Consider the following 115343-nt stretch of genomic DNA (forward strand, 5'->3'; position numbering starts at 1 on the left):
CGCTCCCCCGAGCTCTCGGCTTCGCTCGAGCAGGGGGCACCCCCATGACGCCGCCGGGCCGCCCTCCGGGCGACGACGCGAATTGTCAGACAGGCCCTAACGCCGTCCGCGGCGCTTCAGCAGCAGGCGGGGCAGTGCCGCCGGGACCGGGCGGCGGGTCGTCGCGGGGCTCGGCAGCGGCGGTTCGGCGAGCGAGCCCTCGGGCAGGGCGGCGGTCTCGCCCGTCGGCTCCAGGCGCACCACCCGGCACTCGCGCGCCCAGCGCTCCGGCATGGCCTCGCCGTCCGGGGCGTTCAGCCGCTTGCCCTTCAGCTCCCCGACGGCCGCGTCCCACTCCGGGGTGCCCGCCGTGAGTTCCACGACCGTGGCGGACCAGGTGACGAGCCGTCCGCCCTTGTCCTTGCTGCGTACGGTGACCACGGCGCTGCCCCCGTCGGCCAGCGCCGGCAGCGGCTGCTCGCCGGGCCCGTCGCCGACCAGGCACGCCGCGCCGTCGTGCCACACGTGCCACAGGGCACGGGTGGGCACGGCCCCGTCCGGGCCGGCGGGCGCGGGCGCCCCGGCGCCCCGCACCCAGATCAGCCCGGACTTCTTGGTGGCCTCCTCGACGAGGGCCTGGTCGAGCAGCTCTTGCGTCATGGGCCCCACACTATCCAGCCCGCCCTACAGCCAGCCGTTGCGCTTCAGGATGCGGTGGATGGACAGACACAGGCCGACCGTGATGCCCATGACCACCGGGTAGCCGTAGCGCGCGTGCAGTTCCGGCATGTACTTGAAGTTCATGCCGTACACACCGCAGACCATCGTCGGGACGGCGACGATCGCGGCCCAAGAGGTGATCTTGCGCATGTCCTCGTTCTGCGCCACGGAGGCCTGCGCGAGGTTGGCCTGGAGGATCGAGTTGAGCAGTTCGTCGAAGCCGAGGACCTGCTCCTGCACGCGCGCGAGGTGGTCGGCGACGTCGCGGAAGTACTTCTGGATGTCGGGGTCGATCAGCCGCATCGGGCGCTCGCTCAGCAGCTGCATGGGGCGCAGCAGTGGCGACACCGCCCGCTTGAACTCCAGGACCTCGCGCTTGAGCTGGTAGATCTGTCCGGCGTCGGTGCCGCGCGGGGTGCCGCCGCGGCCCGGCGAGAACACCTCGGTCTCGACCTCGTCGATGTCGTCCTGCACCGCGTCCACGACCGCGATGTAGCCGTCGACGACATGGTCGGCGATGGCGTGCAGCACCGCGGAGGGGCCCTTGGCGAGCAGCTCGGGGTCGTCCTGGAGGCGGTGCCGCAGCGCGCGCAGCGAACCCTGCCCGCCGTGCCGGACGGTGATGAAGAAGTCCCCGCCGGTGAAGCACATGACCTCGCCGGTCTCGACGATCTCGCTGGTCGCCGTCAGCCGGTCGTGCTCGATGTAGTGGATGGTCTTGAAGACGGTGAACAGGGAGTCGTCGTAGCGCTCCAGCTTGGGCCGCTGGTGGGCCTGGACGGCGTCCTCCACGGCCAGCGGGTGCAGCCCGAACTCGCGCGCGATACCGGCGAATTCGTCCTCGGTGGGCTCGTGCAGACCGATCCACACGAAGCCGCCGTCACGCCGCACCTGGCGCATCGCCTCCTGCGGCGTGAGCGGTGTGCGGGTGGCGACGCGGGCGCCGTCGCGGTAGACGGCGCAGTCGACCACGGCCGAGGGGGTGCCGGGGTCGCGGGTGGTGTCGTACGAGCCACTCTCCTTGCGCAGGGAGGGACGGGGGCGGACCGCGGCGCGCAGGTCACGGATCATCGACATGGCAGGCTCCTTCTCGCGGGCGGAGGCGGCCGGGCGACGGTTGGAACTACCCGGAATGGGGACGTCCTGACTGCGGATGTTTGGCACGTCCACAAAGCGGGGAGCACCGCACCGTCGCGGTGGCAGCTTCGCTACTGATTCAGATCAGACAGATCAGGGGTTCAGATCGGACAGATCAGGCGGAAACGAAGCGCTCTTCCGTGGTGCACCGGGCAACGCTGACACGTGTGCACACGATTGCGGGAGGCGACAGCCGGCAGGGCCGGGAAATCCCGAGGAACCAGCTGTGGACTCAGCGACCGGAAGAGCGGGTGGTACTGCACGATCGACTTCGGTCCATTGCAGCCCCACCTCCTCCGGTCGGTCCCCCGTGAGGGACGATCCATCCCCCGTGGGGGAGTCCGGCTCCCTCCGAAGGGGAGTCGGATCAGTCTCAGTGCGCCGGAGCAGGGGAGCAACTCCCGCAGTGCCAAGAGGGCCTGGGGGCCCTCGGTCATGCACTGCTCCGACCAGCGGCCAAGAGTATCAGCGCACCGATACGTCAACCCCCCGCTTTGCGCGTTGTTGACCGGGGTCCGGTGCGTCCTGGCGTAATTGACGCGGCCTATGCTCGCTCCATGGCTGATGTTCTTCCTCTGGTCGAGGCCCGTTTGCGCTCCGCGCTGGGCGAACCCGACGCCCGGGCCGCGGTCACCTTCCTGGGCACCGACCGTATCGAGGTGCTCCGTTTCACCGAGGGCGACATCGTGCGGTACGCCACGCTCGGCATGTCCCTCCAGCCGATGGCCGACCCCACCGCCGTCCTCGCCGATCCGGTGAAGGGCCCGCGCGCCGAGCTGGTCCTCTCCGTGCGGCCGGCCGGGGCCGACACCGACAAGGTGCTCCGCCCGCTGGCCGTGCTCGCCGCCTCGCCCCAGGTCGAGGGTCTGGTCGTGGCCCCCGGAGCCTCGCTCGACGTGGGCGAACCCCTGTGGCCCGGCGCGCCGTTCACCTCCGTCCTGGTCGCCGAGTCCGGCGGTCTGGTGGAGGACCTGGAGCTGGACGCCCCCGCCGATCCGGTGCGGTTCCTGCCGCTGCTGCCCATGACGCCCAACGAGGCCGCGTGGAAGCGGGTCCACGGCGCCGGAGCCCTCCAGGAACGCTGGCTGAACGGTGGAACGGACCTGCGCGATCCGCTGCGCAGGTCCGTCTCGCTGGACTGACCGTCCCGGAGCCCGGTCTGGCGGTGTGCCACATCGGGTTCCCCGGAGGTCAGTTGGCGAAGACCGTGACGCCGTCCTCGACGGCGTGGACCGGTTCCAGTTCCCCGGCCTTCGCGGTGAGCGCGTCGCGTCGGGCGTAGACCACCGCCGCGCCGAGCAGCGCGGTCACCGTGGCGACCACGAACGGCATCCGGGCGTCGGTCCACTCCTCGATCTTCGGGGCGAAGTAGGGCGCTGCCGCCGCGGCGAACCAGCGCACGAAGTTGTAGCCCGCGCTCGCCACGGGGCGCGGGGCGTCGGAGACCCCGAGGGCCAGCTCCGTGTAGACGGTGTTGTTCACGCCGATGAAGGCGCCGGACAGGACCGTGCACACGACGGCGGTGGTGTGGTCGCCGTACCCGAGGACGAGCACGTCGGCGGCGAGCAGCACCAGGGAGCCGCCCAGCACCTTCAGCGAGCCGAACCGGGCCTGGAGCCGGGGTGCCACGACCACCGAGAAGACCGCCAGCAGCAGACCCCAGCAGAAGAACACCGCGCCGGACCGGTAGGGCGTCATGTTCAGCACGAACGGCGTGAAGGCCAGCACGGTGAAGAACGTGTAGTTGTAGAAGAACGCGGAGGCGGCGGCGGAGGCGAGGCCGCCGTGGCCGAGGGCGCGCAGCGGGTCGAGCAGCGAGGTCCGGCGGGCCGGCTTCGGCTGCTCCTTGAGGAACACCGTGATGCACAGGAAGCCGACCGCCATCAGGAACGCGGTGCCGAAGAACGGGTAGCGCCAGCTGGCGTTGCCGAGCAGGGCTCCCACCAGCGGACCGCAGGCCATGCCGAGGCCCAGCGCGGACTCGTACAGCAGGATCGCCGCCGCGCTGCCGCCGGCCGCCGCGCCGACGATGACGGCGAGGGCGGTGGAGACGAACAGGGCGTTGCCGAGTCCCCAGCCGGCCCGGAAGCCGACGAGTTCGGCGACCGACCCCGAGGTGCCGGCGAGGCCCGCGAAGACCACGACGAGGGCGAGGCCGAGCAGCAGGGTCCTGCGGCCCCCGATCCGGCTGGAGACGAACCCGGTCAGCAGCATCGCGACGGCCGTGATCAGGAAGTACGAGGTGAAGAGCAGGGACACCTGGCCGGGGGTGGCGTCGAGGCCCCGGGCGATGGACGGCAGGATCGGGTCGACGAGTCCGATGCCCATGAAGGCGACGACGGACGCGCCGGCGGTCGCCCAGACGGCCCTCGGCTGACGCAGGACGCCACCCGCGCCGGCGTCGAACGTGTCGCCCTCCGCGGGGCCTTCCGTGCTGTTGATCATGCCCGCTCCTTCGCTGTGCGCCGACTGGATCGTTGCTGTATACACACAATAAGTTAGATGGACTAATAAATGCAAGCTACATCTAGTTTTCGGGTCCCCGGGCTCGCTCCGGACGGGTGATCGTCCTTGACGTGGGCAGGGACGGGGAGGACCGTTGGGCCCTATGAGGGGCGAACCCAGTTGCCCGAAGTGTGGTGGCCGGGTCAGGGCTCCCGGCCTCTTTGCCGACTCCTGGCAGTGCGATGTGCATGGCACGGTGCATCCACTGCAGCCCGTGATCCCGCCCAGCGTCGAGGCCCTCGGTGTGGTCGTGCACCGCGCCCGGGTCCCGGTGTGGATGCCGTGGCCGCTGCCGGTCGGCTGGCTGTTCACCGGAGCGGCGTTCGCGGGGGACGACCGCAGCGGGGGCAGGGCCACCGCCATCGCCTGCTCGGGGCCCGGACCGCTGGGCGGCATGGGTGAGCTGATCCTCGTCGCCGAGGAGCTGGGCGTCGGCCTCGGTGCACGGTACGCGGGTATGGACGGGCCCGATCCCGGCCCCTCCATGAACGTCGAGAAACCGCCCCAGGCGAAGGTCCTCGCGGCGGGCCGCCCCACCCCGCTCTGGCACGTCTCCGGTTCCCCGGACGACCGTGCCGTCTTCGCGGGCGAGGCGCTGGGGCTGTGGCTGTGGGCCGTCGTCTGGCCCGAGCAGACCGGACTGCTGATGTACGACGAACTGGTCCTGACGGACCTGCGGGACGCGGGCGCGGAGGTCGACCTCCTGCCGTGCGGGGCGCTGTCACCGCGGATTCTGGAGCCTTAGGGCGCGTCGCGGGTGGTCTGCTCCGGCCCCCGGCCCGGTGCTCCGTTCCCGGTCCCCGATCCGGGCCGGGTCATGGCGCCCGCGCGCCGCAAGTGATCCGGGGGGTCCGATCCGCGCCCGGACGGCTGTCCGGGCCGTGGCGGACTGCGCAATGCCGGCCCGCGGCGCACCAGGCCGCCTCCGCCCGTTCGCGCCGGGGGAGTGTAGGGGGTGCTCCCCTGGTGCGGGTGTGACATCCGGAGTGTCGACTCCCGGTATCCTTGAGCGTCCCGTCCGCTCCCTCACCGCCTGGAGTCCGCGTAGTGCGCATCGACCTGCACGCCCACTCCACCGCGTCCGACGGTACGGACACCCCGGCGGAGCTGGTGCGCAACGCGGCGGCCGCCGGTCTGGACGTCGTGGCGCTGACCGACCACGACACTACGCGCGGGTACGCCGAGGCGATCGCCGCACTGCCCGAGGGGCTCACCCTCGTCACCGGCGCGGAACTCTCCTGCCGGATCGACGGCATCAGCATGCACATGCTGGCCTACCTCTTCGACCCCGAGGACCCCGCCCTGCTCGCCGAGCGCGAACTGGTGCGGGACGACCGGGTGCCGCGGGCCCAGGGCATGATCGCCAGGCTCCAGGACCTCGGTGTGCCGATCACCTGGGAGCAGGTGGCGCGCATCGCGGGCGACGGCTCGGTCGGACGCCCGCACGTCGCCTCCGCGCTGGTCGAACTGGGCGTGGTCGGCAGTGTCTCCGACGCCTTCACCGAGCAGTGGCTCGCCGACGGGGGCCGCGCCTACGTCCCCAAGCACGAGACCGACCCGTTCGAGGCCATCCGGCTGGTCAAGGGGGCCGGAGGCGTCACCGTCTTCGCCCACCCGGCCGCCGCCAAGCGGGGTCGCACCGTGCCGGAGTCGGTGATCGCGGAGCTGGCCTCGGCCGGCCTCGACGGCATCGAGGTCGACCACATGGACCACGAACCGGCCACCCGGGCGCGGCTGCGCGGTCTGGCCGCCGAACTGGGCCTGCTGGCCACGGGTTCGTCCGACTACCACGGCAGCCGCAAGACCTGTGTGCTCGGGGAGTTCACGACCGACCCCGAGGTCTACGGGGAGATCACCCGCCGCGCCACCGGGGCGTTCCCGGTACCGGGCGCGGGCGGAGCCTGAATCCCCGGACGTCCACCACACCGACGGCTCCGGCCGGTCCGGTGACGGAGGGCGCGTGCCCGCCGTCGCCCCGACCGCCCGGTGCGGTCGAGGCCGGTGCATGAGGCCCGTACGAACCGATCCGGTGCCGTGGGCCCCCTCGACTCGACTCCTCCCGCCCGCCCCGATTCCCGGGGTGGGGGAGGTGTTTGGTGCCGGGCGGGCCGCCTGTCGGCGCCGGGGCGGGGTCCGCGAGCCCCGGGCCGTGTCCCCGCGGTGCGTGCCTCCTGCCGTACGACGGACCCGCCGTACGACTGGCCTGAGTCGGGTGGGCCTGCCTACGACGGACCCGTGCCGTCCGCGGCGCCCGTCCTGCGCCGACGTCCCGCCGGAACCACGTCCACCGGCCCTGTTCCCGGGCACCCGGCCCCGCCGGCCGTGCCCCCCGTTCCCCCTGCGGGACGGCCGCCCGAAACGGCGGCCGGACGACCCGCCCATCCTGTCCCACCACCTCGCAAGGCTCTTCACCAGCATGTTCGACGTCGCCGTCTTCGGCTCCCTGTTCCTCACGCTCTTCGTCATCATGGATCCCCCCGGGATCACCCCGATCTTCCTGGCGCTCACCGCGGGCCGCCCCGCCCGGGTGCAGCGGCGGATGGCCGTCCAGGCGGTCTGCGTCGCCGGCGGCGTCATCACCGTCTTCGGGCTCCTCGGGCACCAGATCCTCGACTACCTGCACGTCTCCGTGCCCGCGCTGATGATCGCGGGCGGACTGCTGCTCCTGCTCATCGCCCTGGACCTGCTCACCGGCAAGACCGACGAGCCGAAGCAGACCAAGGACGTCAACGTCGCCCTCGTCCCCCTGGGGATGCCGCTGCTCGCCGGGCCCGGCGCGATCGTCTCGGTGATCCTCGCGGTGCAGAAGGCCGACACGGTCGCCACCCAGGTCTCCGTGTGGACCGCGATCCTCGCGATCCACGTGGTGCTGTGGGTCGTGATGCGCTACTCGCTGCTGATCATCCGCGTCATCAAGGACGGGGGAGTGGTCCTGGTGACCCGGCTCGCCGGCATGATGCTCTCCGCCATCGCGGTGCAGCAGATCATCAACGGCGTCACCCAGGTGATCCACGGGAGCTGACGGGCTTCCCGGGACGGACGGAGTCCGGCACGGCGGGCCCCGGCGACGGTGCCGGACACACACAGAGCCCCGCACGGCATCGCGCCGTGCGGGGCTCTGAAGTCTGATCAGCGTGAAGCTGCGTCAAGTCGTGCTGTCCGCGACGGGTTCGTCCGGTGAGGAGCCTTCGGTGCGTCCTCGTTCCGTGCTGCGGACCGTCGTCGTGTTAGGAAGCGGTGGTGTCGGCCGGGCGGATCCACAGGCGCTGCCCGATGGCGGCTGCCTGCTGAACGATCCGGTTGACGGAGGCGGCGTCCACGACAGTGCTGTCCACGGGCGTGCCGTCGACATCGTCGAGTCGCAGGATTTCGAAGCGCATGGGCTTCTCCCTTCGTCTGGTCATCCTCCTGAGGAGAACTACTCAATGTGTGTGATGAGCGAGGCAACGGTGCCCTCGCTCACGTAGGGAGTCAACGGGATGCGTGTTACAAACATTCCCTACGCTAAGGAAATTTTTCGAGAACCTAATTACCGGCGGGTAGCCCGCGTGGCGGAGACTGAACGGCGCCGGTTGTGTTCGCAGCGTGACCGCCGGGACAATGGGACGCGATGAACGACGACCACGCGGCCCTCGCCGCCCGCATAGACCGTACGAACGAGCTGCTCCAGCGCATGCTCGCCGAGGTCGCGAAGACCCCCTCCACCCACGCGATCTTCGTCGACGCCGGATATCTGTACGCGGCCGCGGGGCGCCTCGTCGCCGGCACGGAGGACCGCCGCTCGTTCGACCTGGACACCGAGGGTCTCATCGAGGCGCTCATCGACCGGGCCCGCACGATCTTCGCCGACAGCCGGCTGCTGCGCGTCTACTGGTACGACGGTGCGCGGCGCCGCATCCACACCGCCGAGCAGCAGTCCATCGCCGAACTCCCGGACGTGAAGGTCCGGTTGGGCAACCTGAACGCCAACAACCAGCAGAAGGGCGTCGATTCACTCATCCGCTCGGACCTGGAATCCCTCGCCCGGCACCGCGCCATCAGTGACGCGGCCCTGCTCGGCGGGGACGAGGACCTGGTCTCCGCGGTCGAGGCCGCCCAGGGCTATGGCGCCCGGGTGCACCTCTGGGGCATCGAGGCGCCCGAGGGCGGCAACCAGGCCGAACCGCTGCTCTGGGAGGTCGACAGCCAGCGCACGCTCGACCTCGACTTCTTCAAGCCGTATGTCGCCCGGCGCACCGCCCAGTCGTACGACCCGGCGGCGGCGGTCCGGCCGTCCCGGGAGGACGTGCGCTTCGTCGGCGCCCAGATCGCCGCGAAGTGGCTGGCCGCCCGGGGCCGTGAGTCCCTGGCCGAGCTGCTCCCCGGGCACCCGTATCTCCCCGGCTCGGTCGACCAGGATCTGCTGGTCGAGGCCGAGGGTCTGCTCCAGTACTCCCTGCGCGGCCAGTCGGACCTGCGCCGCGCGCTGCGGGACGGCTTGTGGGAGCACCTGCAGGCGCAGTACTAGGCGCGCGCGGGGTCGGGTCCGTTACGGACCCGGAGCCGGCCGCCACACGGGCGCCTTACGGACCCGGAACCGGCCGCCACACGGGCGCGTTACGGACCCGGAGCCGGCCGCCCTACAGGCCGGGAGCCCTGCCCGGCTGCTCGCGGTCAGTGGGTGGTGACGCCGTCCCAGAACGCGGCCAGGGCCCGGGCCGTCTCCAGGGGCTGGTCGGCGTTCGGGGAGTGCTCCGCCCCCTCGACCACCGTGCGGTGCGCGTCCAGCCGTACGGCCATCGTGTCCAGCAGCGAGACCGGCCAGGTGTCGTCCCGCGCTCCGGACAGCACGTGCTTCGGGAGGGCGACCGCGGCCAGTTCGTCGACCCGGTCGGGCTCGTCGCACAACTGGCGGCCCGTGGCGACGAGCTGCGCGGGGCTGTTGGCGAGCCAGCGGCGGCGCAGGTCGGCGAGGTCGTCGAGCCCCGCGTCCAGCCCGCCCGTCTCGGTCTCCTCGGGCGGCTCCATCGCCTGGATCGCCTCCCACACCTCGGCCATGCTCATCACGGCCAGCGCGTCCCGCAGCAGCTTGACCCGCTGCTGCTGCGCCTCGGAGATCTGCGCGGGGCCCGAGGCCATGAGCGTCAGTGACACGAACGGCGACGGATCGGCCAGCACCGCGGCGCGCGCGATCTGCCCGCCGAGCGAATGCCCCACGAGGTGCAGCGGCGTGCCGATCGCGGCGGCCTGCGCGAGCACGTCCTGCGCCAACTCGCTCTGCGCGTAAGCCGTTTCGTTGTCCTTGGGGCCGTCGGTCTCGAACTGTCCGCGCCCGTCGACGGCCACCGTGCGGTAGCCCGCCGCGGCCAACGGCGCGTGCAGCGCGATGAAGTCCTCCTTGCTCCCGGTGAACCCCGGCAGCAGCAGGGCGGTCCCCCTGGCCCCTCCTTCCGGCACGGCGTCGAGCACGGCGAACGCGCCGCGCGCGGTGGACAACCGGTACCCGCGGACACCGGCGGGCGGAACGAACGTATAGGGCCTGCTCATGCGCAGGAGGCTATCGGGCGCCGCCGACGCCCGCGCGACGGGTGCGTTGCTTCCGGACCGGTGCGGGGTGAATCCGGCCGGGGGATGCCTTTGGCCGGGGGCGTGGGTGCGGACGCCAGGGTCGGGTCGGCGGGGGCTCGTAGGCCCGGCCGGGCGGACCGTGGGCTCGGATGCCGGCCGGGCGGATCAGGGGCCCGGATGCGGAGACCGTGGCCCGGATGCCGGGGCGGACGGGCCGAGCGGGGCCCGGGTGCGGAGATCGGGCCGACGGGGGCTCGCTTGGCGAGGCCGTACGGACCGGGGCGCGGGTGTGGAGGCCGGGTCGGCGGGGCCGTATGCCGTGGCCGGGCGGACATGGGGCTCGTGCGCCGGGTCCGAGCAGACCCGGTTCGTATACAGGGTCCGGGTCGATGGGGGCGGCGATGCAGGGATCGGGCCCGAGTGGGCGCCTGGACGCGGAGCTGGGCCGGTAGGTCGGGCCCGACCGGGGGCCTGGACGCCGAGTCAGGCCGGTTGAGGGGCGTGGGTGAGGCCGGGGCCGCCCCGGGGCGGGAACGCCGACGGCCCGGCCCCCTTGTCGGGGGACCGGGCCGTCGGTGGGGAGATCAGCTCTCCGTGGGCTCCGTGGCGACCGCCTTGCGGGTCCGGCGGCGCGGAGCGGGCTTCGTCTCCGTGGCGTCGGTGGCCTGGGCCGGGATCTCGGCTTCGGCGACGGCCTTGCGGGCTCGGCTTCGGCGACGGCCTTGCGGGTGCGGCGGCGGACGGGCTTGGCCTCGGTCTCCTCGGCGGCCTGGGGCGCCTCGGTGACCGTGGCGGCGGCCTTGCGGGTGCGCCGCGGCTTGGCCTCGGCGACGGTCTCCGCGCCCTCGACGGTGTCGACGACGGCCTCCGCGGCCTTGCGGGTCCGGCGGCGCGGAGCGGGCTTCGTCTCCGTGGCGTCGGTGGCCTGGGCCGGGATCTCGGCTTCGGCGACGGCCTTGCGGGTGCGGCGGGGCGGCGGCCTCGACGGTGTCGACGACGGCCTCCGCGGCCTTGCGGGTACGGCGACGCGCGGGCTTGGCCGGAGCCTCGGTGACCTCGGCGGCCTCGGTGACCGTCTCGGCGGCGGGCGCCGCCTCGACGGTCTTGCGGGTGCGGCGGCGGGCCGGCTTGGCCGGAGCCTCCACGACGGCCTCGGCGGCGGCGCTCTCGACCACGGCCTCGGCGGCGGTCAGCACCGCCTCAGCCGGCTCGACCGCCGTCGCGGCGGGCCTGCGGGTACGGCGGCGGCGCGGCGCCGCCGGCTCCTCGGTGACGCCCTCGGCGGTCGCCACGGCGGTTTCCGCGGCCTCGGTCACGGGGGCGGCGACGGCTGCCACGGGCTCGCCGGCTCCACCACGCGTACGCCGACGACGGCGCGGCGTGCGGGGCTCGCCGGCCTCGGTGGCCGCGGGCGCCTCCGTGGCCGCCGGAGCGGCCGTGGCGGTCCCGTCGGCGGGCGCACCGTTGCGCGTACGGCGACGCTGGCGCGGAGTGCGCGGGGCGCGCTCACGCTCGGTGGACGCCGGCGCGGCCGAACGGCCACCGCGGCCCCGCGGACCACCACGGCCGCCGGTCTCGCCCAGGTCCTCGACCTCTTCTGCCGCGAGCCCGGCGCGGGTGCGCTCGGAACGCGGCAGAACACCCTTGGTGCCGGCCGGGATGCTCAGCTCCTCGTAGAAGTGCGGGGAGGTCGAGTAGGTCTCCGGCGGGTCCGGGAACCCGAGGTCCAGCGCCTTGTTGATGAGCTGCCAGCGCGGGATGTCGTCCCAGTCGACGAGGGTGATCGCGATGCCCTTGGCGCCCGCGCGGCCGGTGCGGCCGATGCGGTGCAGGTACGTCTTCTCGTCCTCGGGGGACTGGTAGTTGACGACGTGGGTGACACCCTCGACGTCGATGCCGCGGGCCGCGACGTCGGTGCAGACGAGGACGTCCACCTTGCCGTTGCGGAACGCGCGCAGCGCCTGCTCGCGGGCACCCTGGCCGAGGTCGCCGTGGACCGCGCCGGAGGCGAAACCGCGCTGCTGGAGCTGGTCGGCGAGGTCCGCCGCCGTCCGCTTGGTGCGGCAGAAGACCATCGCGAGACCGCGGCCGTCGGCCTGCAGTATGCGCGCGACCATCTCCGGCTTGTCCATGTTGTGCGCGCGGTACACGAACTGCTTCGTGTTCGCGACCGTCGCGCCCGAGTCGTCCGGCGCGGCGGCGCGGATGTGTGTGGGGTGCGACATGTAGCGGCGCGCGAGGCCGATGACCGCGCCCGGCATGGTCGCCGAGAACAGCATGGTCTGACGGCGGGCCGGCAGCATGTTCATGATCTTCTCGACGTCGGGCAGGAAGCCCAGGTCGAGCATCTCGTCGGCCTCGTCCAGGACGAGCGCCTTGATGTGCTTGAGGTTGAGCTTCTTCTGGCCCGCGAGGTCCAGCAGTCGCCCGGGGGTGCCGACGATGACGTCGACGCCCTTCTTCAGGGCCTCCACCTGGGGCTCGTACGCACGGCCGCCGTAGATGGCCAGAACGCGCACGTTGCGGACCTTGCCCGCGGTCAGCAGGTCGTTGGTCACCTGGGTGCACAGCTCGCGCGTCGGGACGACGACGAGGGCCTGCGGGGCGTCGGTGAGCTGCTCGGGCTTGGCCCGGCCCGCCTCGACGTCCGCGGGGACGGTGACGCGCTCCAGGAGGGGGAGGCCGAAGCCCAGCGTCTTGCCGGTGCCGGTCTTGGCCTGGCCGATGACGTCGGTGCCCGACAGGGCGACCGGGAGCGTCATCTCCTGGATGGGGAAGGGGTTGACGATGCCGACGGCCTCTAGGGCTTCGGCGGTCTCAGGGAGGATTCCGAGCTCTCGGAAAGTCGTAGTCAGGGTGCTGCCTCTTCTGTGTACGCGGTGCGAGGCGAGCGCGGGGGTCGTGTCGGGACCGTGCCGGGGACGTCGGCCGCTCTTGACGGGCGGGCCGGGTGGCATGGGACCACTGCCGACGCTCGAGCTCTCGTGCCGCTGAGGGTCCCTCCGGTTGCCGTACGCAATGTGCCGTACCGACGAGGAGGGCTGTCGGGTCGGAGCCGATCGGGCCACCGACCGGGCATCCTCATTCACGCGGCCCGTCGAATACTCGGCGGGCGCATTACCACCATACCCCGGAATCGCGCACATGTGATGGCCGATTTGGTCACGTAGTCGTCGTCACACTGGTTGACCAGGGACTTACGCGGTGCTGCGAGCGGGCTATTGTGCGCTTCATGACGACGCCTGACAACGCCGCTGAGAAGCCCGCCGGGGCCACCGCCGACACCGCCCCCGCGGCCACCGGGGTCGCCGCGCAGAACTGGGAGACGGCCTCGGCCGAGCCCCAGTACCGCGCCGCGGTCGTGGACCTGCTCGGAGCGCTCGCGTACGGCGAGCTCGCGGCGTTCGAGCGGCTCGCGGAGGACGCCAAGCTGGCGCCCACGCTCAGCGACAAGGCGGAGCTGGCGAAGATGGCGTCCGCCGAGTTCCACCACTTCGAGCAGCTGCGGGACCGGCTCGCCGCGATCGGCGCGGAGCCGACGGAGGCGATGGAGCCCTTCGTCGCCGCGCTCGACGGCTTCCACCGCCAGACGGCTCCCTCGGACTGGCTGGAGGGGCTCGTCAAGGCGTACGTCGGCGACTCGATCGCCAGTGACTTCTACCGCGAGGTCGCGGCCCGGCTCGACTCGGACACCCGCGGGCTCGTCCTCGGCGTCCTGGACGACACCGGCCACGCCGGTTTCGCCATCGAGAAGGTGCGTGCCGCGATCGACGCCGACCCGCGCGTGGGCGGCCGGCTCGCGCTGTGGGCGCGCCGGCTGATGGGCGAGGCCCTCTCCCAGTCGCAGCGGGTGGTCGCCGACCGTGACGCCCTGTCGACGATGCTCGTCGGCGGTGTGGCGGACGGCTTCGACCTCGCCGAGGTGGGCCGGATGTTCTCCCGGATCACCGAGGCGCACACCAAGCGGATGGCCGCGCTGGGCCTCGCGGCCTGACAACTCCGGCCGACCGCCGCCCGCGGACGTGGTGCACACGGTTCGCGGGCGCGGTGCACGGGTCACGGGCGTCGTGCACGGGGTGCGGCGCTCGGTCGCTCGGTGTTCACGGGCGTGGCGCACGGTCGCGCACGGGGTGTGGCGCTCGGTCGCTCGGTGTTCACGGGCGTGGCGCGCGGTCGCGCGGGCGGCGCCCGCGCAGCGGCCTACGCCGTGGCCGAGCGGCGTCGAAAGCGCTCCTCGGGGCGCAGCAGCAGCGACAGCAGGGCCGCGCTGACGGCGACCGCGCCGAGGAGGATGGCCAGGAACTGGCCGGAGCCGAGTGCCGAGTGCGTCAGGAACGCGCCGAACAGGGCTCCCGCCACGCCGGTCGACAGGACCAGGCTGCGGGACGGCAGCCGGTGGGGCAGGCGGTACGCCGCCGCCCAGGCGAGCGCGAGACCGAGCAGCGCGGAGCCGAGCGCTTCCAAGAACATGGTGATGGTCCCTCCCGCACGGCCGGTGCAAATCGGTCGTAGCCGGTCCTACCCCTGACGTTCGGAACGCAATCCTCCTGCGTGCCCGGCGTGTGCTCCATCTGCGCCCGCGCAGGTGGGGGACGGGCGTGCGGCGGCCGGTCAGGGCGTGGCCGACGAGGGCGCGGAGGGCACGCGGGACGGGTGCACGTACGAGCGAAGGGCCCGGTGACCAGGTCACCGGGCCCTTCGCGTACCACTGCGTCGTTCCGCGCCCTACAGGGCGCTGAACCCGACCTTGCGCTGCGTGGGCTCGCCGAGCTCCACGTACGCCAGCCGGTCGGCCGGAACCAGGACCTTGCGGCCGTGGTCGTCCACGAGGCTCAGCAGCTGCGACTTGCCGGCCAGCGCCTCGGACACCGCGCGCTCGACCTCTTCCGGGGTCTGACCGCTCTCCAGAACGATCTCGCGGGGCGCGTGCTGCACGCCGATCTTGACCTCCACGGCTTTGTCCCTCCGACGGTCAGTCATGTGCGCGTTCGTACGCGCCGTACGCAGCACACATTAGCCCGGCGAGGGGACGCGCACGCTCCGCCCGGGAACGCCAGGAGCGAACAGCCCACGGGAACAAAAAAGCGGCCGGGGGCGCGCCCCCGGCCGCATGCTTCGAGCCGGCGATCCCGGTCCGGCGATCCTGGTCCCGGTGGGGGCCCGGCCGTCCGGCGGATCAGCGGATCAGTGGTGGTCGGTGCCGTGCAGCGGGAAACCCGCGATGCCCCGCCAGGCGAGCGAGGTCAGCAGCTGCACCGCCTGGTCGCGCGGGACGCTGCGGTCGCTGTGCAGCCAGGAACGGGCCACCACCTGCGCCAGACCGCCGAGGCCCGAGGCGAGGAGCATCGACTCGGCGCGCGAGAGACCGGTGTCCTCCGCGATGACGTCGCAGATCGCCTCGGCGCACTCGTGCGTCACCTTGTCGACGCGCTCGCGCACCGCCGGCTCGTTGGTCAGGTCCGACTCGAAGACCAGCCGGAACGCGCCGCCGTCGTCCTCCACGTACGCGAAGTACGCGTCCATCGTGGCGCGCACGCGCAGCTTGTTGTCCGTGGTCGACGCGAGCGCCGTGCGCACCGCCAGGAGCAGGGACTCGCAGTGCTGGTCGAGCAGGGCGAGGTACAGATCGAGCTTGCCCGGGAAGTGCTGGTAGAGGACCGGCTTGCTGACGCCCGCGCGTTCGGCGATGTCGTCCATGGCGGCCGAGTGGTATCCCTGCGCAACGAATACTTCCTGGGCCGCGCCGAGAAGCTGGTTGCGCCGGGCACGGCGCGGCAGGCGAGTGCCCCGCGGGCGTGCTGCCTCTGTCTGCTCGATGGCTGTCACGCCGCCTCCCAAAGTTGTCCACGTGCGATGTGCGCCGCGCCGCCATCGTACTTTTCGGTAACCCTGCTGTGTGCGGTGCGAGCGCAGAATTTCATCGACCGGACCGGCCCCGGACGGCGCACAGGGGGCCGAACGGGACGAGCTGGGCACCCGGCCGCCCGCGGCGGCGCTGATCAGCGGAGTCGGGTCACCTGTAGTCGTCCTCGTTCTGCCGGACGACCCGGGCCTGTTCGGCCAGATCCCCGTCGTCGGCGTTGAGGCGGTCGCCCGGGGGTTCCGGGTCGACGTCGTCCGCGGGGTCGAGCTCGGCGGACTGCTCGGCGGCGTCGGCCTCCGGGGTCTCCGCGTCGGGGACCTCGCGGAACTGGTCGTCGAAGGTGGCGGGGTCTGTCGGGTCGACTGTCATGGTTCCTCTTCCCGAACGGTACGCGTGCGCTCCTGATAAGCGGACGGGTGCCCTCTTTCGAAGCCTAGGAGACACGCGATCCGGACGCTATGCGATCCGCCCGCCATCTGTGACGGCGAACACATGAGCCCCGGCGTGATCGTCTCGTAACATTGCGGCATGTCTTCGACCGAACTCCCTTCCGTGCCGGCCGCCGGCGTCATGCCCAGGGTCGGCGCCGTCAGGGTCGCGGAAGGAGAGCGGCTGCGATCGGTCGGGCTGCCCGGCATCACCCTGACGATCCGGTCGAGACCGCCGGCCCGGAAGGACCTTCCGCCCGCTCTGTTCGTCCACGGTCTGGGCGGCTCCTCGCAGAACTGGACGGCGCTGATGTCCCGGCTCGACGGGCTGGTGGACGGCGAGGCCCTCGATCTGCCGGGCTTCGGCGACTCTCCGCCGCCGGACGACGGCGACTACTCCGTCACCGGGCACGCGCGCGCGGTCATCCGCCACCTCGACGCGTCCGGACGCGGTCCAGTACATCTTTTCGGCAATTCACTCGGCGGCGCCGTCGCGACGCGGGTCGCCGCGGTCCGCCCGGATCTCGTGCGCACGCTCACGCTCGTGTCCCCGGCACTGCCCGAGATCCGCGCCCAGCGCACCGCCTGGCCGACCGCGCTGCTCGCCCTTCCCGGGGTCGCGGGACTGTTCACCCGGCTGACGAAGGAGTGGAGCGCTGAGCAGCGCGTACGAGGGGTGCTGGCCCTTTGTTACGGCGATCCCGGCATCGTCACGCCCGAGGGGTTCCGTGACGCGGTCGAGGAGATGGAGCGGCGGCTCGCCCTGCCCTACTTCTGGGACGCCATGGCGCGTTCCGCGCGCGGGGTCGTGAACGCCTACACGCTCGGCGGGCAGCACGGGCTGTGGCGTCAGGCCGAACGGGTGCTCGCCCCCACGCTCCTGGTCTACGGCGGCCGTGACCAACTTGTCGGCTACCGTATGGCCCAGCGCGCGGCCCGTGCCTTCCGCGACTCCCGGCTGCTCTCACTGCCGGACGCGGGGCACGTCGCGATGATGGAAGATCCGGACACGGTCGCCACCGCGTTCCGTGAACTCCTGGCGGACCTGGAAGAGTCGACCTCTTCGGTGGCAGTCGGCGCGGAGAGCTGAGGCGGGAAGTGGGACGACACAGTCGTCGGGGGCGGGCCGGCAAGACGGACACCGCGCGGACGCGAGCGGTTCCGGCGGAGGAGGCGGCACCCGCCCCGTCGCCGGGCTTCGAGGGCGCCCGTCGCGAGGCGCCAGGCGCGCCCGGCTCCCGGGGCACCTACCCGCCACCGGGCCCGGCCCCGCAGCAGGGCGCGCCACGCTTCTCCGACGGGACCCCGGCACACGGCGTCCCGCGTTTCCCGGACGGGACTCCGGCACACGGTGTGCCGCGCTCCCAGGACGGTCCGCCCGGCCGCGGCGTTCCCCGCTCCCACGACGGGACCCCGGCCCACGGGATGCCCCGCTTCCCGGGCGGTGGCCCGGGCCAGGGCGGCCCGCGAGCGCAGGGCGGTGCCCCGGGTCCGGGCGTCCCGCGGGCACAAGGTGGCGCGCCGCCCCAGGGCGGTCCCCGGCTGCCCGACGGGACTCCGGCACACGGTTTTCCGCGAGTGACCGACGGCACTCCGGCGCGCGGGGTGCCCCGGTACGCGGACGGGACCCCGGCGCACGGCGTCCCGCGGGTCCAGGGCGGCCCCCCGCCCCAGGGCGGTCCCCGGCTGCCCGACGGCACCCCGGCGCACGGTTTTCCGCGTTTCCAGGGCGGCGCCCAGGGCTCCGGCGGGCCGCGGCTCGCCGACGGGACCCCGGCGCACGGAACGGCGCGGGTGGCCGGCGGGACTCCCGCGCACGGCGTGCCGGGGGTGCGGGGCGGACACCCCGAGCAGCGTGAACAGGGCGGCGGCTGGGGGGAGTCGAGGGCCGGCGGGGCTCCTCAGGACGCCCCCCCGGGGCCGCGCGTACCCCGGCAGCGGCAGCAGGCCGCCGGACCCCGGCAGGCCTACGTCGACGCGTTCGACCTCGAGACGTCGGCAGGCGGCGACGGGGCGGGACGCAAGACCGGTTCCCGGGCCGTCGGCTTCGACGACTCGGCGGACTGGAGCGGCGGCACCACCGACGCGGGCGAGCGGCCCCCGGCGGAGGCCGGCGGCCAGGACGAGGGCAAGGCCCGCAAGGGCTGGGCGTTCACCGGGATCGCGGCGGCCGCCGTCACCACGGTGCTGGCCGTCGTCGTCGCCGGGCAGATGGCCACCGGCGGACACGACGCCGACGCCCGGACGCAGACCGCCGACGGCGGCGCCGGCCGGTCGACCCAGGGCTCCGCCTCGCGCGGCGACGGCAGGCCGACCCAGTCGGGCCAGGTGGCCGCGGCGCCCCTGACGTACGACCAGCAGATGGCCCGGACCTACCCGCTCGGGGCCGAGCTCAAGGGGTCCGGGAAGTTCGAGGTCGTCCCCGGAGTCGCCAAGGCGCCCGGCAAGGGGCACAAGTACACCTACCGCGTGGACATCGAGAAGGGGCTCGGTCTCGACGGCGCGCTCTTCGCCGACGCCGTGCAGAAGACCCTGAACGACAAGAGGAGTTGGGCCCACGGCGGCGCCCGCACCTTCGAGCGGATCGACTCCGGCGAACCGGATTTCGTCATCACTTTGGCGAGCCCCGGAACCACCGCCGAGTGGTGCGCCAAGTCGGGGCTCGACACCACGGAGGACAACGTGTCGTGCGACTCGGCGTCCACCGAACGCGTCATGATCAACGCCTATCGCTGGGCCCAGGGCTCCAAGACCTACGGCTTCGGCGAGAAGATCCACGCCTACCGCCAGATGCTGATCAACCACGAGGTCGGCCACCGGCTCGGCTACGGACACGTGAGCTGCGAGAAGGACGGCGACCTCGCCCCGGTCATGCAGCAGCAGACCAAGTTCCTCGACCACGACGGAATCCACTGTCTGCCCAACGCCTGGCCCTATCCCAAGAGTTGACGGAAAGCGCGGCGAGCGCTTTGACATGCGGAAAAAGATCGTTCATATTTTCCGCATGTCCTCCCGTCACGCCTCCGTTCGCGCCGCCATCGAGCTGGCGCTCATCGGCGTGACCGCGCTCTGCGTGGCCGACATCCACTGTTGCTGACGCCCGCCCCCGGCGAGTGCGTCACTCCCTTCATGCCCTGATCCCGTGCGCCCCGGAACCCCCGTGGTCCGGCGCGCCCGTGCCTCTTCCGGTCCGATCGGACTTCGACGCCTGACGCCCTGGGCGAGCCATGCGCTCTTCCGTCTCACCCTGTGTCATTCCGTCTCAGTATTCGAGTCATCACCCGAGAGGTCGTCTTCCGATGCGTCAATCGTCCGTCATAGCGCGCCGCGTGGCCGTGGCATCCGTCAGCCTGGTCGTGGCAGCGGGCGCCGCCGCCTGCGGGCCGAAGGACAACGATGCCAAGAGCTCCGGCGGCGACTCCCAGCCCCACAAGGGCGGCACGCTCACCGTCCTGAACGCCAACGCGCAGCAGGACTTCGACCCCGCGCGGCTCTACACCTCCGGCGGCGGCAACGTGCCCTCGCTCGTCTTCCGCACGCTCACCACGCGCAACCGTGAGAACGGAGCCGCCGGCGCCCAGGTCGTCCCCGACCTCGCCACGGACACCGGCCGCCCGAGCAAGAACGCGACCGTGTGGACGTACACCCTGAAGAAGGGCCTCAAGTTCGAGGACGGCACGCCGATCACCTCCGCCGACATCAAGTACGGCATCGAGCGCTCCTTCGCCGCCGAACTCTCCGGCGGCGCGCCCTACCTGCGGGACTGGCTCATCGGCGGCGCCGACTACCAGGGCCCCTACAAGGACAAGAAGGGCCTCGACTCGATCGAGACACCCGACGCGCTGACCATCGTCTTCCACCTGAACAAGCCCGAGGGCGAGTTCCCCTACCTGGCCACGCAGACGCAGTTCACGCCCGTCCCCAAGGCCAAGGACACCGGCACGAAGTACGAGGAGCACCCGGTCTCCTCGGGTCCGTACAAGGTCGTCGCGAACGAGAACGACGGCGAGCGCCTCACCCTGGAGCGCAACACCTACTGGTCCGCGTCGACCGACGCCGAGCGCAAGGCCTACCCGGACCGGATCGACGTCCGCTCGGGCCTCGACTCCTCCGTGATCAACCAGCGGCTGTCCTCCTCCCAGGGCGCCGACGCCGCCGCCGTCACCACCGACACCAACCTCGGCCCCGCCGAGCTCGCCAAGGTGACGGGCGACAAGGCGCTCGCCTCCCGCGTCGGCACCGGGCACTTCGGCTACACGAACTACCTCGCCTTCAACCCGAAGGTGAAGCCGTTCGACAACCCGAAGGTGCGCCAGGCGATCTCGTACGCCATCGACCGCACCTCGGTGATCAACGCGGCGGGCGGCTCGTCCCTCGCCGAGCCGGCCACGACGTACCTGCCGAACCAGAAGTCCTTCGGCTACACGCCCTACGACCTGTTCCCGGCGGGTGCCTCCGGCAACGCGGCCAAGGCCAAGGAACTGCTGGCCCAGGCTGGCTACAAGAACGGTCTGAGCATCACGCTCACCCATTCCAACAGCAAGGACTTCGAGACCAGCCCCGAGATCGCGACCGCCGTCCAGGACGCGCTCAAGAAGGCCGGCATCACCGTCAAGCTCCAGGGCCTGGAGGAGAACGACTACAGCGACAAGATCCACGGCGCCAAGACCGAGCCGGGCCTCTTCCTCGCCCACTGGGGCGCCGACTGGCCCTCCGGCGGCCCGTTCCTGGCCCCGATCTTCGACGGCCGGCAGATCGTGAAGGACGGAGCGAACTTCAACTCCGGCTTCCTCGACGACAAGTCCGTCAACGACGAGATCGACGCGATCAACAAGCTGACCGACCTCGGCGAGGCCGCCGAGCGCTGGGGCGCGCTGGACAAGAAGATCGGTGCGCAGGCCCTGACCGTGCCGCTGTTCCACCCCGTCTACAAGCGCCTGTACGGCAAGGACGTCAAGAACATCGTGATCAGCGACTGGACCGGCGTCCTGGACATCTCCCAGGTCGCGGTGAAGTAGCGCCGTGAGCGAGGCACTTGTCGCCTCCCCGGCCCCCGCGGCGGACTCCTCCGCCGCGGGGGCCTCGGGGGCCCGTCGGTTCTGGCGGCGGCTGCGTGCGCAGCGCGCCGCCCTCGTCGCGGGCGGCGTCGTCGCGCTGCTCGCCCTGGTCGCGCTCGCCGCACCGCTGCTCACGGCGATCGAGGGGCAGGACCCCACCACCTACCACCCCTCGCTGGTGGACTCCGCCCGCGGCGGAGTCCCCGTCGGCCCGCTCGGCGGCATCGGCGCCGACCACTGGCTCGGCGTCGAACCCCAGACCGGCCGCGACCTGTTCGCCCGCCTCGTCTACGGCGCCAGGGTCTCCCTGGGCGTCGCGCTCGGGGCGACGGTCGTACAGGTCCTCATCGGGGTCGTGGTCGGCGTCGCCGCCGCGCTCGGCGCGCGGTGGGTCGACCAGCTGCTGAGCCGGTTCACCGAGATCATCATCGCGATGCCGCTGATGATCATGTCGCTGGCGCTGCTGGCGGTCGTCCCCGGCAGCTTCCCCCGACCCCTCCTGGTCGCCCTCGTCATCGGCCTGATCGCCTGGGGCAACGTCGCGAAGATCACCCGCGCCCAGACCCTCACCCTCAAGGGCCTCGACTACGTCGCCGCCGCCCGGCTCAGCGGCTGGGGCACCTGGCGGATCGCCACCCGCGAACTGCTCCCGGGACTCGCCGCGCCGGTCATCACCTACGCCGCGCTCCTCGTCCCGATGAACATCAGCGTGGAGGCCGCCCTGTCCTTCCTCGGCGTCGGGGTGAAGCCCCCGACGGCCTCGTGGGGACAGATGCTGACCGCCGCCGACATCTGGTACCAGGCCGCACCCCAGTACCTGCTGCTGCCCGCCGGCGCGCTCTTCGTGACCGTCCTGGCCCTGACCGTCCTGGGCGACGGCATCCGTACGGCCCTGGACCCGCGCGCGGCCTCCCGCCTGCGCGTCGGCACGGGCCGCAAGGGAGAGGCCAAGGCGGGCGTGGGCACCGGTGGTGGCGGGTCCACCGGCGACGGAGCGGTCCTGCCCGGACGGGGCGTACCCGGGACCGAGGTGTCCCGGCAGGGCGCACCCGGGGCGGACGTGTCACGGCAGGGCGCACCCGAGGTGGACCTGCCCCGGCAGAGCGCGTCCTGCGACGCGGAGAAGGAGGCCACCGCATGAGCGGCTTCACCGGGTTCGTCCTGCGCCGGACCCTCGGCACCCTGGTCACCCTCCTGGCCATCTCGGTGATCGTCTACGTCGTCTTCTTCGTGACGCCCGGCAACGTCGCCCAGATCACCTGCGGCCCCCGCTGCTCCCCGGAGCAAGTGCACCAGGTGGCACAGCAGTTGAGGCTCGACGACCCCCTCTACCTGCGCTACTGGCACTTCCTCCAGGGCATCCTCGTCGGCCAGGACTACTCCACGGGAACGTCCGTGGAGCACTGCTCGGCCCCCTGCCTCGGCCTGTCGTACCAGGGCGACCAGCAGGTCACGCAGCTGATCGCCGCGAAGCTGCCGGTCAGCCTGTCGCTGGTGTCCGGCGCGATGGTCCTCTGGCTGATCCTGGGCGTCGGCACCGGTGTGCTGTCCGCCTGGCGGCGCGGCCGGTTCAGCGAGCGGGTCCTGACCGGGATCACGCTCGCGGGCGTGGCCACCCCCGTCTTCGTGATCGGCCTCGTCCTGATGATCGTCGTCTGCGGACAGCTCCAGCTCCTGCCCTTCCCGCAGTACGTCGGCCTCACCGACGACCCCGAGCAGTGGGCCTGGAACCTGCTGCTGCCCTGGCTCTCGCTCGCGCTCATCGAAGCGGCCACGTTCGCGCGGCTCACCCGGGCGTCGATGCTGGAGACGCTCGCCGAGGACCACATCCGCACCTTCCGCGCGTACGGCGTCGGGGAGCGGTCCGTCATCGGACGGCACGCGCTGCGCGGGGCGTTCGCGCCGATCATCGCGCTCAACGCCAACAACGTCGGCGGGGCCATCGGCGGCGCGGTGCTCACGGAGAGCCTCTTCGGGCTGCCCGGCATCGGCCGGGAACTGGTGCACGCCGTGAACGTCGTCGACCTTCCCGTGGTCGTCGGCATGGTCCTGGTCATCGGCTTCTTCGTGGTCATCGCCAACGCCGTCGCGGACGTGCTCTACGCGGTGGCCGACCGACGGGTGGTACTGGCATGAGCGACTCCTCCTCAACCCCCGCCCCGCCGGCTCCCGGCGCGGCTCCGCTGGTCGAGGTGGACGGCCTCGTCGTCGACTTCGACGGACTGCGCGCCGTCGACGGGCTCTCCTTCCGGCTGGAGCGGGGTGCCGCGCTGGGCCTGGTCGGCGAGTCCGGCTCGGGCAAGTCCACCGTCGCGTCGGCCCTGCTGGCGCTGCACCGGGGCACCGGAGCGCGGGTCGACGGCACGGTCCGCGTGGCCGGCACCGACGTCCAGACGGCGTCCGACGACGAACTGCGCGGGCTGCGCGGCCGCAAGGCGGCCATGGTCTTCCAGGACCCGCTGTCCTCGCTCGACCCGTACTACGCGGTGGGCGACCAGATCGCCGAGGTGTACCGCGTGCACACCCGGGCGTCCCGGCGGGCGGCACGCGCGCGTGCCGTGCGGGTCCTCGACCGTGTCGGCATCCCCGACGCGGCCCGCAGGTCCCGCTCGCGCCCGCACGAGTTCAGCGGCGGGATGCGCCAGCGCGCCCTCATCGCCATGGCCCTCGTCTGCGAACCCGAGCTCCTGGTCGCCGACGAGCCCACCACGGCCCTCGACGTGACCGTCCAGGCGCAGATCCTCGACCTCCTGCACACCCTGCGGCAGGAGACCGGGACCGGGCTGCTGCTGGTCACCCACGACGTCGGCGTCGCGGCCGAGAGCGTCGACGAGATCCTGGTCATGCGGCACGGACGCGCCGTCGAGCACGGCCCCGTCGGTGCCGTCCTCGGCTCGCCCCGGGAGCCGTACACCCGCGAACTCCTGGGCGCCGTACCCCGGGTGGACACCCCTCGGGCGGTGCCGCCCACTGTGCGCGGTACGGGTAAGGGTACGGGCAGGGGTGCGGGCACGGGCACGGGCGCGGGTCCGGCCGAGGTCGGCCGGTCCGACGAGTCCGGTCGGTCGGCCGAGTCCGGTCGGTCGGCCGAGTCCGGTCGGTCGGCCGAGTCCGGTCGGTCCGACGGGGATGCCGGGTCCGCTGCGGACGGCCCGTCCGACGGGTCCGTCCGCCCCGGCGGCGACGGTGACGCCCGGTCCGACGGCGGGGTCGTCCTGGAAGCGGTCGGTCTGCGGCGGGAGTTCGGGCGCGGCAGGCGCCGCGTCGCGGCGGTCGACGACGTGTCGCTGAGCGTCCGCAGGGGGCAGACCCTCGGCGTCGTCGGCGAGAGCGGCAGCGGGAAGACGACCCTCGGAAGGATGCTGGTCGGACTCCTGGAGCCGACGGCCGGCGTGGTCCGCCACGACGGCCACGAACGGACCGGTGTCCGCCCCTCGGTGCAGATGGTCTTCCAGGACCCGGTGTCCTCCCTCAACCCCCGGCGCAGTGTCGGCGAGTCCATCGCCGACCCGCTGCGGGCGCGCGGGGAGAAGGACGAGGAACGCGTCCGGGGCCGGGTACGGGACCTGCTGGAGCGCGTCGGGCTCGACGCCGCGCACTACGACCGCTACCCGCACGAGTTCAGCGGAGGCCAGCGCCAGCGGGTCGGCATCGCGCGGGCGCTGGCCGCCGACCCGGCGGTCATCGTGTGCGACGAACCGGTCTCCGCGCTCGACGTCACCACCCAGGCCCAGGTGGTCGCCCTGCTCGGCGAGCTGCAGCGGGAACTCGGCCTCGCGCTGGTGTTCGTGGCCCACGACCTCGCCGTCGTGCGCCAGGTCAGCGACCACGTGGCGGTGATGCGGCGCGGCCGGCTCGTCGAGTACGGCCCCGCCGACGAGGTCTACGAGCGGCCCCGCGACCCGTACACCCGGCAGTTGCTCGCCGCCGTGCCGGCGCTCGACCCGGAGGTCGCGGCACGGCGCCGCGCGGAGCGCGAGGTGCTGTCCCCGGTGTGATCCGGGGGCCCGCGCCCCGCGCGAACACACCCGGGTGATCTCGTAGCGCGACGAAACGCGCCCTGCGCGGGAAAGTTACGACCGTTCACCCCTTTTGGTGGTGCGACGGACAACCGTCCGTCGCACCACCGCCTTGTCCGCATACCTTCGTCCCGCTGCGAGCCGCCGGGTCAACGGCGGCTCCCCATACGGGAGATCGGGGGTGTGCTCGTGCGCATCGGACTGCTTACGGAGGGTGGTTACCCGTATGTGGGCGGTGACGCCGGACTCTGGTGCGACCGGCTCGTGCGCGGGCTCGGGCAGCACGAGTTCGACGTCTACGCGCTCAGCCGCACCGAGCGCCAGGAGGACCAGGGCTGGGTCCGGCTGCCGCCCCAGGTCGGCCGCGTCCGCACGGCACCGCTGTGGACGGCGCACGACGACGGGGTCGTGTACGGACGCCGGACCCGGCGCCGCTTCACCGAGGCGTACGGCGAACTGCTGACGGCGGTGTGCGGAGGGTCGGCGACCGGGGGTCCCGACGTCTCCGGGAGCGGGGCGGATTCCGCAGGGGCCGAGGCGGACCGTTTCGCCAGTGCCCTGTACGAACTGGCCGAACTCGCCCGGGACGAGGGCGGACTGGCCGTCGCCCTGCGCTCCGAGAGCGCGATGCGGGTCCTCGAACACGCCTGCCGCACCCCCGGCGCCCTCCGCGCCGCCCGTACCGCGCGCGTCCCCGACCTGCTCACCGTCGCCGCCCACGTCGAACGCGCCCTGCGCCCCCTCTCGCTCGACTGGTACGAGGACGACGCGCTCGGATCGGCCGACCTCTGCCACGCCGCGGCCGGCGGCGCCGCGGCCCTGCCCGGCCTCCTCGCCCGGCACTTCCTCGGCGTCCCGCTGCTGGTCACCGAGTACGGGGTGCACCTGCGGGCGCACTACCTCGCCGCCTCGGCCCAGGACGAGGCCCCCGCCGTCCGGGCGCTGCTCGCCGCGTTCCACGGCCGGCTCGCCACCGAGGTCTACCGCGCCGCCACCCTCATCACCCCCGGCAACAGCCACGCCCGCCGCTGGCAGGAGCGCTGCGGCGCCGACCGCGCCAAGCTGCGCACCGTCCACCCCGGTCTGGAGGACGCGCGCTTCGCGGAGGTCGGGGAGGGGCTGCGGGGCAGCCGGTCCGCGGACCCGGGGGCCCTGGTGTGGGTCGGCCGCGTCGAACCGGCCAAGGACCTGATCTCCCTGCTGCACGCCTTCGCGGAGATCCGCAGGGCCGAGCCGGGGACCCGGCTGCGGATCGTCGGCACCCCCGCCGAGGCCCCGGACGCCGCCGCCTATCTGGCCCACTGCCGGGCCCTGGCAGCCCAGCTCTTCCCGGACGAGGCCGAAGGGGTGCACGCCGTCGGCGACAACCCCGTCTCCTTCGAGGAGATCGGCGGCCCGGAGATCCCGAGCCTCGCGGACGCCTACGCCTGCGGAGCCCTCGTCGTCCTCTCCAGCGTCGTCGAGGGATTCCCCGTCGGGCTCGTCGAGGCCATGCTCTGCGGCCGGGCCACCGTCTCCACGGACGTGGGCGCGGTCGTCGAGGTCATCGGCGGTACGGGGCTGGTCGTGCCGCCCCGCAACCCGCGCGCGCTCGCCGAGGCGTGCGTGGCCCTGCTGCGCGACCCGGAGCGCCGGGAGCGGCTCGGCGCGGCCGCCCGGGCCCGTGCCCTCGAACTGTTCACCGTCGAGCAGAACATCACGGCATTTCACGGCATTTACCTGGAGATCGTCTCGCACTCCCCGGTGCGCCGGCCCGTCGTGGACGAGGAGGGGGAGCCGCTGCCCTTCGGCGTCCCCGCCGAGGCCCATGTGCCCGGCCGCTGGACCAGGACCCGCTTCGTGACCGAGCGCCGGCCGCGCTGGGCGGAGGGGGCGCCGGTGCGAGCCACCGAGCCCGCGCAGTCCCGGACCACCGAGCCCGCGCAGTCCCGGACCACCGAGCCCTTGCCCGGGCAGGAGCCCCTGCCCGCAGCCGATGCCCTGCCCGGACCCGATTCCCTGCTCGCGCCCATGCCGGCACCCGAGTCCACGGCAGGGCCCTTGTCGGGGCCCGGTTTCCCGCCCGTGCCCGAGTTCGCGGACGCTTCTCGATCAGCGCCGGAGACCCTGTTCGCGCCCATGCCAGGGCCGATGGCCGCTTCCTCCGCGGGGCTCGAATTCCCGCCCGTGCCCGAGTCCATGGCCGCTTCCGTATCAGCGCCCGATTTCCCGCCCGCCCCCGCGCCCGGGCCGATGGCCGCTCCCTTTGCAGGGCCCGATTCCCTGCCCCTGCCCGTGCCCGGGGCCATGGCTGCTCCCATGACAGGGCCCGACTCCCTGTCCGTGCCCGGGACCATGGCGGGTCCCTCGGTGGCGCCCGGTGTCCTGCCCGCGCCCGTCCCGGCTTCCGTGGCCGTCTCCGTGGGGGAGGGCGCGTGACGATCGACAGCACGGGGCCCGGCGCCCCGCACGGACTCGACGACCCGGGCGAGACGGACCGGCCCGCCGGGCGCCGCGGCGTGGACCCCGTCAAGGCGCTCCTGCACCGCCATCGCGACCTGTGCGAGCGGGCCGTCGACCCGCTGGAGATCGCGGCGGGCCTGGAGGCGCACGGAGTCACCGACCGGACCGCTGCCCGTCTGCGGCACCGGGACGTCTTCTCGCTCGCCGAGGAGATGTACGCCCGCACGGCCCGCGACGCGGAGGCGGTGCCCTCCGCAGAGACCCCGGGATCTCCGAGCCCGCGCGGGTCCCGGGCGGCCGCCTCCTGGACAGCGCTCGCCCTCGTGCCGGGTGCCCTCGGCGCCGCCGTGGTCGCGGGGCTGCGGCTCACCGACGGGCAACCGCGCCTGGCCGTCGCCGTGTCGGGAGTCCTGGCCGTCGCCGTCGGCCTGTACCTCGCCCTCCGGAGCGGCCCCCTGAGCTCCCGGCACCGCACGACGGGCACCGCCCGCGCGTGGACCTGCTGGCTGCTCGCCTACGCCCTCGCCGGCGACGGACTGCTGGACGCCGCCCGCGACGGCGGCCCGCACGGATCCTGGCCCCTGGCCACCGCACCCGTGCTGGCGCTGCTCCTGGCCCCCGCCCCGGCGGCCTGGTGCGCCCACCTGTTCGCCGCCCGTGCCCGCCGCAGGCTGAGCGCGAGCCGCGGCCTGGAGGAGTTCGCCGCCTCCGTCCGCCCCCTGCTCATCGGCGCGTTCGGCCTGTACCTGGCAGCGCTGTTCGGGCTGCTCGCCCTGTGCGGGACCGTCCTGGACCAGCCGCCCGGCTACGCAGGAGCCGGCACCCTCGGCGCCCTGCTGCTGCTCGCCCGCCTGCTCACGGCACGCGGCTTCACCCGTGTCCCGGGCCGCGTGCTCGCGGGAGCGGGCGCGGTCGAGGCCCTCGCCCTCGTCACCATCCTCGCCGCGCGGCTGCCCGGCTGCTCGTCCCTGGCCGGCCCCGTCGACACCCTGGCCGCGGCGGCGGGCCCCGGGGCCCTGCCTGCCCTGGCCTGTGGCGCGGGCGCGCTCGTCCTCCTCGTCCAGGCGGCCCGCACGCTCACCCGCGCCTCGGCCCACGCCCCGCCCGACGAAGCCTCGTGAGCCCTCCCCGGCTTCCGGGCCGCCACCCGGAACCGGGCCCCCTTCTCCCGCGGGGCCGACACCGCGGGCCCTCCCCGACCGACGGCATCACCTCGAAGGAGACAGCCAGATGATCACCTCCCGAACCGGAGAATCCGCCCCGGGAGCCGCCCGATGAGGGTCCTGCTGATCGGAGCCAACGGTTACCTCGGCCGGTTCGTGGCCGACAGACTGCTCGCCGACCCGGCCGTGCAGCTCACCGCACTCGGCCGCGGCGACGACGCCGACGTGCGGTTCGACCTCGCCTCGGGCAGCCCCGGAGCGCTCACCCGCTTCCTGGACGCGGTGCACCCCGGAGTCGTCATCAACTGCGCGGGCGCCACCCGCGGCGGTGCCCGCGAACTGACCCGGCACAACACCGTCGCCGTCGCCACGGTCTGCGAGGCGCTGCGCCGCAGCGGCTGCGGCGCCCGGCTGGTCCAGATCGGCTGCGGCGCCGAGTACGGCCCCAGCCAGCCCGGCTCTTCCACTGCCGAGGACGCCGTGCCGCGCCCGGGCGGCCCCTACGGGGTCAGCAAGCTCGCGGCGACCGAACTGGTCCTCGGCTCCGGCCTGGACGCCGTCGTGCTCCGGGTCTTCTCTCCCGCGGGACCCGGCACCCCCGCCGGATCCCCGCTCGGCCGGCTCGCCGAGGCCCTGCGCCGCGCCATGCAGTCCAACGACGGCGAGCTCAAGCTCGGCGGCCTGGGCGTCCAGCGCGACTTCATCGACGTCCGCGATGTCGCCCGCGCCGTCCACGCCGCCTCCCTGTCCGCCGCGCAGGGCGTGATCAACATCGGTTCGGGCCGTGCCGTGCGGCTCCGCGACGCCGCCGCCGTCCTCGCGCGCGTGGCCGGCTACAGCGGCAGCCTGCACGAACTGGACGGCCCGCCCGGCCCCTCCATGCGGCCGGCCATCGGACACCCCCGCCCCGACCCCGACCACGTGGCCCCGGTCTCCTACCCCTACCCGGACGGCTGCGGCAGCTGGCAGCAGGCCGACGTGCGCACCGCACGCGACCGGCTCGGCTGGCGGCCCCGGATCAACCTCGAGGAATCCCTCGCCGACATCTGGATGGAGGCGGCGTGTCGTATCTGACCCGGACCACGACCGGCAGCACGAGCACCGGCCTCGGACTCGGCTTCGGCGTCCCCGGCTACGCGCATCCGCTCGTCGCCCCGCTGGAATGGGACGAACTCACCCGCCCCGGAACCCCCTTGCACTGGGTCGTCCTGAATGTGGACAGCGGTCCCGGGGAGCGGCCCGACCCGCGCTGCCTGGAGGCCACGGGACGGCTGCGCAACGCGGGGGTCCGGGTGCTGGGACTCCTCGACGCCGCCCACGGCGTACGCCCCTTCGCCGAGACCGTCGCCGACGCCCGCCGCCATCTCGACTGGTACCAGGCCGACGGATTCATCCTCGACCGCTGCCCCACCGAACGCGCGGCGCTCTCCGACGTCCGCCGGACGGCCGACGCGCTGCGGTCCCTGCGGGACGGCGCCCACATCGTCCTCGGTCACGGCACCCACCCGCACCCGGGATACGCCGAGACCGCCGACCAGCTCGTGACCTTCTCCGGCCCCTGGACCGAGTACCGCTGGTCGCAGGTCGCCGAGTGGACCGCCGACTATCCCCCCGAGCGCTTCTGCCACTTCGTGCACGGTGTGCCGCGCGGTCATCTCGAGGAGGCACTGCGCATCGCCCGCTGGCAGGGCGCCTCGACGATCTACTTCACCGACCGCTCGGACCACGGCGGGAGGGTCGACCCCTGGGAGACCATGCCCGGCTACTGGGACGAAATCGTCTCGCGGATCGGAACGGGTGTCTCGGAATGAAGATGGGCGTGGCAGTGTTACGGGAAGAACAACCGTAGTGATAGACCGACCAACGGAGTCCCCGTGTCGCTGCCACCCCTGGTCGAGCCAGCCTCTGAGCTCACCGTAGACGAGGTCCGCAGGTACTCCCGCCACCTGATCATCCCCGATGTGGGCATGGACGGGCAGAAGCGGCTGAAGAACGCCAAGGTGCTCTGTGTGGGCGCCGGCGGCCTCGGATCGCCGGCCCTGATGTACCTGGCCGCGGCGGGCGTCGGCACGCTCGGCATCGTGGAGTTCGACGAGGTCGACGAGTCGAACCTGCAGCGCCAGATCATCCACAGCCAGGCGGACATCGGCCGTTCCAAGGCCGAGTCCGCGCGCGATTCCGTGCTGGGCATCAACCCGTACGTGAACGTCGTCCTTCACGAAGAGCGGCTCGAGGCCGAGAACGTGATGGACATCTTCAGCCAGTACGACCTGATCGTCGACGGCACCGACAACTTCGCGACCCGCTACCTGGTCAACGACGCCTGCGTGCTGCTCAACAAGCCCTACGTGTGGGGCTCGATCTACCGCTTCGACGGACAGGCCTCGGTCTTCTGGTCCGAGCACGGTCCCTGCTACCGCTGCCTGTACCCGGAGCCCCCGCCGCCGGGCATGGTCCCGTCCTGCGCCGAGGGCGGCGTCCTCGGTGTGCTGTGCGCGTCGATCGGCTCCATCCAGGTCAACGAGGCGATCAAGCTCCTCGCGGGCATCGGCGAGCCGCTCGTCGGCCGCCTGATGATCTACGACGCCCTGGAGATGCAGTACCGCCAGGTCAAGGTCCGCAAGGACCCGAACTGCGCCGTCTGCGGCGAGAACCCGACCGTCACCGAGCTCATCGACTACGAGGCCTTCTGCGGCGTCGTGTCCGAGGAGGCGCAGGAGGCGGCCGCCGGTTCGACGATCACTCCCAAGCAGCTCAAGGAGTGGATCGACGACGGCGAGAACATCGAGATCATCGACGTCCGCGAGGTCAACGAGTACGAGATCGTCTCGATCCCCGGCGCCAAGCTGATCCCGAAGAACGAGTTCCTCATGGGCACCGCCCTGGAGACCCTGCCGCAGGACAAGAAGATCGTCCTGCACTGCAAGACGGGTGTCCGCAGCGCGGAGGTCCTCGCCGTCCTGAAGTCCGCCGGTTTCTCCGACGCGGTGCACGTCGGCGGCGGTGTGATCGGCTGGGTCCACCAGATCGAGCCCGAGAAGCCGGTGTACTGACCGGCGGACCGTCCCGCTCTTCGGGCGGCGGGGGTTCCGCGGACCGGGTGTCCGCGGAACCCCCGCCGTCGTCATGAGCAGACCTTGCCGTCCTTCGGCACCGCCCCGTCCAGCAGATAGCTGTTCACGGTCGAGTCGACACAGTCGCTGCCGCTCCCGTAGGCGCCATGGCCCTCGCCCTTCCAGGTGAGCTCCACCCCGACGCCCTTGCCGAGCCCGTCCGCCATCCTGCGGGCGCCCTCGTACGGGGTGGCCGGGTCCCCGGTGTTGCCGACGACCAGCACGGGCGCGGCTCCCGGTGCGCTGACCTCGGGGTGGTCGAACTGCCCGGCCACCGGCCAGTCGTGGCACCAGCCCGCCGTGTCCCAGCCCATGAAGTCCCCGAAGACGGGCGAGATCTTCTCGAATTCGGCCAGCCGCTTCTTCGTCTCCTCCGGAGTCGGCCGCTGCTTGTCGTCCAGGCACGATATGACCCGCTGGGAATGGGTCGTCGTGCCGTAGTGGCCCGAGGAGTCACGGTCGTTGTAGGCGTCGGCGAGCGCCAGCAGGGCCGAACCGTCCCCGCCCTCGGCGTCCTTGAGCGCTTCGGTCAGGCGCGGCCAGCCCTCCTTGCTGTAGAGCGGCAGGACGATGCCGGTGAGGGCCATTGTCTGGCCGAGCCGGCGACCCCCGGCCGCGGGCAGCGGCTTCGCGTCGATCCGCTTCAGCAGGTCCGCGATCTTCAAGGAACCCTGCTTCGGGTCCTGCCCCGTGGATTTGAGGTAGTCGTCCAGGGCGCGCTGGAAGCCCAGCGTCTGGTTCTTGGCGTGGCCCACGGTGTCGGCGGTCGGATCGACGACCGCGTCCAGCACCAGGCGTCCCACGTTCTTCGGGAACAAGTGGGCGTAGACGCCGCCCAGTTCGGTGCCGTACGAGATGCCGAAGTAGGACATCCGGCGGTCGCCGAGGACCTGGCGCATCAGATCCATGTCGCGGGCCGTGTCCGTCGTCGAGACGTGGGACATCAGCCCGCCGGCCGCCTTCGCGCAGCCCTTTCCGAAGTCCTCGGCGTCCTTGAAGTAGGCCGCCTCCTCGGCCGCGTCGTCCGGAGTGGCGTCCACCGACTCGGCGGCCTGGATCGCCTTGTCCCCGCGGCACCGCACGCCCTCGCTGGCCCCCACCCCGCGCGGGTCCCAGCTCACCAGGTCGTAGCGCTGGTGGAGGGGGCCGACGACGCTCTCGTACGACGGCATCGTGGAGACACCGGAGCCGCCGGGGCCGCCGAAGTTGAAGAGGAGGGAACCGAGGCGCTTGCCCTGGCCGCCGGTCGCCTTGGAGCGGACGAGGGCCAGGCCGATCGTCCGGCCGCCCGGCTTCGCGTAGTCGAGGGGCGCCTTGAGGGTGGCGCACTGCCAGCCGCTCCCGGGCGCGGGCGAGTCCGAAGTCCCCTTGCAGCGACCCCAGTCGAGCTTCTGCGAGACGATCGAGGCGGGCAGCCCCGGGGTTCCGCCGGAGGTCTGCGCGGTGGCGGGCGTCCCGTCGCCGTTCTTCCCCTCGTCCGTGCCGCCGGACCCCGATCCCGTGGAACAGCCGGCCAGCAGCAGCGTGGCGGCGGCCGCGGCCGTCCACCGTGCGAAACGTGTCATGGGTGTCCCCCCTCGCCCGTGCTCCGCCGGAAGTCGCGGATCACCTGCAGGCCATAGTAGGCGGCGGCCGCCAACCGCCGTCGAGGCCTGTGGATAACGCCCTGACCTGCTGTTTTCTAGGAGCAGACGGTGTTGGCCGGCGGGACGGTGCCCTGCAGCAGATAGCTGTTCACCGCGTTCTGCACGCACTTGTTCTTGCTGTCGTAGGCCCCGTGCCCCTGGCCCTTGTACGTCAGCTGGACCCCGACGCCCTTGCCGAGCGCGTTCACCATCGCCCGCGCGCCCTCGTACGGTGTCGCGGGGTCGCCGGTGTTGCCGACGACGAGGATCGGAGCCGCGCCGGGGGCGCTGACGTCCGGGTGCTCGGCGGCTCCCGGCACCGCCCAGTCGGTGCAGCCGACCATGCCCCAGGCCAGGTAGTCGCCGAACAGCGGCGAGGCGGCCCGGAACCCGGGAAGCTTCGACTTCACGTAGTCCGCGGTGTAACGCGGCTTGTCGTCGGCGCAGTTGATGGCGATGTTCGCCGGGGTGATGTTGCTGTACTGGCCGTTCTCGCTGCGTCCGTTCATCGAGTCCGAGAGCAGCATCAGCACCTTGCCGTCGCCGTCGTAGGCCTGCTCCAGTCCTTCCGTCAGGTACTCCCAGAAGTCCTTGGAGTACAGCGACTGCGCGATGCCGCTGGTCGCCGCGGTCTGGGTGAGCCGGCGCGGGAAGACCCCGGGGATCGGCTTGCCGTCGAGGTCCTTCAGCAGTTTGGCGATGCGGTCCTTGACGTCCTGCGGGCTGTCGCCGATGGGACAGCCGTCGGCCTTGGCGGTGCAGTCCTTCGCGAAGTTGTCGAGGGCGAGCTGGAAGCCCTTGGCCTGGCCGAGCGAGCTCTGCTCGACGTTCTGGGTCGGGTCGACGACCCCGTCGAACACGGCCCGGCCCACGTTCTTGGGGAACAGATGGGCGTAGACGCCGCCCAGTTCGGTGCCGTACGAGATGCCGAAGTAGTGCAGCTTGTCGTCGCCGAGGACCTGCCGCATCAGATCCATGTCGCGGGCGGCGTCCGTGGTGCGCACATGGGGGAGGACCTTGCCGGAGTTCTTGTCGCACGCCGCGTTGAACGCCTTGGTGTTCTTCAGCAGCGTCTGCTGCTCGGCGGCGTCGTCCGGGGTGGCGTCCTGCTGGAAGAACCGGTCGAGCTGCTGGTCGCTCTCGCACTTCACACCCGCGCTGCGGCCGACACCGCGCGGGTCGAAGCTCACCAGGTCGTAGCGGCTGCGCAGGGCGGCGTAGTCCTGTCCGAAGGCGGGCAGCGTGGCGACGCCCGATCCGCCGGGGCCGCCGAAGTTGAAGACGAGAGAGCCGATCCGCCGGGCGGGGTCGCCGCTCGCCTTCGCCCGGATCAGCGCGAGCCCGATGGTGTCGCCCTTGGGGTCCGACCAGTCCAGGGGCACCTTCATGGTGGCGCACTGCCACTCGGCGCCGCCCGGCAGCGGTGAGGGGGAGGTGCCGCCGCCCTGGGCCTCGGACGGTGCGGGGCACGCCTTCCAGTCCAGCTTCTGCGCCGTCAGGTCCCCGTCCCCGGAGTCGCTGCCGCAACCGGACATCCACGAGGTCAGCAGGACGGCGGTGACGGCCAGGGCGGCGGCCCGCGGCCGGGACGGGTTCGGCATGTTCCCCATCCTGCGGGCGCGCGGGGTGGGGCGCTCGGGGCGCGAGCCGTGCGGGTGAGGACCGACCGGAGCCACCGCCTGCGGTGCGGGGGCCGCGAGGCTTTCGGGGGGCGGCGAGGCTTTCGCGTCCCCGCCTGTGAGCGCGCTGCGGCGAGGCCGCCTTGCCGCCGCCCGCGGGGGCGGGCGGCGACCGGGTGAGGCTAGAGCGCGCCCTTGCGGGTCAGATGGTTGAAGAACAGCCATCCCGGCAGCACCGGGATCCACAGGGTCAGCAGCCGGTACAGGAGCACCGCGGGCGCGGCGACCTCCTTGGGCAGCCCGACGGCGATCAGACCGACGGTCAGGGTCGCCTCCACCGCGCCGACACCGCCCGGGGTCGGGGCCGCCGAGCCGAGCGCGTTGCCGGCGAGGAAGACGACGGCGACGCTGGCGAGGCTCAGGGTGGTCGTCTCCTCGTGGCCGAACGCGCGGATCGAGGCGTCCAGGCACATCACGAAGCAGGCCGTCAGCAGCAGCATGCCGCCGATGCCGGTGACGAGCTTCTGCGGCCGCTGCAGCACGTCCAGCATGCGCGGCACGACCCCCGCGAACAGCGACCTCACGCGCGTGGAGACGAACTTGCGCAGCAGCGGCACCGACGTCACCACGAGGATGAACACCGCGACGGTCAGCAGACCCGCGATGACCGTACGGGACGGCGACAGGGACGGTGTCTTCTCCGTGCCCGTCAGATAGCCGAAGGACAGCAGCATCAGGATGTGGCAGCCGAGCCCGAACAGCTGCGACGCGCCGACACTGGCCACCGCGAGTCCCGGGCGCACCCCGGCGCGCTGGAGGAAGCGGGTGTTCAGGGCGACGCCGCCGACCGCGGCGGGCGCCACGATCTTCACGAACGAGCCGGCGACCTGGGCCGCCGCGGTCCGCAGGAACGGCACCCGCTCGGGCACGAAGCCGAGGAGGCTCATCGCCGCCGCGAAGTAGCTCAGGGCGGAGAACAGCGCGGCCGCCGCGACCCAGCCCCATTCGGCGTTGTCGAAGAGGGTCCCGAACTCGATGTGGGTGAGCTGCGTGAGCAGGAAGTACGCGCCGATCGCACCGGCGATGACACTGATCAGCGTGCGGGGCTTGACCCGCTCGAGACGGGCCGGCTCCACGGGCGCCTGCGGTCTGATCAACAGGACCTGGTGGCGGATCTGGGTGAGCAGGTCCTCCTCGCGCGCCTCGTCCAGGGCCTCGTCGATCGCCCGCTTCTCGGCGCGCTGCTCGGCGCGCACGGCCTTCTTCCCGGCCTTCTCCGGCAGGGCCGCGGCCGTTTCCCCGCCCTGCTCGGCTTCCGCGGCGCGGGCGAGCCTGGCCTGGCGCGAGGCCTCCAGGACCGCCTCGCGTTCGCGCTGGGCGCGCTCCCGGGCGAGTCTGCGCAGCGTCGCGCGCGTGGAGCGCGTCAGCGCGATCGGCTGGAGCATGGGCAGACAGTCGGCGACGGCGTCGGGGCCGAGCACGCCCACCGCCGAGGCCACCGCGCGCTCGGCGCCCACGCGCAGCGCGAGGGTGGTGACCAGCTGGGCGATGTCCATGCGCAGCACCAGATCGCCCGCCGCGATCTCGCCGCTGCGCAGGTCCGTGAGGATCACCGTGCCGGAACGATCCACCAGAATCGCGTCGCCCGCGAGTCTGCGGTGGGCGATGCGCCGGGACTGCAGGGCCTGCACCTGGTGCCAGGTGTCGCGCAGCAGGTCGTCGGTGATCAGTTCGTCGGGCAGCGAGTCGAGGGTGTGCGCGCCGGTGTGTTCGTAGACGAGCATCACGGCGTCCGGGCCGAGCTCGGAGGTGGCGATCAGCTTGGGCGCGTTGGCGCCGGCCGCGATCGCCGCGTAGGCGAGGAGGGCTTCCTGCTCCAGGGCCTGGCGCAGCGACTGGAGGCTGCGGCGTGTGGTGATGCCGCGAAGCGTCAGTCGGCGCCAGGCGCGGTAGAAGAACCCCTGGGCCTGCTGTTCGCGGTCGACGACCGTGACGTCCAGCGGCGGCCCGTCCTCCAGGGTGACGAAGTAGCGCCGGCCTCGGTCGCCGCTCTCGGCGGTCTCCGGGGTCTCCTCGCGGGCCGCGCTGACCGGGTGGAAGCCGACGTGCCGGAGCCCGGCCATCAGGGTCCGCCCGGTCGGCCGCACGTTCGGTGAACCGACCGCGTACAGCGTTCCGTAGGCGACGGTCCAGCCGATGAGCACGGTCAGGATGATCGAGAACGGGGTCGTGTAGCCGGTGACCAGCATGGAGAAGGCGTCGAGGAGCAGGACGACCCAGAGCACCCCGCGCCAGCGGGGTCTGCGGGACATCCCGACCGCCGTCATGTAGGCGATGACCGGTGCGAGATAGCCGTGCACGGGGTCGGTGAGGGCGTGGATGTCGCTCGGCGAGGGCTGGGTCAGCGCCTCCTGGATGGAGTCGGGCGCGGCCTTGGCGACCCAGAGGTCGGTGGCGAGGGTCACGCCGTGCGCGAGGACCGCGGCGAGGACGCCGTCGGCGATGCGCAGCCCGTCCCGTTTGATCAGCCGTTCGATGGCGAAGGCGACCGGCACCAGGAGGATCGCGATGCTGGACGCCAGACCCGCGATCTTGATCAGCAGATCGGGTGCCTGTCCGGTGCCCTTGTTGATGTCCTGTTCGAGACCCGAGGTGGTGCCGTGCGCGAACGCGGCGATGCCGAGCAGCACCACGATCGCGAGGACGCCGACGAGGAGCCGCATCAGGTCGGACGGGCGGTGCACGCGCGCGGGGAGCAGCGGTTCGTCGCCTTCGACCTCGTCGGCGTGGACCTCCTCCTCGCAGCCGCGCTCGGCCCGCCGGGTCGCGTCCGAGGAGGGCTCCGCTTCGCCGGCGGCCGTCCCGCTCACGGGGGAGGGGGACTCGCCGGGCTTGTCGTCCGGCTCCTTCTCGTCCTTGGCGTCCGCCCGGTCCCTGTCGGCCTTCTCGTCGGCGGTGTCAGGGCGTGACGAGCCGGCGGAGATGCCCTCCGCGTCCTCGGGGTGCACGCCCTGCTGCCTCATGGTCTCTTCTTGATCTCGTATCACCGGTCACCGCCCGCACGATGGTGGCATGCCCGACCGACACACGGGGGCATCAGGGTGCAAATGCGGGGCGTGCAATCTGCTACAAGCGTCACTCCGCGGGAAGGAATACGCACGGTCGCCACCGGGCCGCGTTGTCGGTGGGGTGCGGCAGGATGGGGCGGATGAGCGAGGAGAGCCTTCCGGCGGACGCCCTGCCGGAGTACGCGGAGCGGGTCCTCGACGTCGCCGAGCGGATTCCGCCCGGCCGCGTCATGACGTACGGCGACATCGCCGAATGGCTGGAGGAAGGCGGACCGCGCCAGGTGGGCCGGGTGCTCGCCCTGTACGGCGGCGCGGTTCCGTGGTGGCGCGTCATGCGGGCCGACGGGGTGCTGCTGCCGGGCCACGAACTGGACGCGCTGGCCCACTACCGCGCCGAGGGGACGCCTCTGAAGGAGGCGAGCCGGGCCTCCGCCGGGCATCTGCCACGGGTCGACATGAGGCGGGCCCGCTGGGACGGCGGCCAGAGCGCGGAAGGTCACACCTGACAGCTTCCGGCATTCACGCGGCCGAAGGGGACACTGAGGTCCGTACGAGGGAAACGAGGCACATCCGTGACATGCCGTACGTTCGTACGTCACGGGACGCATGCGACGCACGGGGCCTGAGGGAAGAACCGGAAGCTCTCCTTCCGTGAACCTCACCGGCGTAGCGTCGTCGGCACGCGTCCCCCGCGCCCCGCGGCCACCGCCCACCACGCGGCAGTCCGCCCACCAGCACGACCACCAGGACCGGCGAACCACGTGAGCTCCACTTCCTCCACCCGGCGCCCGACGCACCCCTTGGTGCGTCAGGGGGCCCGTGGTGCGTACCGGCTGGTGCGCACCGCGCCGGCCCGGGTGGACCCTCCTCGTCTTGACGCGGCACAGCGCGCGGTGGTTGACCACGCGGGCGGACCGCTGCTCGTGCTCGCCGGGCCCGGCACGGGCAAGACGACCACCCTCGTCGAGTCGGTGGCCGCCCGGATCGAACGCGGCGGCGACCCCGAGCGGACCCTGGTGCTCACCTTCAGCCGCAAGGCGGCCGTCGAGCTCCGCGACCGGATGGCACTGCGCATAGGAGCCGCCCGCGCGCCCCGGGCCACCACGTTCCACTCCTTCTCCTACGCCCTGATCCGCGCCCACCAGGACAGCGACCTGTTCGTGGAGCCCCTGCGGCTGCTGTCCGGCCCGGAGCAGGACGTGGCCGTGCGCGAGCTGCTCGCGGGGCAGCCCGACCTGGAGCGGCTCGGCCTCGCCCATGTGCGCTGGCCGGACGAGCTGCGCGCCTGCCTGACCACGCGCGGCTTCGCCGACGAGGTCCGCGCGGTCCTCGCCCGCAGCCGGGAACTCGGACTCGGTCCCGACGCCCTGGAGGCCTTCGCCCGGCGCATCGGCCGCCCCGACTGGGGAGCCGCGGCCGCCTTCCTCGCCGAGTACCTGGACGTCCTCGACCTGCAGGGAGTCCTCGACTACGCCGAACTGGTCCACCGCGCTGTGCTCCTCGTCGGCCGGCCCGAGGTCGCCGCGCGGCTCGCCGCGCAGTACGACGCCGTCTACGTGGACGAGTACCAGGACACCGATCCCGCACAGGTGCGGCTGCTGCGCGGCCTGGCCGGCGGCGGGCGCACCCTCGTCGCCTTCGGCGACCCCGACCAGTCGATCTACGCGTTCCGCGGCGCCGACGTCAACGGCATCCTCGACTTCCCCGACGCCTTCCCGCGCGTGGACGGCCGCCCGGCCCCGGTCGAGGTCCTCGGCACGTCCCGCCGCTCGGGCGCTGGACTGCTGGAGGCCACCCGGCGGCTCACCCTGCGCATGCCGCTGACCCGGCTGCCCGCGCAGAAGGTGCGCGCCCACCGGGAACTGTCCCCGGTGCGGGACGGCGGCCGGGTCGAGGTCTACACGTACCCGACGGCCGGCACGGAGCTCGACAACATCGCGGACATCCTGCGCCGCGCCCACCTGGAGGACGGGGTCCCCTGGGGCGAGATGGCCGTCCTCGTGCGCGCCGGTTCCCGCACGATCCCGGTGATCCGGCGAGCGCTCACCTCGGCCGGCGTGCCCCTCGACATCGACGGCGACGACCTGCCCCTGCGGCACGAGCCCGCGGTCGCGCCGCTGCTGACGGCACTGCGGGCGGTCGCCCGCGCCGAGTCGGAGACGAACACGGACACGAGGCCGGGCGGGGACGAGAGCTCCGACGGCGACGAGGCGGCCGTCGTCGGGCCGTCCGAGGACACCGGCGCTGTCCGCCCCGCGGCCGTCGCCGGACCGGCGCAGGACACCGACGCCGTCGGCTCCGCGGCCTCCGCCGGACCGGCGGAGCACACCGACACCGTCCGTCTCGCGTCCTGGCTCGACACCGAGACCGCGCTCACCCTGCTCGCCTCCCCGCTCGCCAGCATGGACGCCGCCGACCTGCGGCGTCTGGGGCGCGCCCTGCGCGAGGAGGAGCGGGCCGGCGGAAACCTCGTACCGCCGCCGTCCGACGTCCTGCTCGCCCGGGCGCTGGCCGAACCGGAACGGCTCGTCGCGCACGATCCCGCGTACGCCCGGGGGGCCCAGCGCCTCGGCGCGCTGCTGCGCACGGCGCGCGAGCGTCTGGCGGCCGGCGGAACGGCCGAGGAGGCCCTGTGGGACCTCTGGGACGGCACCCCCTGGCCGCAGCGGCTGGAGCGGGCCGCCCGGCGCGGCGGCGCGGCCGGACGCAACGCCGACCGCGACCTCGACGCCGTCTGCGCCCTGTTCGCGACCGCCGAACGCGCCGAGGAGCGCACCGGGGGCCGCGGCGCCCTGAACTTCCTGGAGGAGATCGACGCCGAGGACATCGCGGCCGACACCCTCACCCGCAGGGCCGTCCGCCCCGACGCCGTACGCCTGATGACCGCGCACCGCTCCAAGGGCCTGGAGTGGCGCCTCGTCGTCGTCGCGGGCGTCCAGGAGGGTCTGTGGCCGGATCTCCGCCGCCGAGGCTCGCTGCTGGAGGCCGACCGCATCGGCCGGGACGGACTCGCCGAACCCCTCCCGCCCGGCGCCCTCCTCGCCGAGGAGCGCCGGCTCTTCTACGTGGCGGCCACACGCGCGCGTGAACGGCTCGTCGTGACGGCGGTGAAGGCACCCGCCGATGACGGCGACCAGCCCTCCCGCTTCCTCACCGAACTCGGAGTCGAACCCAAGGACGTCACCGGCCGCCCGCGCCGCCCGCTGGCCGTCGCCCCGCTGGTCGCCGAGCTGCGCGCCACCACGGTCGACCCGAACGTCTCGGAGAAGCTGCGGCAGGCCGCGGCCCGCCGGCTGGCCCGGCTCGCCGCGCTCGCCGACGAGGACGGCCGCCCGCTCGTCCCCTCCGCGCACCCCTACCGCTGGTGGGGCATGTTCGAGCCGACCGAGAGCAAGGTCCCCCTCCGCGACCGCGACCAGCCCGTCGTGCTCTCCGGCAGCGCCCTCGACCAGCTCGCCAACACCTGCTCCCTGCAGTGGTTCCTCGGCCGCGAGGTGAAGGCCGACGCGCCCGCGACCGCCGCCCAGGGCTTCGGCAACGTGGTGCACGTCCTCGCCGACGAGGTCGCCTCCGGGCGCACCCCCGCGGACCTCGACGTCCTCATGGAGCGCCTCGACTCCGTGTGGAACGCGCTCGCCTTCGACGCGCCCTGGAAGTCCGCGCAGGAGAAGGAGCACGCGCGTGTGGCGCTCGAACGCTTCCTGAAGTGGCACGTCATGGACCGCACCGGACGCACGCCGGTGGCCAGCGAGCACGACTTCGACGTGACCCTCGAAGCGGGCGAGTACGAGGTGCGCATCCGCGGCTCCATGGACCGCGTCGAGGCCGACACCGAGGGCCGCGCCTACGTCGTCGACTTCAAGACCGGCAAGCAGGCACCGACGTCCGCCGAGGTGACCCGCCACCCCCAGCTCGCCGTCTACCAGCTCGCCGTCGGCGAGGGCGCCGTCGACGACGTCTTCGAAGGCACCCGCCCCGAGGCGGGCGGCGCCGAACTCGTCCAGCTCCGCCAGGGCGCCGCCAAGAAGAACGGCGGCGAGAGCCTGCCCAAGGTGCAGGCGCAGGAGCCGCTGGAGGGCGAGTGGGTCGGCGACCTGCTCGCGAACGCCGCCGGCAAGGTCCTGGACGAACGGTTCTCGCCGTCGACGGGACAGCACTGCACGCACTGCTCCTTCCGCGCCTCTTGCAGTGCCCGGCCGGAGGGCCGGCACGTGGTCGAGTGACACATAGCACCACATGTGCTGACCTGGGCTTCCTCCGCCCCGGCCGCCGATGTGGCCTCGGATGTCAGTGGACGCCGCTAGCCTCTGCGACATGCCCGCCCGCATCACCGACCCCGAACAGCTCAAAGAGCTCCTCGGCATCCCGTTCACCCCCGAGCAGACGGCCTGCATCATCGCGGAGCCGGCCCCGCAGGTGATCGTGGCGGGCGCCGGGTCGGGAAAGACCACGGTGATGGCGGCCCGCGTGGTGTGGCTGGTCGGCACGGGGCAGGTCGCCCCCGAGCAGGTCCTCGGGCTCACGTTCACCAACAAGGCGGCGGGAGAACTCGCCGAGCGGGTCCGCAAGGCGCTCGTCAAGGCCGGGGTCACCGACCCGGACGCCATCGACCCCGACAACCCGCCGGGCGAACCGGTCATCTCCACGTACCACGCCTTCGCGGGCCGGCTGCTGACCGACCACGGGCTGCGCATCGGGCTCGAACCGACCTCCCGGCTCCTCGCCGACGCCACCCGCTACCAGCTCGCCGCACGCGTGCTGCGCGAGGCCCCCGGCCCCTACCCGGCGCTGACCCGCTCCTTCCCGGACCTGGTCGGCGACCTCCTGACCCTCGACTCCGAGCTCGCCGAACACCTTGTGACGGCCGAGGACCTGCGCGCCCACGACGCCGGGCTCCTGCACGAGCTGGAAGGCGCCAGGCTCACCAACGCGGACCTGCGCAAGATCCCCGAGGCGGCCGCCGCCCGCCGCGAGCTCGCCGAACTGGTCGGCCGCTACCGCGCGGCGAAGCGAGAGCGCGACCTCCTCGACTTCGGCGACCAGATCGCCCTCTCGGCCACCCTGGCCCGCACCCGCCCCGAGGTCGGGGAGATCCTGCGGGACGAGTTCCGGGTGGTCCTGCTGGACGAGTACCAGGACACCTCGGTCGCCCAGCGCGTCCTGCTCGCCGGACTCTTCGGCGGCGGCACCGGACACGCCGTGACCGCGGTCGGTGACCCCTGCCAGGCCATCTACGGCTGGCGCGGCGCCTCCGTCGCCAACCTCGACGACTTCCCCGAGCACTTCGCCCGCCCCGACGGCCGCCCCGCGACCCGTCAGTCGCTCAGCGAGAACCGCCGCAGCGGCGGCCGGCTCCTCGACCTCGCCAACGGTCTCGCGGAGCCCCTGCGCGCCATGCACGCGGGCGTGGAGGCCCTGCGGCCCGCCCCGGGAGCCGAGCGGGACGGCCTGGTGCGCTGCGCCCTGCTGCGCACCCACGCCGAGGAGATCGGCTGGCTCGCCGACTCGATCGCCCACCTCGTACGCACCGGGACGGCACCCGCCGAGATCGCCGTGCTGTGCCGCACCGCCACCGACTTCGCCGAGATCCAGGGCGCGCTCGTCGCCCGGGACGTCCCCGTCGAGGTCGTGGGCCTGTCCGGGCTGCTCCACCTGCCCGAGGTGGCCGACCTCGTGGCCGTCTGCGAGGTCCTCCAGGACCCCGGCGCCAACGCCTCCCTCGTCCGGCTGCTCACCGGCCCGCGCTGGCGCATCGGCCCGCGCGACCTCGCCCTCCTCGGGCGCCGCGCCCGGCTGCTCGTCTCCCACGCGCGCGTGGGAGACGACGAGGACCCGGACCGAAGGCTCGCCGCGGCCGTCGAGGGGGTCGACCCGGCCGAGGTCATATCGCTCGCCGACGCCCTCGACACGTTCCTGGAGACGCCCATCGAGGCCGCCGGGGACGACGACGGGCTGCCCTTCTCGCCGGACGCGCGCGTGCGCTTCGCGCGGCTCGCCGCCGAGCTGCGCGACCTGCGCCGCTCGCTCGCCGACCCGCTGATGGACGTCCTGCACCGGGTCCTCGCCGTCACCGGGCTCGAGGTCGAGCTCTCCGCGTCCCCGCACGCCCTGGCCGCCCGTCGCCGCGAGACCCTGTCCAACTTCCTGGACGTCGCCGCGTCCTTCGCGTCCGGCGACGGCGAGGCGAGCCTGCTGGCCTTCCTCGGCTTCCTGCGCACCGCCGCCCAGTACGAGAAGGGCCTGGACAACGCCCTGCCCGGCGGCGAGAACACCGTCAAGGTGCTGACCGCGCACAAGTCCAAGGGCCTGGAGTGGGACGTCGTGGCCGTCCCCGGCCTCGTCGAGGGCACGTTCCCCAGCGGCCAGGGCCGCGAGAAGTGGACCGCCCAGGGCAAGGTCCTGCCCCACCGGCTGCGCGGCGACGCCGACACGCTGCCCGACGTCGAGTCCTTCGACGCCAAGGGACTCAAGGCATTCCAGGAGGCCATGAAGGCCCACCAGCACACCGAGGAACTCCGCCTCGGCTACGTCACGTTCACCCGGCCCCGTTCCCTCCTGCTCGGCTCCGGTCACTGGTGGGGTCCGTCCCAGAAGCGGACGCGCGGCCCCTCGGACTTCCTGCACGCCCTGTACGACCACTGCGCGGCCGGACACGGGGAGATCGAGGTCTGGGCGGACGAACCGGCCGAGGACGAGGAGAATCCGGCCCTGCGCGAGGCGACCGCCGACCACGCCTGGCCGCTCCCGCTCGACGACACGGCCCTCGCCCGTCGCCGCGCGGCCGCGGAGACCGTGCTCGCCCACCTGGAGCGGCTCGCGTCCCACGAAGAGGCCCACCCGGCCGCCGCCGCGCACCGGCCGACGGCCGCCCACGACCCCGGCTCGCACGACGACCCGGAGTGGCCGCCCCCGCCCGAGGACGACGTACCGCCCTACGACGAGTACGAGGAGTACGCCGACCACGAGGAGTACGACGGGTTCGACGGCTACGACGACCACGCCGCGTACGACGCCGCCGCGTACGACGCCGCTGCCGCGTACGGCGAAGAGGCCGAAGCCGGTGACGACCGTCCCGCCCGCCCTGCCCTTCCCGGGGACGGGCACCCCGAAGTCGGCATGCCCGAGGACCGCTTCCCGCCGGAGGACGTCCCGGACAGTGCCCCGCCGGGGGACGGCGACCCCGACTGGGACTCCTGGTCGACACGGCGGCCCGCGGACCGCCCGGCAGGCCGCGGGAGCGACCGCCCGACGGTGCCGCACCAGGCCCAGGCCCCCGGGGAGGCCGGCGGCGAGCGCCTCACGCCCGAGGAGGCCCGCACCCTCGCGTCCTGGGACCGCGACCTGGACGCGCTGACCGGCGAGCTCCTGCGCGCCCGCGAGACCGTCACCCACGTCCCCCTCCCGGCCTCGCTCACCGCCTCGCAGCTGCTGCGCCTCGCCGCCGACCCGGACGGCTTCGCCCAGGAGCTCGCCCGCCCCATGCCGCGCCCCCCGCAACGCGCGGCGCGCCGGGGAACCCGCTTCCACGCCTGGGTGGAGTCCCGTTTCGAGGAGCTGCGGCTGCCGATGCTGGAACCCGACGACCTGCCCGGCGCCGAGGCGGAGATCGCCGACGAGCAGGACCTGCAAGCCCTCAAGGACGCCTTCGAACGCAGTCCCTACGCGCAGCGCACCCCCTACCGCGTCGAGGTGCCCTTCCAGCTCTCGATCGCGGGCCGGGTGGTCCGCGGCCGGATCGACGCCGTCTACCGGAACGGCGAGGGCGAGGAGACGACGTACGAGATCGTCGACTGGAAGACCGGCCACGGCCGCACGGCCGACCCGCTCCAGCTCGCGCTGTACCGCCTGGGCTGGGCCGAGCGGCAGGGAGTGCCCCTGGAATCCGTCACGGCCGCGTTCCTGCACGTCCGCGACGGCGAGATCGTACGACCGAGGGACCTGCCGGACCGTGCCGCGCTGGAGCGGCTGCTCACCGGGGACCCGGCGGCCGCACCGGACGGGGCACCCGGGGAACCACCGGACGAACACGCCTCTGTGGGCGGATAGGCTCAGGAACATGAGCAAGCCCGTTGACAACGCCGTCAGCACCGTCCGTGCCTACATCGAGACCCACCGCGCCGCCTTCCTCGAGGACCTCGGCCGGTGGCTGCGCATCCCCTCGGTCTCGGCCCAGCCCGAGCACGCCGCGGACGTGGCACGCAGCGCCGACTGGCTCGCCGCCACCCTCCGGGAGACCGGCTTCCCGACCTGCGAGGTCTGGCCGACAGCGGGCGCCCCCGCCGTCTTCGCCGAGTGGCCCTCCGACGACCCCGACGCACCCACCGTCCTCGTCTACGGACACCACGACGTGCAGCCCGCCGCCCGCGAGGACGGCTGGGACACCGACCCCTTCGAGCCGGTGATCCGGGGCAACCGCCTCCACGCGCGCGGGGCCGCCGACGACAAGGGCCAGGTGTTCTTCCACACACTCGGCGTCCGGGCCCACCTCGCCGCCACCGGGCGCACAGCCCCGGCCGTGCACCTCAAGCTGCTGGTCGAGGGCGAGGAGGAGTCCGGCTCCCCGCACTTCCGCGCCCTCGTCGAGGAGCACGCCGCGCGGCTCGCCGCCGACGCCGTGATCGTCTCCGACACCGGCATGTGGTCCGAGGACACCCCCACCGTCTGCACGGGTATGCGGGGCCTCGCCGAGTGCGAGATCGTCCTCCACGGACCCGGTCAGGACATCCACTCCGGCTCGTTCGGCGGCGCCGTGCCGAACCCGGCCACCGCCGTCGCCCGCCTGGTCGCGGCACTGCACGACGACCACGCGCGCGTGGCCGTCCCCGGCTTCTACGACGGGGTCACCGAACTCACCGACCGTGAGCGCGAACTCTTCGCCGAACTGCCCTTCGACGAGGACCGCTGGCTGCGCACGGCCAGGTCGACGGCCACCCACGGAGAGGCCGGACACACCACCCTGGAGCGGATCTGGGCCCGCCCGACCGCCGAGGTCAACGGCATCGGCGGCGGCTACCAGGGCGCCGGCAGCAAGACGATCATCCCGTCCTCCGCCCTGGTGAAGCTCTCCTTCCGGCTCGTCGCCGGACAGGACCCGGACCACATCCAGAAGGTGGTCCGCGCCTGGGCCGCCGACCAGGTGCCCGACGGCATCCGGCACGAGATCACCTTCAGCCCGTCCACCCGCCCGTGCCTGACACCGCTGGACCACCCCGCGCTGCAGTCCGTCGTACGGGCCATGGGCCGGGCCTTCGAGCAGCCGGTCCGCTACACCCGCGAGGGCGGCTCGGGACCCGCGGCCGACCTCCAGGACGTGCTCGGCGCCCCGGTGCTGTTCCTGGGCATCTCCGTTCCCTCCGACGGCTGGCACGCCCCGAACGAGAAGGTCGAGATCGACCTCCTCATGAAGGGCGTCGAGACGACCGCCTTTCTGTGGGGCGACCTGGCCGAGAACTGGCGCGAGACACACTGAACAAGCCGAACCGCAGTCCCGAGAGCGCACCGCACGCCCGTCCTGCTGAACCGCCCGCCGAAATATCCGTTCCACCGGGGGAGTTGGAAGCATCCGTGACCACCTGGACCGACCACAGCGCCGATCGTCCCATCTCGCTGACCGCTCCCAGCGGCATCGACCGCGCCGCCCATCACCGGCTCGACGAGGCCTGGCTGGCGGCGGCCTGGAGCCACCCCACGACCCGGGTCTTCGTGGTCTCCGGCGGTCAGGTGCTCATCGACGAGATGGCCGACGGCTCCACCGAGCTGCTGATGACGCCCGCCTTCGAGGCTCCGCTCACCGAGGCGCACCGCTACTTCCTGGGCACGGACGACGAGGGAGTGAGCTACTTCGCGCTGCAGAAGGACGCCCTTCCCGGCCGGATCGACCAGTCCGCGCGCCCGGCGGGCCTGCGCGAGGCCGGTCTGCTGCTGTCGCCCCGTGACGCCGGTCTGATGGTCCACGCGGTCGCGCTGGAGAACTGGCAGCGACTGCACCGCTTCTGCTCCCGCTGCGGCGAGCGCACCGTCATCGCCGCCGCCGGTCACATCCGCCGCTGCCCCGCCTGCGGTGCCGAGCACTACCCGCGCACCGACCCGGCCGTGATCATGGCGGTCACGGACGACGACGACCGCATCCTGCTCGGCCGCCAGGTGCACTGGCCCGAAGGCCGCTTCTCCACCCTCGCGGGCTTCGTCGAGCCCGGCGAGTCGATCGAGCAGTCGGTGCGCCGCGAGGTCCTGGAGGAGGTCGGCGTCACGGTCGGCGAGGTCGAGTACGTCGCCAGCCAGCCCTGGCCGTTCCCCTCCAGCCTGATGCTGGGCTTCCGGGCGCGCGCCACCTCGTCGGAGATCACCGTCGACGGCGAGGAGATCCACGAAGCCCGCTGGTTCTCCCGGGACGACCTGAGGACGGCCTTCGACTCGGGGGAGGTCCTGCCCCCCTTCGGGATCTCGATCGCCGCCCGTCTGATCGAGCTCTGGTACGGCAAGCCCCTGCCGACCCGCAGCGTCTGAAACGCGGATCCGCTCCGGACAAGACGAATGCCCCTCCGGTGAACTCACCGGAGGGGCATCGCCGTGCGCGCGGGCGGTCAGGCCGTGAGGGCCTGCTTCACCTGGGCGAGACTCGGGTTCGTCATGACGACCTCGGCGCCGCCGACGGCGACCACGCGGACCGTGGGAACCGTCTGGTTGCCGCCGTTCGCCTTCTCGACGAAGGCCGCGGACTGCGGGTCCTGCTCGATGTTGATCTCGTTGTACGCGATGCCCTCACGGTCCAACTGGCTCTTGAGCCGGCGGCAGTATCCGCACCACGTGGTGCTGTACATCGTCACAGTGCCCTGCATGTCTCATGCGCTCCTTCACGGCTTGTGGTGCGTGGTCGCTGCAAGTGGAACGCAGGTCACCCGGCCGCCATTCCCGTGGGGGGTATCAGGGGCGCCCGCGGGGACGTGATACTCGCCGCATCCGGGCGTCACCGCAGGTGACGCGGTCGGGGCAGGCCCGTGGAGAGGGGAGGGCCGGGCACCCGCGGCATGGCCGGAAGCCGACCCCGGCGCCACCGCCGGAGGTGATGCTCGCCGCATTCGTACGACCGCAGCCGTCTCCCTGTGGACAACCGGCTCACCCGTCTCCGCCGACCTGGCAGCATGGCTGTGTGACAGCAGCAACGCACTCCACCCTCTTCCCGCAGGTTCCGGACACGGCCGACGCGGTGCTCGACGGGCTCGACCCCGAGCAGCGCGCGGTCGCCACCGCCCTGCACGGTCCGGTGTGCGTGCTGGCGGGAGCCGGCACGGGCAAGACCCGGGCGATCACCCACCGCATCGCCTACGGGGTGCGCGCGGGGATCCTCCAGCCCTCCAGCGTGCTCGCCGTCACCTTCACCAACCGGGCCGCCGGGGAGATGCGGGGACGGCTGCGCCAGCTCGGCGCCGGCGGCGTCCAGGCCCGCACCTTCCACTCCGCCGCGCTGCGCCAGCTCCAGTACTTCTGGCCGAAAGCCGTCGGTGGCTCGCTGCCCCGGCTGGTGGACCGCAAGATCCAGCTCGTCGCGGACGCGGCCGCCGCCTGCCGCATCCGCCTCGACCGCGGAGAGCTGCGGGACGTCACCGGCGAGATCGAGTGGTGCAAGGTCACCCAGACCATCCCCGCGGACTACGCGGCGGCCGCCGCCCGCGCCGGCCGCGAAGCCCCCCGGGACCCGGCCGAGACCGCCAAGATCTACGCCGCCTACGAGGACCTCAAGCGCGACCGCTCGGTCATCGACTTCGAGGACGTCCTGCTGCTCACGGTCGCCGTCCTGCAGGACCGGCACGACATCGCCGAGCAGGTCCGCTCCCAGTACCAGCACTTCGTCGTCGACGAGTACCAGGACGTCAGCCCGCTCCAGCAGCGGCTCCTTGAGCTGTGGCTCGGCGAGCGGGACAGCCTCTGCGTCGTCGGTGACGCAAGCCAGACGATCTACTCGTTCACCGGTGCAACCCCGGACCACCTCCTCGACTTCCGTGTCCGCCACCCCGGAGCCACCGTCGTCAAGCTCGTGCGCGACTACCGCTCCTCGCCCCAGGTCGTCCGGCTGGCCAACGGTCTGCTCTCCCAGGCCCGCGGCCGGGCCGCCGACCACCGTCTCGAACTGATCTCCCAGCGGCCCCCGGGCGCCGATCCCGTCTACGCCGAGTACACGGACGAGCCCGCCGAGGCCGAGGGCGCCGCCCGCCGCATCCGCGACCTCATCGCCTCGGGCGTCCCGGCCGGTGAGATCGCGATCCTGTTCCGCACGAACTCCCAGTCCGAGACCTACGAGCAGGCGCTCGCCGACGCCGGTGTGCCTTATCAGCTGCGCGGGGCCGAGCGGTTCTTCGACCGCCCCGAGGTGCGCAAGGCCGGCGCCGCCCTGCGTGCCGCGGCCCGTTTCGGCGGCAACGACTCCCTGCTGGACGACGTCGTCGACCTGCCCTCGCAGGTCAGAGCGGTGCTCTCGGGGGAGGGCTGGACGGGCACGCCTCCGGCCGGATCCGGCGCGGTCAGAGAGCGCTGGGAGTCGCTGGCCGCCCTGGTGAACCTCGCCCAGGACTTCGCGGCGGCCAGACCCGGTGCCACCCTCGGCGACCTGGTGGCCGAGCTCGACGAACGCGCGAGCGCCCAGCACGCCCCGACCGTGCAGGGGGTCACGCTCGCCTCTCTGCACTCCGCCAAGGGCCTGGAGTGGGACGTCGTCTTCCTGGTCGGCGTCGCCGAGGGCATGATGCCGATCACCTATGCAAAGACCGACGAGCAGATCGAGGAGGAACGCCGCCTCCTCTATGTCGGGGTCACCCGGGCCAGGGAGCACCTCTTCGTCTCCTGGGCGCTCGCCCGCTCGCCCGGAGGCCGCGCGGGCCGCCGCCCCAGCCGGTTCCTCGACGGACTGCGCCCCGGTTCCGTGGCCACGGCGGGCGGCGCCGGCACCGGCGGTGCCTCGGGAGGCATCGAGCGCGGCGCCGGGAGAGCCGGCCTCGCCGCCGTCCGGCGTACGAGCCGCAGCCCCGCACGCTGCCGGGTCTGCGGCCGCACCCTCACCGACGCGGGCGAGATGAAACTGATGCGCTGCGACGGCTGCCCCTCCGACATGGACGAGGGTCTGTACGAGCGGTTGCGCGAGTGGCGCGCGGTGCAGGCGGAGCGCAGCGGGCAGCCCGCGTTCTGCGTCTTCACGGACAGGACGCTGATCGCGATCGCGGAGACGGCGCCGGACGACGCGGGCGAGCTCGCCCGGATCCCCGGGGTCGGTGTCCGCAAACTCAACCGCTTCGGAGCCGACGTTCTGGCCATCTGCGCAGGTCGTGAGGTCGCGGAGGACGGTGGGGACAACTGATTCAAACTCGTGGGGAAAATAGTTTGCGCATGCCCCAGCAATCCCCATAGGTTCTTAACCACGGCAGCAGCGGCCTTCTCGAAGGCCCTGGTTCCGTGCTGTACTTAATAGCCGTCGGACCGGTTCGCGCCGGTCCCCATAGACGCCGAGAGGAGGCGATTCCAGTGATCAGCATCAACACCAGCTTCAGCACCACCGTGAAAATGACCGATCGCTCGGTCGTCGTCTCCACGTGCCCGCTCGGCGTCTCGAACCTGGGCACCGGTCTGTCCGGCATTCGTGCCGACCGGCCGGCGTCCTCCCTGTCTCTCGCGGGTCTTCCCGTCCGTGAGCGCAATGAGCGACCGACGAAGGCACTGGAAGCGGCAGTAGTGGCAGAGGCGCATGCCTATGCCTTTGCGGCAGCCGGTGCCGGATCCCTGAAGCAGACGCAGCAGCACCACACGATGTGGGCCTTCCGTGGGCCTGAACCCTGGAGTGATCCAGCCTGATTCACCATCAGGCCGGCGCCTTCAGGGCCGCGGAACCCCACCCGGGATCCGCGGCCCTTCTGTTTGTCCCCGACCGGGGACGACAGAGCGAAGGGGCCTCGGGACAAGAAAAGAACCCGGTACCAGCCGCCAACCGGCCGACCCCGGCCGGCACGACCAGACGAGGAAGACGAACCGTGCAACTCGAAGCGCACGCCCCGTCCGTACCGCCTTCCGAAACGATCCCCCCGCCCGGCCTCACGGAGGACTCCACCTTGATCCCCCTCACCGCGCTCACCGCGCTCGACGACGCCATCGAGAACCTCGGCGTACCCGTCCCCTGCCGTTCCTACGACCCGGAGGTCTTCTTCGCCGAGTCGCCGGCCGACGTCGAGTACGCCAAGTCTCTCTGCCGCACCTGCCCGCTGATGGAGGCCTGCCTCGCCGGCGCCAAGGAGCGGCGTGAGCCCTGGGGCGTCTGGGGTGGCGAGCTCTTCGTCCAGGGTGTCGTCGTGGCCCGCAAGCGGCCCCGTGGCCGCCCGCGCAAGAACCCGGTCGCGGCATGAACATCCGAGGAACGATCGACCGCCCCCTGACGCACGACCCCAAGAAGCAGGCCCCGATGAAGCCGTCCACGAGCGAGCCCGCAGGCTCCGCGATCTCAGACTTCGCCACCACCGGCGCGACCGACTCGCGTCAGAACAGGACCCGAGAGATGCAACTCATCCCAGAAGCCCTGGCTCGTGCGCATATGCACGAGCGACTGCACCAGGCCGAGCGGGAACGTCAGGCCGTGCGCCTGGCGGCCGCTCGCCGCATGCAGCGCCGGGCCGAGCGCGCCTCGATGCGAGCCCGCCGCGCGCTGGCCATGGCGGTCATGCAGTAATCGGCGCCCATCGCCGTAGCAGCCGTTGCAGTCGCAGCAGTACCAGGCAGTGAATCCCGCGGGGGCCGGTCCGAACGGACCGGTCCCCGCAGTGCGTTGCACCGGGCGAACCGAGGGCGGCGGGGTTATCGTCGCCAGAGTGACGAGTCTTCCCGAAGACAGTGACAGCACCGGCCCCGCATCCGAGTCCGAGGCGGACGAAGCCGAGAAGATCGTGTGCGCCCGCTGCGGGACCGCGGCCACGGGCCCCCGGCCGACCTGGACCTGTTCGGTCGAGAACGGCACCCGCCAGTACTTCTGCGACGACTGCGCCCGCGCCCATCTGAGAGCGATCGAGGGCCGCCTCGACTCGGCCTGGTGGTAACCCGGCCGGGCTACCACCCGCCCCGGCCGGCTCTCACCCGCCCGGCCCCGGCCTGACCACCTGCCGGTCTCCGGCCTGAGCACCTGCCGGCCTCGGGCCTGATCACCTGTCGGCCCCCGGCCCGACCGGCGACGCGGCCTCAGGCCTCGGCGGCCGACATCTCCTCGCCCAGTTCCCCGTCCTCCAGCTCACCCTCGGGCTCGTCCTCCAACTTGTCCCCGAGCTCGTCCTCCGGTACGAACCCCGGCAGCCACTCCTCCAGTTCGTCCCGCAGCCGGACCGTCGCGCCGAGCTGGCACAGGACGCCTATGGTGCTCAGCGTCACCCGGTGTATGAGGAGATAGGAGGGCGGCAGGTTCAACTGCCGGCCCAACTGGTGCGCGGGAGAACGCGGGTCGGCGATGCGGGCGGCCTGGCTGCGCATCCAGCCCCGGGTGAAGGTGAACTCGTCCGCCTCTGCCGGTTCGATGATCGGCAGCAGATAGTCCAGGACGGCGTCCGGTTCGAGGTCTATCGACTCCTTCACGAAGCCTTCCGCGCACAGGAGTTCATAGACCGACTCGGCGTCACCGTCCAGCGTCATGCGCAGGGAGTCGCCGATCGGCTGGGGCAGGCCGCCCGGAAGCCGGTCCACCGTGCCGAAGTCCAGGACACCGAGGCGCCAGCCGCTCTCCTCGTCGGGCAGGAGACGGAAGTTGCCCGGGTGCGGGTCGGCGTGCAGCAGTCCGGTGCGGGCCGGGCCCGAGAAGAGGAAGCGGGCCAGCAACTGCCCGGCGCGGTCCCGCTGCTCCGGGGTGCCCTCGTTGATGACCTCCGACAGCGGCACCCCGTCGATCCACTCCGTCACCAGGACCTGCTCGCAGTGGTGGACCACCGCGGGCACCCGGACGTCCGGATCGTCCGCGAACTCCTCGGCGTGCGCCGCCTGGGCCTGCGCCTCGAGGCCGTAGTCGAGCTCCTCGGAGACCCGGTCGCGCAGCTCCGTGATGAGCGGCTTGATGTCCATTCCGGGGATCAGTGGCCCCAGGAGCCTTGCGAAGCGGCTGAGTTGGGTCAGGTCGGACAGCAGGGCCTCGCCCGCCCCCGGATACTGCACCTTGACGGCGACCTCACGGCCGTCGTGCCACACGGCCCGGTGCACCTGGCCGATCGAGGCCGCGGCCGAGGGCTTGTCGTCGAACTCCACGAACAACTCGGCCCAGTCCGCGCCGAGCCGCTCCTCCAGAACGGAGTGGACCGTCTGGGTCGGCATGGGTGGCGCCGCGTCCTGGAGTTTCGTCAGCGCCGCACGATAGGGGCCCGCGATCTCCTCGGGCAGTGCCGACTCGAACACGGACAGTGCCTGCCCGAACTTCATCGCACCGCCCTTCAGCTCCCCGAGGACCTTGAAGAGCTGCTCGGCCGTGCGCTGCTGGAGTTCGCGGCCGACGATCTCCGCCGACTTCCCGCCGATCCGCTTCCCGAGTCCCCAGGTCGCCCGCCCGGCGAAGCCGAGTGGCAGCGCGGCCAGTTTGGCAGTCCGGGTGACTGCCTTCCGGGGAAGATCAGACATGCGCCCTCCAGGTCCCAGCAAGCTGTGCCGCGTGCGGCTGTCGCCCTGCCATTGTCTCGTGTGCCTCCGCGTCCTCGGGGGTCCGCTCACCGTTTGTTTTCGTCACGCTGCCGCAGGCGCATCCGGGATGCGCCGGAACCGGGGTCGCGCGCCATGCGCAGCCGGGCAGCGACGCCTCCCAGCGGGTCCCGGCGCCGGCGGGCGGATCCCCGTCCAGGAAGGCGAGCGCGTGGCTCGCGGCGAGCCCGGCGACCGCCGAGGCCAGGGCGAGATCGCAGGCGGCCACCCGGCGCCGCCGCCCGGAGCGCCACTGCGCGACCAGGCGCGGCCAGGCCGGATCGCGGTCGGTGCGCCGCTGGTCCAGACAGCCCGCGCAGCCGGTGTCGCCGGGCAGGACCAGCGGGCCCACGACCCCGGTCGCCTCCACGACCCCCGCGTACAGATGGGGTGTCCCCGAGGCGATCAGGCCCTCGGCCGACGCGGGGTCCGGGGCGTGGACGCCGAGACCGTCCCGGGGAGCGAGGATCACGAGGGACAGTCCGTGCGTGACGTCCCCCGCCCTCTCCCCGGCGGTGGCGCGCGGCGGACGGTCCGGGGCGGCCCGGCGCACCGCCCGCCGGGCGGCGTCCTCCCGGCGCTCTCCGACGGACTCGGCCGGAAGCCCGCCCGGTGCCACGTCCCACGGCTCGACCCGGCCGACGTCACGCACCTCGACCTCGCCGACACCCGCGCCCGCGAGCAGCGCGGCCACCGCGACGCCCACCCGGCCGGCGCCCCGCACCTGGACCCGCAGGCCGCGGCGGACGGCCAGGCGCTCGACCGCCTCGCCCGGGTCGCGGGCGACCAGGGAGAGGGAGGCGAGGTCCGGGCGCAGCCGGTCCATGACCTCCTTCTTCTCGCGCAGGGCGGCCGCCGCCGGACCGCCTCCGGTCGTGTCGTCCAGGAGACCGGAGGCGGCCAGCCGGTCCACCAGCCGGTCGACGTGGCCGTCCGGCAGCCCCATCTCGCGGCCCTGCGCCCGCAGCAGCGGCATACCTCGTGTCCCGTCGAGCAGGTCGAGGAAACTGCCCGTCGCCGTGTCCATCGGGCCCAGCACCATGGCGTGCGCCGGTGTCATGCCGAACTGCACGGTGTTGAGATCCCGCCAGCCGCGCCGCAGAGCGGGCTTGACCATCGGATGCATGACCTACCCCCGTAGATCCTCGTACGTCCCCGTATGTCCCTGTCCGTCCGCCGCGTCACCCCACGGCCGTCCGCCGTGGGCTCCCGCAGCGCGGACCGGATGCCAGCATGCCCGCGCCCGCCGGAGCCCGCCGAAAGTTGTCCACAGACGCCGCCTTTCGTCGTACGAATCGGACGGGCAGTGTGCGGATCCACATCGAACCGTTCCCGGGGCGGGACTTCCCCCCTGTACAGCAGGTAACGTCGGGGCGTGCCCGCCGACCCACCGCACAGCGCCGCGACATCCATGCGCAGCACGACGAGCCCGCCGCCGAGCGGCTCGGGGGCGAGCGCGATCGAGGTCCGCAGGAGCGCCCGACGGCGCAGAACGGTCTCCGCGTACCGCGAGGGCGACCGCACCGTCGTCCTCATCCCCGCCCGGATGTCCGAGGCGGAGGAGAAGCGCTGGGTGAGCGTCATGCTCGACAAACTGGCCGCGCAGGAGAGCCGGCGCGTCCTCGGCGACACCGAGCTCGCCGAACGCGCCGAGCGGCTGTCGGCCCACTACTTCGACGGCAGGGCCCGGCCCTCGTCGGTGCGCTGGGTCACCAACCAGAACACCCGCTGGGGCTCCTGCACCCCCGCCGAGGGCAGCATCCGGCTGTCGCACCGGCTGCAGGGCATGCCCGAGTACGTCGTCGACTACGTCCTGCTGCACGAGCTCGCCCATCTGCTGGTACCCGGTCACGGGCCCCGCTTCTGGCGGCTCCTGGAGGCATATCCGCGCACCGAGCGGGCCCGCGGCTACCTCGAGGGCGTCGTCGCGGCGGACCGGCTGCCCCACCTTCCCGCGGCACGCGACGAATAGGGGCCGGACCGTCCCGACGGGAGTGTGATTGTGTACCGGCTCTGCACCGGCTTCGTCCACTCCCGGACTTTGCGGTTAGCCTGGCGCGACGCACTCGCATCGGGATGGGGGACGGTCGTTACGCATGGCCAGGGAATTCCAACGCGGCCACAAGGCCAAGATCAGTGACCTGACCGCGGGCACGGATCTGTACGTAGGCGTGCAGATCACCGGCCCCGGACTCACCTTCGACATCAGCTGCTTCGGCCTGGACGCCGACGAACGGCTCTCGGACGACCGGTACTTCGTCTTCTTCAACCAGCCGAAGTCCCCCGAGGAGTCCATCCAGCTGCTCGGCGCGCAGTCGGGCGACACGGAGTCCTTCCGGGTCACCCTCGACCGGATTCCGGCGCAGATCCAGAAACTGTCGTTCACGGCGACGATCGACGGCGCCGGACAGATGTCGCAGATCGCCCCCGGATACCTCCGTGTCGTCGCGGGCGGCGAGGAGGTGGCCCGGTACGCCTTCAGCGGCGCCGAGTTCTCCACCGAACGCGCCGTGATGCTGGGCGACTTCTACCTCAAGGACGTCTGGCGTTTCGCCGCGGTCGGCCAGGGCTTCGACGGCGGCCTCGATGCGCTGCTGAAGAACTTCGGCGGCGAGGTCGCCGAGGAGGAGCCGGCCGCCCCGCAGCCGGGGCCCGCCGCGACGCCCTCCTTCGCCCCGCCCGCCCAGTCCGCCCCCGCGCCCACGTTCGCGGCGCCGTCGGCGCCCGCCCCGGCGCCCGCGCAGGGCTTCGCGCCGCCCCCCGGCGCCACCCCGCACGCCCCCATGCCCGCGCCCGCGCCGTCGGTGCACGGTGCCCCGACGATCGTGGCGCCCCTGCACACCCCGCCGAGTGGCACCGTCCCGCCGCCGGGCCCCGCGCCCTACGGGCAGCCCCCCGGTCCGCCGCCCGGCTACGGCCAGCCCGGCCAGGCCGCTCCCATGCCGCCCGGTTACGGCCAGCAGGCACCGCCCGCCCCTCCCGGCTACGGGCAGCCCCCGACGGCTCCCCCCGGTTACGGCCAGCAGCCGCAGTACGGCCAGATCCCGGGCCAGGCACCCGGGCAGTACCCGGGCCAGCCCGGTGCCCCGTCCCCCTACGGCGCACCCCAGGGCGCTCCGCAGGGCGGTGCCGGTGTGACCGCCGCGCTGAGCGCCTTCAAGGAGACGCCCACCGGCCAGCGGTGGACCCCCCAGAACAAGAAGCTGATCCGCGTCGACCTCGGCGTCGGCGGCCAGCCCGTGCTCGCCCGCCAGGGCAGCATGGTGCTCTACCAGGGCAAGGTCGACTTCAGCTACAAGGGCGCCGGATTCGCCGGCCGCCTGGTCGGCAACGCGACCGGCCAGGAGATGCAGCTGATGCGCTGCACCGGCCAGGGCCAGGTGTTCTTCGCCGAGAACGCCACCCACGTGCACCCCATCGAACTCCAGGGGGACGCGATCTGCGTCTCCGCGGAGAACGTCCTCGCCTTCGACGAGTCCCTCCAGTACGAGGTCCGCCGCATCGAAGGACACGGGATCCCCGGGGGCGCCCTGTTCACCATGCAGTTCCAGGGGACGGGCACCATCGTCGTCAAGACGCACGGCGCCCCGGTCGTCCTGCCGGTGACGCCCACGACCTTCGCCGACTGCAACGCCGTCGTCGCCTGGTCCGCCGCCGCACAGGTGATCGTCTCCAGCCAGGTGCGGATGCGCCGCAACGCCTACCCCGGCGACACCGGCGAGAGCGTGAACCTCCAGTTCCGCGCCGCGCCGGGCAATTTCGTCGTCGTCCAGCCGTACGAGGTCTGAGGGAGCCCGTCATGAACCAGCCACTCGCGGGCTTCGCCCCTGCACCCGTCACCGCGCGCATGGAGAACCACGGCAATCACATGCTGAAGGTCGCCATGCAGACCGGGAACGACCTCCTCGCGCGCGTGGGGTCGATGGTCGCCTACGAAGGGTTCGTCCAGTACGAGCCCAACCCGCCCGCCGTACGCCAGATCGCCCGCGACTGGATGACCGGCGAGGGCGCGCCCCTCATGAAGTGCTCCGGCGACGGCCTGCTCTATCTCGCCGACTACGGGGCGAACGTCGTCGTCATCAACCTCAACGGGGACGCGATCTCCGTCAACGCGACGAACCTGCTCGCCTTCGACGCCCACCTCACCTGGGGCGTGGAGCGGGTCAAGGGCCTCGCCAAGTTCGCCGGCCAGGGTCTGTGGAACACCAAGATCTCCGGTCAGGGCTGGGTGGCGCTGACCTCCCGCGGCAAGCCGATCGTCGTGGACTGCGGCGGCGGCGAGGACGAGACGTACGTCGACCCGGACGCACTGGTCGCCTGGTCCCCGAACCTCAAGGTGAAGGGCAAGCGCAGCTTCAAGGCGCAGTCGCTGATCGGACGCGGCAGCGGCGAGGCGTTCCAGATGGCGTTCTCCGGGCAGGGCATCGTCGTCGTCCAGCCCAGCGAGGACAGCACCGACCGCCTCCGGTTCCGGGGCTGAGGGGGAGCAGGACATCATGCAGAGCCCGCTTTTCGGCTACAACGAGCAGCAGACCCAGGACCGCTACAGCCTGCAGAACTCGCAGATGCTGCGCGTCGTCCTGGAGGGTCACGACGACATCCTCGCCCGCAAGGGCACGATGGTCGCGTACCAGGGACTCGTCGAGTTCGACGCCGAGTACCAGAACAGCAGCCAGCACCGCGCGCGTGCCCACACCGGCGAGGGCCTCAGCCTGATGCGGTGCCACGGGCAGGGCACGGTCTACCTCGCCAACCTCGGCCAGCACGTGCACGTGGTGGACGTGGACCAGGACGGCCTGACCGTCGACAGCAGCTATGTGCTGGCGATGGACTCCGGACTGCACCACGAGGTCATCGCCGTGGACAGCCAGTACGGCATCTCCGGCTCCGGCAAGTACCAGCTCAACATCACCGGGCGTGGCAAGGTCGCGCTGATGACCTCCGGGATGCCGCTGATGATGCAGGTCACCCCGGACAAGTACGTCAACTGCGACGCCGACGCGATCGTCGCGTGGTCCACCGGGCTGCGGGTGCAGATGCAGGCCCAGACCCACTCCTCCGGAGTGTGGCGGCGCCGCGGCAACACCGGTGAGGGCTGGGAGCTGAGCTTCATGGGCAACGGCTTCGCGCTCGTGCAGCCCAGTGAGCTGCTGCCGCCGCAGAACGCGGTGATCGGCCAGGGGCTGCGCGCCCAGTACGGCATGGGCCAGCAGGGCGTGCACGCGCAGAACCAGGGCAATGTCTGGAGCTGACCGTTCCGCCGAACGGAGGACGCCGGCCCCCTGAGCAGAGGCACGGGCCGACGAGCACGGACGAGGGGCGACCGCCACCGGCGGTCGCCCCTCGTCGTGTCGGTGCGGCCCCGGCGAGTGGTCACAGCCGGGCGCGGGCCGCCTCCAGGAGCCGGACGACCGAGGTGTCGGCCACCTCGGCGACCTCGTCGTACCCGAACCAGCGCAGGTCCAGGGACTCGTCGCTGATGGCCTCGACCGCGTCGGCCGGGGCGAGCGCGGCGTACTGGACGTCCAGGTGCCAGTGGCAGGGCGCCGGGATGGGGTGCCGGTCCAGGGTCACGGGGCCGCCCGGCAGCAGGGTCAGACCCTCGACGCCCGACTCCTCCAGCGCCTCGCGCAGGGCGGCGTCGGCCAGGGTCGCGTCGCCCGGCTCGCAGTGGCCGCCCATCTGGAGCCACATCCGGAGCTTGCGGTGCAGCGTCAGCAGGACGCGGCCGCGCGAGGGATCGATCACCAGGGCGCTCGCCGTGAGGTGCCCGGCGTGGCAGGACTTCCACATCCCGTCGGGGTGCGCGGACAGATGGTCCAGATAGAGCCCGCGCAGCTCTTCCTGGCCCTCGTACCCCTTGAGCACGAGGACCGCGTCGTCGTGCAGACTCACTCGGCGCCGTCGCCCTCGCCGGCGTCCCCGGAGTCGTCCTTCTTCTTCAGATCGGGCTTCTCGGCGCTGCCGCTCGCGGCCTCGCCGAGCATCTTGTCGAGCTCGGAGAAGTCCATGTGCTCGCGGTGCACGAAGCCGTCCGGGTCGTCCAGGTCGGAGGCGGTCGGCAGCATGTCCGGGTGGGCCCACAGACCGTCCCGGCCGTCCACGCCGCGCGCGTCGGTGAGCGAGGCCCACAGGCGGGAGGCGTCGCGCAGCCGGCGCGGGCGCAGCTCCAGACCGATCAGGGTGGCGAACGTCTGCTCGGCGGGGCCGCCCGTGGCGCGGCGGCGGCGCAGCGTCTCGCGCATCGCGTCGGCCGAGGAGAGCCGCGGCTTGGCCGCCGAGTGCACGACCGCGTCCACCCAGCCCTCGACCAGCGCGAGCGCCGTCTCCAGGCGGGCCAGCGCGGCCTTCTGCTCCGGTGTGTCCTCCGGCTGGAACATGCCCTGCTGGAGCGCCTGCTGGAGCTCCTCGGGGTTCTGCGGGTCGAACTGGCCGACCACGTCCTCCAGCTTGGCGGTGTCGACCTTGATCCCGCGCGCGTAGCCCTCGACGGCGCCGAACAGGTGCGAGCGCAGCCACGGCACGTGCGCGAAGAGGCGCTGGTGGGCGGCCTCGCGCAACGCCAGGTACAGACGCACCTCTTCCTGGGGGACGCTCAGGTCCTTGCCGAACGACTCGATGTTCAGCGGCAGCAGCGCGGCCTTGCCGACCGGGCCGAGCGGCAGACCGATGTCCGTCGAACCGACGACCTCGCCCGCGAGGACACCGACGGCCTGACCGATCTGGGTGCCGAACATGGCGCCGCCCATGGAGCGCATCATGCCGATCAGCGGGCCAGCCATGGCCTGCATCTCCTCGGGCAGCACGTCGCCCATGGCCGCGCCGACCCGCTCGGCGACCGGGTCGACGAGCTCCTTCCACACCGGCAGGGTCGCCTCGACCCACTCGGCCCGGCTCCAGGCCAGCGCGGAGGCGGCACCGGAGGGCAGGGAGGTGGCGTCGTCCAGCCACAGATCGGCCAGACGGACGGCCTCCTCGACGGCGAGCCGCTCGGCGGGGCCGACGCTCGCGTCCTTCTTGCCGTCGGAGGTGCCCTGGGCGACCGTCTGCCGGGCGATCTGCTTGGCCATGTCCCAGTTCACCGGTCCGCCCTCGTACGAGAGCATCTGACCCAGCTGCTGGAACGCGGCGCCCAGGTCGTTCGGGTTCATCGAACCGAACATGGCTGCGAGCGGATTGTCGGCTCCGGGGCCACCGGCTCCGGGCAGCCCGAAACCGAACGGTCCCTGACCACCGCCGCTCTGCTGGTCCTTCTTCTTGCCCTCGTCGCCGTGCTCCGGCTCCTCCGGCGGAAGGCCGAATCCGAATGGGGTGTCACTCACGGGATTCCTCGGCTGGTAAGGCCGCCGGTTCGTTCCGACGGCGGCTGCCCACAACACCACCCAGCGTAGACACCTGAACCCGATCGGGCCTCGGTGCTTCGCCGACTCGTCGCCTGCGGCAGGATGGATGCCACCTGGTAGGGGCGCGTCACACGCGTCCATTACTGAAGACAACCGCTGGAGACGCCCGGTGAGTTCCCCAGATCCACAGGTTCGCGCAGCGCGAAACCACTCGACCAGCCCAGCCTCGCGCGGCCCCGTCGTCGCGGTGACCGGCGCCGCGGGCGGTGTGGGGGCGCTGCTGACCGAGCGGCTGGCCGCCAGCGAGGAGATCAGGCAGGTCGTCGCCATCGACGAGCGGCGCGGCGAGTGCGCCGACGCGCAGTGGCACATCCTGGACGTCCGGGACCCGGCGATCGCCGAGAAGCTGCGCGGCGCGGACGTCGTGGTCCATCTGGCCCTGGACCTCGATCTGGAGACGGACGCGGCGGCCCGGACCGCGTACAACGTCCGGGGGACGCAGACCGTGCTCACGGCCGCCGCCGCGGCCGGGGTCCACCGGGTCGTGCTGTGCACGTCGGCCATGGTCTACGGAGCGCTGCCCGACAACGAGCTGCCGCTGTCCGAGGACGCCGAGCTGCGGGCGACGGCCGAGGCGACGGGCGTGGGCGATCTGCTGGAGATCGAGCGGCTCGCCCGCCGCGCGCCGCGGGCGCACCCGGGCCTGAACGTGACCGTCGTCCGTCCCGCCGTCCTCGTGGGCGGGGGTACGGACACCGCACTGACCAGGTATTTCGAGTCTCCGCGACTGCTGGTGGTGGCGGGGTCGAGGCCGGCCTGGCAGTTCTGCCACGTCGAGGACCTGTGCGCCGCCCTGGAGTACGCGGTCGTCGAGAAGGTCGAGGGCGAGCTGGCCGTCGGCTGCGACGGCTGGCTGGAGCAGGAGGAGGTGGAGGAGCTGAGCGGGATCCGGCGGATGGAGCTGCCGTCCGCGGTCGCCCTCGGCGCCGCCGCCCGGCTCCACCGGATCGGGCTCACGCCCTCGCCCGCCGGTGACCTCGCCTACACGATGTACCCCTGGGTGGTGAGCGGGAGCCGGCTGCACGACGCCGGCTGGCGTCCGCGCTGGACCAACGAGGAGGTCCTCGCGGAGCTGCTGGAGGAGGTCGCGGGGCGGCACACGGTCGCCGGCCGGCGCCTCGGCCGCAAGGACGCGACCGCGGCGGGCGCGGCGGGCGCGACGGTGGCGCTGCTGGGCGCGGCAGCGGTGGTCCGCCGGGCCAGGAAGGCCCGCCGCCGCTTCTGACCCCACGGGGCGGCTGTCGGCTGCGACCCCACGGAGCCGCCGCCGGGTGCGACCCTACGAAGCTGCCGCTGGCTACGCCCCACAGGGCTGCCGCTGACTACGCCCCCACAGGGCTGCCGCCGGCTTCTGACCCCACGGGGCGGCTGCCGGCTGCGACCCCACGGAGCCGCCGCCCGCGACCCCACGGAGCTGCCGCCGGTTCCGGCCCCACGGAGCTGGAGGAGGCTCCAAGCCGTACGCGCGCGTGCCGGGTGAAAGCCGTATTCCGCGGTGTCGGCAGGGTGCGGCACGATGGGGGGCATGGCACCTACCTATGACCACCCCGGTGAGCTGGCCGCGCAGGACCCGGTCCGGCTGCTGGCGATCCGCGACGAGCCGCTGTCCCTGGACGAGGTCTTCAAGGCCGTGGGGGACGACGCCGCCGGGGGCACCGCGTTCTTCGTGGGGACCGTGCGCAACCACGACGCGGGCGCCGACGTCGACACGCTCGGGTACTCGTCCCACCCCACCGCGGAGGCGGAGATGCGCCGCGTCGCGGAGAAGGTGGCCGCCGCCCATCCGGTACGGGCGCTGGCCGCCGTGCACCGGGTGGGCGACCTGAAGGTCGGGGACCTGGCCGTGATCGTCGCCGTGTCGTGCCCGCACCGGGCCGAGGCCTTCGAGGCCTGCCGCATGCTCATCGACGACCTCAAGCACGAGGTGCCGATCTGGAAGCACCAGAGGTTCTCCGACGGCACGGAGGAATGGGTCGGCGCCTGCTGAGACCTGCCGGAACTCCCTGCGAGGACGCCTTACCGGGGGCTGACCGACTTCTCACCACCGTCCGGTTGCGTAACCAGGGCCCTGCCGTGAGCGTTGACAGTGCGGATGGTTAATCTGCTGAACAGTGCAGATGTCAAGTCTGCTGATCAGTCAGTTGCGGTCGCTCATGGGGTTGGGAGGTCGACATGGCGGCGCTTGCCTGGTTGCTGATTCCGTTGATGGCCGCGATCGGTGCCAGTCTGTGGGGAAGTTGGGCCGGCCGGAACCGCAAGGCGGCGGGAGACGGTGTCGAGCTCGCCGGCTACACCCGCTTCCGCGAGGCGATGGAGCGCACCGGCGTCAGGGAGAAGACCCCCTCCGACGTGCTCTGAATCGGATCACCGCCCGGAACACGGCATTCGTGCCGTTCGGGCGGTCTTCGGGGCCGCCCCGTACGGACGGCCCCGACGGTGCGCTTACACCACCGTCCCGTACTGTCGTTCCATGCCACGCCGCACCGCGACGATGCTCGCCTCCACCCTGATCCTGATCGCGCTCCTGTGCGCGGGAGTGTTCATCAAAGTGCCGTACTCGGAGATGTCACCGGGTCCCACGGTGAACACGCTGGGTGATCACGACGGTGAGCCGGTGCTGCAGATCTCCGGCCGCAAGACCTACCCGACGACCGGGCACCTGAACATGACCACGGTCCGGGTCACGAGCGCCGACTACAACATGAACCTCGTCGAGGCCGTGTACGGCTGGCTGGCGCACGACAGCAAGATCGTGCCGCACGACACGCTCTACCCGGACGGCAAGACCGAGCAGCAGTCGACGCAGGAGAACGCCGAGGAGTTCAGCCAGTCCCAGGAGAGCGCCAAGGTGTCCGCCCTGAAGGCGCTGGGCATCCCGGTGAAGTCCTGGGTGATCGTCTCCACGGTCGTCAAGGGCTCCCCGGCCGAGGGGCGGCTGCACGCCGGTGACGTCATCAAGGCCGTCGACGGCACGGTCGTGAAGGCGCCCGACGACGTGGCGAAGCTCGTCACCAAGCACAAGCCCGGCGACAAGGTCGTGTTCAGGATCGTGCCCGCCAAGGAGCAGGCCGCCGCCACGAAGGAGAACCGGACGGCGACCGCGACCAAGGACGTGACGATCACCACGGTCAAGTCCGACGACAGCGGCACCGACCGCGCCATCGTCGGGATCTCGGCCGGGACCGACCACACGTTCCCGTTCAGCATCGACATCAAGCTCGCCGACGTCGGCGGTCCGAGCGCGGGTCTGATGTTCTCGCTCGGCATCGTGGACAAGCTCACCCCGGGGAACCTCACCGGCGGCAAGTTCGTGGCCGGCACCGGCACCATCGACGACAACGGCAAGGTCGGCCCGATCGGCGGCATCGACATGAAGACGGTCGGCGCGCGCAACAAGGGCGCCCAGTACTTCCTGACGCCCAAGGACAACTGCGCCGAGGCCGCCAAGGACACCCCGTCCGGACTCAGGCTCGTCAAGGTCGACACCCTCGACGACGCGATGAAGGCCCTCAAGGACATCGGCGCGGGCCGCACGGCGGACCTGCCCAAGTGCAGCGTCAAGGGCTGACCCAGGGGCCGACGCCCACCGCTCGTCCGTGACCGGGGGCGCCTCGCAGTTCGCGAGGCGCCCCCGGTCACGTCCGTGCGCCGGTCAGTCCGCGAACGTCGCCGACAGCGCGTCCGCGAGGCCGGGCACCAGGCCCGCGCCCGTGAGGACCTCCGTCGCCGCGTCCTTCTCGCGCAGCCGCACCGCCGAGTCGCGGGTGCCGTCCCGCAGGACGCCGACGGTCATGCGCACCTCCTGGCGATCGGGGTGCGCGGCGACCCACTGGGTCAGCTTCTTGCCGCTGAGACCCTCCGGGACCGAGTTCTCCGCGGACGGCGGCAGCATCAGCCGCTCCACGGTGAGCGCGCAGCCCACGACCGCGTCGGGCCAGGCGATCGTGCCGAGGAACTCGTCCAGCGGCTTGCCGGCGGGGATCTCCTCCTGCTCGACGGGGGTGAGACCGGTGGTCTCCTGTTCGTGCTCCAGGCCGAGCTGAGCGGCGAGGCCGGGTTCCTGGGACCGCAGTCGTGCGGTGTCTACGAGGGCGAAGAGGCGGGCGGGCTGGTCCCAGCCGAGGCCGGAGGCGTACTCGTCGATCTCGAGTACGGCCCGGGTCAGGGGGCTCGCTGCCATGGGAGTGTTGGACATGGTCACAATCCTGCCTCGTTCGTGACCTGAATCGGGAACCGAGTAAAGCGTGAGTAAGTTGCATAGATGAGGCTCCCCGATCACGGAGCCTTACTGACGGTCCACCGACATGGGGGCCGGACGGAATCGACAGCGACTTCGAGGTGCGCACCTTGGCTTTCCAGATGCCGGACCGCGGCGGAGGCCCGACGGGGCCGCGGATCAGAGTGGGCCGGCCCTCCCGGCGTGTCCGGACCCTGCTCATGACACTGGGCGTGCTGGCCGTACTGGCCATGGCCTTCGTCATGTTCGCGGGGTTCTGGACGGACTGGCTCTGGTACCGCTCGGTCCACTACTCGTCGGTCTTCACCACCACCCTGTGGACCAAGATCGGTCTCTTCTTCGTCTTCGGTCTGCTGATGGCGGCCGCGGTCGGCCTCAACATCTGGCTGGCGCACCGGCTGCGCCCGCCGCTGAGCGCCATGTCGATGGAGCAGCAGAGCCTCGACCGGTACCGCATGGGCATCGCGCCCTACAAGCGCTGGCTGCTGCTCGCGATCACCTCCCTGGTGGGGCTGATCGCCGGCGCGTCCGCCTCGGGCCAGTGGCGCACCTGGCTGATGTGGGTCAACGGAGTGCCGTTCCACCAGAAGGACCCCCAGTTCCACCTGGACGTCTCCTTCTACGCCTTCGACCTGCCCTGGTACCGCTTCCTGCTCGGCTTCGGCTTCGCCGCCGCCGTGCTCTCGCTCATCGCCGCGGCCCTCACGCACTACCTGTACGGCGGTCTGCGGATCACCAGCCCCGGAGCGCGCGCCACGGCCGCGGCCACCGGGCACCTCTCGGTGCTCCTCGGTGTCTTCGTCGCCCTGAAGGCGGTCGCCTACTGGCTCGACCGGTACGGACTCGCGGTGAAGTCCAGCGACTTCAAGGCCACCGGCAACTGGACGGGCCTGCGGTACGTCGACGCGAACGCGTACCTCCCCGCCAAGACGATCCTGTTCTGCATCGCCGTCATCTGCGCGCTGCTCTTCTTCGCGACGCTGTGGCGGCGCACCTGGCAGCTGCCGGTGATCGGCTTCGGCCTCATGGTGCTCTCGGCGGTGCTGATCGGGGGCCTGTATCCCGCGATAGTCCAGAAGTTCCAGGTCGAGCCGAACGAGCAGGCCAAGGAAGCGCCGTACGTCGAGAAGAACCTCAAGGCGACCCGCGAGGCGTACGGGATCGCCGGCACCGACGTGCAGGACTACCCGGGGGCGAGCGACACCAAGGACAAGGCAGAACTGCGTGACGACGCCGACACCGTCGCCAGCATCCGCCTGATGGACCCCAACATCGTGTCGCCGACCTTCCAGCAGCTCCAGCAGGTGCGGAACTACTACGGCTTCCCGTCGAACCTGGACGTCGACCGTTACAGCAAGGACGGCAAGGAGCAGGACACCGTCCTCGGTCTGCGCGAGCTGAACCTCGCGGGCATCCCGAAGAACAACTGGATCAACGACCACTTCCGGTACACCCACGGATACGGTGTCGTCGCGGCCAAGGGCACCGAGGCCGACAGCGAGGGCCGCCCGGTCTTCACCGAGTACAACCTGCCGTCCAAGGGCGACCTCGGCTCGTACGAGCAGCAGATCTACTACGGCGAGAAGACCACCCAGTACTCGATCGTCGGCGGTCCCCAGAAGGAGATCGACTACTCCGACGACAACGGTGAGAAGACCACCAGCTACAAGGGCAAGAGCGGCGTCAGCCTCGCGAGTCCGGTCAACCGGGCCGCGTACGCGGTGGCGTTCGGCGAGCCGCAGATCCTTTACTCGGGCGCGATCGGCGAGGGTTCGCGGATCCTCTACAACCGCACGCCCAAGGAGCGGGTCGAGGCAGTCGCCCCCTGGCTGACCATCGACGGCGACGCCTATCCGGCGGTCGTCGACGGCAAGATCCAGTGGATCGTCGACGCTTACACCACCACCAACGGCTATCCGTACGCCTCGCGCACCACGCTCGGCGACACCACGGCGGACTCGCTGACGGCGGCCAACAACCAGCGCGCGGTGGTGGCCCAGCAGAACCAGGTCAACTACATCCGCAACTCGGTGAAGGCGACCGTCGACGCGTACACCGGCGCGGTCAAGCTCTACCAGTGGGACACCAAGGACCCGGTCCTGAAGACCTGGATGAAGGCGTTCCCGGACACGGTGCAGTCGCGGCAGTCGATCTCGCCCGAGCTGATGGCCCATCTCCGGTACCCGCAGGACCTGTTCAAGGTCCAGCGCGAACTCCTCACCCGCTACCACGTGAAGGACGCCCAGACGTTCCTGAGCGGCAGCGAGGTGTGGCAGGTCCCGGACGACCCGACCAACAAGTCGGGCAGCGCGGTCCCGCCGTACTACCTCAGCATGAAGCTGCCGGGGGAGTCGTCCCAGGCGTTCTCGCTGACGACGACGATGACTCCGAACGGCCGTGACAACCTGAGCGCGTTCGTGTCGGTCAACGCCGAGGCGGGGACGGACGGTTACGGAAAGATCAGCATCCTGAAGCTGCCGACCGGCAGAACGGTCGACGGACCCAAGCGGGTGCAGAGCCAGTTCAACTCCGAGCCGTCCATCGCCGAGTCCATCCGACTCCTCAGAGGCGGCGACTCGGAGGTCGAGTACGGCAACCTGCTGACCGTGCCGCTCGACGGCGGACTGCTCTACGTGGAGCCGGTCTACGTCCGTGGTGGCGACCTCAAGTACCCGCTGCTGCGCAAGGTGTTGGTGACCTACGGAGGCAGCACCGCCTTCGAGGACACCCTCGGCCAGGCGCTCAACAAGGTGTTCGGGGCGGAGAGTTCGACGCAGCCGCCGGACCAGGGCACCACGAAGCCGCCCACGTCGAGCAACCCCACGGTCCAGGCCGCGCTCGACGACGCGCAGAAGGCCTTCGACGACGGGCAGGCAGCCCTCAAGAAGGGCGACTGGAAGGCGTATGGCGAGGCGCAGAAGAGCCTGGAGGACGCGCTGAAGCGGGCCGAGGACGCGCAGGCCAAGGCGGACAAGTCCGCCGGCGGGTCCACCTCGGACGGCAAGGGTGCCGGCAAGGGCAGCGACAAGAGCGTCGAGCCGAGCGGCAGTCCGAGTCCGACCGCGAGCCCGAGCGGTGAGAACGGCTCCGGAGGCAGTTGATCAAGGCTCCGTCCCGCGCCGTGGTACGGTTGACACACAACGGCGCGGGGTGGAGCAGCTCGGTAGCTCGCTGGGCTCATAACCCAGAGGTCGCAGGTTCAAATCCTGTCCCCGCTACTGAAGTCGAGGGCCCGGATCCAGTTCATGGATCCGGGCCCTCGACGTGTGACGCCACGCCGGTGATTGCCGGTGACCTGGCCACTCGTGTGAAGTGCCGCGACATGCGAGGGGAGTTGGGCGAACTGTGTTTGACTTGTCTCTCTGTGGGCATGTCGACAAAACGCTGAAGTGACCTCACTGGCTGCGGTATACCAGGTGTACCCAGGTTGCGGGTGGTGCGACGATGGACGTTATGGGGGACAAGGCAACTCTGTTGGATACAGGGCGGTTTGCGGAGTCTGCCGACTTCGAGCAGGCTGCGGAGCTCACGCAGCCCTCCGACCGGGACGAAGCCGGCGAGGCCGCCGAGGAGGCGCGCCAGTGGTCGGCCGCGCAGGCGGGCGACGTCGAGGCGATGAGCGTTCTCGGGGCCATGCTGCTGCGCCGCGGTGATCTCGACGCGGCCGAGCCGCAGTTGCGCGCCGCCACCTCCGCCGGTGACCGTTCCGCCGCCAACAACCTGGGTGTCCTCCTCTATCAGCGCGGCTACGCCGACGAGGCCGCCGGATGGTGGCGGATCGCCGCCGTCGCCGGCAGTGCCGCCGCAGCCCACGCCCTCGGCCGCCACCACCGCGAGCGCGGCGACGAGCCCGCCGCCGAGTACTGGCTGCGCCAGTCCGCCGAACAGGGCCACGCCCTGGGCGCGTACGCCCTCGCCGATCTGCTGGAGCATCGTAGCGATGTGGCCGCCGAGCAGTGGATGCGGGCCGCCGCGGAGCGCGGACACCGCGAGGCCGCGTACCGGCTGGCGCGCACGCTCGACCGCAAGGCCCTGGACTCGGGCGAAGCCGTGGGCGACAACGGTGTCATCGGTGCCGCGGGGCAGGCCGCCGAGCAGTGGTATCGGCAGGCCGCCGCGCGCGGGCACCGCAGGGCCGCGCTGCACCTCGGGGCGATCCTGGAGAAGCGCGGCGATCTCAAGGAGGCCGGACGCTGGTACCTGACGTCCGCCAAGGACGGGGAGGCGCGCGCCGCGTGCGCCCTCGGGTTCCTGCTGCGCGACGCCGGGGACCCCGACAGCGCCGCCGTCTGGTGGCTGCGGGCCGCCCAGGACGGGGACGGCAACGCCGCCAACGCCCTCGGGGCGCTGCACGCCGAGCGGGGCGAGACCCAGACCGCCGAGCGCTGGTACCGGGCCGCTATGGACGCGGGCGACGTGAACGGCGCCTACAACCTCGGACTGCTCTGCGCCGAGCAGGGGCGGACCGCCCAGGCCGAGCAGTGGTACCGCAGGGCCGCGTACGCCGGTCACCGCGAGGCCGCCAACGCGCTCGCGATCCTGCTGCTCCAGGTCGGCGACGCGGCCGGGGCCGAACCGTGGTTCTCCAAGGCCGCGGAGGCGGGCAGCGTGGACGCCGCGTTCAACCTCGGCATCCTGCACGCCGGACGCGCCACCGAGGCCGACGACGCCGCCGCGCTGCGCTGGTACGAGCGTGCCGCGGCCGCCGGGCACACGGAGGCGGCGCTCCAGGTGGGCATCGCACGCCTGCGGGAGGGCGACGAGCCGGCCGCCGAGCGGCATCTGCGGTGCGCCGCGGGAGGGGGCAGTGCCGAGGCCGCCTACCGTCTCGCCGCCGTGCTCGACGCCCGGCGGCCCCCGCAGCCCGCGCACGAGCTGGGGGAGCACACGCAGGAGAAGAGCGAGTGCGAGGAGTGGTACGAGCGGGCCGCCTCCCAGGGGCACCGGCGTGCCCAGGTGCGGGTCGGCATGCTGGCCGCGGCCCGCGGCGACGTGGTGGAGGCGGCGCGCTGGTACCGCGAGGCCGCCGAGGCCGGGTCGCGCAACGGCGCCTTCAACCTCGGGCTGCTGCTGGCCCGCGAGGGGAGCGAGCCGGAGGCGGCGCTGTGGTGGACCCGCGCGGCCGACGCGGGCCACGGGCGGGCCGCGCTGCGGCTCGCGCTCGTGTACGCGCGGCGCGGGGAGCTGGCAGAGGGGCAGCGGTGGGCCGACCGGGCCGTGTCCCTGGGGCCGGCGGAGGTCTCCGAGCGGGCGGCGCGGCTGCGGGACGCCCTGCGGGAGGAACTGTCCGCGTGAGCGGGCGGGCCGCGGGGCTGCGAGGCCGCGGGCCACGGTGGGGTCGCGGTGCGCGGCGCGGGAGCCGGGTGCGGTGGAGGTGGCACGGGGCGCGGCAGGGGCCCGGGGCGCGCTTAGGGTGCGGGGCATGGTGAGGCGCGCCTCACCGGTCCTCCCGCGCCTCACCGGTCCGCCCGCGCCACGCGGGTCCAGCCGCCCGGTCCGGACGCCCGGTCCGGACGCTCTCGCGAATGGATTTGCGCGGGCCACGGACGTGACGTACTGTTCAGTTCATCGACGCGGGGTGGAGCAGCTCGGTAGCTCGCTGGGCTCATAACCCAGAGGTCGCAGGTTCAAATCCTGTCCCCGCTACTGAAGGCCGAGGGCCGGAATCCGAAAGGGTTCCGGCCCTCGGTGCGTTTGCGGACCGGCCGCGGAGACATTGCAGCGAACAGCGAACGCGGGCGACAGGCAGAGAGCGGCCGACAGCGGGGCCGTCGAGCGGCAATGAGCGGCGAAGTGCGACGCCGCGGCGCTACGCCGCGATGGCCGCGCAGTTCGGGCAGACGCCCCGGTAGGTCACCTCGACGTCCGAGACGGTGAAGCCGAAGCGCTCCGAGTCGGGGAGGTCGCCGAGCGGGTTGCCGATCGGGTGGACGTCACGAATGGCACCGCACCGGGCGCAGACCAGGTGGTGGTGCGGACGGTGCGCGTTCGGGTCGTACCGCTTGGCGCGCTTGTCCGTGGAGACTTCCAGCACCTCGCCGAGCGAGACCAGCTCACCCAGCGTGTTGTAGACGGTCGCCCGGGAGATCTCGGGCAGCTTGGCCACGGCGCGCGCGTGCACCTCGTCGGCCGTCAGATGGACGTGGTCGCCGTCGAGGACCTCGGCCACGACACGTCGCTGCGCGGTCATCCGCCATCCACGTCCGCGCAGTCGTTCCAACAGGTCACTCATACAGGTCAGCGTAACAGCCGGTGAACCAGATCCCGAATGGGTGTGATTTTAGAGCGAACCTCGATTTGGACAAGATCCATCGAAGTGGGTGTGGGCTCCAGGGGCGCCCTGGAGCCCACACCGTCCTGAGGGGCGGGGTCGGGTCAGGCGGGTACCTGCTGCCGGGCAGGCACCCAGCAGCGGATGATGTCGCGGACGGAGACGATGCCCAGCGGCCCGCTGCCGTCGAGCACGATCAGATGCCGGAAGCCGCCGTGCGCCATCGCGGCCGCGGCTTCCTCCAGGGTCCAGGTCGGTGCCGCGAAGACGACGTCGGTGGTGGTGTGGCTGCCTGCGGTCTCGGTGTCCGGGTTCTGGCCGTGGGCGAGGGAGTTGAGGATGTCGCGCTCGGTCAGGATCCCGAGACCGGAGGAGTCCTCGTCGAGGACCACCGCCGCCCCGACGTGACGCGCGGACATCAGTCGGGCGGACTGCCGGAGGGTGTGTGCCGGGCCGATGGTGAGGACCACCGTGCTCATGGCGTCGCGGACGAGCATGGGATGGAGCCACCTCCTCGGTGAACCGCGGCTCCCCGGCCCCTCGGCGGAGCACAAAGAGAAACGGTTCACAAGTTCACAAGTGGGGGAGCTCTCAGAGTCGCAGTTAAAGAGAGGGTCAACAAGGGGGCGTGTGCCGTGAGTTCGGGGGCGCCCGGGGTTGCTCAGGAACCCCGGGCCCGGCAGCCGAACTCAGGAGCCCCGGTGACGGCGGCAGAGCTCAGGAGTCCCGGAAGCTGTTGGCGGTCCCCGTCGGACGGACCACGGACGGCCCAGCTTCACGGTTGGCGTCGCGCATGCGGCAGGCCCGGCGGATTCCTCTCCTCCCTGTTGCCCAAGCCGCGTCCCGTTCCTTTTGCCGGCTGGGCTGCTGCCCTTTCGGCGGGTTGTGATCAGTTCGCCGTCGGCGATCTTGACCGCAGCGGCAGGGGCGGTGATGTGCCTCAGCCTACGGAGGTCCTCATGGGGAACGTGGGTAATGGACCTCAGGCCTACCTCAGAAGATCAGCGGAATCTCCGCTACCGCCATGCCCCTGCCATACGGTCCATCTATCCGAACTGCCAAGAAGGCAGTCCCCACCGGACGGACCTTTCGTGGACTTATCTGTACGGCGCACTGTCCTTCTCGTCTCGACGTCGCTCTTGCTGTGCTCGGCGCTTACCGGTCCCGCGTTCGCGGCTGACGGGACGCCGGCTCCCTCGCCGTCCGTGACTGCTGAAGATGATGACTCGGTCATCAACACCGCACCGCCCGAAGAGCCCGAGGAAGACGTCACGGAGATTCCCGCCGACACCGTGGGTGAACCTGTCGAGGAGCCCACGTACACGGGGAAGCCGCAGCCCGGAAATTCCCCGAACACAGTGGACTGCACGCCCGCTCACGGCGTGTACAAGCCATTGTCGAAGGATGGCCCAAGGGCGCACCACAAGGGTGTTGGCCCTGTGAACTCGAACTACAATGGCACCTCCCGAACCGCGAAATCGACCTTCACCTCCGAGGTGACCAGCAAGGTTGGCATAGCCATCAGCGGCGAGTTGGAGACTTCCGCTGGGGTGATGCTCGCTTCGGTCAAGACCAAGTGGGGCATCACTGTGTCGGCCGAACTCACCGCGAAGCTCGGCAACACGATCTCGGTCGACACCCCGAAGCACACGACCACGAACGCCAGATATGGCGTCTACCGCTTGAAGGTCGTGGGTGAGAGCTACGTGGTTCATCAAAACTGCACGACTACACCGAAGCACAAAGTTGTCACCTACTCCCCTCTCAAGGTCGGGTGGTACCTGTGGGAAAGCTGAGGTTTGTTCCGGTAGTTGGCGTGGCAGCGGCGGTCGTCCTCACCGGTTGCACCAACGGTCAGGGCAACCACACCCCTACGACGCATAAGAGCCCCACCTCTGCCGCTTCGGCGTCGGCGAGTAAGGGGACATCCGGGCGAGCCGAGCACATTCCCGGGGAAACCGTGGCCAAGGCTCCGGATCCCCTGGACGGAAAGGCTGTTGCCCGCGTTGTGAATGCTCGGGGAAATCGGGAAATTGAAATTCCGGGCGGAGTCAAGGCTGGGGCGCTGTCCATCTCCGTGAATTGCCAAGGGCGGGGCACGCTGACGGTCTCCGTGAAGCCCGTCGGCCTTAGCTTTCCCTTGGAATGCGTGGCCGGAGAAGTCAGCAGCACCTACAACGAGCTGCACCTGAAGACCGCCCGTGGCCGAGGAGCGGTGTACGTAACCGCTCCGTCGCCTGTTCGATGGGCACTTACAGTCGGGCAGTAGGAGGGACAGCGCCCGGCGGCGTCACTGTCGGGCGCTGTCGGGCGCCAACCGGATCCACCGAGCGCCTGCGCGGCCCGTACCCGCACTCGTCGCTGCATCCGCTGAACGCAAAGGCCCGGATCAGACCACATCTGATCCGGGCCTTCCCGCTGAGTCCTCTGTCGGATTCGAACCGGCGACCTACGCATTACAAGTTGTCGGATCTTGATCCGAGAGCGTCCACAGGTGACTGCATGGCCGCTTAGATCGCTGGTCATAGCTAGCTCCGCGCACCCCTAGACGATCGCGGACGCTGCTGGACCGAGGCGTGATACACAAGAAGGGCCCACGACGGCCCAGGGAGTGTGAAGCCAGGGGAAACGTGCTGGTCAGGCCGCTAGTCGCCTCAGTACCGCTGGTTCAGATAACCCAGCATCTCGTCGTGCAGATGGCCGTTCGACGCGGCCGCGTTGCCGCTGTGCGGGCCCGGGCGGCCGTCGAGGCCGGTGAACGTGCCGCCCGCCTCGGTGACGATGATCGCGTTCGCCGCCATGTCCCAGAGCGAGAGCTCGGGTTCGGCGCAGATGTCGACGGAGCCCTCGGCGACCATCATGTACGGCCAGAAGTCGCCGTAACCGCGCGTGCGCCAGACCGCCTTCGTCAGATCGAGGAAGCCGTCCAGACGGCCCTGGTCCTCCCAGCCGGACAGCGAGGAGTACGCGAAGGACGCGTCGCTCATCCGGGTGATGCTGGACACCCCGAGCCGGGTCGCCGAGGACAGCGAGCGGCCGGTGAACGCGCCGTGCCCCTTCGCCGCCCACCAGCGGCGGCCGAGCGCGGGCGCGGAAACGACGCCGACGACCGGCTGGTAGCCGCCCTCGCCCGCCTCCATCAGCGAGATCAGCGTGGCCCACACGGGCACACCCCGGACGTAGTTCTTGGTGCCGTCGATCGGGTCGACGACCCAGCGGCGCGGGCCCGTGCCCTCGATCCCGTACTCCTCGCCGAGCACCGCGTCACGCGGCCTGGCCCGCTGGAGATGGCCGCGGATGAGTTCCTCGGCGGCCTTGTCCGCCTCGCTCACCGGCGTCATGTCCGGCTTCGTCTCGACTTTCAGGTCGAGCGCCTTGAAGCGGTCCATCGTCGCGGCGTCGGCGGCGTCCGCCAGGACATGGGCGAGGCGCAGGTCATCGCGGTAGTCGGGCATGGGTGAACCGTATCCGCCCGTGTCCCGGCGGGCTACAGGGGACCGTGGGTGTCGCCGGTCCGGCGCGTCCGCCGGGGAGGGGCCAGGGGGCTCGCGTCCGAACGGGGCGCCCGCGGCGCCGAGTTCACTCCCCCCGGGGCCGTCGCGAACCCTTGACAGTGCCCGCGCACGCGTCAAACCTGGCTTCAGAGCCGCTCGCCCCAGGGAGGCGATGATGCCCGCAGCGCGCGAATCGCTCTTGGACGCCGCCTACACGGCACTGGCGCGCCGCCCGTGGTCCGCGGTGCGGATGGTCGACGTGGCCGCGGCGGCCGGAGTGTCACGCCAGACGCTCTACAACGAGTTCGGGAGCAAGGAAGGGCTGGCGCGCGCCCTCGTGCGGCGGGAGGCGGACGCCTATCTCGCCGGTGTCGACCGGGCCCTGGCCGCGCACACGGACCCACGCGACCGGCTCGCCGCGACCGCCGAGTGGACGACCTCGACGGCCCGCAGCAACGCGCTCGTACGGGCGATGCTGACCGGGTGCTGGAGCGAGCGGCTGCCGGCGCTCGCGCTGTCCGCCGTGCCCTCGTCGTCCGCGGTGCCCGCGCAGCGGCGGGCCGACGGACCGCTGCCCTCGCCCGGCGACTTCGTGGTGCTCGTGCGCGACCGGGCGGTCGCCGCGCTCGCCCTGTCCCGGGCGGACACCCCTGAGGTCACCCGGGCCTGCGACCTGGTGGCCCGGATCGCGCTGTCGTGCGTCGTCGCCCCGCCCGCCCGGGGTGCCGTCACGGAACTGGTCAGGACCGCGCTGGCACCGTCTCCCCGGATCGGGGTCTGAGCGGCGGACGGCCCTCCGTGGACCACGGGCCCGACGGCCGCACCGGTGTCCGGACGGCCGCACGTGTCCGCCGCACCGAGCAACGCGACAGAGCACCGAGCCCCGCGAGCGCCCACAAACCCCGCGACAGAGCACCGAGCCCCGCGACCGCGCGCGACCCCCGCGCCAGTGCGCCCGAGCCCTGCGACAGAGCACCGACCCCCGCGACACCGCGCCCGACCCCCGCGACCGCGTGCCCGAGCCCCGCGACCGCGTGCCGGGGCCCCGCTCAGTGCGACGACCCCGACAGCTGGAGGCCGATGACGCCGATGATGACCAGGCTGATCGAGACGATCTTCAGGACCGAGACCAGGTCGTCGAGGAAGATCATGCCGTAGATGGCGGTGCCGGCCGCGCCGATGCCGGTCCACACCGCGTAGGCGGGGCCGACGTCGAGCTTCTTCAGCGACAGGGTCAGCAGCCCGAAGCTGCCGAGGGCGAACACACAGAACGCGATGGTCGGCCAGAGCCGGGTGAAGCCGTGCGAGAGCTTCAGACAGACGGCGAAGCCGGTTTCGAGCAGCCCCGCCACGACGACCAGCAGCCACGCCATGAATTGTCCTCCCGCATCACACGTCGACTGCTTCGGCGGCCCCGGACCGGCTCGGTGCGATTATGCATTCACCGGCCCGGAGAAGCCCTTACCGACGGCGGGGCCACGCAAACCCGGGGGTGTCAGTCGCCCTCACGGCGCTCGCGCGTGGCCAGCAGACGGCGCAGCGAGTACAGCCGCTGCGGGTCCGCGTGGCCCTCGGCCACCCACGCGTCGAGCGCGCAGTCCGGCTCGTCGTGACTGCACGCCCGGGGGCAGCCCTCGGTACCCGGTTCGAGGTCGGGGAAGGCGTGGATGACCCGGGACGGATCGACGTGGTTGAGGCCGAAGGAACGGACACCCGGGGTGTCGATCACCCAGCCCCCGTCCCTGCCCGCCAGGGGCAGCGCGAGCGCAGAGGTCGTCGTGTGCCGGCCGCGACCGGTGACCGCGTTGACGTGACCGGTCGTCCGCCGCCGTTCGGGCGGCACCAGCGCGTTCACCAGGGTCGTCTTGCCGACACCCGAGTGGCCCACGAACGCCGTGACCCTGCCGTCCAGATGAGCGCGCACCCGGTCGGCGGCGGCCTCGCTCTGCAGCTCCTCGCGGCTGGTCACCACGTACGGGATGTCGAGCGCGCCGTACAGCTCCAGGAACTTGTCCGGCGGCGCCAGGTCCGACTTCGTGAGCACGAGCAGCGGACTCAGACCGCCGTCGAAGGCCGCCACCAGACAGCGGTCGATCAGCCGGGGCCGCGGCTCGGGGTCCGCGAGGGCGGTGACGATGGCGAGCTGGTCGGCGTTGGCGACGACCACCCGCTCGTACGGGTCGTCGTCGTCGGCCGTGCGCCGCAGCACCGAGGCGCGCGGCTCGATGCGGACGATGCGGGCGAGGGTGTCCTTCTCGCCGGACAGGTCGCCCACGATGGCCACCCGGTCGCCGACGACAGCGGCCTTGCGGCCGAGTTCGCGTGCCTTCATCGCCACCACGGCGCGGTCCTCGACCAGACAGGTCAGCCGGCCGCGGTCGACCGTGAGGACCATGCCCTCGACGGCCTCCTCGTGCTTGGGGCGGATGTTCGTCCGGGGACGGTTGCCCTTGCGGTTGGGCCGCTGGCGGATGTCGTCCTCGTCGGTGTTCTTGCCGTAACGGCGCATGATCCAGGTCCGCCTGTCAGTTCCCGAGCATTCCGGTCCACAGATCGGGGAAGTCCGGCAGGGTCTTCGCCGTCGTCGCCACGTTCTCGATCTGGACGCCCTCCACCGCCAGCCCGATGATCGCGCCTGCCGTCGCCATGCGGTGGTCGTCGTACGTGTGGAAGACGCCGCCGTGCAGCGGGCGCGGCCGGATGTGCAGACCGTCGGCGGTCTCGGTGACGTCGCCGCCGAGTTCGTTGATCTCCTTGGTGAGCGCGGCCAGCCGGTCGGTCTCGTGCAGCCGCAGATGGGCCACGCCCCGCAGGGTGGAGGGGGAGTCGGCGAGCGCCGCGACCGCCGCGATGCCCGGGGTGAGCTCCCCGACCTCGCCGAGGTCCACGTCGATGCCGTGGACGGCACCCGAACCGGTGAACTCCAGTCCGGCCTCGGTCAGTTCGCAGGAACCACCCATCTCGGTGAAGATCTCCCGCAGCCGGTCGCCGGGCTGGGTGGTGTGCGCCGGCCAGTCGGGGATCACGACCCGGCCGCCGGTCACCAGCGCCGCCGCCAGGAACGGCTGGGCGTTCGACAGGTCGGGCTCGACGATCAGGTCGCGCCCGAGCAGCGCACCCGGCGTCACCCGCCAGACGTTCGGCTCGCCGCCCGACTCGGGGGTGTCCACCTGGGCGCCGACCGCGCGCAGCATGTCCACGGTCATCCGGATGTGCGGCATGGACGGGAGAGTGGAGCCGGTGTGCCGGACCTCGACGCCCTGGTTGAAGCGCGGGGCGGAGAGCAGCAGCGCGGACACGAACTGGGAGGACGACGACGCGTCGATCTCGACCGTCCCCCCGTCCAGGGCACCGCTCCCGTGCACGGTCAGCGGCAGCGCGCCGCGGGCGTCGTCGTCGATCCGGGCGCCGAGCACCCGCAGCGCGTCGATCACACCGTTCAGCGGACGCTCGTACGACCGCGGGTCGCCGTCGAAGCGGACCGGGCCGTCGGCGAGCGCGGCGACGGGGGGCAGGAAGCGCATGACGGTGCCGGCGTTGCCGACGTCGACCGTGGCCGGGCCGCGCAGCCCCGAGGGGATGATCCGCCAGGCCTCGCCGGAGGCGTCCGGGCCCGCCGCGACCGTCGAGCTGGAGGCGACCGTCTCCTCGATGCCCACGCCCATGGCGCGCAGCGCGCCGGCCATCAGCAGGGTGTCGCGGGAACGCAGCGGGCGGCGCAGCCAGCCCGGTTCGGAGGCCAGCGCGGCCAGGACGAGAGCGCGGTTGGTGACCGACTTGGACCCCGGCACGTGAACCGTCGCGTCGACGGCTCCGCTTGCGTGCGGGGCTGGCCAGAGAGCGGTGTGGGCGGGGTTCACGGTCATGCGCCCCACTTTAGTGGCAGCGCGCCGGGCCGCCGCGGCTCCGTCACGGCCGGTGACTCCAGCCCGGGGAGCCCGGCGGGACGCACTCCGGACACCGGTCTCAGCGGCACCGCGCAGCTCAGCGCTCCGCGGCCGGCGCCCCGCGCCTCACAGTCCCAGCAGCCAGCGTCCGCCGCCCATCAGCGAGCACAGCGACACGGCGTGGAAGAGGAACAGCCACAGTCCGGCCGGTACGTGGGTCAGCCGCGACAACTGGTCCGCGTCCGAGTCGCCCGCGCCGCCACGGGTCCGCTTCGCCTGGAGTTCGAAGGCCGGGCGGATGCCGCCGAGGAGCAGGAACCACACCACGGCGTACGCGAACGCGGCCTGCACCTGGGGTCCGGCGAGCCAGGACACCAGGAGGAAGGTGCCGCCGGTGAGGATCACGGTGAGCGCGCCGTACGCGTTGCGGATCATCACCAGCATGGCTATGAGCAGGGCCGTGGCCGCCCACAGCAGCAGGGTGATGTGCCCCGCGCCGAGCAGGGCCGCGCCGCCGAGGCCCAGCAGCGGGGGAGCGGTGTAGCCCGCCGCCGCGGTCAGGATCATCCCGAGTCCGGTCGGCTTGCCCCGGCTGACCGTCAGACCGCTGGTGTCGGAGTGCAGCCGGATGCCGCTGAGGCTGCGGCCGGTGAGCAGCGCGACCAGACCGTGGCCGCCCTCGTGCGCGATGGTGATGGCGTTGCGGGAGACGCGCCACACGCCGTGCGGGACGATCGCCGCGAGGGCCGCGACCATGGTGGCGATCACCACCCACAGGTCGGGGTCCGGCTGGGTGCCGAAGACCTCGTCCCACAGGGAGCTGATCGAGGCCAGCGAGGTGGATGCGGTGCTGTCCATTGTCGGCGGAGGCTCCCTTTCGCGGCGCGGAATCTGGCAGTGTTGCACGTATGTGCGGACGGTATGCAGCCAGTCGTGGACCCGAGGATCTCGCAGCAACCTTTGAGGTCGAGAGCTGGGACCCCGAGGAGACCCTGGCGCCCGACTACAACGTGGCCCCGACCAAGGAGGTCCTCGTCGTCCTCGACCGCCCTGTGAAGGACGCGGACAGCCCGAGGCCGGTTCGCCAGCTGCGCAAGCTCAAGTGGGGACTCGTCCCGTCCTGGGCCAAGACGCCCGAGGGTGCCGCCCGCATGATCAACGCCCGCGCCGAGACGGTGCACGAGAAGCCCTCGTACCGCCGTGCCTTCGCCACCCGGCGCTGTGTGATCCCCGCCGACGGCTACTACGAGTGGGTCACCTCCGGCGCCGAGCGTGATCTGGAGGTCGAGGGCCGGAAGAAGCGGCCGCGCAAGCAGCCGTACTTCGTGACGCCGGCGGACGGCTCGGTCTTCGCGATGGCGGGCCTCTACGAGTTCTGGCGGGACCGGACGCTGCCGGACGAGCACCCGCTGGCCTGGTGGGTGACCTGCTCGGTCATCACCACCGAGGCCGAGACCGCGCCGCTCGCGGCCGCCCCCGCCGAGGGCCCGCGCGCGCTCGCCGACATCCACCCCCGGATGCCGCTGATGCTCACCCCCGACCGCTGGGACGACTGGCTCGACCCGGCCCGCACGGACCCCGACGAGCTCCGCGGCCTGCTCGCGCCGCCCCCCACCGGCCTGATGCGCGCGTACCCCGTCTCCACCGCGGTCAGCAACGTCCGCAACAACGGAGAGGAGCTGCTGAAGGAGCTGGAGGGGCCCGAGGAGGGCACACTCTTCTGACGTGACGAAGATCAGCGACTCTGACGCGACGAAGATCAGCGACGTGAGCGAGACCATCGAGACCGGCGCCGGTACGGCTCGCGTCACCTGGCACCGGGCCGCCGACGCGCGGCTGCTCCTCGCGGTGAGCCATGGAGCGGGCGGCGGCATCGGGGCCCGGGACCTGGTGGCGCTCGCCGGGACGCTCCCCGCGCACGGGGTGAGCGTGGCCCTCGTCGAACAGCCCTGGCGGGTGGCCGGCAAGAAGGTGGCACCCGCGCCGAAGACGCTGGACGTGGGCTGGCGTGGGGTGTGGCCGACGCTGGCGGCGCAGGGGCTGCCCGTGATCTCCGGAGGGCGCAGCGCGGGTGCCCGAGTCGCATGCCGGACGGCCGTCGAACTGGGCGCCGCCGCGGTCCTCGCGCTCAGCTTTCCCCTGCACCCCCCGGGCCGGCCGGAGAAGTCCCGCGCGGCCGAGCTGCTCGGCGCAGGGGTGCCCACACTCGTCGTCCAGGGCGGCAACGACCCGTTCGGAAGGCCGGAGGAGTTCCCGGCGGGCTCGTACGAGCTGATCGAAGTGCCCGGCGGTGACCACGGCTTCGCCGTCCCGAAGCGCGGCCCGCTCGGCCAGGACGAGGCAGTGAAGATCGTCACGGACGGTGTCGTGGGGTGGGCCGCGTCACTCGGGTGACGTACGGGAATGCGGCGTCACGGACTTCTGTTGTGCCGAGCAGACAGCACGCATCGTTGCTGCACCGTTCGTACGAGAGGAAGTCCGCCGCATGGGTTCGACCTTCTGCCCGAGCCGCAGCAGCCGCGCTGACCTGGACTGGACGGTGCTGCACGCGGGCAAGAACGCCCCGATTCGGGCGGCGGGCGGACATGATGTTCGTCTATCCTCCGATTCCAGTGGGACCGGTCTCGGTCTCGCTACGTCGCTGGAGGAGGTGGGTCCGGTCACTGGGACCGACGCAGGGACCGAAAACGGCCAGGCGGAGCAGCCCGAGGGCCGGGGCACGAGCGACGCGCCGGCGGAGACCTCCGCCGAGCGCACCGCGCGCTTCGAGCGGGACGCGCTCGAATTCCTCGACCAGATGTATTCGGCCGCGCTGCGGATGACACGCAATCCGGCCGACGCCGAGGACCTCGTGCAGGAGACGTACGCCAAGGCGTACGCGTCGTTCCACCAGTTCCGCGAGGGCACGAACCTCAAGGCGTGGCTGTACCGCATTCTCACCAACACCTTCATCAACTCGTACCGCAAGAAGCAGCGCGAACCCCAGCGCAGCGCGGCCGAGGAGATCGAGGACTGGCAGCTGGCGCGCGCCGAGTCGCACATGTCGACCGGCCTCCGTTCCGCCGAGTCGCAGGCGCTGGACCACCTGCCCGACTCCGACGTGAAGGAAGCGCTGCAGGCGATCCCCGAGGAATTCCGCATCGCCGTGTATCTCGCGGACGTAGAGGGCTTTGCGTACAAGGAGATCGCGGACATCATGGGGACACCCATCGGTACGGTGATGTCCCGGCTGCACCGGGGCCGTCGCCAACTGCGCGGCATGCTGGAGGACTACGCCCGTGACCGCGGGCTGGTCCCCGCCGGCGCGGGAGAGTCGAACGAAGCGAAAGGCTCGGGCTCATGAGCTGCGGAGAGCCGCACGAGACGGATTGCTCTGAGGTACTCGATCATCTCTACGAGTTCCTCGATCATGAGATGCCGGACGCGGACTGCACCAAGTTCGAGATCCACTTCGAGGAGTGCTCTCCGTGCCTGGAGAAGTACGGCCTCGAACAGGCCGTCAAGAAGCTGGTCAAGCGGTGCTGCGGCCATGACGACGTGCCCACGGACCTGCGGGCCAAGGTCATGGGCCGCATCGATCTGATCCGCTCCGGTCAGACCGTGCCCGAACACGACGTGACCGCCACGGCCCAGGAGTCCTGACTCCCGCCGAGCCCCCGCCGCCGTGCGGACGGGGCTCGGGTCCGGGTCCTCGGGTCCCCCATTTGTCACCCGAACGTGCTAATCCGCGGGCCAGGAGCCCGCGGATTCGTACATACGGGTCCCCGTCCCCTTTCTCCCGTCCTAGGCTCCGAGCCTGAGATCGGGGGTACGGGGGAGGTTCGGGGATGGGTTCGGTTCCGGCGTGGGCCCGTGCGTACGTGGCCGCTGTCGCCGTGCTGGCGCTCGTCTGTCTGGCCCCTCTGACGCACCTCCGTGTCCCCTGGGAGATCGTCGCGCTGCTCGCCGTGCTGTACGCCGGCTGCGAGCGCGTCGCCCTGCCGCCGGGGCCGCGCGGCGGAGGCGGCGCCGGAGGAGCGACCGCCCAGGGAATGGGCACGTTCCTCCCCGTCCTGCTGGCCGGCGCCTTTCTGCTGGCCCCGCCCGCGGCCGCCCTCGTCGTCCTGCCCGGAGCGCTGCTCGCCCGGGTCGAACAGCGCCCGCGCGGCCCGCGCCGGATCTGGCGCGCGGCCCAGCTCGCGGTCGCCGTCTGGGCCGCCTCCCGCGTGTACGGGGCGCTCGGCGGCCGGGCCGCCCTCGTCGCGCCCGACTTCCCCTACGCGCTCGTGCCCGCCGGAGCGGCGGTCCTCACCTACTGCGCCGTGCTCACGGCCCTCGACTGCGGGATCCTCGCGCTCGCCGAGCGCGCTCCCGTGCGCGGTGCCTGGCCCGGCCTCTTCGCCCGCTCGCTGGCGCCGGTCGCGGTGCACGGCCTCGCCGGGCTGATGATGGCGGTGCTGTGGCGCAGCCCGTACGGGCCCGTCGCCGCGCTTCTCGTGCTGCTGCCGATGTACGTGTCCTGCTGGGTCTTCGCCCAGTACCACCGCGAGCGGGCCGCCCACCAGGCCACCATCCGCGCCCTCGTCCAGGCCGTCGACATCAAGGACGGCTACACCCGCGGCCACAGCGAGCGGGTCGGCCGGGCGTCCGTGCTGATCGCACGCGAGCTGGGCATGCACGACGAGCGCGTCGAGGTGCTCCGGTTCGCCGGGATCCTGCACGACGTGGGCAAGCTCGGTGTCCCCACCCGGCTGCTGCGCAAGGACGGGCCGCTGACCCCGGAGGAGCGGAGGGTCATCGAACTGCACCCCGAGTACGGGCACGAGATGGTCCGCGGGATCGGGTTCCTCGGCGAGGCCCGCTCGGCGATCCTGCACCACCACGAACGGCTGGACGGAAGCGGATACCCCTACGGTCTCGCGGGGCCGCAGATCCCGGAGTTCGCCCGGGTGGTGGCCGTCGCCGACGCGTTCGACGCCATGACGTCGACCCGGTCCTACAGCAGGGCCCGCCCCGTGCCGGCGGCCCTGGACGAACTGGGGCGGTGCGCGGGGACGCAGTTCGACCCCCGGATGGTGGCGGCCCTGGTGCGGGCCCTCGACCGGCACGGCTGGCATCCCGCGGTGACCGCGGACACGGCCCCGGCCGTCGCGTCCGGCAGGCCGCCCGCGCACCCGTCCGGCACCGTCGGACGGGGCGCGCCGTGAGCACCACCGCCCCGCGGCGCGAGGCACGCGTCCGTCCGTCCCGCCCGGCCTCGGCGGGGCGGACCCCCGTCCTGCTCGGCGCGGTGCACGGCCTCGCCCTCGCCCTCGCGCTCCTCGCCCTCGGCGCCACCCTCTGGGACGGGGTCGAGGAACGCGGGACGGCGCTGGCCTTCGGCCTGCTCGTCGCCGTCGGCGAGCTCGCCCGCTGGAGCGGGGCCGAGGAACGGGAGTCCGCGCCGCTGGGCGCCGCCGGAGCCCTCGCGTACGCGCTGCTCGGCGAGAACGCGGGGCACCGCACCGGTCACGGAGTCCTCCAGGTCGTCGCCGTCGTCGTGGCCGCGGCACTCGTCGGCTGCGTCCCGCACGTGGCACGGGGAACGGGACCCGAGCCCGACCGGCTCGCCCGCCGCGTGCTGACCGTCGCCTTCGCCGCCGTCTGCTTCCAACCGCTCCACGACCAGGGCAGGTTGACGCAGTGGGGCGGCCCGGCCCAGGCCCTGCTGCTGGTCGCGCTGCTGGTCCTCACCACCCTGTGGGACGCGGTGCTCGCGGCGGCGACGGCCCGAGCGCGCACCCGATGGCCCTTCGGCCCGCTGCTGCGCGACGAACTGCGGGCCACCCTCGGGATCGGTTCTGCCGTGTGCGCGACCGGGGTCGTGATGGCCCTGGCGGTCGCGGTGGCCGGACTGTGGGCGCTGCCGGTCTTCTCGCTGCCGCTGCTGCTCACCCAGCTGTCCTTCCGGCGCTACGCGGCCGTGCGGGTCACCTACCGGCAGACGATCGCCTCCCTCGCGCGCGCGACCGAGATCGCCGGGTACACACCGGCCGGGCACGCCCGGCGGGTGGCCGCCCTCAGCAGGGCCGTGGGCCGTGAGCTGGGCCTGTCGGAGCCGGACCTCACCGTCCTGGAATACGCGGCGCTGATGCACGACATCGGGCAGCTCAGCCTGCTCGACCCGGTGCCGGCCGGCGCCACCGCCGTGCTCCCGGCGGAGGAGCAGCGGCGGATCGCGCTGCTCGGCGGCGCCGTCGTGCGGCAGACCGGGGTGGAGGCCGAGGTCGCCGTGGTGGTGGAGCGGCAGGCGGACCCGTACCGGGAGCAGCCGGTCACCGCGCGCATCGTGCGGACCGTGAACGCGTTCGAGGAGATGGCCCGGGAGGCGGGGCCGACGGGGCCGCTCGCCGCGCTGGAGAGGCTGCGGCTGGGCACCGCCCGGGACTACCAGCCCGAGGTCGTGGAGTCACTGGCGCGGGTCCTGTCCCGGGCCGGTCTTACCCTGCCCCGGTCTGGGTAACCCATGGGTAATGAGCGGCCGTCCGAGGGTACGTGGTTGGATGCGAGGGAGAGGGTGTCAGGGGGCGCGGGCCTGCCCGGGGCTGCACTGCCTCCCAGGAACTCTTCGCAGGACCGGCAGGCGGGAATCGCAAGGAACTGGCAGGCGGGAATCGTGAGGATCTTCGGCAAGGGACGGCACCGGCCCTCCGCCTCATGGCGGCAGGCCACCGACCGTGCGTTCACGCTGATCGGCGACGGCCGGTACGAGGACGCGGGAGCGCTGCTGACGCGTGCGGCGGACCTGGAGCCCTGGCTGTCCGAGTCCTGGTTCAACCTGGCCCTGCTGCACAAGTTCCGGCACGACTGGGAGCAGGCGCGCGCGGCGGGCCTGCGGGCCGTGGCCCTGCTCGACCGGGAGACCGGCGCACCCGACTGGTGGAACGTGGGGATCGCGGCCACCGCCCTCCAGGACTGGCCGCTGGCCCGGCGCTCCTGGCAGGCGTACGGGCTGCGGGTGCCCGGCGGCGCCGCCGTCTCCGGCGAGCCGACGGGCATGGACCTCGGCAGCGCGGCCGTCCGGCTGTCTCCGGAGGGCGAGGCCGAGGTGGTGTGGGGACGCAGGCTGGATCCGGCGCGCCTCGAGGTGCTGTCGATCCCGCTGCCGTCCTCGGGCCGCCGCTGGGGCGAGGTCGTCCTGCACGACGGCGTCCCGCACGGCGAGCGGACCACGGCCGCCGGGCACGCCTATCCGGTCTTCGACGAGATCGAGCTGTGGGCGCCCTCACCGGTGCCCACCTGGGTGGTCCTCCTCGAGGCGGCCACCGAGGACGACCGGGACGCGCTGGAGCGGCTCGCCGCCGACGCGGGGTTCGCCGCGGAGGACTGGTCGTCGTCGGTGCGGCTGCTGTGCCGGATGTGCTCCGAGTCCCGGATGCCCTCCGACGAGGGCGACGAGGAGCACCTCGACCCGCACGACCACAGCGAGCCGGGACACCCCGGTCCTCTCGGCCATCGCACCGACGGACAACTGTGGGTGCCCGAGCGGGAGTGCGGGCTCGCGGCGCCGGCCTCGCTGGTGCGGGGCCTGCTCGACGGCTGGGTCGCCGACAGTCCGGACTCCCGTGACTGGCGGGATCTGGAAGAGGTCTGCTGAGCGCACCTTTAGGCTGTAGTCGCAGAAAAATCCAAGGTCTGAGGAAGGCGTACGTCGTCATGGCGCAGCAGGAAACCGATCAGCAGCACGTGGGCGTGCTCCCCGTGGACGACGACGGCTTCGTCATCGACACCGAGGACGCCGAGGAGCGCGAGAGCGGCTACCGCGAGCGCGGGACCTCGCGCCCGATCACGGTGGTCGGGAACCCGGTGCTCCACAAGGAGTGCAAGGACGTCACCGAGTTCGGGGACGAGCTGGACCGGCTGATCGCCGACATGTTCGCGAGCCAGCGCACCGCCGAGGGCGTGGGCCTGGCGGCCAATCAGATCGGTGTCGACCTCAAGGTCTTCGTCTACGACTGCCAGGACGACCAGGGCGTGCGGCACGTGGGCGTGGTCTGCAACCCGAAGCTGGTCGACCTGCCCGCCGACCGGCGTCAGCTCGACGAGAGCAACGAGGGCTGTCTGTCGGTGCCGACGGCCTACGCGCCGCTCGCCCGCCCCGACTACTCCGAGGTCACCGGGCAGGACGAGAAGGGCAACCCGATCCGGGTGCGCGGCACCGGCTACTTCGCGCGCTGCCTCCAGCACGAGACGGACCACCTGTACGGCTACCTGTACATCGACCGTCTCTCCAAGCGCGACCGCAAGGACGCGCTGCGGCAGATGTCCGAGAACGAGCCCCGCTACGCGACCGTGGCGAACGACTGACCCCACGCCTCGGGCCGGTCCCGGTCCGCTGTGACAGAAATTGACCGGCGTGACGCGCGGTCCCTCGTGGGTCCACTCGAACGGCGTCTGGACAGGTGAACCTCCTGACCAGGCGCCGTTCGCATGTACGTCGTATGTTCGATCCCTTGTGCTCCTTCAGTGATCCCGATTCAGTCACACAAGGGGAGATTCTCGGCATGGTCACCCGGTAGGTGGGCCAAATCCGTTCCCAGAACGGTCACTTGTGGTGCTGAATGGGAAGTGCGGGGATACGCAACGGCGCGCGCCCGGCACAGGTGGAGGGGTGTGACGTCAACAGGCGGCTGAGAGGGGTTTGTTCGTGCATGCTTTCTCACACGGCTCTTCACCGACAGCGCTCGCGGTACCACCGGCGCTCTTCCTTCCGGTGGTCGAGTCCAGCTTTCCCCGTCAACTGCACCCGTATTGGCCGAGGCTCCAGGAGAACACCAGGACCTGGCTCCTCGAAAAACGGCTGATGCCCGCCGACCTGGTCGAGGAGCACGCCGACGGTTTGTGCTACACGGACCTGATGGCGGGCTACTACATAGGTGCTCCCGACGAGGTCCTCCAGGCGATAGCGGACTACAGCGCGTGGTTCTTCGTCTGGGACGACCGGCACGACCGCGACGTCGTCCACCGCCGGGCGAACGCCTGGCGGAAGCTCAGGTTCCGGCTGCATGCGGCGCTCGACGCCCCCAGGGACCATCTGCACCACCAGGACCCCCTGGTGGCGGGGTTGGCGGACACCGTGGTGCGGCTGTACTCGTTCCTCGGCGAGAACTGGAACACGCGGTTCGCACGCCACTTCCACGCGGTGATCGAGGCGTACGACCGGGAGTTCCGCAACCGGATCTCCGGAACCGTCCCCACCGTCCCCGAATATCTCGAACTCCGCCGGCTCACTTTCGCGCACCGGATCTGGACCGATCTGCTGGAGCCGAGCGCCGAATGCGAACTCCCCGAATCCGTGCGGCGGCACCCCGCATTCCGGCGGGCGGCCCTGCTCAGTCAGGAATTCGCCGCCTGGTACAACGACCTCTGTTCCCTCCCGAAGGAAATAGCGGGCGACGAGGTCCACAATCTCGGAATCAGTCTCATTCACCACGAGGGGCTGACGCTCGAAGAAGCCGTCGTCGAACTGAGGCGAAGGGTCGAGGAATGCGTGAAGCAATTCCTCGCCGCCGAGAAGGACGTCTTACGACTCGCCGCTCATCTCGCGGACGGCACGGTCAGGGGAAAAGAGACGAGCATCGCCGTGACGGCGTGCCTCGGAAACATGCGGAACTGGTTCAGCTCCGTGTACTGGTTCCACCACGAGTCGGGCCGGTACATGGTCGACAGCTGGGACGACCGCTCCACACCCCCGTACGTCAACAATGAAGCGGCAGGTGAGAAATGACCGTCGATTCGGTACGACCCGAGGTTCCCGAGGTGCGGGAGCTGTCCGTCCCGCCCCTCGCCGGCGGCGGGATGCCCCTCCTCGGGCACGGCTGGAAACTGGTCCGCGACCCGCTGGGCTTCCTCGCCGGGCTGCGTGACCACGGCGACGTCGTCCGGCTCAGGATGGGCCCCAAGACGGTGTACGCCGTCACCACCCCCGCGCTCACCGGGGCGCTGGCGCTCAGTCCCGACTACGAGATCGGCGGCCCCCTGTGGGAGTCGCTCGAAGGCCTGCTGGGCAAGCAGGGTGTCGCCACGGCCAACGGGGCGCTGCACCGGCGCCAGCGCCGGACCATCCAGCCCGCCTTCCGGGCCGACGTCATCCCCGAGTACGGCCCGATCATGGAGGAGGAGTCGACGGCGTTCGCGGGGCGCTGGGAGGGAGGCGCGGCGGTCGACTGCACCTCCGAGTCCTTCCGGGTCGCGGTCCGTGTCGCCGCCCGCTGTCTGCTGCGCGGCCGGTTCATGGACGAGCGCGCCGAGCGGCTGAGCCTCGCGCTCTCCACCGTCTTCCGCGGTATGTACCGGCGCATGGTGATACCCGCCGGACCGCTCTACCGGCTCCCGCTTCCCTCGATACGCGCATTCGACCGCGCATTGGCCGATCTGCACGCGCTCGTGGACGAGATCATCGACGAGCGGCGGGCATCTGGTCAAAAGCCGAACGATTTGCTGACGGCATTGCTGGAGGCGAAGAACGACGACGGCGAGCCCATAAGCGAACAGGAGATCCACGACCAGGTCGTCGCGATACTCACTCCCGGCAGCGAAACCATCGCCTCCACGATCATGTGGCTGCTTCACGTCCTGACGGAACATCCGGAACAGGCGGACAAAGTGGCCGCGGAGGTCCGAAGTGTCGTGGGTGACCGTCCCGTCGGATTCGGTGACGTCCGGAAGCTGTCGCACACGAACAATGTCGTCGTCGAGGCGATGCGTTTACGTCCCGCCGTATGGATTCTGACGCGGCGCGCCGTGGCCGAAACCGAGCTGGGCGGCTATCGGATTCCGGCCGGTGCCGACATCGTCTACAGCCCGTTCGCGATCCAGCGCGACCCGCGTTCGTACCAGGAGCATCTGGATTTCGATCCCGACCGCTGGCTTCCGGAACGCTCCAAGGACATCCCGAAGTACGCGATGCGCCCCTTCAGCGTGGGCAACCGCAAGTGCCCGAGCGACCATTTCTCGATGGCGCTGCTCTCCCTGATCACCGCGACGCTGGCGTCCCGGTGGCGCTTCGAGGCGGTGTCCGGGTCCAGCGGCACGACCCGCGTCGGCATCACGCTGCGTCCTCACGACCTGCGGCTGCGGGCGAGGCCGCGCCAGGAGAACCCGGTCTGACCGGGCCCGACCCGACGGCGCGGGGCCTGCGAGCGGCCGCCGCGCCCGCCGCGGCGCACGTCCGGACCGCCCTCGGGCCGTCGGGCGTGCGCCGCGGCGGTCTCAGGCATTCGGCACGACCACGGTGACCGTCCACTCCTGAAGGCCCTTGCAGGACATCCGGGCCGGGTCGCTCGGGCACATCGGCCGTGACGAGGTCAGCCTGACCGTCCCGGCCCCGACCGCCCGGTAGGCGGCGGAGGCGTCACCCGGCTGGAGGACGATCCCGCCGTTGGTGGCCGTCAGCGCGTCGCCGTCGCTCTTGACCGGTTTCCAGGGCCGGCGGGTGGTGCCGTCCAGCAGGACCCGGAGCGTGTCGCCGGGCGCCAGGCAGTACGTGTGGCCCGTGTCGGCGGCGCCGAGCTGTGCCTTGGCCGTCGTGCAGTCCGGTCTCGAAGGGGACGGCGACCGGGTGCCGTCGGTCGGGCCGGGGGACGGTGTCGCGGTGTCTCCGGTCGGGGTCGGGGACGGGGACGCCGTCGCCGTGCCTCCGGACGGGGACGGTGTCGCGGTGCCGTCGGCGCCCGTGTCGGTGCCGCCCTGGCTGCCGCAGCCGGCCAGCAGCAGGGCCAGGGCGGCGAGGGCGATGGTCCGGGTGTGAGTCGTTCGACGCATGGGGTGGCCTCCTCGGGGGTTGGACGTGCCACCGGCGGATCGGGATCCCTCCGGGCGAATGGGAATTCGGGATCCCTCGGAGCGCACGACAGGGCCCCGGCCGCCGCGGCGACCGGGGCCCCGGTGCGGCTCAGCTGGTCGTGAGGGCCGTGTCGTCCACGACGAAGCTGGTCTGGAGCGAGGAGTCCTCGACGCCGCTGAACTTCAGCGTGACGGTCGAACCGGCGAAGGAGGACAGGTCGAAGCTCTTCTGGGCGTACCCGGAAGCCTTGTTCAGGTTGGAGTAGGTCGCGAGCGTGGTGGAGCCCGCGGTGACGGTGAGCTTGTCGTAGGCCGTGCTCGTGCTGGTCTCGGCCGTGTCGATGTGCAGGTAGAAGGTGAACGTGGCCTTGCAGCCGGACGGGATCGTCACCGACTGGGAGAGCGTGTCGGTGTGGGTCGAGCCGTATCCGTCGAGCCAGGCGTCGTACGAGCCGCCGTGGGTCGCCTCACCGGTGTCGTTGGTGATGACACCGCTGGTCTCGCTCCACACGCCGGCGCCCGACTCGAAGCCCTGGTTGCCGAGCAGCTGCGCCGAGGAGCAGGTGCCGCCGCCCGAGGTGCTGACGGTCCAGGTGAAGGAGGCGGAACCGGAGGCGCCGGTGCTGTCCTTGGCCGTGACGGTGACCGCGTAGGTGCCCGCGGTGCTCGCGGTGCCGGAGATCAGACCGGTCGAGCTGCTGATGGACAGTCCGGTCGGCAGTCCGGTCGCGCTGTAGGTGAGGGTGGCGCCGGCGCTGTCGCTCGCCGAGATCTGCAGGCTTGCCGTGGAGCCGGTGGCCGTGGACTGGCTGCCCGGGTTGGTGACGGTCACCGTGTTGCCGGTGCTGGTGCCCGAGGTGAAGGCGGCCGTGCCGTTGGGGGTGCCCCAGCCGGTCGGGCCGTCGTAGCCGGTGCCCGCGGTGCAGAAGTACGAGGTGGAGCAGGAGCCGTTGTTGCCGCTGGTCACGTCGTACAGGTTCGAGGTGTGGGAGTAGGGGTACTTCGCCGGGTAGTCGCTGGAGCCCGGGGTGCCGGCCAGCGCGTAGACGCCCGCGATGATCGGCGCCGAGGCGCTGGTGCCGCCGTAGACCGCCCAGCCGGAGCCGCCGTAGGTGTCGTAGACCGCCACACCGGTCGCGGGGTCGGCGACCGCGGAGACGTCGGACTCCATGCGCTTGGTGCAGCCGGTGTCGGTCTGCCAGGACGGCTTGGCGTCGTAGGCGGAGCAGCCGGAGCCGGTGCCCTCGGTGCTGCTGGTCTTCCAGACCGACTCGCTCCAGCCGCGGCTGTTGGAGGAGGTGCTCAGCGCGGTACCGCCGACGGCGGTCACGTACTGGGAGGTCGCCGGGTACTCGGCGCCGTAGGCCTCGTCACCGGAGGAGACGGTGATGGCGACACCCGGGTGCTTGAAGTACGAGGTGTCCTCGCCGGTCTGGGAGGAGGACTCGGAGCCGCCCCAGCTGTTGGAGACGAACTTCGCGCCCAGCGCGACGGCCTCGTTCTCTGCGGTGCCGAGGTCGGAGTCGTTCGCGGAGTTCGCCTCGACGAGGATGATGCTGCAGTTGGGGCAGACGGCGCTGACCATGTCGATGTCCAGCGCCTCCTCACCCGCCCAGCCGGTGTCGTTGGTCGGCAGCGAGGTGGTCGAACCGGTCTGGCTGACCTGCTTGAAGCAGCCGTTGGCCACGGTGCAGGCGGACAGCCCGTACTGCGAGCGGTAGGTGGCCAGGTCGGAGGCCGCGTTGGGGTCGTTGTAGGCGTCGACCACGGCGACCGTCATGCCGGAGCCGCCCGTCGAGGGCAGGTTGTAGGCGCTGTGCAGGTTGGCCGGGCTGAGGCCGGAGACCGCGGCGGCGGCGTCGGGGGAGACCTTCGCCGCGAGCTTCTGCGCGATGTCGGTACGGCGCTGGGCGAAGCAGGACATCCGGCCCGGCTTCGTCGCCGCGGCGCACAGGTGCTTCGTCGCGACCTTCTGGCCGGCCCGACCGGTCGCGTGGACCGTCTGGCGGGCGGGGTCGGTCAGGGCGCGGGAGTTCTGGGTGGTCCGGGAGACATGGGGGGCCGGCGCGGACTGCGCGCTCGCGGGCGGGGCCGCGGTGAATCCGGCGAGGCCGAGCGCCAGGGCGGGGAGGGCGGTGGTGAGGAGTCTTCGCAGGCTCCGGGCCGGTCTGCCGGCGGGTATCGGGCGCTGGGAACGCATGGGGGTGTCGCCTCCATCGGTTCGAGGCCGGTGCCGCTCGGGCCCGGGTGGGGCCGTGCGCGGCGCCTTGGCCGGAAGTGGGGTTCTCGGCGCACTGAAAGGGCCGCCCGTGACGCGCGTAGCGCGAACGTGGAGAGACGCGTCATGGGCATGCCAAATCAGTCGTCCCGGTGTGCCGCGGAGCGTGGCGCGACGGGACGGCCAGAACGTAACCGGGGGGAACGGCGCGCGAACAGCGGTGCCGGCAGAACTTTGCCGCTCCATGGACGGGGATTGGCCCGGCGATTGGAGGCGCGGGGGCAGTACGTGACGAAAGCCGGGCCGCAAGGGGCGGCCCGGCTCTCGTCGATGACGGTCGGTCAGAGGGTCGGCAGGACCCGACCGGTCAGAAGTCCTCGTCGAAGTCGACGGTTCCCTCCACCGCGACCTGGTACGCGGACGGGCGGCGCTCGAAGAAGTTGGTCAGCTCCTGGACACCCTGCAACTCCATGAAGGAGAAGGGGTTCTCGGAGCCGTACACCGGCGCGAAGCCCAGCCGCTGGAGGCGCTGGTCCGCCACGCACTCCAGGTACTGTCGCATCGACTCGGTGTTCATGCCCGGCAGACCCTCGCCGCACAGGTCACGGCCGAACTGCAGCTCCGCCTCCACGGCCTCGCGCAGCATGGCGGTGACCTGCTCCTGCAGCAGGTCGTCGAAGAGCTCGGGCTCCTCCTTGCGAACGGTGTCGACGACCTCGAAGGCGAAGCTCATGTGCATCGTCTCGTCGCGGAACACCCAGTTGGTGCCGGTCGCCAGGCCGTGCAGCAGACCCCGGCTGCGGAACCAGTAGACGTACGCGAAGGCGCCGTAGAAGAAGAGCCCCTCGATGCACGCGGCGAAGCAGATCAGGTTCAGCAGGAAGCGACGGCGGTCCGCCTTGTCCTCCAGCCGGTCCATCTTCTCGACCGAGTCCATCCACTTGAAGCAGAACTGCGCCTTCTCGCGGATGGAGGGGATGTTCTCGACGGCCGCGAAGGCCGCCGCCCGGTCGTCCGGGTCGGGCAGATAGGTGTCGAGCAGCGTCAGATAGAACTGGACGTGCACGGCCTCCTCGAAGAGCTGACGGCTCAGGTACAGCCGCGCCTCGGGGGAGTTGATGTGCTTGTACAGCGTCAGCACCAGGTTGTTCGCCACGATCGAGTCGCCCGTCGCGAAGAACGCGACCAGCCGGCCGATCATGTGCTGCTCACCGGGCGTCAGCTTCGCGAGGTCGGCGACGTCCGAGTGGAGGTCGACCTCCTCGACGGTCCAGGTGTTCTTGATGGCGTCCCGGTAGCGCTCGTAGAAGTCCGGGTAGCGCATGGGGCGCAGGGTGAGTTCGAAGCCCGGGTCCAGGAGGTTTTTCTCGGACACAGCCTTCTCGGTGTTCGTGTCGCTCATTACTGGCATGCCTCGCAGGACTCGGGGTTTTCCAGGGAGCAGGCGACGGCGTCGGGGTCGGCCGCCTGCTGGACGGGGATGGTGGTCTCGGGTCGCGCCTGTGCCTGGGCCGCGCGGGCGATACGGGTCGCCGGGCGCGAACGCAGGTAGTACGTCGTCTTCAGGCCCGCCTTCCAGGCGTACGCGTACATCGAGGAGAGCTTGCCGATGGTCGGCGTCTCCAGGAACAGGTTCAGCGACTGGGCCTGGTCCAGGAACGGGGTGCGGGCGGCGGCCATGTCGATCAGACCGCGCTGCGGGATCTCCCACGCCGTGCGGTACAGGTCGCGGACCTCCTGCGGGACCCAGGAGAAGCCCTGGACCGAGCCGTTGGACTCGCGCAGCGCCTCACGGGTCTGCGCGTCCCACACGCCGAGCTCCTTCAGCTCGGCCACCAGGTACGAGTTGACCTGGAGGAACTCGCCGGAGAGCGTCTCGCGCTTGAACAGGTTCGACACCTGAGGCTCGATGCACTCGTACACGCCCGCGATCGAGGCGATGGTGGCGGTCGGCGCGATCGCGAGGAGCAGGGAGTTGCGCATGCCGACCTCGGCGATCCGCTGCCGCAGGGCCGCCCAGCGCTCGGGCCAGTTCAGCTCGACGTCGAAGTGGTCCGGGTGCAGCACACCGCGGGCGGTGCGGGTCTTCTCCCAGGCCGGGAGCGGTCCGTTGCGCTCGGCGAGGTCCGCGGAGGCCTCGTACGAGGCGAGCATGATCCGCTCGGCGATCCGGGTGGACAGGGCGCGGGCCTCGGGCGAGTCGAAGGGGATCCGCAGCTTGAAGAAGACGTCCTGCAGGCCCATCGCGCCGAGGCCGACCGGACGCCACTTGGCGTTGGAGCGGCCCGCCTGCTCGGTCGGGTAGAAGTTGATGTCCACCACGCGGTCGAGGAACGTCACCGCGGTGCGCACGGTCTGATCCAGCCGCTCCCAGTCGATGTCCCCGCCGGTCACGAACGCGCCGAGGTTGACCGAGCCCAGGTTGCAGACCGCCGTCTCCCCGTCGTCCGTGACCTCCAGGATCTCGGTGCACAGGTTCGAGGAGTGGACCGTGTGGCCCGGCTCCGCCGTCTGGTTGGCGGTCCGGTTGGCGGCGTCCTTGAAGGTCATCCAGCCGTTGCCGGTCTGCGCGAGGGTGCGCATCATGCGGCCGTAGAGGTCACGGGCCGGGATGGTCTTGCGGGCCAGGCCCGCCTCCTCGGCCTTGCGGTAGGCGGCGTCGAACTCGTCGCCCCACAGGTCGACCAGTTCCGGCACGTCGGCCGGGGAGAAGAGGGACCAGACGGCGTCCGCGTTCACCCGGCGCATGAACTCGTCCGGGATCCAGTGCGCGAGGTTGAGGTTGTGCGTGCGCCGGGCGTCCTCACCGGTGTTGTCCCGCAGCTCCAGGAACTCCTCGATGTCGGAGTGCCAGGTCTCCAGGTAGACCGCGGCCGCGCCCTTGCGCCGGCCGCCCTGGTTCACCGCGGCGACCGAGGCGTCCAGCGTCTTCAGGAACGGGACGATGCCGTTGGAGTGCCCGTTGGTGCCCCGGATCAGCGAACCGCGCGAGCGGATGCGGGAGTACGACAGCCCGATGCCGCCGGCGTGCTTCGACAGCCGCGCCACCTGGTGGTAGCGGTCGTAGATGGAGTCCAACTCGTCGAGCGGGGAGTCGAGGAGGTAGCAGGACGACATCTGGGGGTGCCGCGTACCGGAGTTGAAGAGCGTGGGGGAGGAGGGAAGGTAGTCGAGGCGGCTCATGAGGCGGTAGAGCGCGGCGACCTCGTCCACCGAGCGGACCGTGTCGTCCTCCGCGAGCCCGGACGCCACCCGGAGCATGAAGTGCTGGGGCGTCTCGACGACCTTGCGGGTGATCGGGTGCCGGAGCAGATAGCGGCTGTGCAGGGTGCGCAGCCCGAAGTAGCCGAAGCGGTCGTCGCCCTCGGTGTCGATCAGCGCGTCGAGGCGGGCCGTGTGCAGTAGCACGAACGCGGCCGTGCGGTCGGCGATCAGACCCTCGCGGTGGCCCACGGCGACCGACTCGGAGAAGGTGGTGACGCCCTGGGAGGCGGCCTCGACGCCGATCGTGATGGCGAGCAGACGGGCGGCCAGCCGGGAGTAGGCGGGGTCCTCGGAGATGAGACCCGCGGCCGCCTCGGTGGCCAGTTCGCGCAGCTCGGCCTCGTCGGCGCGGGCGGACCGGCCGCGCAGCGCCGCGGCGGCGACCCGGCCGGGGTCGGCGTCGGGGAGGTCGGCGGTCAGATCCGTCAGGGTCCGCAGCAGCGCGGTCCCGGGACCGTCGGTCTCCGCCGTGGACTGCTGCGCGGTCACTGAAGCCGGATCGGCTGGCGCGATGGTCACTGAGGCTCTCCCTCGCTCGGCACGGGGCCTCGTGGGCGGGCACGGGGCACACGGGAGCGCTTCGGGGCAGCACACACCGCGTCCACCGGCCCATTCCGCGAGGCCCGGACGTAGTCGGCACCCGGGCCGGACGGCCGGGGCGCGCTGCCGGCAGGTCCTCGGACTGACGCGGGTGCGAGCACACGCGGACGCGAACACGCACAAGTACACCGTTGCGGGACAGTTCCGGATTCGCACCGGATTCCCCTGCGGCGACAGCGACCATGAGCATACATCTTGTGCCGGGCTCCGGGACTACCCCCACATGTTGTGTCCGGTTGGTCTCCGGGAGCGCTACGGAGTGTGCCGGAGCGTCAACTCGTAGGTGAGCAGCCGGATGTCGTCGAGCTCCGGAAAGGGGTTCCAGTCGCGGTCCGGGGTGCGGGTGAAGCCCAGGCGTTCGTAGAGCCGGTGGGCGCTGTGCATGGTGCGCTGGGTGGACAGTACGAGACGCGAACAGCCCTCGACCGACCGGGCCCGTCCCACACAGGCGCGCACCAGTGCCTCGCCCGCGCCCCGCCCGCGCGCCTCCCGCGCGACCGCCAGCATCCGGATCTCGGCCTCACCCGGGCGCGCCGAGTCGGCCATGGGGCTGGAGTCCGCCGCGAAGGTCACGCTGCCGAGCACCCGGTCACCGTCGACGGCGACCAGCACCTCGGCGACGGCCGCCCGCCCCGCGACGTCCCGCAGTCTCCCGAGGTAGGCGTCGCTCTCCCCGAAGTCGAGCAGCCCGTCCCCGAGATAGGCCTGGGCGGCGATCTCGCCGACGGTTCGGTACTCCTCGGGCCGGGCGGTCCTGACGACGATGTCCATGCGCGCGAGTCTGCCCGACCGGAACGGCGACGGGCCGCCGGTTTTTCACCGGCGGCCCGTCGTTCACGGCGGTCGCGGGACCCTTTCCCGTGGCCCGTGGCCCGTGGCCCGTGGCCCGTGGCCCGTGGCCCGTGGCCCGTCGCTCGTGGCCGGTCGCCGGGAGGTGTCCCAGGGTCTTCCCGTGGCCACGGGCCGGCTACCGGCTCAGTGGCTCGCCTCCGCGGTGGCCGGCGGCAGTTCCGTCTCGACCCCCGCGTCGCCCGCGTCGGCCGTGTAGTCCCCGGGCGAGGTCTCGTCGACGCCGTCCGGGGCCTTGAACGCCCTGAGCGCGAAGGTGAGGACGACCGCCACGGCCGCGTTCAGGACGAACGCCGTCAGACCGATGTAGCCGATCTCCCCGATGCCGGGGATCTCCTTCGCGCTGCCGCCGAAGTGCTTCTGGGTCGGCGAGGCCACCCCGTAGGCGGCGATCGTGCCGTAGAGCATGCCGACCGCCCAGCCGCCCAGCAGTGCCCAGCGGTGGAACCACCGCGTGAACAGACCGCCGACCAGCGAGGGGAAGGTCTGCAGGATCCAGATGCCGCCCAGCAGCTGGAAGTTGATCGCGACGGTCTTGTCCATGGTCAGGACGAAGACCAGCGCGCCCACCTTCACCAGGAGCGAGACCAGCTTGGAGACCCGGGTCTCCTGCCGCGGGGTCGCGTCCGGGTTGATGAAGTCCTTGTAGATGTTGCGGGTGAAGAGGTTCGCGGCCGCGATCGACATGATGGCCGCCGGGACGAGCGCGCCGATGCCGATGGCGGCGAAGGCGACGCCCGCGAACCAGTCGGGGAACATGTCCTCGAAGAGCTGGGGGATGGCGAGCTGCCCGTTGGTGACCTTCACCCCGGCCGCGATCGCCATGAACCCGAGCAGGGCGAGCAGGCCCAGCATCAGCGAGTACAGCGGCAGGATCGTGGTGTTGCGCCTGATCACCTCCCGGCTGCGGCCGGACAGCGTCGCGGTGACCGAGTGCGGATACATGAACAGCGCCAGCGCCGAGCCGAGCGCGAGGGTGGCGTACGTCCACTGGCCGGCCTCGGCGGGCACGAGCCCGCCCGCGCCCGCGGCCGTGTACTTGGCGCTCGCCGCCTTGAAGATCTCGTCGAAGCCGCCCAGCTTGATCGGGATGTAGATGATCGCCACCGCGATCACGATGTAGATCAGGGTGTCCTTCACGAACGCGATCAGGGCGGGCGCCCGCAGACCGGACGAGTAGGTGTACGCGGCCAGCACGCCGAAGGCGATCAGGAGCGGCAGGTCCTTGACGAAGGCGTTGGAGGACGCGCCGCCGCCCACGCCCATCACGTCCAGGACGGCCTGGATGCCGACGAGCTGGAGCGCGATGTACGGCATGGTGGCGAGGATGCCGGTGACGGCCACGGCGAGGGACAGGCCCTTGGAGCCGAAGCGGCCGCGCACGAAGTCCGAGGTCGTCACATAGCCGTGCCGGTGCGAGACCGACCACAGGCGGGGCAGGAAGGTGAAGATCAGCGGATAGACCAGGATCGTGTACGGCACGGCGAAGAAGCCGGCCGCGCCTGCCGCGTAGACCGCCGCGGGCACCGCGACGAAGGTGTAGGCGGTGTAGAGGTCTCCGCCGAGCAGGAACCAGGTCACCCAGGTGCCGAAGGACCGTCCGCCCAGGCCCCATTCGTCGAGGGTGTGCTCGTCGGCGGCCCTGCGCCAGCGCGCGGCCAGGAAGCCCATGACCGTGACGGCCAGGAAGAAGAAGATGAAGACGCCGAGGGCGACGCCGTTCACACCGTCCTTCATGCGTCCGCACCTCCCTTCGCCGAGGTGCGGGCCCGCTGGTCACGGCGCCACAGCTGGTACGCGATCACCGTGAGCACCGTCGAGAGGGGAACCCACAGCAGTTGGTACCAGTAGAAGAACGGGATGCCGATGAACGCCGGGTCGGTCTTCGTGTAGGAGCCGACCCACAGCATCGCCACGAAGGGCGCGAGCAGGCACAGGCCGATCACCACACGAACCGGTGTCACCACCGGTGGTTTCACTTCGGGCAGGTCTGACACAGGTCGTCTCCGTCCCCTCATAGATCACCTGGGTAACGCGCGCAGGCAATCTAGGGGACGGTCCGGCTTTAGGGAACCACCCCTGCGGGGACGGCGGACGGGGAGCGTTCCTGCCCGGAGGCACGCGCCCCCGGGCCGGAGTGCGACCCCCTCGCGGTTCGGCTCAGTCCTGGGGGCGCTTGAGGCGGGCGACGAACTTGTACCGGTCGCCGCGGTAGACCGAGCGCACCCATTCCACCGGCTCGCCCTGCCGGTCGAGCGAGTGGCGGGAGAGCATCAGCATGGGCAGGCCCACGTCGGTGCCGAGCAGTCCGGCCTCGCGCGGGGTGGCCAGCGAGGTCTCGATGGTCTCCTCGGCCTCGGCGAGGTGGACGTCGTAGACCTCGGCGAGCGCGGTGTACAGGGAGGTGTACTTGACCAGCGACCTGCGCAGGGCGGGGAAGCGCTTGGCGGAGAGGTGGGTCGTCTCGATGGCCATCGGCTCGCCGCTCGCCAGCCGCAGCCGCTCGATGCGCAGGACGCGTCCGCCGGCGGTGATGTCGAGCAGCCCGGCGAGGGCGTCGTCCGCGGTGATGTAGCCGATGTCCAGCAGCTGCGAGGTGGGTTCGAGGCCCTGGGCGCGCATGTCCTCGGTGTACGAGGTCAGTTGGAGCGCCTGGGAGACCTTCGGCTTGGCGACGAAGGTGCCCTTGCCCTGGATGCGTTCGAGGCGGCCCTCGACGACCAGCTCCTGAAGGGCCTGCCGCACCGTGGTGCGCGAGGTGTCGAACTCGGCGGCGAGGGTCCGCTCCGGCGGCACCGGCGTGCCGGGCGGCAGCGTCTCCGTCATGTCCAGCAGGTGCTTCTTGAGGCGGTAGTACTTGGGCACGCGCGCGGTACGGATGGGCGCCCCACCCTCGTTCTCCGCACTGCTGACGTCGGTGCTCATGCTCTGCCTTCCCGGCTCCGGATGCCGAAGCGACCGCCATGTCGTCGGCCACGGCTCACATCGTGGCACGGCTTGTTGTGCGCGTGGTCCCCGCACGCTCCGTGATCCCCTCTATATACCGTCGGCGTACCTGTTGGTCTAGTCCATCGCGCGCAGACGGTGGTGCCGGCGCGGTCGCGGACGGTGCGTGAGCGGTTCCTCCGCAGGCCGTGAACCCGACCGTATTTTGTGCCGCTTGGCTACTTAAAGGTCCTTGCATATGTAGGTCCCATAACGGCCGACTGGACGGGCTTACACACCCTTGACACCCCCCTAGGTCTAGGCCAAGCTCCGGGTACTGGTCTACACCATTGGTCCAGTCCCGGCCCCACGGGCGGTACACGGCGTATGTCACCGCGGGGGAGCAGGGGGGTTCGCAGCATCCCTGAGGAGGGTGGCGTGAAGCGCAAGCTGATAGCCGCGATCGGTATCGCGGGCATGATGTTCTCCGTCGCGGCGTGCGGCAACGACGACAAGTCCGGGGGGTCGGACAAGGGTGCGAACGCCAAGGAGCTGACGGTCTGGCTCACGGTCGACGCGCAGAACAACTGGCCCGAGCTGGTCAAGCAGGCCGACACGGCCATCGAGGCGAAGCACCCCGGCATCAAGATCAAGCACGAGTACTACGGCTGGCCGGACAAGAACACCAAGCTCGACGCGGTCCTCGCCACCGACAAGGCGCCGGACGTGGTCGAGATGGGCAACACCGAGATGCTCGGCTACATGGTCAAGGGAGCCTTTGCCCCCCTCGACGCGTCGAAGTTCGACAACTCGACCGCCTGGCTCGACGGACTCAAGGAGTCCGTGACGTACGACGGCAAGACCTACGGCGTGCCGTACTACGCCGGTGGACGCGTCGGCAACTGGCGCAAGGACGTCGCCGCCTCGGCCGGTGTGAAGAGCACCCCGAAGACGTACCAGGAGCTCACCTCCGACCTGGACAAGATCCAGAAGAAGGAGGGCGCCAAGTTCAGCGCCTGGTACCAGCCCACCCGTGACTGGTACGCGGCCATGTCCTTCGTCTACGACGCCGGCGGCTCCATCGCGAAGGAGGAGGGCGGCACCTGGAAGGCCAACCTCTCCTCGCCCGAGTCGGTCAAGGGTCTCAACGAGTTCAAGACCATCGTCGACAAGTACATGCACGGCGACAAGACCAAGGACGAGTCCGACCGTTACATCGTCTACGGCCAGGGCAAGTCGGGCATGATCTTCGGTGCCGCCTGGGAGGGCGCGACCGCCGAGGACCCGAAGAGCGACAAGACCGGCAAGCTCAAGGGCAACCTCGAGAACTTCGTGATGCCCGGCCCGTCCGGCAAGAACCTCCCGGTCTTCCTGGGCGGCTCCGACCTCGCCGTCCCGGTGAAGTCGAAGGCGCAGGCCGTCGCCGCCGAGTGGATCAACGCGTTCACCGGCGCCAAGGGCCAGAAGGTCCTGATGGGCAAGGGCAACCTGCCCAACAACAAGACCGACCTCGTGAGCCTGCAGAGCGACCCGAAGACGGCGGTCCCGGCCACCGCGGCCGAGTCCAGCTGGTTCGTCCCGATGGCGCCGGGCTGGGGCCAGGTCGAGAAGGCCCAGGTCCTGCAGACGATGCTGCAGAACATCGGCACCGGCAAGAAGTCCGTCGCGGACGCCGCGAAGGAAGCCGACGCCGCGATCGACAAGGTCATCAACACCAAGTGACCCAGGAGCAGGGCCCCGTCGGTCCTCCGCAACGGAGGGACGGGGCCCTGCCTCCCGTACGGCCCGGCCAGGGGGAACGCCCGGCGGCCGGGCCGTACGGGCCTTCGCTTTCGTACGACCTGAGGGACCGCTGAGGAGCGCGCGATGAGTGCCGCAGACACGACCACCCCTGCCAAGGTGCCGCCGCCGCGGCAGGCACCGCCACCGGCCGCCGTGAAAGCGCCACGCGCCAGGCGGACATCGGGCACCACGGCGGCCCCCTGGGCCCTGCTCGCCCCGTGCCTGCTGATCCTCGCGGTGGTCCTCGGCTACCCCATGGTGCGCCTGGTCACGCTCTCCTTCCAGAAGTTCGGGCAGTCCCAGCTCTGGGGCTTCCAGCCGGCCGAGTCCGTCGGCCTCGACAACTTCAAGGGCGTGCTCTCCGACACCGAGTTCTGGCAGGTGGTCGTCAGGACCATCCTGTTCGCCGGCGGGGCCGTCGTCTTCACGATGGTCGTCGGCATGCTGATCGCCCTGCTCCTGCAGCGGGTCTCCGGCTGGGTGAAGACACTCGTCAACATCGCGCTGGTGGCCAGCTGGGGCATGCCGATCATCGTCGCCACCACCGTCTTCAAGTGGCTCTTCGACTCCGACTACGGCATCTTCAACGCGCTGCTCAGCAAGCTCCCCGGCGTCGACATGATCGGCCACAACTGGTTCGCCAGCGGGACCCAGGGCCTGAGCGTGATCATGCTCCTGGTCGTCTGGGGCGCGGTGCCCTTCGTGGTCATCACGCTCAGCGCGGGACTCACCCAGGTCCCCGCCGAGCTGGAGGAGGCGGCACGCCTCGACGGCGCGGGTTCCTGGGGCGTCTTCCGCCACGTCACCCTGCCGATCCTCAAGCCCATCATCGTCATGCTGACGACGCTCTCCGTCATCTGGGACATGGGTGTCTTCCCGCAGGTCTTCGTCATGCGGGGCGGCCACCCGGAGGCGGAGTTCCAGCTCCTCACCACGTACTCGTACGACCGCGCCTTCGTCGTCAACGACTACGCGCAGGGGTCGGCGATCGCCGTGCTGACCGTGCTGCTGCTCCTCGGTGTGGTCGCCGTGTACATGCGTCAGATGCTGCAGATCGGAGAGGTCGAATGAGTGCCGTCGCCACGTCCGGGCGTACGTCCGCCACGGGGCGGAAGTCCTCCGGTCCCCGCAAGTCCAAGCTCGGCTGGAACCTGCTCGGTCTGTTCGTCTTCCTGACCGCGGGCTTCCCCGTCTACTGGATGCTCAACACGGCGATCAAGCCGGCCAAGGACGCCATCGACCCCGACCCGAGCCTCCTGCCCACCGGGTTCACGCTGGACAACTTCCGCCGCGCGCTGGACATCGCCGACTTCTGGGGCCCGGTCGGCCGCAGCCTGATCGTCTCCCTCTCGGTGGTCGTGATCGGGATCGTCGTCGGGATGCTGGCCGCGCTGGCCATCTCCCGCTTCGCCTTTCGCGGCCGCAAGATCGTGATCGTCGGCATCCTCGCGGTCCAGATGGTCCCGCTGGTCGCCATGATCATCCCGGTCTTCCTGCTGCTGAACGACCTGCACCAGTACGACAAGCTCTCCGGTCTGATCCTGACGTACCTGACCTTCATCCTCCCCTTCACGGTGTGGACGCTGCGCGGCTTCATCGTCAACATCCCGAAGGAGCTGGAGGAGGCCGCCATGGTCGACGGCTGCAGCCGCACCAGCGCCTTCATCCGCGTGGTCTTCCCACTGCTGGCCCCCGGCATGGTCGCGACCTCCGTCTACGCCTTCATCCAGGCCTGGAACGAGTACCTCTACGCCCTCATGCTGCTGAGCCAGCAGAACCAGACGGCCACCGTCTGGCTGGGCAACTTCACCACCAAGCACGGCACCGAGTACGCCCCGATGATGGCCGGAGCCACCATGATGGCCGTGCCGATCGTCGTCCTGTTCCTCCTTGTCCAGCGCAAGATGGCCGCGGGACTGACCGCGGGCGCCGTGAAGGGATAACGCCACCCGATGACGACATTCGCCAGCGGTACCACCGCGTCCAACGCGCGGGACGGCCTCACGCGCGACGCCCTGACCGTGCTCCAGCCCGGTTTCACCGGCACCACGGCTCCGGACTGGCTGCTGCGCCGCCTCGGCGAAGGCCTCGCCTCCGTCGGCCTGTTCGGCCGCAACATCGCCTCGCCCGAGCAACTGGCCGCGCTGACGGCCCAGCTCCGCGCCGAACGCGACGACGTCCTGGTCGCCATCGACGAGGAGGGCGGTGACGTCACCCGCCTGGAGGTGCGCACCGGTTCGTCCTTCCCCGGCAACCACGCGCTGGGCGCCGTGGACGACGTGGCGCTCACCGAGGAGGTCGCCCGGGAACTCGGCCGCCGGCTGGCCGCGTGCGGGGTGAACCTCAACTGGGCGCCGTCCGCCGACGTGAACTCCAACCCCGCCAACCCGGTCATCGGCGTACGGTCCTTCGGCGCCGACACCGACCTGGTGGCCCGGCACACGGCCGCCTACGTCACCGGCCTGCAGGCCGCCGGTGTCGCCGCCTGCACCAAGCACTTCCCGGGCCACGGGGACACGGCTGTGGACTCCCACCACGCCCTGCCCCGCATCGACGCGGACCTGTCGGTGCTCCAGGCGCGCGAGCTGGTGCCCTTCCGGGCGGCCATCGCCGCGGGCAGCCGGGCCGTGATGAGCGCGCACATCCTCGTCCCGGCCCTGGACCCGGAGCGCCCGGCCACCCTCTCCCGCCGCATCCTCACCGGGCTGCTGCGCGAGGAACTCGGTTACGAGGGCCTCATCGTCACCGACGGCATGGAGATGCAGGCCATCGCCGCGACGTACGGCATCGAGCGCGGGAGCGTGCTGGCCATCGCGGCCGGCGCGGACGCGATCTGCGTCGGCGGGGGACTGGCGGACGACGACACGGTGCGCCGGCTGCGTGACGCCCTGGTCTCCGCCGTACGCTCCGGCGAGCTGTCCGAGGAACGCCTCGCGGACGCGGCGAACCGGGTGCGCGCGCTGGCCGAGTGGACGGCCTCGGCCGCCGCGGCCCGCAAGGCCGCCACGAATGGCTTGAACGGCTCGAACGCCTCGAACATCGGCGGCGGTACGGGTGGTGCGAGCGGTTCCAGTGGCGTGAACGGTACGCGCGGTTCGGATGTCACCGGTGGTGCGAACGGGACCGGCGGGGCGGACGGCCCAGCCGCTGCGAGTGGCCCGGCCGGCCCGGACGGCGGTACGGATGTCACCGGTGGTGCGAACGCGAGCGGCCCGGAAGGCCCGGACGGCGGTACGGACGGAGCGGCGGAGGGAGCCGTCGAGGTGGGGCTGGTCGCCGCCCGGCGCGCGCTGACCGTGACCCGCTCCGCGTCGCACACCCGGCTCCCGGGGGCTCCCTACGTGGCCGCGTTCACCCCGGTCGCGAACATCGCCGTCGGCGACGAGACCCCCTGGGGGGTGGCGGCGGAGCTGGCGCGGCTGCTGCCCGGCACCGAGACCGGCAGCTTCTCCGGCGAGGACGCGGGCTCCGAGGCCCTGGCGGCCGCGGACGGACGGCCCCTCGTCGCGGTCGTCCGCGACGAACACCGGCACCCCTGGATGGGGGCGGCCCTGGACACGCTGCTCGCCTCCCGGCCCGACACCGTCGTGGTCGAGATGGGCGTCCCCCAGTCGGCGCCCCGGGGCGCCCTGCACATCGCCACCCACGGTGCGGCACGCGTGTGCGGCCGTGCGGCGGCGGAGGTGATCGCGGGCGCGTAGCGCCCCGCCTCCGGGCCTCCGGGCCTGACCCCCGGAGGCCCGGGCATCGCCCCAGGCCACACACCGGTGCCGGACACTCCCCTGAGAGCGCCCGGCACCGTGGCATTCCCCCACCCCGCCCCGACGGCCCCGGCCCGACGGCTCCGCCTCGACGGCCCCGGCCCGCGCGCGGCCTTCGCCCGGGCATCTTGGCCGCGCGTCCTCTGCGCGCCAGACCTGCGCCCGGCCGGGCCTGCGCAGGACCGGGCTCTGGCTGACCGGCCTCCGGCCGGGTCGCCTGTCCGCGCGGTCTCCGCCGCGTGACCACGCTCCCCCGAGCCGTCTCCGACCGAGGCGCCCCCGCCCGACCAACCCCCGCCTGCGAGGGTTCCTGCCGTCGGCCTCGGCTTGCGTCAGCGGGGCCTGTCCTTCGGCCTCGGCAGTGGACCGTGGAGTCCTGTCCTGCGTGCCCCTGGCTCGTCCCCGGGGCCCCGCGCCCCTGCTGCTCCTGGGCAGTGCCCCGGGCTCCCGTGGGGGCTCCACGCACCGGTGCCGGGCGTTCCCGTCGGAGTGCCCGGCACCGGTGTCGTGGTGGGTCCGGCGCTTGGGCCGGGGGTCGTGTCAGATTCCCTGCCAGTCCGGCTTCGCGGCGAAGGTCTGGCGGAAGTAGTCGCCGAGCTTCAGCTTGGACGCGGCGGCCTCGTCGACGACCACCGTGGCGTGCGGGTGCAGCTGGAGCGCGGAGGCCGGGCAGATCGCGGCGACCGGTCCCTCGACCGTCGCGGCCACGGCGTCCGCCTTGCCCTCGCCCGTCGCGAGCAGCACCAGGTGCCGGGCCTCCAGGATCGTGCCGATGCCCTGGGTGATGACGTGGTGCGGTACCTGCTCGATGTCACCGTCGAAGAACCGCGCGTTGTCCACCCGGGTCTGCTCGGTCAGCGTCTTGATCCGGGTGCGCGAGGCGAGCGAGGAGCACGGCTCGTTGAACCCGATGTGCCCGTCGGTCCCGATCCCCAGCAGCTGGAGGTCGACGCCGCCGGCCGCCGCCAGCGCCTTGTCGTAGGCCTCGCACGCGGCCTGGACGTCGGCCGCCGTGCCGTCGGGGCCCATGAACGCGTCCATGCCGATGCCCAGCGGCTCCAGCACCTCGCGCCGCAGCACGGACCGGTAGGACTCGGGGTGCTCGGCCGGCAGCCCCACGTACTCGTCGAGCTGCGCCACGCGCGCGCCCGAGGCGTCCACGGCACCGGACCCCACGCGGGCCGCGAGCGCCGCGTAGATGGGCAGCGGCGTCGAGCCGGTGGCCACGCCGAGGAGCGCGTCGGGCTTGCGCCGGAGCAGCTTCGCCATGGCCTCGGCGATGAGCTCGCCGCCCGCCGCGGCGTCCGGGACGATGACAACTTCCACGCTGGGCCTGCCGATCTGGAGAGGGGACTCAGGAACGCGCCCGAATCCGAAGGGGGACACATGTGGTATAGACCAATCTAGCAGAGGGTCACCCTTCCGTCGCCCCGCCACGGGGTGCGTCGCGGGACGAATCCCCGGACCCGCCCGGACTCGTGAATTCCGCTTGAGTGCGCCGCCGTCGGCCCGGTGGCTCCTGCCGTCCGGGGAGCGGCGCGGGATACCCTGAAGGGCGCTCCTGGTGTTGGATGGGCGGACGACGAGGTCCGCCGCCGCGGCGCGCGGGCCGAGGACGCGGCCGCGCACGCATGGACGCACAAGCATGGTCTAGTCCACAATGGACTGAGAAACTGAACAAGCCTCCGTCTTCCCCGCACAGGAAGACGGACCGAGGAACCGGCGCTCTCTGCCCTGACTGCTCCGGCTCCTCTCTTCGGCCGACCGGGACCGCACACCCCACGGCCGATGTTGCTCCGGGCTGCGGTGCCGGGAGGGTTGAGGGTCCCTCTCAGGCGCCGCGGCCCGCGGGTGTTTCCGGGGCCGCCACAGCGCCCCCGGGGCCCCGTGCGCGCGGCCGATTTCGGGACCTGTCGGATCCTCCGGGTACGCTCGCACACGTGCCCTCCATGAACGACCTCGTACACCAGCACACAGCCCTCGACGACTCCGATCTCGAGTGGCTCCATCTGCTGGTCTCGGAGTGGCAGCTGCTCTCCGACCTCTCCTTCGCCGACCTCGTCCTGTGGGTCCCGACCCGGGACGGCACCCGCTACGTCTCGGTCGCCCAGATGCGCCCCAACACCGGGCCCACCTCGTACCAGGACGACATGGTCGGCCATCTGGTCCCGCGCGGCCGCCGCCCCCTGCTGGACGCCGCGCTCGACGAGGGCCGGATCGTGCGCGAGGGCGACCCCGAATGGCGCGAGGAGGTGCCGGTCCGGGTCGAGTCGATCCCCGTCCGGCGCGAGGGCCGCGTCCTCGGTGTCATCGCGCGCAACACCAACCTGCTCACGGTGCGCACCCCGAGCCGCCTCGAACTGACCTATCTGCAGAGTGCCTCCGACCTCGCCCAGATGATCGCGGCGGGCACCTTCCCGTTCCCCGACCAGCAGGTCGACATGGACGCCTCGCCGCGCGTGGGCGACGGACTGATCCGCCTGGACGCGGACGGCATCGTCCAGTACGCCTCCCCGAACGCGCTCTCCGCGTACCACCGCATCGGTCTGGCCTCCGACCTGGTGGGACACAACCTCGGTACGACGACCGCCGAACTCGCCCCGTCCCGGGGCCCGGTGGACGAGGCGCTGTCGAAGGTCGCCAGCGGCTGGGCCCCCCGTGAGTTCGAGATCGAGAGCGCCGACGGCGTGATCCAGCTCCGGGCGATCCCGCTCAAGCCCAAGGGCACCCGCGTCGGTTCCCTGGTCCTGCTCCGGGACGTCACCGAACTGCGGCGCCGCGAGCGCGAGTTGATCACCAAGGACGCCACCATCCGGGAGATCCACCACCGGGTGAAGAACAACCTCCAGACGGTGGCGGCCCTGCTGCGGCTACAGGCCCGGCGCATCGAGTCGGACCGGGGCCGCGAGGCCCTGGAGGAGGCCGTGCGCCGGGTCGGCTCGATCGCGATCGTGCACGAGACGCTTTCCCAGAACCTGGACGAGCGGGTGGAGTTCGACGAGATCGCCGACCGGGTGCTCGCCATGGTCGCCGAGATCTCACCCGGCAAGGTCACCGGCCGGCGCACCGGCCGCTTCGGCATCCTGGACGCCGAGGTCGCGACCCCGCTGTCCATGGTGCTCACCGAGGTCCTGCAGAACGCGCTGGAGCACGGCTTCCGCGAGGGCGACCGGGGGACCGTCGAGGTCTCCGCGGTGCGCGGCGGCACCTCCAAGGACGCCCGGCTGCTGGTCACGGTGCAGGACGACGGGGTCGGGCTGCCCGAGGGCTTCGACCCGCACCGCTCGGGCAACCTCGGCCTGCAGATCGTACGGACGCTGGTGGAGGGCGAGTTGGGCGGCACCTTCGACATGGTCGCCGCCCCCGAGCGCGGCACCCAGGTGCTCCTCGACATCCCGGTGGTCGTGCCCAAGTAGCCGGCCCGCGCCCCGGCCGGTCCGGGGCGCATCCGGGCCCACGGCCGGGGAGCCGGCACCGCCCGGACGGACATCACTCAGCGTGACCGATTCCGGACGCGAACAGCAATGAGCCCCGGATCACCAGGTGGTCCGGGGCTGAAAGCTCGTTGCATCAAGCGCATCGGGGTACTGCGCGCTGCGGCTCGGGGGCGGGAGTTGCGTACTCGCTGTACGCGCCGCCAAGCTCAGGCTCGTGCGGGGTGGAACGTCAGGCGGTGGCCTGACGAGCTCGGTTGCGGGCGGCACGGCGCTTCATCGCGCGGCGCTCGTCCTCGCTGAGGCCACCCCAGACGCCGGAGTCCTGGCCGGACTCGAGCGCCCACTGCAGGCACTGCTCCATGACGGGGCAGCGGCGGCAGACGGCCTTGGCTTCCTCGATCTGCAGCAGCGCAGGACCGGTGTTGCCGATGGGGAAGAAGAGCTCGGGGTCTTCCTCGCGGCAAACGGCGTTGTGACGCCAGTCCATGGCTGCTACCTCTCCTTGGTATTACATGCACGTTGCTTGTGAATGTGAACGCTTTCACGAATCCCTCAACAAGTGAAGGGCCGACAACCAGACGGACTGGTGTGGTCCTGTGAATTGAGGAGGGGTTCCGGTGCTCTGTGGGGCCGATGTTTGCGGGCCGTCCCGAGCGCCACCTAGAGACTCGCAAACCTCAGCGGCGGATACAACCCCTTCCGGAAAGTTTTTTTTGATTCCTCGGTGTCGGCTGAGTCACAGCCGTACTTCCATGGGGTGGACCGTGGCCTAAACGTTCGAGTGAAAGGAGTTTGGCCTCTTCCACTCACACAATCACACGCAGTGCACGGCGTACGCCTGTGAACGTCACGCTCGTGCGCAGTCCCAGATGGTCGCCGTCCATCTGAAGGGGGAGCGGCACCTTCGAATGCAAGGTGAAGTCGGTCAGGTCGTGCAGAGTGACAGCGTGCTTGCCGCGGGGGCCCCGCTCGGGGGACGAAGTGAGCAACTGCGTGGCATACCGGGCGACGGCGGGCGTCGACATGCGGCTGAGTGCCAGTACGTCGAGTCCGGTATCGAACGAGGCCTTAGGCGTCGCGTACACCGGACGATTGCCGAGAAACGTCCACGGCGAGGTGTTGCAGATGATGGACAGCACCAGATCGCTCACCGGGTCGGCGCCGGGGCGCTCCAGGGTGATCATTCCGCGCCGGCGGTGCGGATCGTCCAGAAACTGCCGCAGCACTTGGCGCAGATACAGCGCGTGCGTGGAGCGCCGGCCGAGTTCGCGCTGCTGTTCGACCCGTCCCACGACGCCCGCGTCGAAGCCGAGACCGGCGCAGAAGGTGAACCAGCGGGCGGGGACGGACTCGTCCTCGGTGCCGGGGGTTCCCGCGGCGAGACCGAGGCCGACGGTGCGCTCGCGCTCCTCGCGCAGCGCGTCCAGCAGGGCGCCGGTCGCCTCCACGGCGTCGTTCGGCAGGCCCAGGGCGCGGGCGAAGACGTTCGTCGAGCCGCCGGGCACCACGGCCAGGCCCGGGAGGCGCTCGGGGTCGGGGCCCCGGTGCAGCAGACCGTTCACGACCTCGTTGACCGTGCCGTCGCCGCCGAGGGCCACGACCAGGTCTATGTCGTCACTGTCGGCGGCCCCCCTGCCGAGGTCCCGGGCGTGCCCGCGGTACTCGGTCGTGACCACTTCCAGTTTCATCTCACTGGCCAGCGCGTGGATCAGCACGTCACGCGTACGCGCACTCGTGGTGGTTGCCGCCGGATTGACCACGAGAAGTGCACGCATGCGATGCAGCGTACCTACTGGGTGGTACTCGTCCCAGACCGAGGTAGGGATCAAGTAAGAGTTCGCAGGTGGCGCGGGTGTGAGGAATCCGACGTCCCCGAAGCCCGGAGCCGTGCGGTTCCCGGGCACGGGCACTTCGGGCGCCCGGAGCCGGCGGCTACTCTTCGAGGGTGAGCCGTGAGCAGAATCCCACTTCCGACGCCCCCCGCCCCGCCCCCCGTCCCGGCCGGCTGACCGCCGCCGCGGCGCTGGCCGCGCTGGAGGGGACCGCCCTCGTGGCGGGCGGCGTCTGCGTCCTGGTCCTCGGACTCACCGGCGACCCCGACAGCAGGACGCAGGCCGTCACCGGCGGCGTCACGCTGATCGCGCTCGCGCTGCTCCCGCTGCTCGCCGCGCGCGGACTGCTGCAGCGCCGCTCCTGGAGCCGGGGCCCCGCCCTCATCACCCAGATCGTGGCGCTGCCCGTGGCCTACACCCTGCTCCAGGCCGACAGCGTCGCCATCCCCGCCGGGATCGCCCTCGCGGCCGTCGCGCTGACGGCCCTCGTGCTGCTCGTGCACCCGGAGACGACACGGGCCCTCGGAATCCGAGGGCCCGGCGGCGACGTGCAGGACGCACCGAACGAGAAGTAGGCGGGACCTCGGGAAGGCCCCCGGGCTCACTCCTCGACGAGGAGCTTCTCCCGCAGCTGGGCCAGGGTGCGGGCCAGCAGGCGCGAGACGTGCATCTGGGAGATGCCGACCTCCTGCGCGATCTGCGACTGCGTCATGTTGCCGAAGAAGCGAAGGAGCAGGATCCGCTTCTCCCGCGGCGGCAGGTCCTCAAGGAGAGGCTTGAGCGACTCGCGGTACTCGACGCCCTCCAGCGCCTCGTCCTCGGCGCCCAGGGTGTCCGCGACCGCGGGGGACTCGTCGTCCGTGTCCGGGACGTCCAGGGACAGCGTGGAGTACGCGTTGGCGGACTCCAGGCCCTCCAGGACCTCCTCCTCCGAGATGGCCAGCTTCTCGGCCAGCTCGTGGACCGTCGGGGAACGGCCGTGCAGCTGGGAGAGCTCCGCGGTCGCCGTGGTCAGCGCGAGGCGCAGCTCCTGGAGCCGGCGCGGGACGCGCACCGCCCAGCCCTTGTCACGGAAGTGCCGCTTGATCTCGCCGACCACCGTCGGGGTCGCGTAGGTCGAGAACTCGACCCCGCGCTCCGGGTCGAACCGGTCGACGGACTTGATCAGCCCGATCGTCGCGACCTGGGTCAGGTCGTCCAGCGGCTCACCGCGGTTGCGGAAGCGGCGGGCCAGGTGCTCGACGAGCGGCAGGTGCATTCGGACGAGCTGGTTGCGCAGCTCCGCGTACTCGGTGCTGCCGTCCTGCAGCTTGCGCAGCTCGACGAACATCGCCCGCGCCCCGCTGCGGTCCTGCGGGTCGTGCTGGACGTGCCGCTCGGCCGGCTCGTGCTGCGCGGCCCGCACCTCCTGCTCGGCGTTTCGCTCGGCCGGCTCGTGCTGCGCGCCCCGCACCTCCTCGGCGTTTCGCTCGTGCTGCGCGCCCTGCACGTTCTGCTCCGCGTTTCGCTCGTGCTCGCTCATAGTCCCGCCCGTCACCATTTCCCGAGCTCGAGGCTCTTCCCCCGTGTCCTCGGCCGCGCTCGAACCGGGGGGACCTCCCCGGACGGGGAAGGCTCCCGGCTGCGCCGCTGCCACCGAGGAGACGCCGATCTCCGGATGCGGCCGGGCCTGTTCGGGGATGCCGTCGACGCCCTCCGCCGTGTGCCGCGGCCCGTCCGGACCGTCGGCGCGCTCCGCGGGAGGCTCCCGTGTGCCGCGCTCTTCGTCCCGCACCGGCCCGTCCCCGTTCCTCACGCCGGCCCGGGTCCCGCGCCGCGTTGTTTGTAGAGGCTGATCGACACGGTCCTGTCCTCGGCCACGGTGGAGTCGACCTTGCCCGCGAGAGCGGACAGGACGGTCCACGCGAAGGTGTCACGTGACGGAGCGTGACCGTCGGTGGTCGGGGCCGAGACCGTGACCTCGAGAGAGTCGTCGATCAGCCGGAAGACACAGCTGAGCACCGAACCGGGGACGGCCTGCTGCAGCAGGATCGCGCAGGCCTCGTCCACCGCGATGCGCAGGTCCTCGATCTCGTCGAGGGTGAAGTCCAAACGGGCCGCCAGCCCGGCCGTGGCCGTGCGCAGTACCGACAGGTAGGCACCCGCGGCCGGCAGCCGGACTTCCACGAAGTCCTTCGTCGCGGGCTCGCCTGCGATCTGGGACACCCTCACCTCCATGGTGGTACAAGCTCGTTCGAGCTCTTTCGGGGGCCGAGGGTCGCCCCCCGGGGTAACGCGCTACGTCGTTCTGCGGTGACGCTACCGCGCTCCCGACTTTCCTGTCCTGGGGACCCCGCCCCTTGCTGTCACTCATAGTAAGCCCATGAGTACGGACAGTGGCTAGAGGTCTGCGGCCCCAAATAGGAAGAGCGCGCGCCGGGTTGACGTACCCAGACGTCAGAGGGTCGAACCGTCCGGATCGTGGGTCACCCGCGGACGCGATCCACGGCTCAGACGAGGACGTGGTCCACGAAACACCAGCGCCAGCTCTCCCCCTGCTCGAACGTGCGCATGATCGGATGTCCGGTGTCGTCGTGGTGGGCCGAGGCGTGCCGCAGCGGTGAGGAGTCGCAACAGGCG

94 protein-coding genes, 2 tRNA genes, 2 pseudogenes and 1 riboswitch (1 of these 99 running past the window's edge) are annotated in these 115343 nt (G+C 71.8%); of the genes and pseudogenes, 58 read left to right on the forward strand and 40 right to left on the reverse strand.

Annotated features, from left to right (window positions below):
* Nucleotides 1-96 precede the first annotated feature (96 nt).
* Nucleotides 97-639, reverse strand: a complete 543-nt coding sequence (locus tag IO36_RS16695; protein WP_037620762.1) for a hypothetical protein — start codon at nt 637-639, stop codon at nt 97-99.
* Nucleotides 640-663: 24 nt separating this feature from the next.
* Nucleotides 664-1776 carry a magnesium and cobalt transport protein CorA gene (locus tag IO36_RS16700; protein WP_037620763.1) on the reverse strand — a complete coding sequence of 371 codons (1113 nt, stop codon included), beginning with the start codon at nt 1774-1776 and terminating at the stop codon, nt 664-666.
* Between the two features lie 617 nt (nt 1777-2393).
* Between IO36_RS16700 and IO36_RS16705 the strand changes: the two genes are divergently transcribed.
* Nucleotides 2394-2978 (forward strand): suppressor of fused domain protein, encoded by a 585-nt coding sequence (locus IO36_RS16705; RefSeq protein WP_037620764.1) that lies wholly within the window; start codon nt 2394-2396, stop codon nt 2976-2978.
* Between the two features lie 49 nt (nt 2979-3027).
* On the opposite strand, the gene IO36_RS16710 is transcribed toward IO36_RS16705, so the two are convergent.
* On the reverse strand, nt 3028-4281 hold the full coding sequence (locus tag IO36_RS16710; protein ID WP_037620765.1) for an MFS transporter: 1254 nt from the start codon (nt 4279-4281) through the stop codon (nt 3028-3030).
* A gap of 163 nt (nt 4282-4444) precedes the next feature.
* Here IO36_RS16710 and IO36_RS16715 point away from each other — a divergent pair, with 163 nt between their 5' ends.
* From IO36_RS16715 to IO36_RS16725, 3 genes are all read left to right on the forward strand, one after another.
* Entirely contained in the window at nt 4445-5086 is a 642-nt protein-coding gene (locus IO36_RS16715) for a DUF6758 family protein (protein ID WP_037620766.1), read from the forward strand.
* A gap of 302 nt (nt 5087-5388) precedes the next feature.
* Nucleotides 5389-6246 carry a PHP domain-containing protein gene (locus IO36_RS16720; protein WP_037620767.1) on the forward strand — a complete coding sequence of 286 codons (858 nt, stop codon included), beginning with the start codon at nt 5389-5391 and terminating at the stop codon, nt 6244-6246.
* A gap of 511 nt (nt 6247-6757) precedes the next feature.
* Nucleotides 6758-7363: a MarC family protein gene (locus tag IO36_RS16725; protein WP_037620986.1), complete on the forward strand. Its 606-nt coding sequence runs from the start codon at nt 6758-6760 to the stop codon at nt 7361-7363.
* A gap of 205 nt (nt 7364-7568) precedes the next feature.
* On the opposite strand, the gene IO36_RS45975 is transcribed toward IO36_RS16725, so the two are convergent.
* Complete coding sequence (locus IO36_RS45975; RefSeq protein WP_107065725.1) at nt 7569-7721, reverse strand: hypothetical protein; 153 nt, start codon at nt 7719-7721, stop codon at nt 7569-7571.
* A 230-nt stretch (nt 7722-7951) separates the two neighbouring features.
* On the opposite strand from IO36_RS45975, the gene IO36_RS16730 reads away from it, so the two are divergent.
* Complete coding sequence (locus IO36_RS16730) at nt 7952-8848, forward strand: NYN domain-containing protein (protein WP_037620768.1); 897 nt, start codon at nt 7952-7954, stop codon at nt 8846-8848.
* A 146-nt stretch (nt 8849-8994) separates the two neighbouring features.
* Here the strand turns inward: IO36_RS16730 and IO36_RS16735 are convergent, their stop codons facing one another.
* Both IO36_RS16735 and IO36_RS16740 read right to left on the reverse strand, forming a co-directional pair.
* Nucleotides 8995-9867, reverse strand: a complete 873-nt coding sequence (locus IO36_RS16735; protein ID WP_078943248.1) for an alpha/beta fold hydrolase — start codon at nt 9865-9867, stop codon at nt 8995-8997.
* 605 nt (nt 9868-10472) lie between these two features.
* Entirely contained in the window at nt 10473-12650 is a 2178-nt protein-coding gene (locus tag IO36_RS16740; protein WP_425535539.1) for a DEAD/DEAH box helicase, read from the reverse strand.
* Nucleotides 12651-13111: 461 nt separating this feature from the next.
* On the opposite strand from IO36_RS16740, the gene IO36_RS16745 reads away from it, so the two are divergent.
* The gene (locus tag IO36_RS16745; RefSeq protein ID WP_063764874.1) at nt 13112-13882 is read left to right on the forward strand and encodes a ferritin-like fold-containing protein; all 771 of its coding nucleotides are present in this window, start codon (nt 13112-13114) and stop codon (nt 13880-13882) included.
* Nucleotides 13883-14088: 206 nt separating this feature from the next.
* Here the strand turns inward: IO36_RS16745 and IO36_RS16750 are convergent, their stop codons facing one another.
* The 4 genes from IO36_RS16750 to IO36_RS16765 form a co-directional block, all read right to left on the reverse strand.
* Nucleotides 14089-14358, reverse strand: coding sequence for a hypothetical protein (locus tag IO36_RS16750; protein WP_037620771.1), 270 nt, complete (start codon nt 14356-14358; stop codon nt 14089-14091).
* Between the two features lie 255 nt (nt 14359-14613).
* Nucleotides 14614-14841 (reverse strand): DUF3107 domain-containing protein, encoded by a 228-nt coding sequence (locus IO36_RS16755; RefSeq protein WP_028801993.1) that lies wholly within the window; start codon nt 14839-14841, stop codon nt 14614-14616.
* 231 nt (nt 14842-15072) lie between these two features.
* A complete protein-coding gene (locus IO36_RS16760; protein WP_037620773.1) occupies nt 15073-15714 on the reverse strand; it encodes a TetR/AcrR family transcriptional regulator in 642 nt (213 codons plus the stop codon).
* A 187-nt stretch (nt 15715-15901) separates the two neighbouring features.
* Nucleotides 15902-16120 carry a hypothetical protein gene (locus IO36_RS16765; protein WP_037620775.1) on the reverse strand — a complete coding sequence of 73 codons (219 nt, stop codon included), beginning with the start codon at nt 16118-16120 and terminating at the stop codon, nt 15902-15904.
* A gap of 159 nt (nt 16121-16279) precedes the next feature.
* On the opposite strand from IO36_RS16765, the pseudogene IO36_RS16770 reads away from it, so the two are divergent.
* The 12 genes and pseudogenes from IO36_RS16770 to moeZ form a co-directional block, all read left to right on the forward strand.
* A pseudogene (locus tag IO36_RS16770) lies at nt 16280-17357 on the forward strand (alpha/beta fold hydrolase); the annotation flags it as partial.
* A 247-nt stretch (nt 17358-17604) separates the two neighbouring features.
* Nucleotides 17605-19128 carry a DUF3152 domain-containing protein gene (locus IO36_RS16775; RefSeq protein ID WP_078943272.1) on the forward strand — a complete coding sequence of 508 codons (1524 nt, stop codon included), beginning with the start codon at nt 17605-17607 and terminating at the stop codon, nt 19126-19128.
* 55 nt (nt 19129-19183) lie between these two features.
* Nucleotides 19184-19276 carry an Ms4533A family Cys-rich leader peptide gene (locus tag IO36_RS49185; RefSeq protein ID WP_318658278.1) on the forward strand — a complete coding sequence of 31 codons (93 nt, stop codon included), beginning with the start codon at nt 19184-19186 and terminating at the stop codon, nt 19274-19276.
* A 202-nt stretch (nt 19277-19478) separates the two neighbouring features.
* A complete protein-coding gene (locus IO36_RS16780) occupies nt 19479-21197 on the forward strand; it encodes an ABC transporter substrate-binding protein (protein WP_037620776.1) in 1719 nt (572 codons plus the stop codon).
* 4 nt (nt 21198-21201) lie between these two features.
* Complete coding sequence (locus IO36_RS16785; protein ID WP_078943249.1) at nt 21202-22377, forward strand: ABC transporter permease; 1176 nt, start codon at nt 21202-21204, stop codon at nt 22375-22377.
* On the forward strand, nt 22374-23372 hold the full coding sequence (locus tag IO36_RS16790; RefSeq protein ID WP_037620777.1) for an ABC transporter permease: 999 nt from the start codon (nt 22374-22376) through the stop codon (nt 23370-23372). The genes IO36_RS16785 and IO36_RS16790 overlap by 4 nt, the downstream gene beginning before the upstream one ends.
* A complete protein-coding gene (locus tag IO36_RS16795) occupies nt 23369-25234 on the forward strand; it encodes a dipeptide ABC transporter ATP-binding protein (RefSeq protein WP_051900583.1) in 1866 nt (621 codons plus the stop codon). The genes IO36_RS16790 and IO36_RS16795 overlap by 4 nt, the downstream gene beginning before the upstream one ends.
* Nucleotides 25235-25444: 210 nt before the next feature.
* Nucleotides 25445-27145 (forward strand): annotated as a pseudogene (locus tag IO36_RS16800) (DUF3492 domain-containing protein); the annotation flags it as partial.
* 629 nt (nt 27146-27774) lie between these two features.
* Nucleotides 27775-28818, forward strand: coding sequence for a hypothetical protein (locus IO36_RS16805; RefSeq protein WP_037620994.1), 1044 nt, complete (start codon nt 27775-27777; stop codon nt 28816-28818).
* A 153-nt stretch (nt 28819-28971) separates the two neighbouring features.
* Nucleotides 28972-29934: an NAD-dependent epimerase/dehydratase family protein gene (locus IO36_RS16810; protein WP_037620778.1), complete on the forward strand. Its 963-nt coding sequence runs from the start codon at nt 28972-28974 to the stop codon at nt 29932-29934.
* The gene (locus IO36_RS16815; protein WP_037620779.1) at nt 29922-30671 is read left to right on the forward strand and encodes a spherulation-specific family 4 protein; all 750 of its coding nucleotides are present in this window, start codon (nt 29922-29924) and stop codon (nt 30669-30671) included. Before IO36_RS16810 ends, IO36_RS16815 begins: the two co-directional genes overlap by 13 nt.
* 63 nt (nt 30672-30734) lie before the next feature.
* Nucleotides 30735-31913: an adenylyltransferase/sulfurtransferase MoeZ gene (moeZ, locus tag IO36_RS16820; RefSeq protein WP_037620781.1), complete on the forward strand. Its 1179-nt coding sequence runs from the start codon at nt 30735-30737 to the stop codon at nt 31911-31913.
* A gap of 71 nt (nt 31914-31984) precedes the next feature.
* Here the strand turns inward: moeZ and IO36_RS16825 are convergent, their stop codons facing one another.
* The 3 genes from IO36_RS16825 to IO36_RS16835 form a co-directional block, all read right to left on the reverse strand.
* Nucleotides 31985-33538 (reverse strand): alpha/beta hydrolase, encoded by a 1554-nt coding sequence (locus tag IO36_RS16825; protein WP_037620782.1) that lies wholly within the window; start codon nt 33536-33538, stop codon nt 31985-31987.
* A 116-nt stretch (nt 33539-33654) separates the two neighbouring features.
* On the reverse strand, nt 33655-35199 hold the full coding sequence (locus tag IO36_RS16830; RefSeq protein ID WP_037620785.1) for an alpha/beta hydrolase: 1545 nt from the start codon (nt 35197-35199) through the stop codon (nt 33655-33657).
* Nucleotides 35200-35399: 200 nt separating this feature from the next.
* Nucleotides 35400-38240 carry a lysylphosphatidylglycerol synthase transmembrane domain-containing protein gene (locus tag IO36_RS16835; RefSeq protein ID WP_037620787.1) on the reverse strand — a complete coding sequence of 947 codons (2841 nt, stop codon included), beginning with the start codon at nt 38238-38240 and terminating at the stop codon, nt 35400-35402.
* A 185-nt stretch (nt 38241-38425) separates the two neighbouring features.
* Here IO36_RS16835 and IO36_RS16840 point away from each other — a divergent pair, with 185 nt between their 5' ends.
* From IO36_RS16840 to nudC, 5 genes are all read left to right on the forward strand, one after another.
* On the forward strand, nt 38426-38791 hold the full coding sequence (locus IO36_RS16840) for an MGMT family protein (protein ID WP_037620789.1): 366 nt from the start codon (nt 38426-38428) through the stop codon (nt 38789-38791).
* A 255-nt stretch (nt 38792-39046) separates the two neighbouring features.
* Nucleotides 39047-42508 carry an ATP-dependent helicase gene (locus IO36_RS16845; protein WP_078943250.1) on the forward strand — a complete coding sequence of 1154 codons (3462 nt, stop codon included), beginning with the start codon at nt 39047-39049 and terminating at the stop codon, nt 42506-42508.
* Between the two features lie 91 nt (nt 42509-42599).
* On the forward strand, nt 42600-46331 hold the full coding sequence (locus IO36_RS16850) for an ATP-dependent DNA helicase (protein WP_037620791.1): 3732 nt from the start codon (nt 42600-42602) through the stop codon (nt 46329-46331).
* 10 nt (nt 46332-46341) lie between these two features.
* Nucleotides 46342-47754: a dipeptidase gene (locus IO36_RS16855; RefSeq protein WP_037620793.1), complete on the forward strand. Its 1413-nt coding sequence runs from the start codon at nt 46342-46344 to the stop codon at nt 47752-47754.
* A gap of 83 nt (nt 47755-47837) precedes the next feature.
* A complete protein-coding gene (nudC, locus tag IO36_RS16860; protein ID WP_209441223.1) occupies nt 47838-48791 on the forward strand; it encodes an NAD(+) diphosphatase in 954 nt (317 codons plus the stop codon).
* 77 nt (nt 48792-48868) lie between these two features.
* On the opposite strand, the gene IO36_RS16865 is transcribed toward nudC, so the two are convergent.
* Complete coding sequence (locus tag IO36_RS16865) at nt 48869-49123, reverse strand: mycoredoxin (RefSeq protein WP_037620797.1); 255 nt, start codon at nt 49121-49123, stop codon at nt 48869-48871.
* A gap of 227 nt (nt 49124-49350) precedes the next feature.
* Here IO36_RS16865 and IO36_RS16870 point away from each other — a divergent pair, with 227 nt between their 5' ends.
* The 5 genes from IO36_RS16870 to IO36_RS16885 all read left to right on the forward strand — a co-directional run bounded on the left by IO36_RS16870 (nt 49351) and on the right by IO36_RS16885 (nt 53353).
* On the forward strand, nt 49351-51633 hold the full coding sequence (locus IO36_RS16870; RefSeq protein WP_078943251.1) for an ATP-dependent DNA helicase UvrD2: 2283 nt from the start codon (nt 49351-49353) through the stop codon (nt 51631-51633).
* A gap of 164 nt (nt 51634-51797) precedes the next feature.
* Complete coding sequence (locus IO36_RS44555) at nt 51798-52124, forward strand: hypothetical protein (protein ID WP_078943252.1); 327 nt, start codon at nt 51798-51800, stop codon at nt 52122-52124.
* A 176-nt stretch (nt 52125-52300) separates the two neighbouring features.
* Nucleotides 52301-52669, forward strand: coding sequence for a WhiB family transcriptional regulator (locus IO36_RS16875; RefSeq protein ID WP_028802016.1), 369 nt, complete (start codon nt 52301-52303; stop codon nt 52667-52669).
* The gene (locus IO36_RS16880; protein ID WP_037620799.1) at nt 52666-52989 is read left to right on the forward strand and encodes a hypothetical protein; all 324 of its coding nucleotides are present in this window, start codon (nt 52666-52668) and stop codon (nt 52987-52989) included. The genes IO36_RS16875 and IO36_RS16880 overlap by 4 nt, the downstream gene beginning before the upstream one ends.
* A 139-nt stretch (nt 52990-53128) precedes the next feature.
* A complete protein-coding gene (locus tag IO36_RS16885; protein ID WP_037620800.1) occupies nt 53129-53353 on the forward strand; it encodes a hypothetical protein in 225 nt (74 codons plus the stop codon).
* Nucleotides 53354-53492: 139 nt separating this feature from the next.
* Here the strand turns inward: IO36_RS16885 and IO36_RS16890 are convergent, their stop codons facing one another.
* Both IO36_RS16890 and IO36_RS16895 read right to left on the reverse strand, forming a co-directional pair.
* Nucleotides 53493-54905, reverse strand: coding sequence for an ABC1 kinase family protein (locus tag IO36_RS16890; protein ID WP_037620802.1), 1413 nt, complete (start codon nt 54903-54905; stop codon nt 53493-53495).
* A complete protein-coding gene (locus tag IO36_RS16895) occupies nt 54898-56088 on the reverse strand; it encodes a TOMM precursor leader peptide-binding protein (RefSeq protein ID WP_037620804.1) in 1191 nt (396 codons plus the stop codon). Before IO36_RS16895 ends, IO36_RS16890 begins: the two co-directional genes overlap by 8 nt.
* A gap of 249 nt (nt 56089-56337) precedes the next feature.
* On the opposite strand from IO36_RS16895, the gene IO36_RS16900 reads away from it, so the two are divergent.
* The 4 genes from IO36_RS16900 (at nt 56338) to IO36_RS16915 (ending at nt 60214) form a co-directional block, all read left to right on the forward strand.
* Nucleotides 56338-56934 carry a M48 metallopeptidase family protein gene (locus IO36_RS16900; RefSeq protein WP_037620805.1) on the forward strand — a complete coding sequence of 199 codons (597 nt, stop codon included), beginning with the start codon at nt 56338-56340 and terminating at the stop codon, nt 56932-56934.
* Between the two features lie 124 nt (nt 56935-57058).
* Complete coding sequence (locus IO36_RS16905; RefSeq protein ID WP_037620806.1) at nt 57059-58750, forward strand: TerD family protein; 1692 nt, start codon at nt 57059-57061, stop codon at nt 58748-58750.
* Between the two features lie 11 nt (nt 58751-58761).
* A complete protein-coding gene (locus IO36_RS16910) occupies nt 58762-59442 on the forward strand; it encodes an AIM24 family protein (RefSeq protein ID WP_037620807.1) in 681 nt (226 codons plus the stop codon).
* Nucleotides 59443-59458: 16 nt separating this feature from the next.
* Nucleotides 59459-60214 carry an AIM24 family protein gene (locus IO36_RS16915; protein WP_037620808.1) on the forward strand — a complete coding sequence of 252 codons (756 nt, stop codon included), beginning with the start codon at nt 59459-59461 and terminating at the stop codon, nt 60212-60214.
* A 121-nt stretch (nt 60215-60335) separates the two neighbouring features.
* Here IO36_RS16915 and IO36_RS16920 read toward each other — a convergent pair whose 3' ends face one another.
* Nucleotides 60336-60857 carry an NUDIX hydrolase gene (locus IO36_RS16920; RefSeq protein WP_037620809.1) on the reverse strand — a complete coding sequence of 174 codons (522 nt, stop codon included), beginning with the start codon at nt 60855-60857 and terminating at the stop codon, nt 60336-60338.
* On the reverse strand, nt 60854-62284 hold the full coding sequence (locus tag IO36_RS16925; protein ID WP_037620810.1) for a zinc-dependent metalloprotease: 1431 nt from the start codon (nt 62282-62284) through the stop codon (nt 60854-60856). Before IO36_RS16925 ends, IO36_RS16920 begins: the two co-directional genes overlap by 4 nt.
* A 190-nt stretch (nt 62285-62474) precedes the next feature.
* On the opposite strand from IO36_RS16925, the gene IO36_RS16930 reads away from it, so the two are divergent.
* From IO36_RS16930 to IO36_RS16945, 4 genes are all read left to right on the forward strand, one after another.
* Nucleotides 62475-63590, forward strand: a complete 1116-nt coding sequence (locus tag IO36_RS16930) for an SDR family oxidoreductase (RefSeq protein ID WP_037620811.1) — start codon at nt 62475-62477, stop codon at nt 63588-63590.
* A gap of 300 nt (nt 63591-63890) precedes the next feature.
* Nucleotides 63891-64352: a molybdenum cofactor biosynthesis protein MoaE gene (locus IO36_RS16935; protein ID WP_037620813.1), complete on the forward strand. Its 462-nt coding sequence runs from the start codon at nt 63891-63893 to the stop codon at nt 64350-64352.
* 185 nt (nt 64353-64537) lie between these two features.
* Entirely contained in the window at nt 64538-64723 is a 186-nt protein-coding gene (locus tag IO36_RS16940; protein WP_037620814.1) for a hypothetical protein, read from the forward strand.
* Between the two features lie 112 nt (nt 64724-64835).
* Nucleotides 64836-65933 carry a YlbL family protein gene (locus IO36_RS16945; RefSeq protein WP_037620815.1) on the forward strand — a complete coding sequence of 366 codons (1098 nt, stop codon included), beginning with the start codon at nt 64836-64838 and terminating at the stop codon, nt 65931-65933.
* 84 nt (nt 65934-66017) lie between these two features.
* Here the strand turns inward: IO36_RS16945 and IO36_RS16950 are convergent, their stop codons facing one another.
* Entirely contained in the window at nt 66018-66560 is a 543-nt protein-coding gene (locus tag IO36_RS16950; protein ID WP_037620816.1) for a PPA1309 family protein, read from the reverse strand.
* Nucleotides 66561-66724: 164 nt separating this feature from the next.
* On the opposite strand from IO36_RS16950, the gene IO36_RS16955 reads away from it, so the two are divergent.
* From IO36_RS16955 to IO36_RS16970, 4 genes are all read left to right on the forward strand, one after another.
* Nucleotides 66725-69703 (forward strand): UPF0182 family membrane protein, encoded by a 2979-nt coding sequence (locus tag IO36_RS16955; protein ID WP_037620995.1) that lies wholly within the window; start codon nt 66725-66727, stop codon nt 69701-69703.
* 43 nt (nt 69704-69746) lie between these two features.
* Nucleotides 69747-69820 (forward strand) — tRNA-Met (locus tag IO36_RS16960).
* A 226-nt stretch (nt 69821-70046) separates the two neighbouring features.
* Nucleotides 70047-71897: a tetratricopeptide repeat protein gene (locus IO36_RS16965; protein ID WP_037620818.1), complete on the forward strand. Its 1851-nt coding sequence runs from the start codon at nt 70047-70049 to the stop codon at nt 71895-71897.
* 277 nt (nt 71898-72174) lie between these two features.
* A tRNA-Met gene (locus tag IO36_RS16970) sits at nt 72175-72248 on the forward strand.
* Between the two features lie 163 nt (nt 72249-72411).
* Here the strand turns inward: IO36_RS16970 and IO36_RS16975 are convergent.
* Both IO36_RS16975 and IO36_RS16980 read right to left on the reverse strand, forming a co-directional pair.
* On the reverse strand, nt 72412-72834 hold the full coding sequence (locus IO36_RS16975) for a Fur family transcriptional regulator (protein WP_037620819.1): 423 nt from the start codon (nt 72832-72834) through the stop codon (nt 72412-72414).
* A 143-nt stretch (nt 72835-72977) separates the two neighbouring features.
* The gene (locus IO36_RS16980) at nt 72978-73370 is read right to left on the reverse strand and encodes a CBS domain-containing protein (protein WP_037620821.1); all 393 of its coding nucleotides are present in this window, start codon (nt 73368-73370) and stop codon (nt 72978-72980) included.
* Between the two features lie 708 nt (nt 73371-74078).
* On the opposite strand from IO36_RS16980, the gene IO36_RS46870 reads away from it, so the two are divergent.
* Nucleotides 74079-74669, forward strand: coding sequence for a hypothetical protein (locus tag IO36_RS46870; RefSeq protein WP_158997389.1), 591 nt, complete (start codon nt 74079-74081; stop codon nt 74667-74669).
* Nucleotides 74670-75527: 858 nt separating this feature from the next.
* Here the strand turns inward: IO36_RS46870 and hisN are convergent.
* Nucleotides 75528-76328: a histidinol-phosphatase gene (hisN, locus tag IO36_RS16990; protein WP_037620825.1), complete on the reverse strand. Its 801-nt coding sequence runs from the start codon at nt 76326-76328 to the stop codon at nt 75528-75530.
* A 214-nt stretch (nt 76329-76542) separates the two neighbouring features.
* Between hisN and IO36_RS16995 the strand changes: the two genes are divergently transcribed.
* Nucleotides 76543-77148, forward strand: coding sequence for a TetR/AcrR family transcriptional regulator (locus IO36_RS16995; protein ID WP_037620996.1), 606 nt, complete (start codon nt 76543-76545; stop codon nt 77146-77148).
* A 268-nt stretch (nt 77149-77416) separates the two neighbouring features.
* Here the strand turns inward: IO36_RS16995 and IO36_RS17000 are convergent, their stop codons facing one another.
* The 4 genes from IO36_RS17000 to IO36_RS17015 form a co-directional block, all read right to left on the reverse strand.
* On the reverse strand, nt 77417-77740 hold the full coding sequence (locus tag IO36_RS17000; protein ID WP_037620826.1) for a DMT family transporter: 324 nt from the start codon (nt 77738-77740) through the stop codon (nt 77417-77419).
* A 122-nt stretch (nt 77741-77862) separates the two neighbouring features.
* Nucleotides 77863-78876: a ribosome small subunit-dependent GTPase A gene (gene rsgA, locus IO36_RS17005; RefSeq protein ID WP_037620827.1), complete on the reverse strand. Its 1014-nt coding sequence runs from the start codon at nt 78874-78876 to the stop codon at nt 77863-77865.
* A gap of 16 nt (nt 78877-78892) precedes the next feature.
* Nucleotides 78893-80233, reverse strand: coding sequence for a 3-phosphoshikimate 1-carboxyvinyltransferase (gene aroA / locus IO36_RS17010; protein WP_037620997.1), 1341 nt, complete (start codon nt 80231-80233; stop codon nt 78893-78895).
* A gap of 147 nt (nt 80234-80380) precedes the next feature.
* Nucleotides 80381-81112, reverse strand: coding sequence for a M50 family metallopeptidase (locus tag IO36_RS17015; protein WP_037620828.1), 732 nt, complete (start codon nt 81110-81112; stop codon nt 80381-80383).
* Between the two features lie 50 nt (nt 81113-81162).
* On the opposite strand from IO36_RS17015, the gene IO36_RS17020 reads away from it, so the two are divergent.
* The 10 genes from IO36_RS17020 to IO36_RS17065 all read left to right on the forward strand — a co-directional run bounded on the left by IO36_RS17020 (nt 81163) and on the right by IO36_RS17065 (nt 91381).
* Nucleotides 81163-81978 (forward strand): SOS response-associated peptidase, encoded by an 816-nt coding sequence (locus IO36_RS17020; RefSeq protein WP_037620830.1) that lies wholly within the window; start codon nt 81163-81165, stop codon nt 81976-81978.
* A 43-nt stretch (nt 81979-82021) separates the two neighbouring features.
* A complete protein-coding gene (locus IO36_RS17025; protein WP_037620998.1) occupies nt 82022-82648 on the forward strand; it encodes an alpha/beta hydrolase family protein in 627 nt (208 codons plus the stop codon).
* 256 nt (nt 82649-82904) lie between these two features.
* The gene (gene sigR, locus IO36_RS17030; protein WP_037620832.1) at nt 82905-83597 is read left to right on the forward strand and encodes an RNA polymerase sigma factor SigR; all 693 of its coding nucleotides are present in this window, start codon (nt 82905-82907) and stop codon (nt 83595-83597) included.
* Entirely contained in the window at nt 83594-83896 is a 303-nt protein-coding gene (rsrA, locus tag IO36_RS17035; RefSeq protein ID WP_037620834.1) for a mycothiol system anti-sigma-R factor, read from the forward strand. The genes sigR and rsrA overlap by 4 nt, the downstream gene beginning before the upstream one ends.
* A gap of 185 nt (nt 83897-84081) precedes the next feature.
* On the forward strand, nt 84082-85440 hold the full coding sequence (locus IO36_RS17040; RefSeq protein ID WP_037620835.1) for an HD-GYP domain-containing protein: 1359 nt from the start codon (nt 84082-84084) through the stop codon (nt 85438-85440).
* A 71-nt stretch (nt 85441-85511) separates the two neighbouring features.
* Nucleotides 85512-86735 carry an HD-GYP domain-containing protein gene (locus IO36_RS17045; RefSeq protein WP_037620999.1) on the forward strand — a complete coding sequence of 408 codons (1224 nt, stop codon included), beginning with the start codon at nt 85512-85514 and terminating at the stop codon, nt 86733-86735.
* Nucleotides 86736-86888: 153 nt separating this feature from the next.
* Nucleotides 86889-87869, forward strand: coding sequence for a tetratricopeptide repeat protein (locus tag IO36_RS17050; protein WP_037620836.1), 981 nt, complete (start codon nt 86889-86891; stop codon nt 87867-87869).
* Nucleotides 87870-87928: 59 nt separating this feature from the next.
* A complete protein-coding gene (gene def, locus IO36_RS17055; RefSeq protein ID WP_037620837.1) occupies nt 87929-88579 on the forward strand; it encodes a peptide deformylase in 651 nt (216 codons plus the stop codon).
* Between the two features lie 340 nt (nt 88580-88919).
* Entirely contained in the window at nt 88920-89999 is a 1080-nt protein-coding gene (cyc1, locus tag IO36_RS17060; RefSeq protein ID WP_107065730.1) for an epi-isozizaene synthase, read from the forward strand.
* A complete protein-coding gene (locus tag IO36_RS17065) occupies nt 89996-91381 on the forward strand; it encodes a bifunctional albaflavenone monooxygenase/terpene synthase (RefSeq protein ID WP_037620839.1) in 1386 nt (461 codons plus the stop codon). Before cyc1 ends, IO36_RS17065 begins: the two co-directional genes overlap by 4 nt.
* Nucleotides 91382-91483: 102 nt before the next feature.
* Here the strand turns inward: IO36_RS17065 and IO36_RS17070 are convergent, their stop codons facing one another.
* The 8 genes from IO36_RS17070 to IO36_RS17105 form a co-directional block, all read right to left on the reverse strand.
* Nucleotides 91484-92035: a hypothetical protein gene (locus IO36_RS17070; RefSeq protein ID WP_037620840.1), complete on the reverse strand. Its 552-nt coding sequence runs from the start codon at nt 92033-92035 to the stop codon at nt 91484-91486.
* Nucleotides 92036-92165: 130 nt separating this feature from the next.
* Nucleotides 92166-94256 carry a putative Ig domain-containing protein gene (locus tag IO36_RS17075; protein WP_037620842.1) on the reverse strand — a complete coding sequence of 697 codons (2091 nt, stop codon included), beginning with the start codon at nt 94254-94256 and terminating at the stop codon, nt 92166-92168.
* A gap of 385 nt (nt 94257-94641) precedes the next feature.
* Complete coding sequence (locus tag IO36_RS17080; RefSeq protein WP_037620844.1) at nt 94642-95676, reverse strand: ribonucleotide-diphosphate reductase subunit beta; 1035 nt, start codon at nt 95674-95676, stop codon at nt 94642-94644.
* On the reverse strand, nt 95676-98057 hold the full coding sequence (locus tag IO36_RS17085) for a ribonucleoside-diphosphate reductase subunit alpha (protein WP_037620846.1): 2382 nt from the start codon (nt 98055-98057) through the stop codon (nt 95676-95678). Before IO36_RS17085 ends, IO36_RS17080 begins: the two co-directional genes overlap by 1 nt.
* A gap of 132 nt (nt 98058-98189) precedes the next feature.
* A riboswitch (cobalamin riboswitch) is annotated at nt 98190-98338 on the reverse strand.
* Between the two features lie 52 nt (nt 98339-98390).
* On the reverse strand, nt 98391-98909 hold the full coding sequence (locus IO36_RS17090) for a GNAT family N-acetyltransferase (protein WP_037620847.1): 519 nt from the start codon (nt 98907-98909) through the stop codon (nt 98391-98393).
* Between the two features lie 204 nt (nt 98910-99113).
* Nucleotides 99114-100724, reverse strand: coding sequence for a monocarboxylate uptake permease MctP (mctP, locus tag IO36_RS17095; protein WP_037620850.1), 1611 nt, complete (start codon nt 100722-100724; stop codon nt 99114-99116).
* The gene (locus IO36_RS17100; protein WP_387708099.1) at nt 100721-101005 is read right to left on the reverse strand and encodes a DUF3311 domain-containing protein; all 285 of its coding nucleotides are present in this window, start codon (nt 101003-101005) and stop codon (nt 100721-100723) included. Before IO36_RS17100 ends, mctP begins: the two co-directional genes overlap by 4 nt.
* A gap of 142 nt (nt 101006-101147) precedes the next feature.
* Nucleotides 101148-101912 carry a GntR family transcriptional regulator gene (locus tag IO36_RS17105; protein ID WP_037620853.1) on the reverse strand — a complete coding sequence of 255 codons (765 nt, stop codon included), beginning with the start codon at nt 101910-101912 and terminating at the stop codon, nt 101148-101150.
* 438 nt (nt 101913-102350) lie between these two features.
* Here IO36_RS17105 and IO36_RS17110 point away from each other — a divergent pair, with 438 nt between their 5' ends.
* From IO36_RS17110 to IO36_RS43795, 4 genes are all read left to right on the forward strand, one after another.
* Entirely contained in the window at nt 102351-103634 is a 1284-nt protein-coding gene (locus IO36_RS17110; RefSeq protein ID WP_037620855.1) for an extracellular solute-binding protein, read from the forward strand.
* 144 nt (nt 103635-103778) lie between these two features.
* The gene (locus tag IO36_RS17115) at nt 103779-104765 is read left to right on the forward strand and encodes a carbohydrate ABC transporter permease (protein WP_037620857.1); all 987 of its coding nucleotides are present in this window, start codon (nt 103779-103781) and stop codon (nt 104763-104765) included.
* A complete protein-coding gene (locus IO36_RS17120; RefSeq protein WP_037620858.1) occupies nt 104762-105637 on the forward strand; it encodes a carbohydrate ABC transporter permease in 876 nt (291 codons plus the stop codon). The genes IO36_RS17115 and IO36_RS17120 overlap by 4 nt, the downstream gene beginning before the upstream one ends.
* Nucleotides 105638-105646: 9 nt before the next feature.
* Nucleotides 105647-107395 carry a glycoside hydrolase family 3 protein gene (locus IO36_RS43795; RefSeq protein WP_037620859.1) on the forward strand — a complete coding sequence of 583 codons (1749 nt, stop codon included), beginning with the start codon at nt 105647-105649 and terminating at the stop codon, nt 107393-107395.
* A 600-nt stretch (nt 107396-107995) separates the two neighbouring features.
* On the opposite strand, the gene nagB is transcribed toward IO36_RS43795, so the two are convergent.
* Nucleotides 107996-108781 carry a glucosamine-6-phosphate deaminase gene (nagB, locus tag IO36_RS17130; RefSeq protein ID WP_037620860.1) on the reverse strand — a complete coding sequence of 262 codons (786 nt, stop codon included), beginning with the start codon at nt 108779-108781 and terminating at the stop codon, nt 107996-107998.
* A 623-nt stretch (nt 108782-109404) separates the two neighbouring features.
* Between nagB and IO36_RS17135 the strand changes: the two genes are divergently transcribed.
* The gene (locus IO36_RS17135; RefSeq protein WP_037620862.1) at nt 109405-110871 is read left to right on the forward strand and encodes a sensor histidine kinase; all 1467 of its coding nucleotides are present in this window, start codon (nt 109405-109407) and stop codon (nt 110869-110871) included.
* Nucleotides 110872-111121: 250 nt separating this feature from the next.
* On the opposite strand, the gene IO36_RS17140 is transcribed toward IO36_RS17135, so the two are convergent.
* Together IO36_RS17140 and IO36_RS17145 are read right to left on the reverse strand one after the other, a co-directional pair.
* Nucleotides 111122-111379, reverse strand: coding sequence for a WhiB family transcriptional regulator (locus IO36_RS17140; RefSeq protein WP_006380970.1), 258 nt, complete (start codon nt 111377-111379; stop codon nt 111122-111124).
* 319 nt (nt 111380-111698) lie between these two features.
* Nucleotides 111699-112667, reverse strand: coding sequence for a diacylglycerol/lipid kinase family protein (locus IO36_RS17145; protein WP_037620863.1), 969 nt, complete (start codon nt 112665-112667; stop codon nt 111699-111701).
* A gap of 170 nt (nt 112668-112837) precedes the next feature.
* On the opposite strand from IO36_RS17145, the gene IO36_RS17150 reads away from it, so the two are divergent.
* On the forward strand, nt 112838-113299 hold the full coding sequence (locus IO36_RS17150; RefSeq protein WP_037620864.1) for a hypothetical protein: 462 nt from the start codon (nt 112838-112840) through the stop codon (nt 113297-113299).
* A 26-nt stretch (nt 113300-113325) separates the two neighbouring features.
* Here the strand turns inward: IO36_RS17150 and IO36_RS17155 are convergent, their stop codons facing one another.
* From IO36_RS17155 to IO36_RS17165, 3 genes are all read right to left on the reverse strand, one after another.
* A complete protein-coding gene (locus tag IO36_RS17155) occupies nt 113326-114519 on the reverse strand; it encodes an RNA polymerase sigma factor SigF (protein ID WP_107065728.1) in 1194 nt (397 codons plus the stop codon).
* Nucleotides 114516-114929 carry an ATP-binding protein gene (locus tag IO36_RS17160; RefSeq protein WP_037621001.1) on the reverse strand — a complete coding sequence of 138 codons (414 nt, stop codon included), beginning with the start codon at nt 114927-114929 and terminating at the stop codon, nt 114516-114518. Before IO36_RS17160 ends, IO36_RS17155 begins: the two co-directional genes overlap by 4 nt.
* Nucleotides 114930-115213: 284 nt before the next feature.
* A protein-coding gene (locus IO36_RS17165) for a UBP-type zinc finger domain-containing protein (protein ID WP_037620866.1) crosses the window boundary here: on the reverse strand, nt 115214-115343 show its 3' portion. 131 nt of this gene lie beyond the right edge of the window; the window shows 130 of its 261 coding nt (coding positions 132-261); its start codon lies off the right edge, out of view; it ends in the stop codon at nt 115214-115216.

It is taken from the genome of Streptomyces aureus, assembly GCF_000725495.1.
Lineage (GTDB): Bacteria > Actinomycetota > Actinomycetes > Streptomycetales > Streptomycetaceae > Streptomyces > Streptomyces aureus_B.

What these genes read in the sequence shown, in the direction of transcription:
- IO36_RS16695 (WP_037620762.1), bottom strand. Translation starts at nt 639, where the DNA reads ATGACGCAAGAGCTGCTCGACCAGGCCCTCGTCGAGGAGGCCACCAAG.
- IO36_RS16700 (WP_037620763.1), bottom strand. Translation starts at nt 1,776, where the DNA reads ATGTCGATGATCCGTGACCTGCGCGCCGCGGTCCGCCCCCGTCCCTCC.
- IO36_RS16705 (WP_037620764.1), top strand. Translation starts at nt 2,394, where the DNA reads ATGGCTGATGTTCTTCCTCTGGTCGAGGCCCGTTTGCGCTCCGCGCTG.
- IO36_RS16710 (WP_037620765.1), bottom strand. Translation starts at nt 4,281, where the DNA reads ATGATCAACAGCACGGAAGGCCCCGCGGAGGGCGACACGTTCGACGCC.
- IO36_RS16715 (WP_037620766.1), top strand. Translation starts at nt 4,445, where the DNA reads ATGAGGGGCGAACCCAGTTGCCCGAAGTGTGGTGGCCGGGTCAGGGCT.
- IO36_RS16725 (WP_037620986.1), top strand. Translation starts at nt 6,758, where the DNA reads ATGTTCGACGTCGCCGTCTTCGGCTCCCTGTTCCTCACGCTCTTCGTC.
- IO36_RS45975 (WP_107065725.1), bottom strand. Translation starts at nt 7,721, where the DNA reads ATGCGCTTCGAAATCCTGCGACTCGACGATGTCGACGGCACGCCCGTG.
- IO36_RS16730 (WP_037620768.1), top strand. Translation starts at nt 7,952, where the DNA reads ATGAACGACGACCACGCGGCCCTCGCCGCCCGCATAGACCGTACGAAC.
- IO36_RS16735 (WP_078943248.1), bottom strand. Translation starts at nt 9,867, where the DNA reads ATGAGCAGGCCCTATACGTTCGTTCCGCCCGCCGGTGTCCGCGGGTAC.
- IO36_RS16740 (WP_425535539.1), bottom strand. Translation starts at nt 12,650, where the DNA reads ATGACGCTCCCGGTCGCCCTGTCGGGCACCGACGTCATCGGCCAGGCC.
- IO36_RS16750 (WP_037620771.1), bottom strand. Translation starts at nt 14,358, where the DNA reads ATGTTCTTGGAAGCGCTCGGCTCCGCGCTGCTCGGTCTCGCGCTCGCC.
- IO36_RS16765 (WP_037620775.1), bottom strand. Translation starts at nt 16,120, where the DNA reads ATGACAGTCGACCCGACAGACCCCGCCACCTTCGACGACCAGTTCCGC.
- IO36_RS16775 (WP_078943272.1), top strand. Translation starts at nt 17,605, where the DNA reads ATGCCCCGCTTCCCGGGCGGTGGCCCGGGCCAGGGCGGCCCGCGAGCG.
- IO36_RS49185 (WP_318658278.1), top strand. Translation starts at nt 19,184, where the DNA reads ATGTCCTCCCGTCACGCCTCCGTTCGCGCCGCCATCGAGCTGGCGCTC.
- IO36_RS16780 (WP_037620776.1), top strand. Translation starts at nt 19,479, where the DNA reads ATGCGTCAATCGTCCGTCATAGCGCGCCGCGTGGCCGTGGCATCCGTC.
- IO36_RS16790 (WP_037620777.1), top strand. Translation starts at nt 22,374, where the DNA reads ATGAGCGGCTTCACCGGGTTCGTCCTGCGCCGGACCCTCGGCACCCTG.
- IO36_RS16795 (WP_051900583.1), top strand. Translation starts at nt 23,369, where the DNA reads ATGAGCGACTCCTCCTCAACCCCCGCCCCGCCGGCTCCCGGCGCGGCT.
- IO36_RS16810 (WP_037620778.1), top strand. Translation starts at nt 28,972, where the DNA reads ATGAGGGTCCTGCTGATCGGAGCCAACGGTTACCTCGGCCGGTTCGTG.
- IO36_RS16825 (WP_037620782.1), bottom strand. Translation starts at nt 33,538, where the DNA reads ATGACACGTTTCGCACGGTGGACGGCCGCGGCCGCCGCCACGCTGCTG.
- IO36_RS16830 (WP_037620785.1), bottom strand. Translation starts at nt 35,199, where the DNA reads ATGCCGAACCCGTCCCGGCCGCGGGCCGCCGCCCTGGCCGTCACCGCC.
- IO36_RS16835 (WP_037620787.1), bottom strand. Translation starts at nt 38,240, where the DNA reads ATGAGGCAGCAGGGCGTGCACCCCGAGGACGCGGAGGGCATCTCCGCC.
- IO36_RS16840 (WP_037620789.1), top strand. Translation starts at nt 38,426, where the DNA reads ATGAGCGAGGAGAGCCTTCCGGCGGACGCCCTGCCGGAGTACGCGGAG.
- IO36_RS16850 (WP_037620791.1), top strand. Translation starts at nt 42,600, where the DNA reads ATGCCCGCCCGCATCACCGACCCCGAACAGCTCAAAGAGCTCCTCGGC.
- IO36_RS16855 (WP_037620793.1), top strand. Translation starts at nt 46,342, where the DNA reads ATGAGCAAGCCCGTTGACAACGCCGTCAGCACCGTCCGTGCCTACATC.
- IO36_RS16865 (WP_037620797.1), bottom strand. Translation starts at nt 49,123, where the DNA reads ATGCAGGGCACTGTGACGATGTACAGCACCACGTGGTGCGGATACTGC.
- IO36_RS16870 (WP_078943251.1), top strand. Translation starts at nt 49,351, where the DNA reads ATGCTCGCCGCATTCGTACGACCGCAGCCGTCTCCCTGTGGACAACCG.
- IO36_RS16880 (WP_037620799.1), top strand. Translation starts at nt 52,666, where the DNA reads ATGAACATCCGAGGAACGATCGACCGCCCCCTGACGCACGACCCCAAG.
- IO36_RS16890 (WP_037620802.1), bottom strand. Translation starts at nt 54,905, where the DNA reads ATGTCTGATCTTCCCCGGAAGGCAGTCACCCGGACTGCCAAACTGGCC.
- IO36_RS16895 (WP_037620804.1), bottom strand. Translation starts at nt 56,088, where the DNA reads ATGCATCCGATGGTCAAGCCCGCTCTGCGGCGCGGCTGGCGGGATCTC.
- IO36_RS16905 (WP_037620806.1), top strand. Translation starts at nt 57,059, where the DNA reads ATGGCCAGGGAATTCCAACGCGGCCACAAGGCCAAGATCAGTGACCTG.
- IO36_RS16910 (WP_037620807.1), top strand. Translation starts at nt 58,762, where the DNA reads ATGAACCAGCCACTCGCGGGCTTCGCCCCTGCACCCGTCACCGCGCGC.
- IO36_RS16915 (WP_037620808.1), top strand. Translation starts at nt 59,459, where the DNA reads ATGCAGAGCCCGCTTTTCGGCTACAACGAGCAGCAGACCCAGGACCGC.
- IO36_RS16935 (WP_037620813.1), top strand. Translation starts at nt 63,891, where the DNA reads ATGGCACCTACCTATGACCACCCCGGTGAGCTGGCCGCGCAGGACCCG.
- IO36_RS16940 (WP_037620814.1), top strand. Translation starts at nt 64,538, where the DNA reads ATGGCGGCGCTTGCCTGGTTGCTGATTCCGTTGATGGCCGCGATCGGT.
- IO36_RS16945 (WP_037620815.1), top strand. Translation starts at nt 64,836, where the DNA reads ATGCCACGCCGCACCGCGACGATGCTCGCCTCCACCCTGATCCTGATC.
- IO36_RS16950 (WP_037620816.1), bottom strand. Translation starts at nt 66,560, where the DNA reads ATGTCCAACACTCCCATGGCAGCGAGCCCCCTGACCCGGGCCGTACTC.
- IO36_RS16955 (WP_037620995.1), top strand. Translation starts at nt 66,725, where the DNA reads ATGCCGGACCGCGGCGGAGGCCCGACGGGGCCGCGGATCAGAGTGGGC.
- IO36_RS16965 (WP_037620818.1), top strand. Translation starts at nt 70,047, where the DNA reads ATGGACGTTATGGGGGACAAGGCAACTCTGTTGGATACAGGGCGGTTT.
- IO36_RS16975 (WP_037620819.1), bottom strand. Translation starts at nt 72,834, where the DNA reads ATGAGTGACCTGTTGGAACGACTGCGCGGACGTGGATGGCGGATGACC.
- IO36_RS16980 (WP_037620821.1), bottom strand. Translation starts at nt 73,370, where the DNA reads ATGCTCGTCCGCGACGCCATGAGCACGGTGGTCCTCACCATCGGCCCG.
- hisN (WP_037620825.1), bottom strand. Translation starts at nt 76,328, where the DNA reads ATGCCCGACTACCGCGATGACCTGCGCCTCGCCCATGTCCTGGCGGAC.
- IO36_RS16995 (WP_037620996.1), top strand. Translation starts at nt 76,543, where the DNA reads ATGCCCGCAGCGCGCGAATCGCTCTTGGACGCCGCCTACACGGCACTG.
- IO36_RS17000 (WP_037620826.1), bottom strand. Translation starts at nt 77,740, where the DNA reads ATGGCGTGGCTGCTGGTCGTCGTGGCGGGGCTGCTCGAAACCGGCTTC.
- rsgA (WP_037620827.1), bottom strand. Translation starts at nt 78,876, where the DNA reads ATGCGCCGTTACGGCAAGAACACCGACGAGGACGACATCCGCCAGCGG.
- aroA (WP_037620997.1), bottom strand. Translation starts at nt 80,233, where the DNA reads ATGACCGTGAACCCCGCCCACACCGCTCTCTGGCCAGCCCCGCACGCA.
- IO36_RS17015 (WP_037620828.1), bottom strand. Translation starts at nt 81,112, where the DNA reads ATGGACAGCACCGCATCCACCTCGCTGGCCTCGATCAGCTCCCTGTGG.
- IO36_RS17020 (WP_037620830.1), top strand. Translation starts at nt 81,163, where the DNA reads ATGTGCGGACGGTATGCAGCCAGTCGTGGACCCGAGGATCTCGCAGCA.
- rsrA (WP_037620834.1), top strand. Translation starts at nt 83,594, where the DNA reads ATGAGCTGCGGAGAGCCGCACGAGACGGATTGCTCTGAGGTACTCGAT.
- IO36_RS17040 (WP_037620835.1), top strand. Translation starts at nt 84,082, where the DNA reads ATGGGTTCGGTTCCGGCGTGGGCCCGTGCGTACGTGGCCGCTGTCGCC.
- def (WP_037620837.1), top strand. Translation starts at nt 87,929, where the DNA reads ATGGCGCAGCAGGAAACCGATCAGCAGCACGTGGGCGTGCTCCCCGTG.
- IO36_RS17065 (WP_037620839.1), top strand. Translation starts at nt 89,996, where the DNA reads ATGACCGTCGATTCGGTACGACCCGAGGTTCCCGAGGTGCGGGAGCTG.
- IO36_RS17070 (WP_037620840.1), bottom strand. Translation starts at nt 92,035, where the DNA reads ATGCGTCGAACGACTCACACCCGGACCATCGCCCTCGCCGCCCTGGCC.
- IO36_RS17075 (WP_037620842.1), bottom strand. Translation starts at nt 94,256, where the DNA reads ATGCGTTCCCAGCGCCCGATACCCGCCGGCAGACCGGCCCGGAGCCTG.
- IO36_RS17080 (WP_037620844.1), bottom strand. Translation starts at nt 95,676, where the DNA reads ATGAGCGACACGAACACCGAGAAGGCTGTGTCCGAGAAAAACCTCCTG.
- IO36_RS17090 (WP_037620847.1), bottom strand. Translation starts at nt 98,909, where the DNA reads ATGGACATCGTCGTCAGGACCGCCCGGCCCGAGGAGTACCGAACCGTC.
- mctP (WP_037620850.1), bottom strand. Translation starts at nt 100,724, where the DNA reads ATGAAGGACGGTGTGAACGGCGTCGCCCTCGGCGTCTTCATCTTCTTC.
- IO36_RS17100 (WP_387708099.1), bottom strand. Translation starts at nt 101,005, where the DNA reads ATGAGGGGACGGAGACGACCTGTGTCAGACCTGCCCGAAGTGAAACCA.
- IO36_RS17105 (WP_037620853.1), bottom strand. Translation starts at nt 101,912, where the DNA reads ATGAGCACCGACGTCAGCAGTGCGGAGAACGAGGGTGGGGCGCCCATC.
- IO36_RS17115 (WP_037620857.1), top strand. Translation starts at nt 103,779, where the DNA reads ATGAGTGCCGCAGACACGACCACCCCTGCCAAGGTGCCGCCGCCGCGG.
- IO36_RS17120 (WP_037620858.1), top strand. Translation starts at nt 104,762, where the DNA reads ATGAGTGCCGTCGCCACGTCCGGGCGTACGTCCGCCACGGGGCGGAAG.
- IO36_RS43795 (WP_037620859.1), top strand. Translation starts at nt 105,647, where the DNA reads ATGACGACATTCGCCAGCGGTACCACCGCGTCCAACGCGCGGGACGGC.
- IO36_RS17135 (WP_037620862.1), top strand. Translation starts at nt 109,405, where the DNA reads ATGAACGACCTCGTACACCAGCACACAGCCCTCGACGACTCCGATCTC.
- IO36_RS17140 (WP_006380970.1), bottom strand. Translation starts at nt 111,379, where the DNA reads ATGGACTGGCGTCACAACGCCGTTTGCCGCGAGGAAGACCCCGAGCTC.
- IO36_RS17145 (WP_037620863.1), bottom strand. Translation starts at nt 112,667, where the DNA reads ATGCGTGCACTTCTCGTGGTCAATCCGGCGGCAACCACCACGAGTGCG.